Source organism: Coprococcus sp. HPP0074, assembly GCF_964238105.1.
GTDB lineage: Bacteria > Bacillota > Clostridia > Lachnospirales > Lachnospiraceae > Faecalimonas > Faecalimonas umbilicata.
In genome coordinates, this window is record NZ_CAXSKS010000005.1 from 173,015 (window position 1) to 255,758 (window position 82,744).

74 protein-coding genes, 3 pseudogenes, 1 riboswitch and 1 other annotated feature are annotated in these 82,744 nt (G+C 40.6%); of the genes and pseudogenes, 65 read left to right on the forward strand and 12 right to left on the reverse strand.

Going from position 1 to position 82,744, the window contains the following annotated elements; all coding sequences use genetic code 11:
• Nucleotides 1–20 precede the first annotated feature (20 nt).
• Both brnQ and ACESPO_RS08170 read left to right on the forward strand, forming a co-directional pair.
• Entirely contained in the window at nt 21–1,346 is a 1,326-nt protein-coding gene (gene brnQ, locus ACESPO_RS08165; RefSeq protein ID WP_336305262.1) for a branched-chain amino acid transport system II carrier protein, read from the forward strand.
• Nucleotides 1,347–1,361: 15 nt separating this feature from the next.
• Entirely contained in the window at nt 1,362–2,174 is an 813-nt protein-coding gene (locus ACESPO_RS08170; RefSeq protein WP_499788666.1) for a Cof-type HAD-IIB family hydrolase, read from the forward strand.
• 161 nt (nt 2,175–2,335) lie between these two features.
• On the opposite strand, the gene ACESPO_RS08175 is transcribed toward ACESPO_RS08170, so the two are convergent.
• A complete protein-coding gene (locus tag ACESPO_RS08175) occupies nt 2,336–3,787 on the reverse strand; it encodes a pyridoxal phosphate-dependent decarboxylase family protein (RefSeq protein ID WP_499788667.1) in 1,452 nt (483 codons plus the stop codon).
• Between the two features lie 205 nt (nt 3,788–3,992).
• Between ACESPO_RS08175 and ACESPO_RS08180 the strand changes: the two genes are divergently transcribed.
• From ACESPO_RS08180 to baiCD, 3 genes and pseudogenes are all read left to right on the forward strand, one after another.
• Entirely contained in the window at nt 3,993–4,892 is a 900-nt protein-coding gene (locus ACESPO_RS08180; RefSeq protein ID WP_499788668.1) for a LysR family transcriptional regulator, read from the forward strand.
• A gap of 46 nt (nt 4,893–4,938) precedes the next feature.
• On the forward strand, nt 4,939–6,141 hold the full coding sequence (locus ACESPO_RS08185; RefSeq protein ID WP_016438467.1) for an AraC family transcriptional regulator: 1,203 nt from the start codon (nt 4,939–4,941) through the stop codon (nt 6,139–6,141).
• Nucleotides 6,142–6,218: 77 nt separating this feature from the next.
• Nucleotides 6,219–8,137, forward strand: a pseudogene (gene baiCD, locus ACESPO_RS08190) (bile acid Fe-S flavoenzyme BaiCD).
• 297 nt (nt 8,138–8,434) lie between these two features.
• On the opposite strand, the pseudogene ACESPO_RS08195 reads toward baiCD, so the two are convergent.
• Nucleotides 8,435–9,316, reverse strand: a pseudogene (locus ACESPO_RS08195) (carboxypeptidase-like regulatory domain-containing protein); the annotation flags it as partial.
• Nucleotides 9,317–9,418: 102 nt separating this feature from the next.
• Here ACESPO_RS08195 and ACESPO_RS08200 point away from each other — a divergent pair.
• The 24 genes from ACESPO_RS08200 (at nt 9,419) to ACESPO_RS08315 (ending at nt 39,205) form a co-directional block, all read left to right on the forward strand.
• Nucleotides 9,419–10,663: a transglutaminase domain-containing protein gene (locus tag ACESPO_RS08200; protein ID WP_336305266.1), complete on the forward strand. Its 1,245-nt coding sequence runs from the start codon at nt 9,419–9,421 to the stop codon at nt 10,661–10,663.
• A 26-nt stretch (nt 10,664–10,689) separates the two neighbouring features.
• On the forward strand, nt 10,690–10,962 hold the full coding sequence (locus ACESPO_RS08205) for a hypothetical protein (RefSeq protein WP_009262188.1): 273 nt from the start codon (nt 10,690–10,692) through the stop codon (nt 10,960–10,962).
• A gap of 18 nt (nt 10,963–10,980) precedes the next feature.
• On the forward strand, nt 10,981–11,652 hold the full coding sequence (locus tag ACESPO_RS08210) for a response regulator transcription factor (protein ID WP_009262187.1): 672 nt from the start codon (nt 10,981–10,983) through the stop codon (nt 11,650–11,652).
• On the forward strand, nt 11,649–12,635 hold the full coding sequence (locus ACESPO_RS08215) for a sensor histidine kinase (RefSeq protein ID WP_009262186.1): 987 nt from the start codon (nt 11,649–11,651) through the stop codon (nt 12,633–12,635). Before ACESPO_RS08210 ends, ACESPO_RS08215 begins: the two co-directional genes overlap by 4 nt.
• Nucleotides 12,636–12,803: 168 nt before the next feature.
• Nucleotides 12,804–14,186: an NCS2 family permease gene (locus tag ACESPO_RS08220; protein WP_008975164.1), complete on the forward strand. Its 1,383-nt coding sequence runs from the start codon at nt 12,804–12,806 to the stop codon at nt 14,184–14,186.
• Between the two features lie 190 nt (nt 14,187–14,376).
• A complete protein-coding gene (locus ACESPO_RS08225) occupies nt 14,377–15,144 on the forward strand; it encodes an ABC transporter ATP-binding protein (RefSeq protein ID WP_499788669.1) in 768 nt (255 codons plus the stop codon).
• Entirely contained in the window at nt 15,137–17,128 is a 1,992-nt protein-coding gene (locus ACESPO_RS08230; protein ID WP_499788670.1) for an ABC transporter permease, read from the forward strand. Before ACESPO_RS08225 ends, ACESPO_RS08230 begins: the two co-directional genes overlap by 8 nt.
• Before the next feature lie 159 nt (nt 17,129–17,287).
• Entirely contained in the window at nt 17,288–20,572 is a 3,285-nt protein-coding gene (locus tag ACESPO_RS08235) for a DUF5717 family protein (protein ID WP_499788671.1), read from the forward strand.
• A 14-nt stretch (nt 20,573–20,586) separates the two neighbouring features.
• Nucleotides 20,587–21,879 carry a DUF5716 family protein gene (locus ACESPO_RS08240; protein ID WP_499788672.1) on the forward strand — a complete coding sequence of 431 codons (1,293 nt, stop codon included), beginning with the start codon at nt 20,587–20,589 and terminating at the stop codon, nt 21,877–21,879.
• Nucleotides 21,857–22,633 carry a hypothetical protein gene (locus ACESPO_RS08245; RefSeq protein ID WP_009262181.1) on the forward strand — a complete coding sequence of 259 codons (777 nt, stop codon included), beginning with the start codon at nt 21,857–21,859 and terminating at the stop codon, nt 22,631–22,633. The genes ACESPO_RS08240 and ACESPO_RS08245 overlap by 23 nt, the downstream gene beginning before the upstream one ends.
• 32 nt (nt 22,634–22,665) lie before the next feature.
• On the forward strand, nt 22,666–23,376 hold the full coding sequence (gene purC / locus ACESPO_RS08250) for a phosphoribosylaminoimidazolesuccinocarboxamide synthase (RefSeq protein WP_009262180.1): 711 nt from the start codon (nt 22,666–22,668) through the stop codon (nt 23,374–23,376).
• A 25-nt stretch (nt 23,377–23,401) separates the two neighbouring features.
• Entirely contained in the window at nt 23,402–24,835 is a 1,434-nt protein-coding gene (gene purB / locus ACESPO_RS08255; RefSeq protein ID WP_116442352.1) for an adenylosuccinate lyase, read from the forward strand.
• 434 nt (nt 24,836–25,269) lie between these two features.
• On the forward strand, nt 25,270–26,664 hold the full coding sequence (locus tag ACESPO_RS08260) for an alanine/glycine:cation symporter family protein (protein WP_009262178.1): 1,395 nt from the start codon (nt 25,270–25,272) through the stop codon (nt 26,662–26,664).
• Between the two features lie 21 nt (nt 26,665–26,685).
• A riboswitch (glycine riboswitch) is annotated at nt 26,686–26,794 on the forward strand.
• Nucleotides 26,795–26,894: 100 nt separating this feature from the next.
• Entirely contained in the window at nt 26,895–27,275 is a 381-nt protein-coding gene (locus tag ACESPO_RS08265) for a GrdX family protein (protein WP_008975175.1), read from the forward strand.
• 124 nt (nt 27,276–27,399) lie between these two features.
• The gene (locus tag ACESPO_RS08270; RefSeq protein WP_008975176.1) at nt 27,400–28,683 is read left to right on the forward strand and encodes a glycine/sarcosine/betaine reductase component B subunit; all 1,284 of its coding nucleotides are present in this window, start codon (nt 27,400–27,402) and stop codon (nt 28,681–28,683) included.
• An 18-nt stretch (nt 28,684–28,701) separates the two neighbouring features.
• Nucleotides 28,702–30,006: a glycine reductase complex selenoprotein B gene (gene grdB / locus ACESPO_RS08275; RefSeq protein WP_081636833.1), complete on the forward strand. Its 1,305-nt coding sequence runs from the start codon at nt 28,702–28,704 to the stop codon at nt 30,004–30,006.
• A 28-nt stretch (nt 30,007–30,034) separates the two neighbouring features.
• Nucleotides 30,035–30,982: a thioredoxin-disulfide reductase gene (gene trxB, locus ACESPO_RS08280; RefSeq protein ID WP_008975179.1), complete on the forward strand. Its 948-nt coding sequence runs from the start codon at nt 30,035–30,037 to the stop codon at nt 30,980–30,982.
• A gap of 24 nt (nt 30,983–31,006) precedes the next feature.
• Nucleotides 31,007–31,324, forward strand: a complete 318-nt coding sequence (gene trxA / locus ACESPO_RS08285; RefSeq protein WP_008975180.1) for a thioredoxin TrxA — start codon at nt 31,007–31,009, stop codon at nt 31,322–31,324.
• A gap of 139 nt (nt 31,325–31,463) precedes the next feature.
• Nucleotides 31,464–31,937 (forward strand): glycine/sarcosine/betaine reductase complex selenoprotein A, encoded by a 474-nt coding sequence (grdA, locus tag ACESPO_RS08290; RefSeq protein ID WP_081636834.1) that lies wholly within the window; start codon nt 31,464–31,466, stop codon nt 31,935–31,937.
• A gap of 144 nt (nt 31,938–32,081) precedes the next feature.
• Complete coding sequence (gene grdC, locus ACESPO_RS08295) at nt 32,082–33,617, forward strand: glycine/sarcosine/betaine reductase complex component C subunit beta (protein WP_009262172.1); 1,536 nt, start codon at nt 32,082–32,084, stop codon at nt 33,615–33,617.
• A 13-nt stretch (nt 33,618–33,630) separates the two neighbouring features.
• Entirely contained in the window at nt 33,631–34,779 is a 1,149-nt protein-coding gene (grdD, locus tag ACESPO_RS08300) for a glycine/sarcosine/betaine reductase complex component C subunit alpha (protein WP_499788673.1), read from the forward strand.
• 217 nt (nt 34,780–34,996) lie between these two features.
• Nucleotides 34,997–35,752, forward strand: a complete 756-nt coding sequence (locus tag ACESPO_RS08305; RefSeq protein ID WP_016438477.1) for an SIR2 family NAD-dependent protein deacylase — start codon at nt 34,997–34,999, stop codon at nt 35,750–35,752.
• Nucleotides 35,753–35,906: 154 nt separating this feature from the next.
• Nucleotides 35,907–37,364, forward strand: a complete 1,458-nt coding sequence (gene gltX / locus ACESPO_RS08310; RefSeq protein ID WP_016438478.1) for a glutamate--tRNA ligase — start codon at nt 35,907–35,909, stop codon at nt 37,362–37,364.
• The gene (locus tag ACESPO_RS08315) at nt 37,364–39,205 is read left to right on the forward strand and encodes an ATP-dependent helicase (RefSeq protein ID WP_499788674.1); all 1,842 of its coding nucleotides are present in this window, start codon (nt 37,364–37,366) and stop codon (nt 39,203–39,205) included. Before gltX ends, ACESPO_RS08315 begins: the two co-directional genes overlap by 1 nt.
• Nucleotides 39,206–39,377: 172 nt before the next feature.
• Here ACESPO_RS08315 and ACESPO_RS08320 read toward each other — a convergent pair whose 3' ends face one another.
• Entirely contained in the window at nt 39,378–39,725 is a 348-nt protein-coding gene (locus tag ACESPO_RS08320) for a DUF1292 domain-containing protein (RefSeq protein WP_008975187.1), read from the reverse strand.
• 179 nt (nt 39,726–39,904) lie between these two features.
• Between ACESPO_RS08320 and ACESPO_RS08325 the strand changes: the two genes are divergently transcribed.
• Genes ACESPO_RS08325 through ACESPO_RS08340 form a run of 4 tightly spaced genes read left to right on the forward strand, consistent with a single transcriptional unit; the run spans nt 39,905 to nt 43,922 of the window.
• Entirely contained in the window at nt 39,905–40,900 is a 996-nt protein-coding gene (locus tag ACESPO_RS08325) for a sugar ABC transporter substrate-binding protein (protein WP_009262168.1), read from the forward strand.
• A 23-nt stretch (nt 40,901–40,923) separates the two neighbouring features.
• Nucleotides 40,924–42,660: an alpha-amylase family glycosyl hydrolase gene (locus tag ACESPO_RS08330; protein ID WP_117576695.1), complete on the forward strand. Its 1,737-nt coding sequence runs from the start codon at nt 40,924–40,926 to the stop codon at nt 42,658–42,660.
• Nucleotides 42,657–43,319, forward strand: a complete 663-nt coding sequence (locus ACESPO_RS08335; RefSeq protein WP_009262165.1) for a TraX family protein — start codon at nt 42,657–42,659, stop codon at nt 43,317–43,319. Before ACESPO_RS08330 ends, ACESPO_RS08335 begins: the two co-directional genes overlap by 4 nt.
• 48 nt (nt 43,320–43,367) lie before the next feature.
• Nucleotides 43,368–43,922, forward strand: a complete 555-nt coding sequence (locus tag ACESPO_RS08340; RefSeq protein WP_499788675.1) for a DUF5662 family protein — start codon at nt 43,368–43,370, stop codon at nt 43,920–43,922.
• A gap of 136 nt (nt 43,923–44,058) precedes the next feature.
• Here the strand turns inward: ACESPO_RS08340 and ACESPO_RS08345 are convergent, their stop codons facing one another.
• Complete coding sequence (locus tag ACESPO_RS08345; protein ID WP_499788676.1) at nt 44,059–44,538, reverse strand: S-ribosylhomocysteine lyase; 480 nt, start codon at nt 44,536–44,538, stop codon at nt 44,059–44,061.
• Between the two features lie 126 nt (nt 44,539–44,664).
• On the opposite strand from ACESPO_RS08345, the gene ACESPO_RS08350 reads away from it, so the two are divergent.
• The 9 genes from ACESPO_RS08350 (at nt 44,665) to ACESPO_RS08390 (ending at nt 55,831) form a co-directional block, all read left to right on the forward strand.
• Nucleotides 44,665–45,297 (forward strand): histidine phosphatase family protein, encoded by a 633-nt coding sequence (locus ACESPO_RS08350; RefSeq protein WP_009262162.1) that lies wholly within the window; start codon nt 44,665–44,667, stop codon nt 45,295–45,297.
• A 90-nt stretch (nt 45,298–45,387) separates the two neighbouring features.
• Nucleotides 45,388–45,636 (forward strand) — a binding site (T-box leader).
• Between the two features lie 38 nt (nt 45,637–45,674).
• Entirely contained in the window at nt 45,675–46,679 is a 1,005-nt protein-coding gene (gene trpS / locus ACESPO_RS08355) for a tryptophan--tRNA ligase (protein WP_008975194.1), read from the forward strand.
• 16 nt (nt 46,680–46,695) lie between these two features.
• The gene (locus ACESPO_RS08360; protein WP_117576694.1) at nt 46,696–49,209 is read left to right on the forward strand and encodes a DUF4125 family protein; all 2,514 of its coding nucleotides are present in this window, start codon (nt 46,696–46,698) and stop codon (nt 49,207–49,209) included.
• Between the two features lie 242 nt (nt 49,210–49,451).
• Nucleotides 49,452–50,405, forward strand: coding sequence for a nucleoside hydrolase (locus ACESPO_RS08365; RefSeq protein ID WP_016438486.1), 954 nt, complete (start codon nt 49,452–49,454; stop codon nt 50,403–50,405).
• Between the two features lie 40 nt (nt 50,406–50,445).
• Nucleotides 50,446–51,531, forward strand: a complete 1,086-nt coding sequence (locus ACESPO_RS08370) for a BMP family lipoprotein (protein WP_009262158.1) — start codon at nt 50,446–50,448, stop codon at nt 51,529–51,531.
• Between the two features lie 73 nt (nt 51,532–51,604).
• Entirely contained in the window at nt 51,605–53,098 is a 1,494-nt protein-coding gene (locus tag ACESPO_RS08375) for an ABC transporter ATP-binding protein (RefSeq protein WP_008975198.1), read from the forward strand.
• 2 nt (nt 53,099–53,100) lie between these two features.
• Nucleotides 53,101–54,138 carry an ABC transporter permease gene (locus tag ACESPO_RS08380; protein WP_120090862.1) on the forward strand — a complete coding sequence of 346 codons (1,038 nt, stop codon included), beginning with the start codon at nt 53,101–53,103 and terminating at the stop codon, nt 54,136–54,138.
• 1 nt (nt 54,139) lies between these two features.
• Nucleotides 54,140–55,048 carry an ABC transporter permease gene (locus ACESPO_RS08385; protein ID WP_009262156.1) on the forward strand — a complete coding sequence of 303 codons (909 nt, stop codon included), beginning with the start codon at nt 54,140–54,142 and terminating at the stop codon, nt 55,046–55,048.
• Between the two features lie 48 nt (nt 55,049–55,096).
• Nucleotides 55,097–55,831: a GntR family transcriptional regulator gene (locus ACESPO_RS08390; protein ID WP_008975201.1), complete on the forward strand. Its 735-nt coding sequence runs from the start codon at nt 55,097–55,099 to the stop codon at nt 55,829–55,831.
• A gap of 71 nt (nt 55,832–55,902) precedes the next feature.
• Here ACESPO_RS08390 and ACESPO_RS08395 read toward each other — a convergent pair whose 3' ends face one another.
• On the reverse strand, nt 55,903–57,540 hold the full coding sequence (locus tag ACESPO_RS08395; RefSeq protein WP_008975202.1) for an ABC-F family ATP-binding cassette domain-containing protein: 1,638 nt from the start codon (nt 57,538–57,540) through the stop codon (nt 55,903–55,905).
• Nucleotides 57,541–57,765: 225 nt separating this feature from the next.
• Between ACESPO_RS08395 and ACESPO_RS08400 the strand changes: the two genes are divergently transcribed.
• Entirely contained in the window at nt 57,766–58,626 is an 861-nt protein-coding gene (locus ACESPO_RS08400; protein ID WP_016438489.1) for a patatin-like phospholipase family protein, read from the forward strand.
• 120 nt (nt 58,627–58,746) lie between these two features.
• Here ACESPO_RS08400 and ACESPO_RS08405 read toward each other — a convergent pair whose 3' ends face one another.
• The 3 genes from ACESPO_RS08405 to ACESPO_RS08415 all read right to left on the reverse strand — a co-directional run bounded on the left by ACESPO_RS08405 (nt 58,747) and on the right by ACESPO_RS08415 (nt 61,355).
• The gene (locus tag ACESPO_RS08405; RefSeq protein ID WP_016438490.1) at nt 58,747–59,502 is read right to left on the reverse strand and encodes a class I SAM-dependent methyltransferase; all 756 of its coding nucleotides are present in this window, start codon (nt 59,500–59,502) and stop codon (nt 58,747–58,749) included.
• A 19-nt stretch (nt 59,503–59,521) separates the two neighbouring features.
• Entirely contained in the window at nt 59,522–60,502 is a 981-nt protein-coding gene (locus ACESPO_RS08410; RefSeq protein WP_016438491.1) for an aldo/keto reductase, read from the reverse strand.
• Nucleotides 60,503–60,608: 106 nt separating this feature from the next.
• Nucleotides 60,609–61,355: a tRNA pseudouridine synthase A gene (locus ACESPO_RS08415; RefSeq protein ID WP_117576692.1), complete on the reverse strand. Its 747-nt coding sequence runs from the start codon at nt 61,353–61,355 to the stop codon at nt 60,609–60,611.
• Between the two features lie 123 nt (nt 61,356–61,478).
• Between ACESPO_RS08415 and ACESPO_RS08420 the strand changes: the two genes are divergently transcribed.
• Both ACESPO_RS08420 and ACESPO_RS08425 read left to right on the forward strand, forming a co-directional pair.
• Complete coding sequence (locus ACESPO_RS08420; protein ID WP_349160002.1) at nt 61,479–61,970, forward strand: hypothetical protein; 492 nt, start codon at nt 61,479–61,481, stop codon at nt 61,968–61,970.
• 28 nt (nt 61,971–61,998) lie between these two features.
• Nucleotides 61,999–63,258, forward strand: a complete 1,260-nt coding sequence (locus ACESPO_RS08425; protein WP_499788677.1) for an aminopeptidase P family protein — start codon at nt 61,999–62,001, stop codon at nt 63,256–63,258.
• Nucleotides 63,259–63,350: 92 nt separating this feature from the next.
• Here the strand turns inward: ACESPO_RS08425 and ACESPO_RS08430 are convergent, their stop codons facing one another.
• Together ACESPO_RS08430 and ACESPO_RS08435 are read right to left on the reverse strand one after the other, a co-directional pair.
• On the reverse strand, nt 63,351–63,632 hold the full coding sequence (locus tag ACESPO_RS08430; protein ID WP_116442341.1) for a hypothetical protein: 282 nt from the start codon (nt 63,630–63,632) through the stop codon (nt 63,351–63,353).
• Nucleotides 63,529–64,200, reverse strand: a complete 672-nt coding sequence (locus tag ACESPO_RS08435; protein WP_499788678.1) for a hypothetical protein — start codon at nt 64,198–64,200, stop codon at nt 63,529–63,531. Before ACESPO_RS08435 ends, ACESPO_RS08430 begins: the two co-directional genes overlap by 104 nt.
• 110 nt (nt 64,201–64,310) lie before the next feature.
• Here ACESPO_RS08435 and ACESPO_RS08440 point away from each other — a divergent pair, with 110 nt between their 5' ends.
• Nucleotides 64,311–64,448, forward strand: coding sequence for a hypothetical protein (locus tag ACESPO_RS08440; protein WP_009262148.1), 138 nt, complete (start codon nt 64,311–64,313; stop codon nt 64,446–64,448).
• Nucleotides 64,449–64,548: 100 nt separating this feature from the next.
• On the opposite strand, the gene ACESPO_RS08445 is transcribed toward ACESPO_RS08440, so the two are convergent.
• Complete coding sequence (locus tag ACESPO_RS08445; protein ID WP_009262147.1) at nt 64,549–64,788, reverse strand: hypothetical protein; 240 nt, start codon at nt 64,786–64,788, stop codon at nt 64,549–64,551.
• A 242-nt stretch (nt 64,789–65,030) separates the two neighbouring features.
• On the opposite strand from ACESPO_RS08445, the gene ACESPO_RS08450 reads away from it, so the two are divergent.
• The 19 genes from ACESPO_RS08450 (at nt 65,031) to ACESPO_RS08540 (ending at nt 82,181) form a co-directional block, all read left to right on the forward strand.
• Complete coding sequence (locus tag ACESPO_RS08450; RefSeq protein WP_008975212.1) at nt 65,031–65,555, forward strand: C-GCAxxG-C-C family protein; 525 nt, start codon at nt 65,031–65,033, stop codon at nt 65,553–65,555.
• Between the two features lie 19 nt (nt 65,556–65,574).
• Nucleotides 65,575–66,495: a TDT family transporter gene (locus ACESPO_RS08455; protein ID WP_499788679.1), complete on the forward strand. Its 921-nt coding sequence runs from the start codon at nt 65,575–65,577 to the stop codon at nt 66,493–66,495.
• A gap of 859 nt (nt 66,496–67,354) precedes the next feature.
• A complete protein-coding gene (locus tag ACESPO_RS08460; protein ID WP_008975214.1) occupies nt 67,355–67,942 on the forward strand; it encodes a helix-turn-helix domain-containing protein in 588 nt (195 codons plus the stop codon).
• Between the two features lie 167 nt (nt 67,943–68,109).
• Entirely contained in the window at nt 68,110–68,277 is a 168-nt protein-coding gene (locus ACESPO_RS08465) for a hypothetical protein (RefSeq protein ID WP_008975216.1), read from the forward strand.
• Nucleotides 68,278–68,500: 223 nt separating this feature from the next.
• On the forward strand, nt 68,501–68,764 hold the full coding sequence (locus ACESPO_RS08470; RefSeq protein WP_270457878.1) for a DUF6870 family protein: 264 nt from the start codon (nt 68,501–68,503) through the stop codon (nt 68,762–68,764).
• Nucleotides 68,765–68,782: 18 nt separating this feature from the next.
• Nucleotides 68,783–70,396: a recombinase family protein gene (locus tag ACESPO_RS08475; protein ID WP_499788680.1), complete on the forward strand. Its 1,614-nt coding sequence runs from the start codon at nt 68,783–68,785 to the stop codon at nt 70,394–70,396.
• A 16-nt stretch (nt 70,397–70,412) separates the two neighbouring features.
• Complete coding sequence (locus tag ACESPO_RS08480) at nt 70,413–72,038, forward strand: recombinase family protein (RefSeq protein ID WP_499788681.1); 1,626 nt, start codon at nt 70,413–70,415, stop codon at nt 72,036–72,038.
• A gap of 84 nt (nt 72,039–72,122) precedes the next feature.
• The gene (locus ACESPO_RS08485; protein ID WP_499788682.1) at nt 72,123–73,733 is read left to right on the forward strand and encodes a recombinase family protein; all 1,611 of its coding nucleotides are present in this window, start codon (nt 72,123–72,125) and stop codon (nt 73,731–73,733) included.
• Between the two features lie 86 nt (nt 73,734–73,819).
• On the forward strand, nt 73,820–74,521 hold the full coding sequence (locus ACESPO_RS08490; RefSeq protein ID WP_117576686.1) for a response regulator transcription factor: 702 nt from the start codon (nt 73,820–73,822) through the stop codon (nt 74,519–74,521).
• On the forward strand, nt 74,518–75,480 hold the full coding sequence (locus ACESPO_RS08495) for a sensor histidine kinase (protein ID WP_009262138.1): 963 nt from the start codon (nt 74,518–74,520) through the stop codon (nt 75,478–75,480). Before ACESPO_RS08490 ends, ACESPO_RS08495 begins: the two co-directional genes overlap by 4 nt.
• 65 nt (nt 75,481–75,545) lie before the next feature.
• Complete coding sequence (locus tag ACESPO_RS08500) at nt 75,546–76,469, forward strand: ABC transporter ATP-binding protein (protein WP_499788683.1); 924 nt, start codon at nt 75,546–75,548, stop codon at nt 76,467–76,469.
• Nucleotides 76,463–77,170, forward strand: coding sequence for an ABC transporter permease (locus ACESPO_RS08505; RefSeq protein WP_009262136.1), 708 nt, complete (start codon nt 76,463–76,465; stop codon nt 77,168–77,170). Before ACESPO_RS08500 ends, ACESPO_RS08505 begins: the two co-directional genes overlap by 7 nt.
• 251 nt (nt 77,171–77,421) lie before the next feature.
• Nucleotides 77,422–78,108 (forward strand): hypothetical protein, encoded by a 687-nt coding sequence (locus ACESPO_RS08510; RefSeq protein ID WP_009262135.1) that lies wholly within the window; start codon nt 77,422–77,424, stop codon nt 78,106–78,108.
• Between the two features lie 60 nt (nt 78,109–78,168).
• On the forward strand, nt 78,169–78,732 hold the full coding sequence (locus tag ACESPO_RS08515; protein WP_270602858.1) for a hypothetical protein: 564 nt from the start codon (nt 78,169–78,171) through the stop codon (nt 78,730–78,732).
• A gap of 4 nt (nt 78,733–78,736) precedes the next feature.
• Complete coding sequence (locus ACESPO_RS08520) at nt 78,737–79,318, forward strand: DUF6652 family protein (protein ID WP_009262132.1); 582 nt, start codon at nt 78,737–78,739, stop codon at nt 79,316–79,318.
• 72 nt (nt 79,319–79,390) lie between these two features.
• A complete protein-coding gene (locus ACESPO_RS08525) occupies nt 79,391–80,551 on the forward strand; it encodes a 6TM ABC transporter family protein (protein WP_499788684.1) in 1,161 nt (386 codons plus the stop codon).
• Between the two features lie 34 nt (nt 80,552–80,585).
• Nucleotides 80,586–81,344, forward strand: coding sequence for a hypothetical protein (locus ACESPO_RS08530; RefSeq protein ID WP_270602854.1), 759 nt, complete (start codon nt 80,586–80,588; stop codon nt 81,342–81,344).
• Between the two features lie 37 nt (nt 81,345–81,381).
• Nucleotides 81,382–81,771: a hypothetical protein gene (locus ACESPO_RS08535; RefSeq protein WP_009262128.1), complete on the forward strand. Its 390-nt coding sequence runs from the start codon at nt 81,382–81,384 to the stop codon at nt 81,769–81,771.
• A 59-nt stretch (nt 81,772–81,830) separates the two neighbouring features.
• Nucleotides 81,831–82,181 (forward strand): hypothetical protein, encoded by a 351-nt coding sequence (locus ACESPO_RS08540; RefSeq protein ID WP_270428523.1) that lies wholly within the window; start codon nt 81,831–81,833, stop codon nt 82,179–82,181.
• Nucleotides 82,182–82,506: 325 nt separating this feature from the next.
• Here ACESPO_RS08540 and ACESPO_RS08545 read toward each other — a convergent pair.
• Nucleotides 82,507–82,744 (reverse strand): annotated as a pseudogene (locus ACESPO_RS08545) (transposase); the annotation flags it as partial.

The window sequence follows — 82,744 nt, forward strand, 5'->3', positions numbered from 1 at the left end:
GAAACAGGAGAGTAAGATATATGGAAAAATTGAATCTGAAGCAAATATCGTCATTGACCTTGACTTTGTTTGCTATTTTTTTTGGAGCGGGCAATATGATCTTTCCGCCGGCGATGGGACAGCTTGCGGGAGAAAATTATTTGCAGGCACTTGCGGGGTTTATTCTGACAGATGCAGGGATCGCTCTGCTTGGGATTGTTGCAGTTGTTTTACTTGGAAATAGGATCACAGATTTAGGAAATCTGGTCAGTAGAAGATTTTCATTATGTTTGTCAGTGACAGTATATTTGTTGATCGGACCGCTCTTTGCACTCCCAAGAACCGGAAGCGTATCGTATGAACTGGCAATCCGCCCGTATATTCCACAAGAATATGTGTGGTTGGTTTCTCTGCTTGTGACGGCGGTATTTTTTTCGCTGACTTATTATTTCAGTGGGAATCCGAAAAAGATTGTTGATATTATCGGACAGTATATGACTCCAATCTTGATTATCAGCATTACCGTGTTGTATTTTGTATGTCTGTTTGCAGATAAATCGGGTAATGTCATACAGTATGGAGCGGTTCAGTCGACCGGAGAATATCAGGACATTGCGTTCTTTAAAGGGATGATAGAAGGTTATAATGCGTTGGACGGTCCGGCAGGGCCTGTATTTGCGATCATCATTATCAATGCAGTCACTGGATTTGGGGTGAGAGAACGAAAAAGCATTGTAAAATATACAATTTTTTCAGGAATGGGTGCGGTATTGATCTTAAGCGGGATTTACTATATGCTGGCATACATCGGTGCAACGACGCAGACTGTTTTTGCAAATGGTGGAGCACTTCTTCATGCAGTGGCAAGTGATCTGATTGGCCCGGCAGGTGGGATTGTACTTGGAATGTCAGTATTTTTGGCATGTATGACGACGGCAATCGGGCTTACGACATCTTTTGCCAATTATTTTCACGAGTTGATTCCGCAGCTCTCGTATCGAAGAATCACGGCAATTGTCTGTCTGTTCAGTTTTGCAGTCAGCAATGTAGGGCTGTCTTACATGATTACCATTTCTCAGCCGGTGCTGATGATGATCTACCCGGTACTGATTGTGTTGATCGTTCTATCCTTTGGACACAAATGGATAGGGAGAAGAAAGATGGTCTATATCTTTAGTATGGCTGTTGCATTTGGTATTGCATTTATCAATGCGATGGAAGGTGTGGGAATTGAACTGGGGATGCTGACGGAATGGGCGAAAAAGCTTCCGCTTTATGAACTGCATCTTGGCTGGATGTTGCCGGCGGCAGGTGGAGCATTGTTAGGTTTGCTTCCGTTTTGGAAGAAAAAGGAAATAGAAAATTAAAAGAAGAAAGCGGGTATGGATATGGAAATCAAATTGTTGGCAGTAGATATGGATGAAACTGTCGTAAACAGCAGACATCAGATGACAGAGCAGACGAAGCTGGCCCTGGAACTTGCGATTCAGAAAGGAATCCTGGTTGTTCCTGTTACTGGCAGATGCCTGGAAGGACTTCCTGCAAAGATTCGTCGGATGGATGGTGTGGAGTATTTCATCACTTCCAACGGGGCAAAAGCATATGATTTTAAGGAGCAGAGGATTCTTTACCGCAGGCTGATCCCAAATCAGACCGCCTGTGCGATCTTGAAAAAGTGTCAGGAGGAAGAAATTGGAATTGCGATCCACCAGGAAGGGAAGTGCTATGATAATTCTTTCCTGCAGGCAGCATACCGCTATGTAGCATATCATAGAGATTTTAAAGCGCATAGGGTACAGAAAGATCTGTATGAGTGGGTGCGGGAAAATGAGAAACCGGTAGAAAAGATCCAGGTGTTTTCCAAAGATGAGAAAAAACTTCTGGTGCTGCAGGAAATGCTGGAACGATTTGTGACATTGGAGGTGGCTGTTTCGACAAGTGGATACATTGAGATTACGCAGGCAGAGGCAAATAAGGGGAAGGCGCTGGAAGCTCTTTGTGATTCATTGGGCATATCACTTTTACAGGTGATGGCGATCGGTGACAATGCAAATGATTTTTCCATGTTGGAGCGGGTCGGTTTTCCGGTAGCGATGGGAAATGCGAAGGAGGAACTTAAGCAAATTGCGAAGACAGTCACAACAAGCAATGATGAGGATGGAGTAGCAAAGGCAATCTATGAGTATCTGTTGTAGAAAGATGGATACAGAATGTCTTCCAAAAGTTTTTCAATAAGAATAGAGCACAAAACACAAGATCAATAAAGGATAAAACCTGCCGCAGGACAAGTTTTCATGGAAATTCTCTAAAAAGAGAGACGTGAAAGCTTATCCTGCGGCAGGTTTTTATTATGAGTTTATTTTTCTGGCAGTTGTTCTTTTTTTATGGAAGAGTGCATCTCTCTTGCAAAGGTGTCAAGCATATGGATGGTCGTGCGCATATCATCCCTTGTTGTCTCTGGATGCAGTGCGCAGATCCGCAGTACTTTTTTGCCGTTTAAGACGGTTGTAAAAATAGCGGCATAACCACTTGCAAGAATTTTCTCAGAAACTCTTTCATTGAGAAGATCAGTCTCTTCCTCAGTCAGATCTTCGGAGGTATAGCGGAAATTGACCATCGCAAGCTGCGCTTTGGACACGATTTCCCAGTGGTCAAGATCTCTTAGTGCCTCTTCTGCCCAGACAGCGAGGTCAAAACCATGTTCGATCGCACTTCCAATTAGATCTGTTCCGAGCACCTGCAGTGTGAGCCACAATTTTAAGCCACGGGCAGGGCGTGTCAGTTCCATTCCGATATCCCATGTATTGATGTGAGTTGCATCGCTTTCAATATCCTTTAAATATTCCGGATTTACATGGAAGCTGTGGAATAGATGGCGGATGTCTTTGACAAGTACCATCGCACAGCCGTAAGTCTGGAACAGCCATTTATGTGCATCCCAACTGATGCTGTCAGCAAGCGCGGTTCCTTTTAACAGATGGCGGTACTTTGGACTTAAAAGGATCGAAGCGCCGTAGGCACCATCGATATGGAACCATAATTTGTAGTTCGAACAGATTGCGGCAATCTCTTCCAGTGGATCAATACTTCCGGTATTTGTTGTTCCGGCAGTTCCGATGACAACAAATGGGATCAGGCCATTTTCTATATCCGTCTGAATCTGTGCCTCCAGTTCTTCTGTTCTCATCTGGAAATCGCTGTTTGTCGGAATCTTTCGGATTCGGCTGTCTGGGATTCCGATGATTCGCAATCCTTTTGCAACAGAGCTGTGTGTCTGATCAGAGAGATAAGCAACTCCGAGGTGCATCGTCTCATCTGTTAGTTTGTGGTCGCGAGCAGCGGTCAGTGCGGTGATATTTGCCATGGAGCCACCGCTGACAAAGACACCTCCAGGGTTTTCTGTAAAGCCAACCTGTTCGCAGAGCCAGTGGAGCACTTCCTGCTCGATACAGTTGACCATCGGGGCCAGTTTGCTGCCGCCTGCATGGATATTATAGGCAGAAGTCATAATATCTCCAAGCCAGGAGATGGAAGAGGCTGGTCCCGGTACGAATCCGAAGAACCTTGGATGGTTGGCATCTCCGCGGTAACGATAGACTTCCTCTGACATCTCTGCGACGACCTCATCCACAGGTCTTCCGTCCTTTGGAAATCCAATCTGTCTGATTTTTTCTGACTGTGTCTCGTCGGTATACCAGGTCACTTTTTGAGAATGGATATCGTGTTTTTCTTGACAAAACGTATGTACAAATTTCTTGATTGCTTCTTCCAATTGTGCGCTATTTAAAACATTTTCACTGTTCAGCATAAATGATACTTCCTTTCTAAAATCAAAAATAGATGGAGCAGATCTTGACAGGGATACTGCTGTCATCGTTGTATAGCGATCAGGCAAAACTTTACGCCTGCGTGATTTTATTGTATACTACTTTTAACTATCCGTAAAATTCATAAATTTTATAAGATATATGATAATAATTCATAAGAAAAACTACCGGTATGAGGAAAAAATCATGGAATTAAGAAATATCAATACATTTTTAAAGGTGGCGGCGACCCAAAATTTTTCCAAGGCGGCAGAGCAGCTTGGATATTCACAGTCAGCAGTGACTGTGCAAATCCGTCAGCTGGAGAAAGAATTAGGGACGCCGTTGTTTGAACGGATTGGGAAGCGTGTGTCGCTGACAGAGCGTGGGATGGAGTTTACCTCCTATGCAAATGAGATCATGCGGGTGACTGATCAGGCACGTTTCTTTGCAAAAGATCAACGGGAATTGGACGGGACGTTGCGGATCGGAGGGGTAGAATCCGTCTGCACTGCGCTTTTGCCAGATTTGCTGTGTTCTTTTTATGCACAGTATCCAAAAGTGAAGATTATCATAAAATCAGGAACAACCCAGGAACTGATGGAGATGGCAAAAAGCAATGAGATTGATCTTGTCTTTACTCTAGATCGAAAAATATGTCATGCAGAGTGGTGTGGGGCGGTACAGAAAAAAGAGAGGATTCTTTTTGTGGCACCGGCAGGGCAGATTTCTGACAGAAAAGCAGAGGTACCGGCAAGGGAACTGGTAACAAAAGCCTTTCTATTGACAGAGTCCGGTGCTGCCTATCAGTATGAACTGGAACGTCTGCTATCGGAGCGGGATCTGGAGATTCTGCCGGTTCTGGAGATCGGAAATACAGAGACAATCATCCACTTGTTACAAAAGGGAATGGGATATTCATTTCTTCCAGAATTTACCGTGAAAAAAGAACTGAAAAGAGAACAGCTTTTGGAAGTGAGGACAGACCTCCCGACTGTGGTGATGTACAACCAGCTGCTTTATCACAAAAGTAAGTGGGTGACGCAGGAGATGCAGAAATTTATAGAACTTGTAAAAGACAGCAGTCAGATAGATAAAAGCGAATAAGATGCAAAAACAGGGAAAAGAATTGTGAAAAGAGAGGAAAACGCGTATGTGGTATCAGAAAGATTGGTTCACCGGAAGTGATTATTATAATTTCAGGGAGCGGCAGATTTCTGTTCAGGAGCTTTGTATAATAAATCCTGTGGAACAGGTGTTTCACGAACGGACAGAAATTTATTATGTCAGAAGCGGAAAGGCCACAATCTGGGTCAACGGGGAAAAATTTAAAGTCAGACAAGGGAGTTTACTCTGTCTGTATATGCATCTGTTTTATCGGATTGATGAGATTGAGGAGCCACTCGATTGTGTGAAAGTCTCTTTCCATATCGGACTTTTTATGTTCCTCTGCTTTGAAAAGAGGGAAGTATGGGAAAATGAAATGTTGATCTATCGGGTGGAGCCGCTGCTCTATTTAAATATGGAAGAACAGAAGCGTGTCGAAACGATTTTTGCAGAACTGCTTTTGGAAGAAGAAACGCAGAGGTTCGGGAGTCAAAACATCAGCATCTATCTTGCGATGGAACTTCATGCATTATATTGTCGGTATGCGATGGAAAAAAGAGAGTCGTTATCCGGAGGTGCATCGCAGATTTGGAGTGTGATCCAAAGGGTACTGCTTGATACAAGCAAGACACTTTCTCTTGAGGAGTATGCAAAGGCAGCAGGGATGACAGCGGTGACATTGAACCGGCATATTACGAAAAATTGTGGGTATACGTTTTTTCAGCTACAGAAAATGGGAAAGGTTTTCCACGCCTGTGCACTGTTGCATTTTCCGGATCTGGATCTGCAGTATATCAGCGATTACCTTGGATTTACAAATCTGGAAGACTTTTGCAGGGTGTTTAAGCGATACATGAAAATGAGTGTGAGAGAGTATCAGACACAACATATCGGGGCAGGAGTTGGCATGAGGGGAGAAGAAGAGGCACTTCAGGTTTTGCAATATTTACTATTGTGTTTTCATAAACCATTTCAGATGGAAGAGATGGCACAGCAGTTAAAAATGAAACCATTTCAAATGGAAAAGCGGAGCAGAGAGCAGTTTGGAAGAACTGTACAAGAATTACTGGAAGAAATCCGAGTACGTATGGCTTGCAGCTATCTTGCGGCGACAGAAAGAAGTGTTACGCAAATCGGTCAGGATGTAGGTTTCGGAAGTATATCGACATTCCAGAGAAGTTTTCAGAAATATATGAATCAGACGCCGAGCGAATACCGGTCGGAATATCGATTGTTTGTAAAAAAATGATAATAATAGTTAAAAATATGAATATCTATTTCTTTTCAACTGACCTATAATGAAAGAAAAAAACAGAGGTGTCAAAAATGTTTGAACATGTATTTGCCCCGATCAAGATTCGGGAGATGGAACTAAAAAATAGAATTATCCTGCCTGCAATGGGAACGAGGATGGCAGATGCAGATGGATCTGTGACAGAAAAACTGGTTGCATATCATGCTGCAAGAGCAAAAGGCGGATGTGGATTGAATATTGTGGAGGTGGCAGCCGTACATACTCCAAGTGCCCCGGCACATTTCGTATCGATCAGTGAGGAAAAATTTATAGAGGGTCATAAAAAACTGACTGATGCGATTCATGAAAATGGCGGAAAAGCCGGAATTCAGTTATGGCAGGGATCTATTGCTGCATCTATGGATCCAAAAGCAAAGATTCTTGTAGTTTCCGATATGAACTTTGGTCCGTATACATTGAAAGCGATCACAAAAGAAGAAGTCAAAGAAGTGATCGAGTGCTATGGCGCTGCGGCAGAGCGTGCGGTCAAGGCGGGATATGACTGTCTGGAATTCCATCTGGCCCACAACTATCTCCCGCATTCTTTCTTAAGTGCGGGATTGAATCACAGAGAAGATGAATATGGAGGAAGCTTTGAAAACCGGTGCCGCTTTCCGCTGGAAGTAATTGATGAACTCAGAAAGAGAATGCCGGAAGGAATGCCGTTATTTATCCGTATCGACGCACAGGATGATCTTCTTGAAAATGGAATGAGCATCGAGGAAGTGATTCGTTTCTGTAAAATTGCAAAAGAGCATGGGGTCGATGTGCTAGATGTTTCCAGGGGAAATATTATTACAGCAGCATCCATGTATGAAGTTCCGCCGATCGATGTGCCAAATGCATTTAACGTAGAGAACGCAGCAAGGATTCGAAAGGAAACCGGTATGGTGACAGTCGGTGTTGGACGAATCAATACGGCTGCACTGGCAGAAGAGCTGATCGCAGATGATAAAGTGGATATGGTGGTGATGGGAAGAGCACAGCTTGCAGATCCGGAGTTTGCAAACAAGGCAAAAGAAGGGCATGTAGAGGATATTGTACACTGTGTCGGATGTAATCAGGGATGCTATGATGGATTTTGTGATGTGGCAAACCGCCCGCACATTACTTGTATGAGAAATCCGATGATCGGACATGAGGCAGAATATACACTTGATCCGGCAGAATATACTAAAAAGTATGGGTGATCGGCGGAGGTGTAGCCGGTATGGAAGCAGCTCGGATCCTTCATAAAAGAGGGCATCAGGTGACAGTATTCGAAGCGGCAGATACACTGGGCGGAGAATTTCTCCTTGCAGGAGAAGCTCCGGGAAAAGGTGAGATGAAAGCAGCTGCACTGGAGATGGGTGCGCAGACAGAGCGAATGGTGACTGTTCATAAAAATACAGTGGTTGATGTAGAGATGATCGCAAAGGGAGATGTGGATGAAGTGATCCTTGCAGTCGGATCTTCCCCAATCCAGATTCAGCTGGAGGGATCGGATAAGCTTACCCATGTATCTGCACCGGAAGTACTGAGAAGAGAAGTGAAACCAGAAGGAAAGGTTGCGGTAATCGGCGGAGGTCTTGTTGGACTGGAGACCGCTGATACACTTGCGAGCGCCGGGTGTGAGGTGACGATCCTGGAGATGAAAGACAGCATCGGAAGTGATCTTGGAAGCCTTAGAAAGATCGCAGTAATGATGAAAATGCAGCAGTTAAATGTAAAAATGCTTACAAATAGTAAAGTCTGCAAGTTTACAGAGGAAGGAATCGTGTTAGAAGATGGTACAGTAGTTCCGTGCAGCTGCGCGGTTTTTGCGGTCGGTTTTCATTCTAATGATTCCCATTTGCTGGCAGAAGCCTGTGAGAAAAAACAGATTCCATTCCATGTGATTGGCGATGCAAAAGCTGCAAGACGTGCGATCGATGCAGTGGCAGAAGGATTTGAAGTCGGACGTCAGATATAGACAGACGGAGCTATGAAAAGAGCGAGAAACAAATCACAAAAGTAGAAAATAAAAAATAGCATTTGCAAAATGATATGCTCCCTTCTAGGAAGACAAGTAAGATAGTAAAAACTTGTCACTTAGGAGGGAGCATAAATATATTTGCCATATGGGATTCCTAGAGTTTTTGAAAGGGCATCATGGATTGTTCCGCTGTCAAGAATGTGATACAATTCTTAAGTACAATCATTTTGAAGAACGATAAAGATATAAGGAAATGAAGAAAAATGAAAATTTGTTTACACGCTGTTACTATATGGTCATCCAATTCGGGCAGCTTACCTGTCTTCCGTCACAATACTGTGTCAGAATCGGCTGTCTGACATTTGGTCTGGAAAGATAGTTTGCAAATAGTTCATCTACGATGACGGAAATGGTATCATAAATATTTCTTTCCGGAATCCATTTGTGGTCAAATGCAGTGGAGGAGGTAATCGTAAAATCGTATCCTTTGTTCCGGTACCATTCCGTGTATACCCGGTTAAGGGTAAATGACATAATAGCAAGTACATTTGCACGGATAGTATTTTCTGGCCAGGTCGCATAGATTTCACTGGAAGCTACATTTTTGATATAATCTTTGTACTTTACATAATAGTTTTGGGCGGTGGAGTCACGCGGAGAACCATCATGTACAACAATGAATTCCGGGACAACAACACGGCTTAGTACAATCTCACCGGTCTCGTCTGTCGGTTTGATCTCATCTTCGGCAATCTTTGGCGGATATGTGCCGTACAGGGTATGGGCTGGTATGACAAACACTTCCTGTTGGGGAGTAGCGGTGCTCGGGCGCATAGTAATGTTTTGGATAGCAGTGACGTCCGGGAGAATTTCGGTACCGGAAATATTGATCGGTTCAAAACCAGGAGCGGTGACGGAGAGTGTGTATTCAGAATAAGGCTGTGATTCAATTGTGGGATTCAGACTGTATTCCAGTGGAGGAGCAGCGAGTTCTAAAGTTTCGGTCTGACCGGAGGAATCTGTAGTGACTTGTTCTAAAGTTTGTTCAGGAACACCCGTATAGGAGATAGAAATGGAGGCGTCGGCAATCGGGAAGGAAGTGATTTCAGAGTTGATCTGGATCTTTAACTTTCCTTTGTCCGGTGTGTCTGCCTGCATAGCATGCATTGGTTTCATAATAAGACCTCATGTGATTAAGATTACTGTTACTATATGCAGAAAAATATGTAGAGTGCATTGAAAGAATATGGATGGAGGCTGCAAAAAGGAGATTGTGATATGAGCAGAAATCACAGAAGAAATCGAAGGATAAAGCGGAAAAGGCGAAAAGGATGGATTTGGATAGTGCTTATTCTGGTTGCTATGCTGGCAGCGGCAGGTTTCTGGATGTTGGGTCGGAATTATGAGGGCGCGGAAAAAAATGAGTACAAATTTAAGATTACCGCAGAGTGGAAAGAAACCGCAGAAACAGACAGGCAAAGCGAATCTCAGGATGAAAGTACGTCAGACTTTTATTTTCGGCAGCTTTCAGAGGAAGAGCAGCGCATTTATACGAGTCTCTTGAAGGGAGTCTCCTTACACCGGGAATCTGTGGAAATCCTAGGAGCAGATACAGAAAAAATAGGGAAAGTTTATCAGTTTCTGCTAAATGATCATCCCGAATTATTTTGGTGCTCTGGCACACTGCAAATGACACACTATCCAATGGCAGAAAAAATAGAATTATTTCCAGAATACTTATATGACAGCGAGGAGAGCATGCGCCGGCAAAAAGAAATCGAGAGTGCGGCACAGGAATGGCTTGCGGATATACCTGAAAATGTTTCGGAATATGAGAAAATCAAATATCTTTATGAGCAGATTGTCTGGCGAACCGAGTATCAGGAAGGTGGAACGGACGATCAGAATATTTATAGTGTGCTGCAAAATGGGGAGTCTGTCTGTGCAGGATATGCCAAGACAATGCAGTATCTGGCAGGGAAGGTAGGAATTTTTGTCACTTATGTGACGGGGACAGCAACAGATCCGGATACCGGGGAGACGCAGGATCATGCATGGAATCTTGTGAAGTGCGACGGAAAGTATTCTTATGTAGATACTACATGGGCAGATCCGGTCTGGACCGGAGAGGGAACACAAATGGAAACGATCGTCTATGATTATCTTTGCTGTCCGCAGGAGCAGCTTTTTCTGACACATATACCGGAAGAATCGGTTGTACTCCCGGTATGTGATGCTTATGAGCAGGAGTATTATCGGAAAAATAACAGATTTTATGAGAACTATGAGAAGCAGCAGATCTGCCAGGTGCTCCGGGAAGATGTGGAAGGGCAGAAGAGTGAATCAGCTTTGAAATTTGGGTCAGCAGACGCATTTGGTCAGGCAGAAGTGAAGATCCGAGAGGAAATTCTTCCGGAAATGGTGCAGTATCTTGGAGAATTGTATGGTCTTTCTACCGTAGAGTATTTTTATCGGGAAGAGAGTGCATTTCAAAAAATAACAATTTATTGGAAATATGAGTAAAGAGATTTGAGGAAAGAAGGCAAAAAATGATCGATTTATACGGTATTGTAAGTATTCCATTTTTAAAAAAATCAGCATTTACAGGAAGTTTTCGAAAGATGAGGTATCGTCTGGAAAAAGTGGTGGTCGAAGGCGAGGAACGGTTAAAAGCGACTTTCTGGTGGAGGGATGTCTGCTGGGAAAAAGTTTTGAACGATGAGAAACATTCTGCCGATTTTTCTTTTGATAAGGAAGGACTGGAAAAAGCGGTTGCCTGGTTAAATCAGGATTACGAAAAAGAAAATAAGCCGGAGGAATAAAGGAAGGAGAGCAAATGGATGTATAAGATATTGATCGTGGAGGATGATGAGACGATTGCAAGACTGCTCAGAGAACATTTGGAAAAATGGGGCTATCAGGCTCGCTGCGCAGAGGATTTTAAGCAGGTGGCAAAAGAATTTAAAGAGTATGCTCCCCATCTTGTTCTCATGGATATCGGACTTCCGTTTTATAATGGATTTTACTGGTGCACAGAGATCCGGAAGACATCGAATGTACCAATCTTATTTTTGTCATCGATGTCTGACAATATGAATATTGTTATGGCCATTCAGATGGGTGGGGACGATTTTGTGACAAAGCCGTTTGATCTCAATGTGCTGACGGTGAAGATTCAGGCACTTCTTCGGAGAACATATGCATTTCAGGGCAGTGCAAGTGTGATGGAGCACAAGGGTCTTATGTTAAATCTCAGTGATGCAAGTGTGACATTTCAGAATCGGAAGATAGAACTGACAAAAAATGATTATAAGATTCTTCAGATTCTGATGGAGCGTGCAGGAACAATTGTAAAGCGAGAGGAAATCATGCAGCGCCTTTGGGAAAGTGATGAGTTTATTGATGACAATACACTGACTGTAAATATGACTCGTCTGCGGAAAAAACTGGAAGAGTTAGGGGTACAGGAGTTTATCAAGACAAAGAAAGGAATCGGGTATATTATCGAATGATCAGATTAGCAGGTGCATATCTCAAAAAATGCCGAAAGGTGATTGCAGTATATATTGGCATTGTAACTATTTTTTTCGTTGTATTTTTCTTGTCATCGGTTCCGGTTGACACTGTGCAGTATGCTGCTTTTTTGTCTGTAGTTTTGATGTGCATTGTTGGGATAATTGATTTTGCAGATTTTGTGCGTCGATCTGGAAAGCTTCACGATATTTCAATGCAGCAACAAATGGAACTTAGCAGTCTTCCAAAAGCGAAGGAATCTATCGAGGACCAGTATCAGGAACTGCTGATCCGCCTGGAAGCATACAGAAGAGAGTTGGAGTCAGAAGCGGAAATTAATTATCAGGAAATGGTTGATTACTATACATTGTGGGCTCACCAAATCAAAACACCAATTGCGGCGATGAAGCTTTTGAATCAGTCAGACCAGATCGATCGAAGAGCGATGGAAGCGGAACTTTTTAAGACGGAGCAGTATGTGGAGATGGTATTATCTTATCTGCGTGCGGGAAATCTATCCTCCGATCTTGTCCTGCAGCGCTATTTTCTCGATGAAATTGCAAAAAAGGCAATCCGCAAATATTCTTCCTTGTTCATTTTGAAAAAAATCGAATTGGAATTTCACCCATCGAAGGTGGAAGTACTGACCGATGAACGGTGGGCAGTGTTTGTTGTGGAGCAGATTTTATCTAATGCATTAAAATACACAAAAAAAGGGAAAATCATTGTTCAGATAAAAGGGGACAGCATCATCGTGCAAGATACCGGAATCGGAATCAGCAGGGAAGATCTGCCAAGAGTGATGGAGAAAGGCTTTACCGGCTACAATGGCAGACAGGATAGAAAGTCTACAGGAATCGGGTTGTATCTCTGTAAAAAAATTATGAAAAAATTGGGACATTTGATTGAAATTGAATCCGAAGTGGGAAAAGGAACGACAGTGATCCTGAACTTTGGACGTGAATTTGAGATTGCAGAGTAGTGGGTGTTTGGCTTATAAATAGTTATTAGTATATATGATAGGTGAATGATTTACTTTCCTACAAATCTTTGATAAAATTATGTACGGTTTTGGTCATGGCAGATCACAAAGGAAGTGTTCGCACATGAGAGAGAAAGTACATCGATACACTTAAGGAGGAAATGAGAGATGTTAGAGAAGTTGTTTAAATTAAAGGAGAACAACACGACTGTGAAGACAGAAGTGCTTGCCGGAATCACAACATTTATGACGATGGCATATATTCTGGCAGTCAACCCAAGCATTCTGGCGGCGGCCGGGATGGATCAAGGTGCAGTGTTTACTGCAACTGCGTTGGCGGCATGTTTAGGAACGATGTTGATGGCAATTTTTGCAAATTATCCATTTGCGCTGGCTCCGGGAATGGGGCTGAATGCATATTTTGCATACACAGTTGTAATTGGTATGGGATATAGCTGGCAGATCGCGCTGGCAGCAGTTTTTGTAGAAGGTCTTGTGTTCATTGTATTGTCTGTGACAAATGTGCGTGAGGCGATTTTTAATGCAATTCCGCTGAACTTAAAGTCAGCAGTGAGTGTGGGAATCGGTCTGTTTATCGCATTCATCGGACTGCAGAATGCAAAGATTGTAATTGGTGGATCTACTTTGGTGCAGTTGTTTTCTATTGAAGGATATAATGAACTGAATGGTGTGAAAGCATCTATGAACGATGTAGGGATCACGGTACTTCTTGCAGTGATCGGTGTGATCATCACAGCAATTCTTGTTGTAAAAAATGTAAAGGGAAATATTTTATGGGGAATTCTGATCACATGGATCCTTGGAATCCTTTGTCAGATCAGTGGTCTCTATGTTCCAAATGCAGAACTCGGAATGTTTAGTCTGTTACCGGATTTCAGCAAAGGAATCAGTGTGCCGAGTCTTGCACCGATTTTTGGAAAACTGAGTTTTTCAGGAATTAATATCGGACAGTTTATTATCGTTGTGTTCGCATTCTTGTTTGTAGATATTTTTGATACGCTTGGAACACTGATCGGTGTTTCGACAAAGGCTGGTATGCTTGATCAGGAAGGAAAGCTTCCGAAAATTAAAGGAGCACTGATGGCAGATGCGGTTGCTACAACAGCAGGTGCAGTACTTGGAACATCGACGGTGACAACTTTTGTTGAAAGTGCTTCCGGTGTCTCAGAAGGAGGAAGAACAGGATTGACAGCAGTGACAACGGCAGTTTTATTCGGAGCATCGTTATTGCTTTCACCGATTTTCCTTGCCATTCCATCATTTGCGACAGCGCCGGCACTGATCGTTGTTGGATTCTATATGCTGACCAATGTAGTAAATATTGATTTCGCTGATTTTACAGAAGGGCTTCCTTGCTTTATCTGTATCGCAGCAATGCCGTTTTTCTACAGCATTTCAGAAGGAATTGCTATGGGAGTCATCACTTATGTTGTGATCAATCTTGTAGCAGGAAAAGCAAAAGAAAAGAAGATGAGTTTATTGATGATCATCCTTGCTGTTCTGTTTGTAGGAAAATATTTCTTGTTATAAAAATCCATGACCATAGTTTTGGTAAGAAAATAGAAAGAATCTCCGGACAGGAAAAAGAAAACTGTTCGGAGATTTTTTATTTCTTTCAAAAATGTAAGATAGCGAAGAAAAATGTAAGGGAAAACGATGGCAGAGAAAACCGGATATTTTGTATAATGACACTGTGATCGAAAGACAGGAGGTAATGAATATGGCATTATTGGAAGTAAATAATCTAAAGAAAATTTATACAACCCGATTTGGAGGAACACAGGTGGAAGCATTGCGAAATGTGAATTTTTCCGTGGAACCGCGAGAATACGTGGCAATCATGGGAGAATCCGGTTCGGGAAAAACGACATTGTTGAACATATTGGCTGCGCTTGACAGACCGACGAGCGGCAAAGTGTTTCTGAAAGGACGAGAGCTTGGAACAATCAAAGAGAAAGAGATGGCGGCATTCCGCAGGCAGAACTTAGGGTTTGTTTTTCAAGATTTTAATCTGCTCGACACTTTTTCGCTGCAGGACAATATTTTCCTTCCGCTGGTCCTCTCCGGGAAGAAGTATCCGGAGATGGCGCGCAGAATGGAGCCGATTGCGGCATCGCTTGGAATTGAGAAACTTTTAAAGAAATTTCCTTACGAGGTGTCTGGCGGGCAAAAACAACGGGCAGCAGTTGCAAGGGCATTGATCACAAAACCACAGCTGATCTTGGCAGATGAACCGACAGGAGCGCTTGATTCCAGATCGGCAGATGAACTTTTGGATTTGTTTCATGAAATTAATGAGAACGGACAGACGATTCTGATGGTGACGCACAGTATTAAGGCGGCAAGTACTGCGAAAAGGGTGCTCTTTATTAAGGATGGGGAGGTTTTCCATCAGCTCTATCGCGGAAATCTGTCGAATGAGCAGATGTACCAGAAAATCTCTGACACATTGACAGTTCTTGCTACGGGAGGTGAACAAGGTGAGTAGATCGGTTTATACAAAGCTGGCACTGACCAATCTGAAAAACAACAGAAAGACTTATGTGCCGTATGTGCTGACTGCCATTGTAACCGTGATGATGTATTACATTTTGTGTGGACTTGCAAGTGGAAGTTCAGTCGGTGACAGGACATTGCAGAGGGTATTAGAATATTCTTTGTCAGTAGTAGTGATTTTCTCGGTACTGTTTTTGTTCTACACGAATAGCTTTCTGATGAAACGACGAAAAAAAGAGATCGGTGTTTATAATATTTTGGGTCTGGGAAAGCAACACATTGCTAAAATGCTGACAATGGAGACACTTGTGACAGCATCTGTAAGCATTGCAGGTGGAATACTGGCGGGCCTTACGTTTGAAAAATTGATGTATTTGTGTCTGCAGAAACTGTTACGGTTTGAAACGGGGATGAAGTCAGAATTTCATATGGAGACAGTTTTTTCGACGGCGGTGCTGTTTTTTGGGATTTTTGCCCTGACACTTTGCTATAATCTGCTGCAGATCCGGCTGTCAAACCCATCAGAGTTACTTCGGGCAGGAAAAGAAGGGGAAAAAGAACCGCGGACGAAATGGGTGCTTGCCTTGGTGGGAACAGTATTTCTTGGAATTGGATATTGTATTGCGTTGACGACAGAATCTCCACTGGAAGCAATCCCTAAATTTTTTCTGGCGGTAATCTGTGTGATCATCGGCACATATGCATTATTTATTGCAGGGAGCATCACATTTCTGAAATTTTTGAAGGGAAGGAAGCGTTTTTATTATCAGACAAAACATTTTGTCTCTGTGTCAGGAATGATCTACCGAATGAAGCAAAATGGAGCAGGCCTTGCAAATATCTGTATTTTAAGTACGATTGTGCTTGTTATGATTTCGGCAACTGCATCACTGTATCTGGGAATTGATGATGTCATATCCAGCCGTTATCCGAGAGAGAGCCGGATAAAAACTAGCTTTTCTACACCCGAGCAGGACAGACAAATGCGTCAAATAGCAGAAGAAGTCTATGGGAAATATGATGTGAAAATGGTCGAAACGATGGAATACCATTACGGTTCATTTGTCTCAGTGTTTGACGGTGAACGATTTCTCAAGGAAAATGAGGTGAGTCAGGAAGATATGCTGGAAGTATGCCAGGTATATTTGATTCCGCTGGAAGATTATAATCAGATGGAGGGAATGTCGATATCGCTTGCGCAGGATGAGATGCTGGTGTATGTATCTAATGAAAAGAAAGAACTTCCAGGAACGCTTGCTTTTGGAGAGCGAAGATATCATGTCATACAGCAGTTAAAAGAACTAAAAATTGCGGGAAGTTCTACGCAAAATATGGCAGAGAATTATTATGTGATTTTGCCGGATATGGAATCAATCAATGGCATTTTGAAGGCGATGTATCAGGACAGTGGAATGAAAGAGGAGTATATCCAGGAGGCTTCTGTTATTTCTTATACACTACAGTCGAATTTAGAGGGGACTGAGGAAAATTGCAAGAAAGCGATTGCAGAACTGCGTGCAGCGTTTGATGCATCAGGAATTCCGGGATTTTATGAAACGAGACAGGAAGGAAAAGAAGGGATGTTTTCTATATTTGGAGGCTTGCTGTTCATTGGTATTTATCTTGGAATATTATTTTTGATGGCAACGGTTTTAATTATTTACTATAAGCAGATTTCGGAAGGATATGAGGATCGTGAGCGGTATCAGATTATGCAGAAAGTGGGGATGAGCAAAAAAGAAGTGAGAGACTCTATTAAAAGCCAGGTATTGCTTGTATTTTTTCTGCCGCTTGGAGCATCCATTCTTCACATTACTGTGGCATTTAAGGTGTTGAAAAAGTTGTTGGCAGGATTTGGATTTACCAATACAACGCTGTTTCTTGGATGTACTGTGGCAGTCTCATTGCTTTTTGTAGTGTTTTATATCATTACTTTTGCAGTAACTGCAAGGGAATACTATAAAATTGTGGAATAGATTATTGCTCTTTGGGAAATGGTTCGATGAGAGGGAGAAGAGAGGCTTTAAAAAAGTATCTGAAAAGTCTGTCATGAAAGCATTGCAAGAACATAGAGGATAATGCTATAATTTATTATCATGCAATGAAGAAAAAGCAATGTAAGAAACGACAAGTAGGTGAACGATTTGAAGAATAAAATCAAACATTTCTCAGAGGGCGATTTTCGAGCGATCCAACCGAAAATCCGACTTCCCGAGACGAAGATCATAATGAAGATCGGAGAGGGGAAAGTTTATCATGGAGAATTTTTAATAGAGAACGAAGAAGAGGGAGACGTAAGAGGTCTTGTCTATGCCTCTTCTTTTCGCATGCATTGCAGCGAACAAGGATTTGAAGGGCATCAGGTTAAGATTCATTTCACATACGATGCGTCAGGAATGCTTCCCGGGCAGATAGAGAAGGGGTATTTTACGATTGTATGCAATGGGGGAGAATTTGAGCTCCCGTTCACTGCAATCATTGAAAAACCGTATGTTATGACATCTATTGGGAAAGTACAAGATATGGAAAGCTTTCGCAGGCTGGCAGAGAAAGATTACCTGGAGGCAGCGAGGCTGTTTCGCTCAAGAGATTTTTATCAGATTTTAAAATATGAAGAGAAGCGTTGGAGCAATCTGTACAGCAATATGAGAAAATGGTCTCTGGATGAACAGGGATTGGAAGAATTTTTAGTTGGAACGAAGCAGAAAGAACGGATTTTTCTGACATTGTCAGAAGGGACGGAATCGTTTTTTGATCTGCAGACGTCTAAAAAAGAAGCAATCCGTATTACAAAAAACACGTGGGGATATATGGAAGTGGCCGTGGAGGTGAAAGGTGACTTCCTTTGTCTTGTACAGAATCGTTTTTCAACAGAAGATTTTGTCGGAAACCGGTATCAGTTAGAATATGTAATTGAAAGTGATCTGCTTCATGGCGGGAAAAATTACGGGGAGATTGTTATTCGCACTCCCTATGAGACGTTGACGTATACAGTTGTAGTTTCTCAAAACCCGGCAAAGAGCAGTGATAGGCGAGAGCAGGCAAAAGAATGGATCAAGCTTTTATCTTCTTATTTACAGTGTGAAGCCGGAAAAGCTCAGAAAGAAGTGTGGATTAAGGAGGCAAAAGGATATATCCAGAGAAGACAGCAGGAAGATTCGGACAATGATCTGTATCTGTTATTACAGGCACAGCTTGCTGTATTAGAAGGACACAAAAAGGATGCCCAGGAGAATTTAGATCAATATAGTTACAGCAGATTTTCTTTGAGTAAGAAATTTGAGATGGACGCATATTACCTTTATTTGACTGCGGTCTGCCGGGCTGAAGAAGCATACACGAAGAAAACGGTAGAAGACATTCGAAGAATGTATATGAAAAACCGAGAATCCTGGCAGATTCTGTGCATTTTAGTGGAATTAGATGAAATTTATCAGGACAGACAGGAGAAACTTTCTCGTCTGGAGGAACAGTATCAAAAAGGTGCAAATAGTATTTTGTTTTATTTGCAGGCATACCGGTGTTATAGGGAGCAACCGGAATGTATTAAAAAGCTTGGGGCATTTGAAATCCGTGTCTTTTCTTTTGCGGCAAAATATGGTCTGCTCAGTGAGGAAGTGGCATTATATATCGCGAATCTTGCCACACAGTTAAAAGGATTTGATAAGAACATTTACCAGATCCTTGGGAAAGCTTACGAACAATATCCGGATCCGATGATTTTAAATGCAGTCTGCACAATGTTGATCAAGGGAAGCAGACTGGATGGAGAATATTTTGTGTGGTATGAGCGGGCGGTCAAAGCAGGTCTGAAGATTGCACAACTTTATGAATCTTATATGATCACAATTCATGGTAAAAAAGCGAAGGAACCCCTGCCAAAATCTATTTATCTGTATTTTCTGCACGGATCTGTGCTGGATTATACGAAGCTTGCAGTGTTATATGCAAATGTGATTCTTCATGTAGAGGAGACAAGTGAGCTATATGGACAATATCGGGAGAAGATGGAACAGTTTGCATTGACCCAGCTGGAGAAAAAGCATATTACAGAGCCGCTCCGGATCATTTATAAACGCTTTTTAAATGAAGAAAATCTGACTCCAAAACGAAGGGAAGCTTTGAATGAAATCTGTCATGTCTATGAGGTGATCGTGCAGTCTGACCGGATGAAATCAGTAATCGTAATCAACGCCGAAGGAGAGATTGCAAACAGAGTTTCCGTGATCGATGGAAAAGCACAAATCCATCTGTACTCGAAGGAAGACCGCATTGTCTGGGAAGGAAGAAATGGGATCCACTATGTAGAATCTGTAAATTATGAGAGCAGACGTCTCTTTTATGATAAGCATTATTTAGAATTGTGCAGACCGGATCCAGAGCAGGAAGAGGAAGAAGGATACTGCAGCCGACCGCTGACGTTTGAAGAGGTGCAGGACAATGGATTAGAACAGTATGAGCACGAAGAAGTTTTTCGTCTATGCAGTAAAAAAATCAGAGAGGATAACTATGCGGAAGATGATTTTCTTACCTACCTGACCTTCTCTTTGTTCCAGGAGGAATATTATGATAAGGCAGTGCTGACTTATCTGGCAAATTACTATTGTGGACCGACAAAAGATATGAAACGGCTTTGGCGTGTGGCGAGAGAGTATGAGATACAGACCTTCCAGTTAGCAGAACGTATTTTGACACAGATGCTGTTTTCTGAGCAGATGTTTGGGGAGGCGGAGATTTTTCTGGATTACTATTATGGAAAGCCATATTATCGTTTGAAATGGGCATATCTTGTTTATGTGTGCAGAGAGTATGTCACAAAGCAAAGAGAGATTGCCGATGAAGTGATGGAAATTTTATGTATGGAATATCATCACCAGTCAACGATACCAGAAGTGTGTCAGATTGCTGTACTTCAGTATTATGCAGATCATGCGTGGGGAGATGTTCAGGAAAACATGCTCTTGACGTTTCTGCGCGAACTGAGTATCCGCCAGATTTATTTTCCGTTTTTCTTACAGTATCCCAAAGACTGGTTAAAGGAACTCCAGCTATATGATAAGACGATGGTAGCATATTATGCAAAAAAGAAAGGGAAAGTAACTTTTCGATATCAACTGATCCGGGATGGAGAAGAGACAGGAGAGTATCATTCGGAGGTGCTTGGTCCGGTGTATGAGAATGTCTATGTGAAGTCGATGATCTTGTTTGAAGGAGAAGAACTCCGCTATTATTTCGTGGAATCTGGTGAAATGAGTGAGATTCGTACGGAAAAGGCGGTCTGCAGGAAAGTGGATCGACAGAAGGAGATTGGGAAATATATGCGCATCAACCAGCTGATCCGCGAAGGACAAAAGCAAGAACTGATAGAAAATTTTGCAGAGGAAGAGCAGATGTCAGAACTTCTGTTTCCGATTTATTGATAGGGGGGAGAGATATGGGACAAGGCAGTATTATTGGATATGATCTGAGTGAAGAAGGATGCCAGATCAGCTATTATAATGAAGCGCAGCATGAACCGGAGACAGTGAAAAACGAGTCCGGAGAATATCAGATTCCTCTTGTGATCGGATGCAAGAATGATGCATGGTATATCGGGGAAGAGGCTCGCAGTCATGCAAAACACAAGGATGGGGCGATGGCGACAGATCTGCTTGCCAAAAGTATGCACGGAGCTAAGATCCATTTGGGGAGAAGAACTTACGATGCAGTGTGGCTTCTTGCAAAATTTATCCGTCTGACGCTTCAGCAGTTTGACAAGATTGATTCGATTGTCTTCTGTGTGCCCGAGATGAGTCCGGATATTGCAAGGATGCTGAGGGGCATTGGGCAGCGGATGGGAATCGAACGGAAGAAGATCCATGTGCAGGACTACAAAGAAAGTTACTGCTATTTTATGTTTTATCAGCCAAAAGAGCTTTGGCAATATGAATCGGCGCTGTTTTACTGTGACAAAAGACAGATTAAGGCATATATGTTAAGTCAGATTGCGGCGGGAGCAAAGTTGAAAAAACAGACGTTTGTCACCGTTGATGAGGTGGCAAGTGCTCAGATGGAAGAGTTGAAAGCGGTGTATCCGGTGCTGAATGTCGAGCAGGCTAAGATGGCAGATTTTCGCTTTCAAAAATTTATCGAGAGTGTATTTGAGAAAAAAATCGTTTCCTCTGTATTTCTGATGGGAGAAGGATTTGAAAATAACTGGTATCCGAATTCCTTGAAGGTGTTGTGTAATGGAAGAAGGGCATTTCTTGGAAATAATCTGTACAGCAAAGGAGCATGCTATACAGCATACCAGCGTGGACAGGAAGAACTGATGGAAGAACAGGAAGGGCCGGTGTATCTTGATGAAAGTAAGCTGAAAGAGCAGATTTCTATTCAGCTGCGGCAGCATGGAAAAGAAGAATGGTACCCACTTGTACCATGGGGCAGACATTGGTATGAAGGAGATGGTCAGTGGGAAGTGCTTTTAGAAGACACGGATGATATTGAAATCAAGGTGGAGTCCTTGCTGACCGGCACATCACGCATCGAGCGCGTGCAAGTAAATGAGCTTCCCAAACGTGCAAAATATACGATCCGGCTTCAAGTAGAAGTTCTTTTTGTCGAAGAGAATGTCTGCAAGATTCTGTTTAAAGATGTCGGATTTGGAGAATTTTTCCCGGCTACGGATTTTGTCAGGGAACATACGATTTATTTAGGAGGAAGAAATGAGCAGTTTGATACTATGTAATAAAAAGCGCGCAAAACAGCCGTACGAAGTGTCGCGAATCCACTGCCGGATCTACACATTGGAAGAACTCTGCTATTATCTCTCCAATAATCTGTATCTGATTGATTATACGATTGTCAATGAGAGACTCTGTGACTGGATAGAAGCAGAACTTGGGCTTTTAAGGCTGGCAGAGCAACTTCGGACGATGCTGCAAAAGCATAGCTCGGAAGAACGATTTGTCATGCGGATTTTGTCGAGCTCTTCGATTTATACAGCGGGAGAACTGCAGCAGATCCAAAATATTTTGGACCGGTTGAAAAATCAAAAAGAAATTGAACGACAGAAATATAAAGCGGATAATCTTTTGGAAAACAGAGAATTCGAAGATGCGATTCTTGTGTATCAGTCCATTTTATATGGCGATAGGGATGATTCGGTGGAAGATGCTTTTTATGGAAAGATTTATGCGTGCCTTGGATCGGCATATGGCAGACAATTTCTTTACCGGGAAGCGATGGAGATGTATGAAAAGGCGTTTCAGACATACAAAGAGCCGTCGATCGTCAAAGCGTATATTTACTGTGCGTATAAGGCGTATACAAAGGAAGAATATGAACTCTTTCTGCTGAAAAACACAGTGTACCCGAAAGTGCACCGGGAACTGATGGAGGAACTTCAGACATACGCACAGGAAAAACGTGCAGAAGGAAAAGAAAAGCTGCTGGAAATTGAAAAGATAAAATCAACGTACCGACGCAATCAACTTTGCTGATTGAAAAATAGGAAAGGAATTGGTGAAAGCATATGAAAAAAATGGAACAACTCTATGAGGGAAAAGCAAAAAGAGTATTTCTGACCGAAGATCCTGAGGTGGTGATCGTATCTTATAAGGATGATGCGACAGCATTTAATGGAGAGAAGAAAGGTATGATTTCTGGAAAAGGAGTGGTCAATAACCGGATGACAAATCATGTTTTTAAGATGATGGAAAAAGAAGGGATCCCTACTCATCTGGTAGAAGAGTTAAATGACCGTGAAACTGCTGTGAAGAAAGTGGAGATTGTACCACTTGAGGTGATTGTAAGAAATGTGGCAGCCGGGAGCTTTTCAAAACGGATGGGTGTCGAAGAAGGAACAGAACTCCTGTGCCCAATTTTAGAATTTAGTTATAAAAATGATGAACTTGGAGATCCATTTATTAATGATGATTATGCGTTAGCACTGGGATTGGCAGAGCAAGAGGAGATTGACACCATTCGTACTTATGCAAAAAAGGTAAATGAATTTTTGAAAGGATATTTCCTGGATGCAGGTATGAAATTGATTGATTTCAAAATTGAATTTGGACGATTGCCGGATGGAACAATCATTCTTGCAGATGAAGTGTCACCGGATACATGCAGACTCTGGGACGTAGATACCAATGAAAAACTTGACAAAGACAGATTCCGCCGTGATATGGGGAACGTCGAGGAAGCCTATGAAGAGGTTTTCCACCGTCTTGGACTTTTATAAAGAAAAGTAGAAGGAGAATAACAATATGAGCACTGACAGATATCAAAGCCCGTTATCAGAAAGATATGCAAGTAAAGAAATGCAGTTTGTCTTCTCGCCGGATATGAAATTCCGCACATGGAGAAAACTCTGGATCGCGCTTGCGGAGACAGAAAGAGAACTTGGACTAAATATTACGGAAGAACAGATTGAAGAAATGAAGGCGCACGCAGATTGTATCAACTACGATGTGGCAAGAGCGCGTGAAAAAGTAGTACGACATGATGTGATGGCGCATGTGTATGCTTTTGGCCAGCAATGCCCGAAGGCGAAAGGAATTATACATCTTGGAGCTACATCTTGTTATGTTGGAGATAATACAGATATTATTGTGATGGCAGAGGCGCTTAAAATTGTGAAAAAGAAACTGGTCAATGTTATCGCAGAACTTGCAAAGTTTGCAGATGAGTATAAAGCACTTCCGACGCTTGCGTTCACGCATTTTCAGCCGGCACAGCCTACGACAGTTGGAAAGAGGGCAACGCTTTGGATGCAGGAGTTTCTGATGGATCTGGAAGATTTGGAATATGTAGCCGGAAGTCTGAAACTTCTCGGCTCCAAAGGAACAACAGGGACTCAGGCAAGCTTTTTGGAACTGTTTGATGGGGACCAGGACACCATCGATAAGATTGATCCGATGATTGCACAGAAAATGGGATTTAAAGCCTGCTATCCGGTTTCCGGTCAGACTTATTCTAGAAAAGTAGATACAAGGGTGTTAAATGTTCTTGCGGGAATTGCGGCAAGTGCGCACAAATTTTCTAATGATATTCGTTTGCTTCAACATTTAAAAGAAGTAGAAGAGCCATTTGAAAAATCCCAGATAGGGTCTTCTGCGATGGCTTATAAGAGAAATCCGATGCGGAGCGAGAGGATTGCGTCTCTGTCCAGATATGTGATGGCAGATGCACTGAATCCGGCAATCACATCTGCTACACAGTGGTTTGAAAGAACTTTAGATGATTCTGCAAACAAAAGGCTTAGCATACCGGAAGGATTTTTGGCAATAGATGGTATTTTGGATCTGTGCCTGAATGTGGTGGATGGACTTGTCGTATATCCGAAGGTGATTGAAAAGCGTCTGCGTGCAGAACTTCCATTTATGGCAACAGAAAATATTATGATGGATGCAGTAAAGGCCGGAGGAGACAGACAGGAACTTCATGAGAGAATTCGCGAACTTTCTATGGAGGCAGGACGCAATGTAAAGGAAAAAGGTCTGGATAATAATTTGTTGGAATTAATTGCGGCAGATCCGGCATTTAATATGACATTGGAAGAATTGCAGCAAACAATGGAACCGTCCAGATATACAGGACGGGCGAAAGAACAGGTAGAAAGCTTCCTTGAGAATGTAATCCGTCCGGTTTTAGAAGAGAATCAAGCAGTTCTTGGAATGACTGCTGAGATCAATGTCTAATGTACGATAGCGCTGTAAGTGTGGAAGTAGAAGAAATATTGTAACAATTGCAATAAATAGATATTTTGTATAGAAAGAAAAGAGACGAATGCCAAACGGACATTCGTCTTTTTTCATAGGTTTTTTGTCGAAAGCGGTTTGTTTTCTGTCGAAAACTAGCAAATTGACAAAAATTTGACTAAGATTTCAAAAGATGAAAAAAGACAATAGACAAAATTAACAAAATAAGATATAATGAAATATGCAAAATAAATAAAAAACAAAGTTCATATATAGAAGATATAAATAAACACCTAAAAATGTGTAAAAATCTGAACAAAGATGTGTAAAATGCATAAAAAGAGTTGAAATAATCCCGCTCATCATGTAATATATATGACATAAGAGATGTTCAATAAAACCACCGAAAAAACGGTGCGTGAGGAGGGATTTGTTTGAGTCTGAATGATTTAGTAGTAGCCATTCAAGGTGTACTAGCAGACAAAATCCTGATTGTAGTTTTGGTAGGTGCTGGACTTTGGTTCACATTTAACCTTGGCTTCATTCAGGTAAGAGGATTCGGAGAAGGCTGGAAGCGTACTTTTGGAGGTCTCTTCAAAAAAAGCGACAAGGCCGGAAAAGAAGGAATGTCTTCCTTCCAGGCGTTAGCAACAGCTATCGCGGCACAAGTAGGTACAGGTAACCTTGCGGGAGCAGCAACAGCAATCGCTATGGGTGGTCCTGGAGCAATTTTCTGGATGTGGGTAAGTGCTTTCTTAGGAATGGCAACAATTTATGCCGAAGCACTTATGGCTCAGAAGTACAAACAGGTCGGAGATGACGGAACAGTTACCGGAGGTCCTGTATACTACATCAGAGCAGCATTTACCGGAAAATTCGGTAAGATTCTTGCAGCAACATTTGCAGTACTCATTATCTTTGCATTAGGTTTTATGGGAAATGCAGTACAGTCTAACTCCATTGGAGATGCATTCGGAACAGCATTTGGAATTAATCCATGGATTGTCGGTATTATTATCGCAGCTATTTCGTTGTTTGTCTTTGTGGGTGGTATTTCAAGAATCGCTTCCTTGACAGAAAAGATCGTCCCGATCATGGCAGCATTCTACATTGTGGGTGCATTGATTGTCATCATCTGTAACGGAAATATGATTCCGAAAGCATTTCACGATATCTTCGTAGGAGCTTTCAATCCGCAGGCAATCGGCGGTGGAGTTCTTGGTTGGACAGTATCTAGAGCACTTGCAAGAGGTGTTGGACGTGGATTGTTCTCAAATGAAGCAGGTATGGGATCTACACCACATGCACATGCAGTTGCAAAGGTAGATCATCCTGTAGAACAAGGTTTTGTTGCTATGATGGGTGTGTTTATTGATACATTTGTTGTTCTGACTTTAACAGCACTTGTAATCCTTACAAGTGGTATGGTAGGACAGACAGATCCATTGACAGGAGCAGCTTTCACAGGAACAGCTCTTACACAGGCTGGATTTGCAAGCGTATTTGGAAAATTTGGAGAAGTTTTCATTGCAATCTGTATGTTCTTCTTCGCATTTTCTACAATCATCGGATGGTATTTCTTCGGTGAAGCAAATATCAAGTACTTATTTGGATCAAAAGCAGTGAAAGTATATGCGATTCTTGTAGCGGTATGTATCGTAGCAGGATCAGCAGTAAAAGTTGATTTAATCTGGAACATGGCAGACTGCTTCAACAGTGCAATGGTAATTCCGAATATTATCGGTCTGTTTGCACTGAGTAAGGTAGTAAAAGAAGTACACAAAGATTACTTTAATAACTTCAAGCCAAAACAGATGAAGAAAAAATAAATATTGGAAAAGAAGATGGGAAGATATTTCTTGTGAGAGCGTTTCTGAAATAGGAAACCGCCGAAGATGCAAACCAGGTAACGGTCAATTAACTGGTGAAACTTTCAGGCAAAAGGAGTGAGAAATGGACCATATTCTGGACTTGGACGTAATGTCAGAAAAGAACAGAAAGGACGACTTGGTAGCAACAGTTACGAAAGCCGTCCTTTTTTTAACAACAAGGTGAGAACATGAAAAAAGCATTTAAGATAGTAACAAACAATCCCTTAGTAAAAGAAACATTAGAAAATGAATATCATATTGAGTTCGTAGAGTGCTCCTATGAGGAGATACTTAGAAAAGTAAGAAACTATATTTATGAAGGATATGAGCTTCTGACACATCCGCTGTCTGGAAGTGTGAAGCCGAATGAAACACCGTATAAATCGATTATGGTGTCAGAAAAGAAAGAAAAGCTGGATCCGCGGTCTATGGAGATTATTGAGTATGCGATTCAGTCTTGTAAAAAATTTCAGTTTAAATCAGATAAGTATGCACCGGAAGTCTATGAAGATTTTCAAGTGGTGGATTTGAAATTGATTGAGAGTGCAATTCCGTCTGCGATTTTTTAAAGAAAGAATCGCAGATGGGATTGAATAGCAAGAGAAAATGAAAAATTCAATGACATTGGCTGTAATAGTACGTTAAGGTACTTAGAGCATATATAACTAAACACAATAAAGGAGGGAATTTACAGTGAGAAGATTAGAATTAGGTCACATTAACATTAAAGACATTCAGTTTGGACCAGAGTCTAAAATCGAAGATGGCGTACTTTATGTTGATGAAGAAGCTGTAAAAGCAATCGTTCTTGAGGACGAAAGAATTAAAGACTGCAAGCTTGATATTGCAAGACCGGGTGAGAGCGTAAGAATCACACCTGTAAAAGATGTTATCGAGCCACGTGTAAAAGTTGAAGGTCGTGGAGGAATTTTCCCAGGTGTAATCAGCAAAGTGGATACAGTTGGTGAAGGTAAAACATATGCACTCAAAGGTATGGCTGTTGTTACAGCAGGTAAGATCGTTGGTTTCCAGGAAGGTATCATCGATATGACAGGCCCAGGTGCAGAATATACACCATTCTCAAAATTAAACAACTTAGTTGTTGTATGTGAACCTGTAGAAGGAATCAAACAGCACGATTATGAGCCAGCTGTAAGATTTGCAGGATTCAGAGTAGCTGTTTACCTTGGAGAGTTAGCTCGTGAACTGACACCAGATAAAACAGAAGTATTTGAAACATATGGAGTTATGGAAGGTGCTGAAAAATTCCCAGGACTTCCAAGAGTAGCATATGTTCAGATGTTACAGTCTCAGGGATTACTTCACGATACATATGTATACGGAGTAGATGCTAAGAAAACATTATCTACAATTATGACACCAACAGAAATTATGGACGGTGCTATCGTATCTGGTAACTGTGTATCTGCATGTGATAAGAACCCTACATATGTACATGAAAACAATGGTGTTGTACATGACTTATTTGAAGAACACGGTAAAACATTAAACTTTGTTTGCCATATTATTACAAACGAAAACGTATACCTTGCTGATAAGCAGCGCTCATCAGACTGGACAGCTAAACTTTGCCGTTTATTAGATCTTGATGGTATCGTATTATCTCAGGAAGGTTTCGGTAACCCAGATACAGACCTTATCATGAACTGTAAGAAAATCGAAGCAGAAGGTGTTAAGACAGTAATTATTACTGACGAATACGCTGGACGTGATGGAAAATCTCAGTCATTAGCAGATGCTGACGTGGCAGCTGACGCAGTAATCACAGGCGGAAATGCTAATCAGGTCATCGTACTTCCAAAACTTGACAAAGTAATCGGAACATTAGATTACGTGAACACAATCGCTGGTGGTAACGAACACAGCTTACGTGAAGATGGAACAATCGAAGTTGAGATCCAGGCAATTACTGGTGCAACAAACGAAACAGGTTTCGGTTACTTAAGTGCAAGATAGGGAAGGAGGAAAAAGATAATGATTAAAGTAGTACATTATATCAACCAGTTCTTCGCTCAGATCGGTGGAGAAGAAATGGCTCACATCCCTGCAGAGCGTCACGATGGTGAAGTAAAGGGACCAGGAGCAGCATTTAAAGCAGCATTCAAAGATGAAGCAGAGATTATCTCTACAATCGTATGTGGTGACTCTTACTTCAACGAGAATCTTGAAGAAGCAAAAGCAACAATTTTAGCATGGGTGAAAGAGTTAAACCCAGACGTATTTATCGCTGGACCAGCTTTCAACGCTGGACGTTACGGTGTAGCTTGTGGTACAATCTGTGACGCTGTTCAGGAAGAATTAGGAATTCCTGCAGTAACAGGTATGTACGTAGAAAACCCAGGTGCTGATATGTTCAAAAACAAAGTATATACAGTACCTACAAAGAACAATGCAGCAGGTGCTAGAGATGCCGTTAAGAAAATGGCTCCATTAGCTCTTAAATTAGCTAAAAAAGAAGCAATCGGTGCATCTTGCCAGGATAACTACATGCCAAACGGAGTACGTGTAAACTTCTTTGAAGAAAAACGTGGTTCTAGACGTGCAGTAGATATGTTACTTGCAAAATTAGCTGATAAGCCATACACAACAGAATACCCAATGCCGGCATTCGACAGAGTAGCTCCAAACCCAGCTGTAAAAGATCTTTCTAAAGCTACAATCGCTTTAGTAACATCTGGTGGTATTGTTCCGAAAGGAAATCCAGATCATATCGAATCTTCAAACGCTTCTCACTATGGTGAGTACGATATTACAGGAGTTATGGATTTAACAGAAGAAACATACGAGACAGCTCATGGTGGATACGACCCAGTATACGCTAACGAAGATGCTGACCGTGTTCTTCCGGTTGACGTTCTCCGCGATATGGAAAAAGAAGGAATCATCGGAAAATTACACAATAAATTCTACACAACAGTTGGTAACGGTACTGCAGTAGCATCTTCAAAAGCATTTGCAGATGAATTTGCTCAGAAACTGAAAGCAGATGGAGTTGACGCAGTTATCCTGACTTCTACTTGAGGTACTTGTACACGTTGCGGTGCAACGATGGTTAAAGGTGTAGAAGCTGCTGGACTTCCAGTAGTACACATGTGTACAGTAACACCAATTTCTATGACAGTTGGTGCTAACAGAATCGTTCCTACAATTGCTATTCCACATCCACTTGGAAATCCTGCTTTAGAGAAGGAAGAGGAATACAAATTACGTAGAGAATTAGTTGAGAAGGCTCTTGTAGCTCTTCAGACAGAAGTAGAAGATCAGACAATTTTCGAATAATTCTACAAGAAAGAAGGAGAACAGCGTTATGAGCAAAATTTATGACGTAGTGATCCTGGGTGCAGGTCCTGCTGGTTTAGCAGCAGGTCTGTACGCAGGAAGAGCAAGAATGTCTGTATTAATCGTAGAAAAAGGTAAAGACGGTGGACAGATTGCTATTACAGATGAGATTGAAAACTATCCTGGACAGATTGTTGAGGGTGAAAGTGGCCCATCTCTGATCGCCAGAATGACAGAGCAGTGTGAAAAATTCGGTGTAGAGAGAGTGACAGATGTTATCAATGACGTTGTACTGGAAGGTGACGTGAAGAAACTGATTAGTGCAAAAGGAGAATACTGCGGTAAAACTCTTATCATTGCAACAGGTGCTTTTGCAAGACCAATTGGCTGCAAAGGTGAAAAAGAATTCATGGGAAAAGGTGTTTCCTACTGTGCTACATGTGATGCGAACTTCTTCGAAGATTTTGAAGTATATGTAGTAGGTGGCGGCGACTCAGCTGTTGAAGAAGCTATGTACCTTACAAAATTCGCAAGAAAAGTTACAATCATCCACAGACGTGATGAACTTCGTGCAGCAAAATCTATTCAGGAAAAAGCATTCAAGAACCCGAAACTTCACTTTATGTGGGATACTGTTGTAGAGGAAGTTGGAGGAGATGGAATCCTTTCTGAAATGACAGTTAAGAATGTAAAAACTGGAGAACTCACAAAGATCGTTGCTGATGAAGAAGACGGAATGTTTGGTGTATTCGGATTTATCGGAACATTACCAAGCACAAAGATCTTCGAAGGAAAAGGTCTTGAACTTGATGAAAGAGGATACATTCCAACAGATGATAATATGAAGACAAATATCCCAGGCGTATTTGCAGCAGGTGATGTTCGTGTGAAGAGTCTTCGTCAGGTAGTTACAGCTGCTGCAGACGGAGCAATCGCTACTACACAGTGCGAGAAATACATTAACGAAATGGAATAATTTTTCACAAGGAGGGCATGTAAAATGTTAGAAGTAGATAAAAATACATTTCAGGCAGAAGTATTAGAGGCAGAAGGATACGTATTCGTAGATTTCTTTGGTGATGGATGTGTACCATGCCAGGCATTAATGCCATTCGTACACTCTATGGCAGATCAGTACGGAGATAAATTAAAATTCACATCTCTGAATACAACAAAAGCTCGTCGTCTTGCTATTGGACAGAAAATCTTAGGACTTCCTGTTATGGCTATTTACAAAGACGGAGAAAAAGTAGAAGAACTTGTAAAAGATGACGCTACAGAAGCTAATATTGAAGCTATGATCAAAAAATACATCTAATTAGAAAATCTATTTGTATTTTTTAGAAAAAGCATGTATACTTAATGCGTACAAAGCCGAACAGGCTTTTACGGGAGTGTGAAAGCATTCCAAATATAAATTTATACTAAAAGTAAAATGAAAGGAAGGAGAAAAAGCCATGGCAATTTTAGATGGAAAAAAAGTAATTATCATTGGCGACCGTGATGGTGTGCCAGGACCAGCTATTGCAGAATGTGTTAAGACAGCCGGTGGAGAAGTAGTTTTTTCTTCAACTGAATGCTTCGTCTGAACTAGCGCAGGTGCAATGGATCTTGAGAATCAGAAAAGAGTTAAAGACTTTGCAGACGAATTCGGTGCAGAGAATTTAGTAGTACTCGTTGGAGCAGCAGAAGGAGAGGCAGCAGGATTAGCTGCTGAGACAGTTACTGCTGGTGACCCAACATTCGCAGGACCATTGACAGGGGTCGAGTTAGGACTCACGGTATATCATGTATGTGAACCAGAATTGAAAGAAGAATTCGATGAAGCTGTTTACGATGAGCAGGTAGGTATGATGGAAATGGTACTTGACGTTGATGATATCGTAAGCGAGATGTCATCTATTCGTGAACAATTTTGTAAATATTTATAGAAGATAAGTATTTATAACGAAAATCTGATTTGATTTTGGGTTTTCTACGGGTGATGGAGTAAATGCTTACTTCATCACCCTTTATTTTTAGTATATATAAAAAATTCTCATTTTAAACATCTAAAAGAAAGGTGGAACCTTCAAATGAACAGTGTAATTAAAGGAGCCAGCTATGTACTGGCACATACTCCACAGATGGTAGTGTATAATGGAACAACTCAGACAACAGAGAGAGTTGTGAACCCAGAATCTGAATACTTAAAAGAACTTGAAAGTCATCTTCGTTCTTACGAAGAATGTGTAAACTACTGGCCAAACCAAGTATATATTGGAAACGCACATCCGGATGAACTCGCAGAAGTAGAGTTCCCTTACTATGATAAAGTAAAAGAAGGCGCAGAGAGATTTGGTAAATACGGTGAGATTATGCCGGAGAACGAATTCCTTCTTTTAGTTCAGACATGTGATATGTTTGAAGTTGTAAAATTAGACAAAGACTTTGTTGCAGCAACAAAAGAAGCATTTGTTTCTAATCCAATTATTACAGAAGCAATCGCAGCAAGAGTAGAAGAAGGTGTAGAACTTAGTGAAGTTGAGCATCTGGTAAACGAAGAACATGCAGAAGGACTTTACATCGCTGGCAAATTAGTTGGTTGTGTGAAGAGAGCACATGATATCGATGTGAACCTTTCTGCTCATGTAATGCATGAAAACATGATGAGCAAAGCTACAAGTGTACTTGCTTTATTATATGCTGTAAGAAACACAGGAATCGATGCAGGAGATATCGAGTACGTTATCGACTGTGCAGAAGAAGCTTGTGGTGATATGAACCAGCGTGGTGGTGGAAACTTTGCAAAAGCTGCAGCAGAAGTTGCTGGACTTATGAATGCAACAGGTTCTGACTCACGTGGATTCTGTGCTGGTCCTTCACATGCTTTAATTGAAGCAGCAGCTCTTGTAAAATCAGGTGCTTACAAATGTGTAGCTGTAACAGCTGGTGGATGTACAGCAAAACTTGGTATGAACGGAAAAGACCATGTGAAGAAAGGTCTTCCAATCTTAGAAGACTGTCTTGCAGGATTCTGTGTAATCATCGCAGAAAATGATGGTGTTAGCCCAGAAATCAACCTTGACATCTTAGGACGTCATACAGTTGGTACAGGATCTGCTCCACAGAACGTAATCGGAAGCCTTGTAGCTGATCCTCTTGCAAGAGTAGGATTAAAGATTACAGATATTGACAAATACTCTCCAGAAATGCAGAACCCAGATATTACAAAACCTGCAGGAGCTGGTGATGTTCCGTTAGCTAACTATAAGATGATCGCTGCTTTAGCTGTTAAAAAAGGTGATCTTGAGAAGAAAGATATGCCAGGATTTGCAGCAAAACACGGTCTGACAGGTTGGGCTCCGACTCAGGGACATATCCCTTCAGGTGTTCCATACATCGGATTTGCAGTAGAAGATATCAAAGCAGGTAAGATCAAAAATGCTATGATCGTTGGTAAAGGAAGCTTATTCCTTGGCCGTATGACAAACCTTTTTGATGGTGTTTCATTTGTAATTCAGGCAAACACAGGTGCAGAAGACAATTCTGGTGTTTCTGAAGAAGAAGTAAAAGGATTGATCGCAAAAGCAATGAAAGATTTTGCAGAAACTCTTATGGCAGCAGAATAGAGAGGTGGACAAAATGGCAAATATAGAAAAAATGATTGCTTCCACTTTTATGGAGATTGCTCAGGGACTGGAGACAGGAAGCTTTGGCAAACGTCCTAAAATCGCTCTTACAGGTATGGGAAGCGAACACGGAGAAGAAAACTCCATGGCTGCAGCAATTGAGGCTGCAAAGGATGGAATAGATGTGTACTACATCGGTACATTAGAAGCAGAAGGAGTTACAACAGTCAAAGTGGCTAACGATGAAGAAGGCCACGATAAGATGGAAGAAATGCTGAAAAATAAAGAAGTGGATGCGGCAGTAACAATGCATTTCCCATTCCCAATCGGTGTTTCTACTGTTGGACGTTGTGTAACACCTGCAACTGCAAAAGAAATGTTTATTGCAAATACAACAGGTACATCCAGCACAGATCGTATCGAAGGTATGATTAAAAATGCAATCTACGGTGTAATCGCAGCAAAAGCTTGCGGGAAAAAGAACCCATCTGTTGGTATCTTAAATGTAGATGGCGCTCGTCAGACTGAGAAAGCTTTAAAAGAGCTTCAGAGCAACGGATATGATATTACATTTGCAGAGTCAGGAAGAGCTGACGGTGGATGTGTGATGAGAGGTAATGATGTACTTCAGGCTTCTCCAGATATCATGGTTACAGATTCTCTTACAGGTAATATCCTTGTGAAGATGCTTTCTTCTTTCAATACAGGAGGAAGTTTTGAAGCAACAGGATTTGGATATGGACCAGGTATTGGTGAAGGATACGAACAGCTTGTTATGATCGTTTCCCGTGCTTCCGGTGCTCCTGTTATCGCAAATGCGATTCGTTATGCAGCACAGCTTGTACGTGGAAAAGTATTTGAAGTTGCAAAAGATGAATTTGCAGCAGTGAAAAAAGCTGGATTCAATGATATCCTTAACAAATACAAAACTGTAGCAAAACCAGCAGCTGAAGAGGAAGTAAAAGAACCTCCGAAGGAGATTGTTACAGCACAGATTCCAGGTATCGAAGTAATGGATCTTGAAGATGCTGTAAAAGCACTCTGGAAGATTAATATTTATGCAGAAAGTGGAATGGGTTGTACAGGACCTATCATCCGTGTATCTGATGCAAATCTTGCAAAAGCAGAAGAAGAACTGAAAAAAGCAGGTTATATCAATTAATTAAGCCTCTAAGTATTTAGTTATAGAAAGAGAAAGCATTTCCGTGTGGGATGCTTTCTTTTTTCGGTTTTATATAAGGTGAATGGAAAACAATGAAGATAAAAACTGAAAATTAATGAAATAATTATAAATTATAAGAAACAAATGTCTATTTATTGAAATAGATAAAAATAAATGTTACAATATCTCTGATAAAAACGAAAGTGGGGGATATTGTATGACCGTAGAAAGATTGATGGACATTTTGAAGGAAAGCAAATATACTGTCGTTTTAAGCGGAAATGGAATGGTTCTAGAAAGCGATTATATGTTGATCCGCGACAGTCAGGAAAGCTACGATATCGAGAAGAAATATAGGTATTCTGCAGAGGAACTTTTCAGTAGTTCACTATTTTCTACAAGAAAAGAGTTATTCTATGAATTCTATCGAAATGAGATGCTCCCGCAATTAGAAAAGCCGCCGGGAGAAGGATTTTATGCTCTCGCAGCTTTAGAAAAGAAGGGTCTGATCGATACTGTGATCACAAGAAGAGTTTATCACCTTCCGACAAGAGCAGGCTGTAAAAATGTGATTGAACTGCATGGAAATATTTGCGAGCATTACTGTCCACATTGTGGGGAAGAATACTCTTTGGATTATATCAGACAGTCTCGGCGTGTTCCGCTTTGCACAAAATGTAATACAGCACTTCGTCCGAGGGCGGTTCTCTATGGCGAGATGGTAGACAATCAAGTGATGACAAAAGCGGCAGAAGAGGTAATGCGAGCAGATGTTGTTCTTGCACTTGGAACGAATTTAAAAACGACATTGTGTGAACAGCTACTTGGGTATTATGGAGGCAACAGGTTGATCTTAATTACATTAAAGGAGCACTTTTCAGATAAGTATGCGGATGGAGTGATCCATGACAGAGTAGATCAGACATTGTTAAAGATACTTTGCCAGTCAGAAAATCTACATAAGTTATATTAAGATGAATCGTTATGGGAGATTTCCCAAGAGAAGGAGGAATCCGCATCAAGGCTTTGTTTCTCCAAGTTTCTCCTTGTCAAGCGTGAATAAGTTGTATATAATGGAACATAGCGAAAAGCATTGCGCAAGCAAAAGAGAACAGGAGTGTGTAAAAATGAGTAAAGTAAGAACAAGATTTGCACCAAGCCCTACGGGAAGAATGCATGTAGGTAATCTGCGTACGGCATTGTATGCATATCTGATCGCAAAACATGAAGGCGGAGATTTTATGCTTCGTATTGAAGATACAGACCAGGAGAGATTTGTTGACGGAGCACTTGAGATCATTTATCGAACTCTGGAGAAGACTGGACTGATTCATGATGAAGGGCCGGATAAGGACGGTGGTGTCGGACCGTATGTACAGAGTGAGCGTCAGGCGATGGGAATTTATATGAAGTATGCAAAGCAGCTTATTGACCAGGGTGATGCGTACTATTGTTTTTGTGATAAAGAACGTTTAGAATCTTTAAAGAGCAAGGTGTCAGAGAGCGGTACTGAGATTGTAGCATACGATAAACATTGTCTGCATCTGAGCAAAGAAGAGATTGAGGCGAACCTTGCAGCCGGAAAACCATATGTAATCCGTATTAATATGCCGACAGAAGGAACAACGACATTCCACGATGACATTTACGGGGAAATCACAGTTCCAAATGAAGAATTGGATGATATGATCCTGATCAAATCAGATGGATACCCAACTTATAACTTTGCAAATGTTGTTGATGATCACTTGATGGGGATTACACATGTAGTAAGAGGAAATGAATATCTTTCTTCTGCACCAAAGTATAACAGGTTGTATGAAGCATTCGGATGGGAGATCCCGACTTACGTTCATTGTCCATTGATCACAAATGAGGAGCACAAGAAGTTGAGTAAGCGTTCCGGTCATTCTTCTTACGAAGATCTTCTGGAACAAGGATATCTGACAGAGGCAATCGTGAACTATGTAGCGCTGCTTGGATGGAGCCCATCGGATAACCGTGAAATTTTCTCGTTGGAGGAGCTTGTAGAAGCATTTGACTATCATCATATGAGCAAATCTCCGGCTGTGTTCGACACAATGAAGCTAAAATGGATGAACGGTGAGTATATGAAAGCAATGGATTTTGACAAGTTTTATGAACTTGCAAAACCATATATTGAGGAAGTTATTCATAAAGATTATGATTTAAAGAAGATTGCAGGACTTGTGAAATCAAGAATTGAAGTGTTCCCGGATATCAAGGATCAGATTGATTTCTTTGAGGAGCTTCCAGAGTATGATATTGCGATGTACACACATAAGAAAATGAAAACAAATGCGGAGACATCGCTGGAAGTATTGCAGGAATTGCTTCCATTATTTGAAGCGCAGGAAGATTACAGCAATGATGCCTTATATGAAATGCTTAAAGGGTATGTAGAGAAGAAGGGCTGTAAGAACGGATATGCGATGTGGCCGGTCCGCACGGCAGTATCCGGTAAGCAGAATACACCGGGCGGTGCGACAGAGATTATGGAGATTATCGGCAAAGAAGAGTCTTTGAATCGTATCCGCAAGGCAATTGAACTGCTGGGTGCATAATGGGGTTTAATGAAGCTCAGACAAAAGCAATCTGTCATAAAAATGGGCCGGCAATGGTACTTGCCGGCCCAGGTTCAGGAAAAACATTGGTCATCACAAGACGAGTAGAATATCTGATTAAAAAGTATGGGGTCAGACCGGAGCAGATTCTTGTCATTACCTTTACAAAAGCGGCGGCGAAGGAAATGCGGGAGCGATTTGCAAAAATTACAAAAGACGATCGTTTTCCAGTTACGTTTGGGACTTTCCATGGTATTTACTATGGGATTTTGAAATGGGCATACCGGATGAATGCATCAAATATTTTTTCGGAGGAAGAAAAGATGATGCTTTTAAGGGAAGTCATTGCCGGGATGGAATTGGAGATCGAAGATGAGAAAGAATTTTTACAGGGAATTGCCTCTGAGATCGGCCAGATCAAAAATAACAGACTTTCGCTGGAGGAGTATGAATCCAGCAACTGTTCGGATCAGATGTTTCGTCAAATTTATGAGGAATATGAGCGAAGAAGAAAGCTTTTAAAGAAAATCGACTTTGATGACATGCTTGTTTTATGCTATGAACTGTTTCAGAAGAGACCGGATATTCTTCAAATGTGGCAGAAAAAATTTCAATATATTTTAATCGATGAATTTCAGGACATCAACCAAGTGCAGTATGATGTGATTCGTATGCTTGCACTTCCAGAAAACAATCTGTTTATTGTCGGGGATGATGATCAGTCTATTTACCGTTTCCGCGGAGCAAGACCAGAGATCATGCTCGGATTTTCTAAAGATTATCCCAATGCAAAATCAATTATACTGGATGTGAATTATCGGTCTACAAAGGCTGTTGTGAGTGCTGCAAGAAGAGTGATTGAGAGGAATAAGAACCGTTATCAGAAGGAGATTATCACTGTAAATGAGCAGGGGGACAATGTACATATTCAAGAAGTACGTCATCCGGTAGAGGAGAGCCACTACGTCAGAGAACAGATTGCAAAAGCAGTTGCAGCAGGAACTGAGCCATCGCAGATTGCGGTATTATATCGTACAAATACGGAGCCGCGTGCGCTTGTGGAGACATTCATGGAATATCATATTCCATTTCAGATGAAAGAGCATCTCCCCAATCTGTATGAGCACTTTATCGGGAGAGATTTTCAGGCATATATGCGGATGGCGCTTGGGGGAAGAGACCGCGGAGATTTTCTGATGATCATGAATCGGCCAAATAGATATATTGGCAGAGATAGTGTGGATCGCGGAGAGATTTCTTTTGAAAACCTGCGGAAATATTATATGGAAAAAGACTGGATGGTAGATCGGATCGACCAGCTGGAAGTGGATCTGAAAGTGATCAGCCGAATGACTCCGTATGCGGCAATTCAGTATATCAGAAAAAGTGTTGGCTATGATCTGTTCTTAAATGAGTATGCGATCAAACGGAAGATGAAACTGGAAGATCTTCAGGAATTGATTCGGGAACTGGAAGAGCGTGCCAAAGAATTTAAGACAATCGAAGAATGGTTCGCCCATATTGAAAAATATACAGAGGAATTGCGGCTGCAGGCAGTCACACGGACAGAGAATAGAAATGCAGTGTCTCTTATGACATTTCATGCGGCAAAAGGGCTGGAGTATGATACCGTATTTATCATTGGAGCCAACGAAGATGTGACACCGTATAAAAAGGCAGAACTTCCAGAGGAGATGGAGGAGGAACGTCGAATGTTCTATGTGGCAATGACACGCGCAAAGAAACACTTGACGATCAGCTATGTGAGAGAAAAAAATGGAAAAGCGATGGAGCAGTCCAGATTTCTTGGGGAACTGTTTCAGAACAGACCTACAAGATAAGAATGAATTTCTAAGGAATGTTTCCAGAAGAGACATATAATTAAAGAGGCACTGAGCATCTGTTTTTAGAAATGACCATTTCATTAGTTGTAATTCTAATGGGGAATCATTTTGTTTGCCAGATTGTTCAGTGCCTCTTTTACAATTGCTTCTGCTCGGGATCAGATGGAATCTATTCTTCGTCGTCTAAAGCATCAAAATCCTGCTCATCAAGCCATTCGTCAAAAGCATCGGCAGCAACTTCGTACTCATCGTCATCTTCGATGTTCTCAAGAGTAGGTTCTCCGTCTACTTCTTTATAGCGGTAGATGAATACGTCTCCGTCTTCATTCTCTCCATCTTCGTTCAGAGGGAGGAGTGCGATGTATTCTCTTTCATCTGCTTCATAGATCGTGAGGACAGCACATTCAACTACTTCATCGTTGTCTAATGTTAAAGTTACTGTGACTGCTTCATCATTGTGGCATCCGCAGTTACAATCGTCGTGATTGCAGTTGCAATCGTGGTTGTGTTCACTCATAATATTCTCCTTTTCTGCTTCATTCATCTTTGAATTACTGATATGATAACTCTATCAGACTCCGGTCAGAAATGCAAGGGGAAAACTATTGACATTGAAATAAAAATAGGTAAAATTAAATTTATATGTGTGAAATATGTGTTTAGTAGAATGTTATATGATGATATAGGAGGAAACATATGCAAAAGAAGATACTATCAATCATCCTCTGCATGATTCTGTGTATACTGCCTCTTTCAGGCTGTAAGAAAAATGTAGGGACACCTGAAGATAATGCAGTAAGTCCAGAGGAGGAGAAACAGGAAGAGACAGAAGTTTATACATTCGGATATACCTGTACGACGATGGCAGATAATCCATACTTTGCTGTGCTGGAAGAGGCAATCCGAGAAGAAGTGGAGAAGCAGGGCGGGCAAATGATCACGCGCGATCCGAAGGGGGATGATACCCTTCAGCTGGAACAGATCAATGAAATGATTGAAGAAGGCATTGATGCGATTTTCTTAAGCCCTGTAAACTGGGAGACGATTCAGCCGGGATTGGATGCCCTGAGAGAAGCAGGTGTCAAGATTATCAACATTGACACAGAAGTGAAGGATCTTAATCTGGTAGATGCCTATGTTGGAACAGATAACAAGCAGGCAGGATATCTATGTGGAGAAGATGTCGTACAGCGTTTTCCAGAAGGAGGGAAGGTACTGATCTTAGAATGTCCGAATACAAATTCAATCAACGAGAGGATTACCGGATTTGAAGAGGCAATTGCGGATCAGGGATTTGAGATTGTCGCAAGAGAGAATGTAAATGGAAGTAAAGAAATATCTATGGAGACTACAAAAAGGCTTCTGAAACAATATCCGGATGTGGATGTGATCATGTGTGGAAATGACCAGACGGCGCTTGGAGCAAAGAGGGCAGCAGAGACAGATCAGGCTTATGCCGGGGTTGTGATTTACGGAGTAGACGGTTCTCCGGATTTGAAAAAGGAATTGCAAAAATCAGACGATATCATTGTAGGAACAGCAGCTCAGCGGCCGATTACCCTTGGGAAAGATGCAGTAAAATCAGCATTCCAGGTGCTGGATGGGGAAAAGATAAAAGAGCCGATTTATGAAGAAACTTTTCTGATCACAAAGGATAATGTTGATATGTATGGGGCAGATGGCTGGCAATAATAGGTGAAATAAGGGAGGAAGAAATGAAGGTCGTACAGGGAGCACCACTGCCGCTTGGCGTCAGTAGGCAGAAAGAAGCATTAAATTTTGCGGTGGAGGTCAAAGAAGGAAAGCAATGTACCCTTCTGTTATATAAGTGTGGTGAAAATGTTCCGATGGAGAAGATTCCGATGAAAGAGGAAGCCGGGACTGGGACAGTGCGCTGTGTGATGTTATCAGATCTTCCTGCACAAGCGTGTGAATACAACTATGAGATCGATGGCAAGATTGTTACCGATTCTTATGCAAAAGGGATTGCAGGGAGAGAACGATGGAACGATCAGGCGGATTTTGCACCACATCAAGTGAGAGGAAAGCTTCCCCAAAAGGAAGAATATCCATGGGAAGATGACTGCCCGCTGCGGATTCCGGAAGAGGACGTCATTGCATACAGTCTCCATGTAAGAGGATTTACAAGACATTCCTCTTCCAAAGTGAAGAAAAAGGGGACGTTTCGTGGCGTGATGGAAAAGCTTCCTTATCTGAAAGAGCTTGGGATTAATCAGATCCAGTGCATGCCGGTTTATGAATTTGAAGAGCGCGGAAGAAAGGTCAATTACTGGGGATATGGAGAGGGATTTTTCTTTGCACCAAAGGCATCTTATGCAGCAGATCATGATGCGCAAAAAGAGTTGAAAGAACTTGTAAAGACATGTCACCGGGAAGGGATTGAAGTAGTACTTGATTTTCCCTTTACAGCACAGACAAGGTTTCAGATTGTGGAGGACTGTCTGAGGTATTATGTGATGGAGTATCATATTGACGGATTTCTTTTAAATCCGTATCAGGTACCTGTAGAATTTTTGCGGAGAGATCCGGTTTTAAGTGGGACAAAATTGCTTATCAAAGACGAATCCTTTCAGAATACGATGCGGAGATTTTTAAAAGGTGATGAAGGAATGATTGCCAGTGTAGCAGAACAGTTCCGAAGGAAAACTTCTGTGTCCGGATCCTGCAACTATATTACAAATCATACCGGTTTTACCTTGGAAGATCTTGTATCGTATGATGCAAAGCATAACGAAGCAAACGGAGAACAGAATCAGGATGGGCCGGACTATAATTATAGTTGGAATTGTGGGGTAGAAGGAAAGACACGCAAAAAGCAGATAGTGAAACTGCGGCAGGGACAGAAGAGAAATGCGATGTTTCTTTTAATGACTGCACAGGGGACACCTTGTCTTCTTGCAGGAGATGAATTTGGAAACAGTCAAGGTGGAAATAACAATGTCTACTGTCAGGATAATGAGACCGGGTGGGTAGACTGGAGCAGACTGGAGCGAGAAAAATCATTTTTTCACTATGTCAAAGAGTTAATTGCTTTTCGGAAAAAGCATGGCATACTCCACCAGAAGGAAGCACTGACAGGAACAGACCGAAGTGGCAGCGGTATTCCTGATATTTCCTATCATGGAGAGGCGGCGTGGCAGATCCAACAGGAGGCGTCGAGCAGGCAGCTTGGAATTTTATACAGTGGAAGTCCAAAGAAAGAGAGCAACTGTTTCCTTCTCTATAATATGCACTGGATCGCACATTCTTTCGCCCTTCCAGCTTTGCCGAAAGATCAAGCATGGTATCAGGTGATGTCGACTGAAGAAGGATTCTATGAACAGCCTCTTTTGATCGAAGGAAAAAGAAGTATAATTTTGGAAGGACGCAGTGTGGCGGCTTTTGTTGCAGGGATGTCCCAAGAAACAATGAGAGGAACAAGAAGCATATGAATGGAATGACGAAAAAAGTAGGATTGAATTCTTTTTGGCTGAAAATGATTGCAATTACAACGATGCTCATCGACCATGTGGGAGCGGTGCTGCTTCCGCAATATCCGATTTTGCGAATCATCGGAAGGATTGCTTTCCCGATTTTCTGCTTCCTTCTGGTGGAAGGGTTTATGCACACGCATGACGTGATCCGGTATATGACAAGAATAGGATTATTTGCATTGATCTCAGAGATCCCATTTGATCTTTTGTTCTATGGAAGGATTTTAGACGGAACACACCAGAATGTATTCTTCACATTATTCATAGGGTTGGTTATGCTTTACTATCTGACGAAACGGTATCCAGCTGTTTTAAACTTTTTGATGGTCATCCTATTTATGCTGTTTGCAGAGTTTTTGAGGACGGATTACAGTTCGATGGGGCTCTTACTCATTTTGTGTTTTTGGGCATTCCGTGAAAAGAAAGTATGGATGTGTCTTTCGGTAGCTGCAGTCAATATTTTGCTGATGGGATATATCCAGGCGTTTGCGGTGCTGGCGCTGCCGTTTATTCTTCTATACAACGGAGAACAGGGACCGAAGATGAAATATGTATTTTACTTATTTTATCCACTACACTTACTTGTGTTGCTTGGAATAGGTCTGCTGATATATTAAGATGCTGTAAAGTATTGGGCTTTGATAATAAGAAGCATTAAGGTAGGGATGAACAAAATGGGAAATGCATGGAGACATTTTTGTACAATTACATATCATAAATTGCTGGTGATGAGAGAGTGTTTCCGTCTTGGACTATACCGTCAGGGCGTTCTCCATGATCTGTCAAAATATAGTTGGACGGAATTCAGAATCGGAGCAAAATATTATCAGGGAACGAGAAGTCCGAACAATGCTGAGCGGGAGGCGATAGGATACTCTTCTGCATGGCTGCATCATAAAGGACGAAACCGTCATCACTATGAATACTGGATTGATTATGTCTTGGATGGAGAGAGTGGTTTGGTCGGCATGAAAATGCCAGAAAAATATGTCGTCGAGATGTTTGTAGATCGGATTGCGGCCTGTAAAGTTTATAAAAAAGACGAATATACCAATCGGAGTGCATTGGAATATTATGAGAGTGGCAGCGGATATGAAAAAATGATGCATCCGGAAACCCAGAAACTGTTAGAGACACTTCTTGTGATGCTGGCAGAGCAGGGGGAGGAGGCTACCTATTTGTACATCAGGGAAAATGTGCTGAAAAAAGGTATGCATTAAATTGGATTGTAAGATCATATAGGTTATTTTAGAAAAATACTGTGAAAAAACAGACATGTTCTGTCAGAGTACTTATTCGAGTTAAAAAACAGGAATGAGTATTTGACAGAACATGTCTGCTTTCATTTTCATATAGTTATTCAGGATAATATAATTGTTCTTCCTGAATGCCTGTGAGGACTTCATTCAAATATTTTTTTGCGAGAAAACGTGCCATCGGAAGGTTCATGTCCAGATAATTTCCGCAGTCTTTGGCGCTTGCTCCAGGCACTTCATCGTAATAGTCTGCAATAAATACAAAAAGTTCCCGCATCAGATCGACAATGTCTGAGGACTCGTAATCTCCGGCAAGAAGCAGATAGAAACCGGTACGACATCCCATTGGACCAAAATAGATAGTTTTCTTGCCATACACGGAGTGGTTGCGGAGAAAGGTGGCGGCAAGATGTTCTATGGTGTGCATCTCAGCGGTATTCATGACAGGCTCTTCATTTGGATTGGTCATGCGGATGTCAAAAGTAGTGATGACTGCTCCTTCTACATGATCTTTCCGGGAGACATAGAGTCCAGGAACGAGTTTGTTATGATCGATTGTAAAACTTGTGATTTTTTCCATTGTATTACCTCCAGTGTTTGATTCTTCCATTATAAATGCTTTTGATTTTTTGTGCAAGTGAGGAAAAAGTGTGATACAATGAGAATAAAATCAGGAAAAGATGGGAGAGGAAGGTTTGGTGAGCAAATGAAGCTATATTTAATCAGACATGGAGAAACAGACTGGAACAAGGAAAGAAAGCTACAGGGAAAGTCGGATATTGAGCTTAATACATTCGGGAGGACTCTTGCGAGAAAGACGGCAAAACATTTGAGAGATCTTTCGTTTGATCTGGCAATCACAAGTCCTCTGAAGAGGGCAAAGGAGACAGCCGAGATTTTGCTGGAAGGCAGAGAAATTCCTCTTTTGGAAGATGAGAGACTGGCGGAGATGGGATTTGGATGTTTGGAAGGGTATTATTGCAAGGGTGAGAAGATGAATATACCGGATCCAAAGTTCCATTATTTTTATGATGATCCAGCATGTTATCAGGCTCCGGAAGGTGGAGAGAGTTTTGAAGAACTGCTTAAAAGAGCAAAAGGGTTTCTTGCAGATCTCTGTGAGAAGAAAGCATATGAAAATAAGACGATTCTGTTATCCACGCATGGCGCAATGCTTCGGGCACTTTTAGATACGGTGAAAGGAATCGGGGTAGAGCAGTTTTGGGACAGTGGTGTTCAGAAAAATTGTGCGGTATCTGTGATAGAAATTAAGGATGGCATTGCAAAGGTCATAGAAGAAGGAGTTATCTATTATGACGATGAGGTTGAAGACTGGTAAAGTCATAGAAAAGAATCATAGAAAAGAAGATAGGTCTGCTTGACTTTCCTGCGGGCAGATGTTAGACTTACAGTAATTCAGATAGTTTAGATAAAATCAGTGACCAAAAGTAGTAACTGCCATGGAACATGACAGAGAGCCGGGGATGGTGGAAGCCGGTATGGAAAGTGACAGCGAATGGATTTGGGAGATGCGAAATGAACGGAGGCAAGAGCCTTTTAGTAGTGGAGCCGTGTTCTCACGTTACAGAGACAAGAGTTATATCTTGGCAAACAACAGGAAGTTTGATGCGGGAAGATATGAATCAGGGTGGCACCACGTAATACCGACGTCCCTAGCTTTGGCTATGGGCGTTTTTTATTTAGGAGGAAAAGACAATGATCAATGACAAAAAAGTATTATTCAGCGGAATGCAGGCAACAGGAAATCTGACACTTGGAAACTATCTTGGGGCGCTTAAGAACTGGGTGACATTAAGCGATGAATATGAGTGCTTCTACAGTGTGGTGGATATGCATTCTATCACGGTAAGACAAGATCCGGCGACACTTCGGAAGCGGGCACGTGCTCTTTTGACACTTTACATTGCAGCAGGACTTGATCCGGAAAAAAATTGTATTTATTATCAGTCACATGTGTCAGGACATGCGGAACTTGCATGGATTTTAAATTGTTATACCTATATGGGAGAATTGAACCGTATGACACAGTTCAAGGATAAATCAGCAAAACATGCAGATAATATTAATGCAGGATTGTTTACATATCCAGTTCTGATGGCGGCCGATATCTTATTGTTTCAGGCAGATGTTGTTCCGGTGGGCATTGACCAGATGCAGCATCTGGAGCTGACAAGAGATATCGCACAGCGTTTCAATGGGGTATACGGAGATGTATTTACGATTCCGGAGCCATATGTCGGAAAAGTAGGAGCAAAGATTATGAGTCTGCAGGATCCAGCTAAGAAAATGTCAAAATCAGATGAGAATCCAAATGCAAGTATTTATCTGATGGATGATCCGGATACAATCATGCGCAAATGCAAACGTGCGGTGACAGATTCAGAAGCACAGATCCTGTACCGTGAAGAACAGCCGGGTGTGAAAAACCTGATTGATATTTACAGTGCATGTACAGGAAAGACTCCAGATGAGACGGTAAAGGAATTTGACGGAAAAGGGTATGGAGACTTTAAGATGGCAGTTGGAGAAGCAGTAGTATCTGTATTAAAACCGCTTCAGGATGAATACGCAAGGTTAGAAAAAGATAAAGCATTTATCGATGGAATTATTAAGAACAATGCAGAGAAGGCAAACTATTTTGCGACAAAGACATTGCGGAAAGTACAGCGCAAAGTAGGATTCCCGGACAGAATCCGGTAGAGAAGGAAGAAAATGTATGCAGATACAGGAAGTGTTAAGACAGTTGGATGAGCTGTTTGCCACAAATCAGATACAGGAGGCGGAGCAGTTCTTGACAGAGGCGCTGATGCAGGCAAAAGAAGAAGAAAGTCAGAAGAAAAGCAGTGGGGAGGAGGTGCTGATCCTGTTAAATGAACTGACAGGGTATTATCGCAGTGTTGGCAGACATGAGGAGGCAGTGCAGAATGCTCGGGAGGCATTGGAACAGATCAGAAAGCTTGGCATGTCGGAAAGTGCAGAACATGGAACGACTTTAGTAAACGCAGCGACTGCACTGCGGGCAGCGGGGCAGTATGAAGCTGCGCTGGAAGCTTACCGGGAGGCGGAGCAGATCTACAGTATCTGTCTTCCTTCCGAAGATGCAAGATTTGCAGGGCTTTATAATAATATGAGTTTGGCCTATGAGAGACAAAATGCGCATGAAGAGGCGCTCAGCTGTCTGCAAAAAGCGCTTTCCGTCATTTTACAAACTGCAGATGCAAAGGAAGAGACAGCGGCAACTTACACGAATCTGGCAGAATTGTATTTGAAAACAGGGCAGATTTCGGAAGGTTTAAACTGTCTGGAGAAGGCATTGGTGTTATATGAGGCAGGGAATACACAAGATCCACACTATGCAGCTGCACTTTCTGCGTGTGGACATGGCTATTATCTGGCGGGCAGATATGAAGAGGCAATTGACAGCTATACAAAGGCACTCCGAATGATTTTAGATACGTATGGAGAAAATGATGCCTATGCAGTTACCTGTGAAAACTGTGCAATGGTGCTGGAGACGGCGGGATTTCCAAAAGAAGCAGGAATCCTCCGGGAAAAGGCGGCGCATGCAAGAAAAAGGTGTTCTGCAGTGGAAAGTAAATCATATGAAAGAAGACCAGAAAGCGAAAAAGACCGAAAAAAAGGGATAGAACTGGCGCGCGCTTATTACGAACAGTTTGGGAAACGTATGATCCGGGAACAGTTTCCGGAATATGCGGACAGAATCGCGGTTGGACTTGTCGGGGAAGGATCGGAATGCCTTGGATTTGATGATATGCTTTCAGAAGATCACGATTATGGCGCAGCATTCTGTATGTGGCTGACACAGGAAGACTATGACAAGATTGGCGACCGACTTCAGAGCGCTTATGAACAACTCCCGTCGAAGGTGCAAGGTCATAAGAGGAGAATTGCTTCTGCTCGTGGATCTGGTCGAGATGGAGTATTTTCGATTCCGGATTTCTATGAAAACTTTCTTGGCAGGGAATGGTTCTCTGTTCTGGAAGATGATAAAAAAGTAGATGGAGAAAAAGTATTTTCTGTATGGGCCGGTTTCCAGGAAGAACGACTTGCGATGGTGGTAAATGGAGCAGTATTTACAGATCCACTTGGAGAATTTTCAAGAGTCCGGGAATGCCTAATGAGAGAAATGCCAGAACAACTGTGGCTGCAAAAAACTGCAACAGCGATAGCAAAAGCGGCACAGGCAGGACAATATAATTACGCCCGCTGTATGCGTCGCGGCGATACGACAGCTGCTTCTTTTGCGTTATGGGAATTTCTTCGGGAAGCAGTGCATATAGAGTATCTGCTTCATCACGCGTACATGCCTTATTATAAATGGGCATGGCGGGGGATGGAAAACTTGTCCGGAGCGCAAGAAATGCAAAAGCGAATAGAAACATTGGCAAACGAACGTCCGGAAAGGGATCACTGGAAGGCTGTAGGAGAAGTACAGGAGGTCAATTGGGACGATCCGATTGTATGTCAGATCGAGCAGATTTCTGCTATGATTTTGGATCGGCTTCGCGAGCAGAAACTGACATACGGATGGGAAGATTTTCTAGAAATTCACACAGACAGAATTTTAAAGGCAGGAGAGAGAATGAAAAGAGAAAAGACAGAGATTTTGGAAGCAATCATTCAATTAGAATGGAACATGTTTCAGAAAGTAAGAAATACCGGAGGCAGAGCTGGATGTCAGGATGATTGGGAGACGTTTTACATTATGAGAAAAAGTCAGTTTACCAGTTGGAAAAAGGAACTGCTTCTTTCTTATGAAAGAGATCTTCTCGACGGGGAAAGTGCGGGACGTAATCTTGTTATGGAAAAATATGCGTATATGATGGAGTCAACAGTACCGGAAGAGTATCGAAGGATTGAAGAAAATCTCCCAAAGATTTCTGAAGAAAAGAAAAAGCTGATCGAAGGGATTGTTTCCATTCAGGTAAGCTGGAGAGAAGAGATGGCAGGGGAATACCCACAATTGTCGGGGCAGGCGCGGATCATCCATACAGAGGAAGATACGGTGGAGGACATTTCTTTTGAAACCTATCTGAGAGGAGAGTTGAAAACTTACTCGATGGAGACATTGGTACGATATGGGCAGCTTGTGGCGGAGTATGCAAAAGCTGGTAAAAATATGGTGGAAGAAATCATCGAGTGTACCGTAAGGTTATATGGATATGGAACGATGGGGCAGGCAGAACACTCTGTTGGCAGGAAGAAATAGAAAGCAAGTCGGTAAAAAAGACTGCGTATTCAATTTGATTAGAAGTTCATAGAGGTTATGAAGAAGGAAGCTGTTGCTTTCGCGATAAAAAAGTCGTGAAGTGACAGCTTTCTTTTCATTTTGTTATGAATTATAAGTTAGACAAATATATAATGATAAGTACAAATAAATTGAAATATGTCTAAAACAGAAGTATAATGTAGACAAATAAATGAAAATTAGTAAAGTTCGGAGGAAATAGTATGGTAAAAATGTTAATAGATGTCGATACAGGGGTGGATGATTCCATTGCACTTCTGTATGCATTAAATCATCCGGAGGTTGAAATTGTGGGAATTACAACCGGATGTGGAAATGTAGATGCAGTACAGGCAGCAGAAAATACCGTGAGGATAATTGAATTATCCAATACAAAGAAAGAAATACCAGTCGTTGTCGGGGCAAATCAGCCTTTAAACGGAACCTGGGAAGGTCCGGTCGCATGGATCCATGGAGAAAACGGAGTGGGGAACGTACTGCTGGAGAAGGGGAATTTCTCTTACAGAACAGATATCAAAGCAGAAGATTTTCTCTACGAGATGCTGCAGAAATACCCGCAGGAGTTAACACTCGTAACATTGGGACGACTGACTAACATCGCAATGATGGTACAGAAATATCCAGAATCAACTAAGCTTGTAAAAAATCTGGTGATGATGGGCGGAACTGTAAATGCACCGGGAAATGTATCTCCGGTCGCAGAGGCGAATATTGCAGGAGACCCGGAAGCATGCGATCAAGTATTTCTTACAGGAATGGACATTACAGTTGTTGGACTGGATGTGACGTTGAAGACAAGGTTGAGAAAAAAACATGTAGAACAGATGGAAACATACTGTTCGGAAAGATGTAAGCCTGCAGTGCAATATATGAAAAAAGCTTTAGAGTACTATATGAACGGATCAAGAGTACAGAATTATACACCGGATAATTGTCCGCTGCACGATCCGTTGGCAATGGTAGCTGCGGTTGTTCCAAGTATTGTGAAAATACAAAAAAGAAAGGCGAGAGTAGAGTGCTCCGGTACCTATTGCCGCGGAATGATTGTAACGGATTTACGGGAAAAGCCGATTGAGGCAGAATACATTAGTTTTGCATTAGAAGTAGATGCAGAAAGAGCGATCAATGAACTTATGTCTGTATTCTGGAGAGAATAGATCAGACATTTGATAAAACAAAAAAGGAAGGAAAAGGAAGATGAAGAAGAAAAGTGTGGCAGTTGGACTGGCGATGGTGATGATGGCTTCTGTAATTTTTTCAGGATGTGGAAATGCAGAGAAAGACAGTAAAAAGGAAGCAAAAGACAGTGCAGGGAAAGTAGGATGTATTTTAGGAGTTGGAGGTCTTGGAGATCAGGCATTTAATGATTTGATCTATGAGGGACTTGAAAAAGCAAAAGAAGAATTAAATATTGATTTTGATTATGCAGAACCAACTCAGGTATCAGAGTTTGAATTGATGATGCGGGATATGGCTTCGTCAGGAGAGTACGGTGCAATCATTTGTGTAGGGTTTGACCAGACAGATGCATTGTCAAAAGTCGCTCCGGAATTTCCGGATCAGCAGTTCGCATTTATTGATGGAACATTAGAGGCAGAAAACGTCGTAAATTATGCGGCAAAAGAGGAAGAAGGAGCCTTTTTGGCAGGTGCTCTTGCGGGACTGATGAAAAAAGATGCAGCAGCATATGGTGTGGAAGACAATGATACAATCGGATTTATTGCGGCGTTGGAGACACCGATTCTTTTGAAATGGAATTCTGGATATATGGCGGGAGCACAGTATGTAAATCCAAAGATCAACTGTCTTTCAGATTTTGTAGCGGGAGATAATCCGTTTGGAGATACTACAACAGCAAAAGAGATTGCGATCAGCCAGAAAAACCAGGGAGCAGACATTATCTTCCACGCAGCTGGAGGAGCTGGTCTTGGAGTATTTGATGCGGCAAAAGAATATGATTTCTATGCAATTGGATGTAACTCAAATCAGAATACAGTCAATCCAGAACACATTGTTGCAAGTATTTTAAAACGAGTAGATACAGCATCTTATGATATTGCAAAAAGTGCAATCATTGACAAGGATCTTGCAGTAGGAACAACAGTATCTTTGGGACTCTCTGATGAGGGAATGGACTATACATTGGAAGAAAGCAAGGTTCCGGTATCTGAAGAAGATATTCAGATCCTTGACGAAATTAAGCAGAAGATTGTGGATGGAGAAATCAAAGTGCCGTCGACAATTGAAGATGCCAAAAAATTTGTGAAAGAAAATCAGTATTAATAAGAAAATGGGGAATAGATGTATGTCAGGAAAACTGGAATACATCTATTCTTAGATAGGGAGGGAAAATAGAATGTATGCGGTAGAAATGCGTGGGATTACAAAGCGCTTTCCTGGAATGATCGCAAATGACCAGATTGAATTTCTTGTGGAAAAGGGAGAGATTCATAGTCTGCTTGGAGAAAATGGTGCAGGAAAAACTACACTGATGAAGATTTTGTTTGGGCTTTACCAGCCGGACGGGGGAAGCATCAAAATTAATGGGAATGAGATCAAACATCAAACAGCAGTGAAAGCATTTGAAATGGGACTGGGAATGGTGCATCAGCATTTTATGTTGATCGATAATATGACAGTATGGGAAAACATTGTTCTTGGCAGTGAACCGGGAAACTTTATGATCGACAGAAAAAAAGGGAAGGAAATTGTAAAACATTTATCAGAAAAATATCATTTTGATCTGGATGTGGATGCAAAGATTTCTGAGATTTCAGTTGGGATGAAGCAGAGAGTGGAGATTCTGAAAACATTATACAGAGGTGCGGAAATTATTATTTTAGATGAACCGACAGCAGTTCTTACTCCGTTAGAAGTAGAACAACTTCTGCAGATTTTGCTGGAAATGAAAAAAGAGGGAAAGACGATTATCTTTATCACGCATAAGCTGAAAGAAACAATGGCAGTATCAGATCATGTAACGATTCTGCGGAGCGGAAAGTCAGTGGAATTTCTCAAAACAACAGAAACAACGGAGAAGGAACTGGCAGCGCTGATGGTTGGATATGAGATTGATATGACGTTGGAAAGAAAAAAAGTGGAAAAAGGGGAAACAATTCTTTCTTTACAAAATGTAAGACTTCTTCCTCAGGCAGAAAAGACGGTGGATTTGGAAATACGTGCCGGAGAAATTTTAGGAATTGCCGGTGTAGAGGGAAATGGACAGCAGCAATTGGAAGAGATGATCATGGGGTTAGAGAAAGTAAAATGTGGAAAAATTTTCTTTAAACAAGAAGAAATTACCGGAATGTCTGTGAAAGAACGGTGTAAAAGAGGAATCGGATATATACCGTCTGACCGCTATAAAAGAGCAATCTTACCTGGATTTTCTCTGAAAGATAATTATCTCCTCGGAAATCAGTACAAAGATAGTTATGCCAGAAAAGGGATGTTAAATCAGGAGTATATTGAAAAGAAAACAAAAGAATTAATGGAAAAATTCGATGTGCGGGCAGTAAACGGAGATCAGCTCATCGGAGCATTGTCAGGTGGAAATCAGCAGAAATTAGTGCTGAGCAGAGAGGTGGATAAAGATCCGGATCTGATTTTAGCATGTCAGCCGGTGAGAGGTCTGGATATCGGTGCGATTAAGTTTATTCATAATGTTTTGTTGGAACTTCGCAATCAGGGGAAGGCAGTATTGTTGATATCGGCAGAATTGTCAGATTTGTTTCAGTTAAGTGACAGAATTGGAGTGCTCTACAAAGGAGAGATGATGTCACTTCAAGAGACAGAAAAGTATACGACAGAATCGATTAGTTTACTTATGGCAGGCAAGAAAGGAGTGTAGGTATGAAACAGAAGACAGTTCTCCATAATCTTTTATTATCTCTTGGTGCAATTTTATGTTCGTTGTTGATTGCAGCAGGTGTGATGCTTCTGGTCGGATATGATCCATTAGAGGCATACAGCGCTTTGATAGAAGGTGCATTTGGATCTAAGAACGCATTTGCGAATACGTTAAGCAAGAGCATCCCGCTGCTGTTTACCGGACTCGCAGTGGCATTCGCAAATAAAGGCGGGATTTTTAATATCGGTGGAGAAGGACAATTATATGCAGGAGCAATGGCAAGTACGGTGACAGCGCTTATGATGCAGGGAGCACCGCGATTCCTGGTGATTTTTTGCTCCTTTTGTGCAGGAATGCTTGCAGGAGCATGTGTAGGAGCAATTATCGGAGCTGCAAAAATCAAGCTTCAGGTCAATGAAGTAGTTGTGGCAATTATGTTGAATTATATCATTCAATATTTTACTTCGTATATTGTTACATATCCATTGAAGCAGGAAGGTGCCATGACAGCGCAGACAGTGGATATTGGTGCGAATTATATGTTGACGAAACTGATTCCGAAGACGCAATTGACGACAGCATTGTTAGTAGCGGTTGCAGCAGCGATTCTTTTGTTTTTCTTTTTTAAGAAGACAAGATCAGGGTATCATATCCGGGCAGTGGGAGAGAATAAGTCAGCAGCGCAGGCAGCGGGAATCCCGATGATGACAACGGCTATTTTGACGATGGGAATCAGCGGCGCACTTGCCGGGCTTGCAGGTACAACAGAAGTTTTTGGGAAAATGGGAAGATTTATTGACGGATTTTCTCCAGGGTTTGGATTTACCGGGATTGCAGTAGCGGTATTGGCTAACAACCATCCGATGGGAATTCTTTTAAGCGCGCTTTTATTTGGGATCTTGGAAGCGGGATCTATGAAAATGAGTTATTCGGCAGGGATTTCCACAAGTATGGTAAATGTAATTCAGGGGCTGGTGATTTTATTCGTGGCAACTCCGAATATCATCAGATTGATCAAACGGAAGAAAGGAGAATCGTAATATGGATAGTATCTTATCGATGGAAATGCTTTTGAGTACATTGCGTATGGCCATTCCGCTGGTGTTAGCTTCTGTCGGGGGCACACTGTGTGAACGAAGTGGGATTATTAATTTAGGAATTGAAGGAATGATGCTTTCAGGAGCATTTGGAGCAGTGTATGGAACTTATATCAGTGGGAATCCATGGATTGGGGTCTTATTTGCTATTTTGGTAGGCGGATTGTTTGGTATATTGCATGCAGTACTATGTATTCGCTTTAAGACAAATCAATCCGTCAGCGGAATCGGGATCAACGTATTTGTTTCCGGACTTACGATTGTTCTTACCCGGGCAGTCTGGAAATCAGATGGAATGAGTGGACAAGTGGAAAAACTTCCAGCAGTCAGTATTCCGGGACTAAAAGAGCTTCCAGTAATCGGAACATTGTTTACAGAACAGTCCCCATATCTTTTTATCACTGCTGGTATTGTGCTCGGAGCTTGGTTTTTTATGTATCGGACAAAGGCAGGACTCAGGCTTCGTGCCATTGGAGACCATCCGCAGGCAGCTCAGACAGTAGGGATCAATGTGTCATTATATCGCTATGTAGCTGTTACTTTTTGTGGAATGTTGTGCGGGCTTGCAGGTGGTTATCTTTCCATCGTGCAAAGCAACTTATTTGTAAAAGAAATGGTTGCCGGCCGGGGATTCATGGCATTGGCCGCAATGATTCTCGGTGGATGGAATCCTTTTGGGGCTCTGTGTGCAAGCCTTGTATTTGCATTTGCACAGGCATTGAGAATTAGTTTGAAAGTGGAAATTCCAAATCAATTGATGTTGATGCTTCCATATTTTATTACGCTATTTGTGCTTCTTTTCTTTGGACGAAAGGTAAAAGGACCTCAGGCTGCTGGAAATATTGAAGAATAAGTGGTAAAATATTTGAAAAGAGCAGAGTTAGAAAGATGAGGGAAAAGAATGGAATTACAGGGAAAGAAAGAAGTTACACACAAAAAACTGGCCCATGTACAAGTATATGAAGCACTTTATAAAATGGTAGAGGATGGAACATTTCCGGTTGGAAGCAGATTACCCGCAGAACCGAAACTGGCAAAAATGCTGGGAGTCAGTAGAATGACGCTTAGGCAGGCTCTGGATCTTCTTCATGACGATGGCAAATTAAGAAAAGTTCGGGGAGCAGGGAATTTTGTTGCAGATGGGAATAAAATAGTTTCTTCCAGTCTGGAGAAGCTGACGCATCCTATGGCCGGATGCATGGGAGAAGAATTTGATCGAACAACATTTGAGTTGAAAATAGAACCGTCTAATGATTATGAAAAAGAATTGTTGAATTTAGATACCCCTGTAATTGTAGCAATTCATATTTGGTACTGGAAAGGAACGGAGCTAACCGGTTATACCTTTGGAGTAATGTCACCTCATACAGTCACAAAATATCAGTTAGATTTAAATAAAAAAGAAGAGGTTGTTAGATTTGCTCAGACAGAAATCTATGAGAAAGCAGAGCGTTCGCAGCTGAGGATTCATCCAAATTCAGCTGGAACTTCTATTCTTACAGAGTATATGAAAGAAGGGGAGCAAATGACAATGGTCCAGGAAAAAATATACGATGAGGAGTTACAACCTATTCTATGTAATAAACATTACATGTTGACAGATAAAGCAGTATTTGAGATTAATACACATAAATAAAAAATCCCGCAGAGTTTCGATTGGACTCTGCGGGATTTCTTTATGTTTTCTCAATGTGGATCCACGATTGATTAATTGTCTTCTTCTGCGGCATCCATGCTGTATGTTTGACGTTTTCTTGCCATCTCATCACTTTCCAGATATTCATCATAAGTTGTGATTTTGTCGATCAGCTTTCCGCCAGGAACAATCTCCATGATACGGTTTGCTGTTGTCTGTACGATCTGGTGGTCGCGGGAAGCAAATAAGAGGACTCCAGGGAATTTAATCAGACCGTTATTTAAAGCTGTGATGGATTCCATGTCAAGATGGTCCGTAGGTTCATCTAAGATCAGGATGTTTGCACCGGAGATCATCATTTTTGATAACAAGCAGCGCACCTTTTCTCCACCGGAGAGTACGCGTACTTTTTTCACTCCGTCTTCCCCGGCAAAGAGCATACGTCCAAGGAATCCGCGGACATAAGTTGCATCTTTGTTTTCGGAATACTGTGTCAGCCAGTCTACGATCGTATAGTCATTGTCAAATTCCTTTGTACTGTCTTTCGGGAAATATGCCTGAGAAGTAGTGACTCCCCATTTATAAGTTCCTTCATCCGGCTCCATCTCCCCGGTAAGAATTTTAAAGAGCACAGTCTTTGCAAGCTCGTTTCCACCTACGAAAGCAACTTTCTCTTCGCGTGTGATCGTGAAAGAGAGACTGTCTAAAATTTTTACACCATCGATTGTCTTGGAAAGGTTCTCTACAGTAAGTACCTCGTTTCCAATCTCACGGTTTGGACGGAAATCGATGTAAGGATATTTACGGCTGGATGGACGGATGTCGTCCAGCTGGATTTTTTCGAGTGCTTTCTTACGGGATGTTGCCTGCTTTGATTTGGAAGCGTTGGCGCTGAACCGGGAAATAAATTCCTGAAGTTCTTTGATCTTTTCTTCTTTCTTTTTGTTAGCTTCTTTCATCTGGCGGATCAGCAACTGGCTGGATTCATACCAGAAGTCGTAGTTTCCGGCATAGAGCTGGATCTTACCGTAGTCGATATCTGCAATTTGTGTACAGACTTTATTCAAGAAGTAACGGTCATGTGATACGACGATGACAGTATTGTCAAAGTTGATCAAAAATTCTTCGAGCCATGCGATCGCATCAAGATCTAAGTGGTTGGTAGGCTCGTCGAGAAGGAGGATGTCCGGATTACCAAAAAGTGCCTGTGCGAGAAGGACTTTCACTTTTTCAGAACCTTTCAGATCTCTCATGTATTTGTAATGCAGATCAGTGTCGATGCCGAGACCATTTAAGAGAGTAGCGGCATCAGATTCTGCTTCCCATCCGTTCATAGTAGCAAATTCACCTTCCAGTTCACTTGCTTTGATCCCATCTTCATCGGTGAAGTCTTCTTTTGCGTAGAGGACTTCTTTTTCTTTCATAATCTCATAGAGTCTTGCGTTTCCCATGATAACCGTATCGAGTACGAGAAATTCATCGTACTTAAAGTGATCCTGCTGAAGGAAAGAAAGACGTTCTCCCGGAGTGATAACAACTTCTCCTTTTGTTGGCTCTAACTGACCGGAAAGAATCTTTAGGAAAGTGGACTTTCCAGCTCCGTTTGCACCGATCATACCATAACAGTTGCCGGCTGTGAATTTGATGTTGACATCTTCAAACAGCGCTTTTTTGCCAAGGCGTAATGTAATATTATTTGCACTAATCATCTGATAAATCTCCTTTGTCTGTTTCATTTATTTTCTGCCAGAGATCCACAGGTGAGATTCCTCTGCAGAAACTGGCTTGTTTACGGATATTTCCAAGCCCTATCTTACCATGAGAAGGTAAAAATGGCAAGGCAAAGCATATCTTTGGAGAAAATTAAGAAAAAAATTGTTTGAAAGGAATGAAAAAGGGTATATAATTTAAAAAAAGCAAAGCGAGGAATGCATATGGAAAAAGCAACACTGGTTTTGGAAGGCGGTGCAACAAGAGGTGTGTTTACTTCAGGAGCACTTGACTTTCTGATGGAACAGAAGTTATATATGTCACATGTGATAGGAGTGTCAGCAGGAGCATGTAACGGGGTAGATTATGTGTCAAAACAAATTGGCCGAACAAAGAATTGCATGATTCATACAGAGAAAGAGTACGATTACATTAATCTTCGGAAATTTGTCCGAGAGAGAAGCCTGATTGATATGGATATGATCTTTGAAAAATTTCCAAATGAAGTTTATCCGTTTGATTTCGACACCTATTTTCAGTCAGGCATCGTATGTGAGATGGTCACGACAAACTGTGTGACTGGGAAGGCGGAATATATGACAGAAAAGTCCGACCCAAAGCGCCTGATGAAGATCTGCCGGGCTTCCAGCAGTCTTCCGTTGTTTTCACCGATCGTGAATATTGATGGGACACCGTATCTGGATGGAGGGCTTGCAGATTCTGTTCCGATCGAACGGGCACTTGAGATTGGGAATGAGAAAATTGTTGTGATTCTGACAAGAAATCCCGGATATCGGAAAAAGATGCCGTCCAAAGGCGTGATGAAGATTTATCGTTCGTCTTATAAGACATATCCAAATTTGCTTCGTACGATCGCAAGGCGCAGCATTGTCTATAACCGTACAATGGAGAAGATAGAGAAGCTGGAAGAGGAAGGAAAGATTTTTGTGCTCAGACCGCAGATGAAGACCGTGTCAAGGTTGGAGCGGAATGCAGATACTTTAACAGACTTTTATAATCATGGTTATAATTATATGAAAAAGCAGTATCACAACCTGCTGGAATATTTGCAGAAAGAAGAATAGAAAATTGCAGAACAGGGTTGCCTTGAAATGGTTTCCGAATAGGAGAACATATTTTAAGACAACCCTGTTTTGCATCCTCTCCATACAGGTTTGCTGGCGAGAAGCTATTCACATTTTTATCTAAGAAATTCTGCATTCAAACAGAAAAAATTTACACTGATCGTCTACCGCAATTTCTTTTTGAAAGGAAGAGTAAGTTTTGATCGTCGAAAATCCGGCTTCTTTTAGGTATCCTTCCATTTCCCCAAAGGTATAGAGATGTGTCTGAAAATCCATAAATTCTTGTGATAGCAATTCATCGTTCCGGCATAACTCATAGATGCCCGGAGAAAACTGTGTCTGACTTTTCTCTTCATAGTAGTTTTTTGTCTTTAAGGTCAATGCAGTACCGTCTTCGAAAGGGACAGTGACAGAAGGAATATACTCTGTGTCATCGATACATCTATTTGCGGTTGTATCTACTGCAAAGACAAAGACACCGTCTGGGGACAGCAGTGATTTCATTTTTTCAAGAAGCTGTCTGCATACAGAAATATCAGTGAAAAGTGATACAGAGCTGGAGGATATGAAGATGTAATCAAAAAGTCTATCAGAAGAATACTGAAGGATATCTCTGCAGGCGACAGAAGCCATTGGCGCTTTCTGCTTTAATTTCGCAAGCATTTCCTCTGATAAATCGATTCCGCTAATTGTAAAACCACGTTCCAGGAAAGGGACAAGAAAACGCCCGCTGCCACAGAGTGGTTCCAGTATCTTTTTCCCTTTTTCTGCATAAGACAGATAAAAGTCCAGTTCGTCTGACGGCGCTTCGCTGTGTAGGATTTCATACATTTCCGTACATAAATTGCCATAATAATTTTGTCTGATCTGTTCCAAGTTTGTTCTCCCTCCTGTTTTAGATTTGAGCAGGAACTGCAGCAAGCATCTGTCTGATATCCTCGGCATCCAGCTTTAGCGAAAGTGCGCTTGCATTATCGATGAGTTGTTCAGGTTTTCTGGCTCCGCAGAGAATATGAAGATCCGGGATCGTAGCGGCAGTCAGTGCGATCACAAGACTGCTGTAAGAACAGTTATATTTTTCCAACATTGGTTTCCAGGAGTCTAACATAGCAAGGGCTTCCTTGCGGCGGCCGCTTTTCCAGAAACGATTGTTGTTGCGGACATCTGTATCAGAGAGAACGGTATCCATAGTTACTTTTCCAGTCAAAAGCCCTTGTTCCAACGGGGAGTATGCCTGGATAGATACTTGGTGCTTCTGGCATGTCGGAAGAAGATCTGTGCGGATCCGCTGGTCAAGCAGACTATATTTTTCCTGGATCACATCGAGTTGTCCGTACTGGCAGTAAAGTTCAAGCTGTTCCGGTGTGACATTGGAGGCTCCGATCGCACGAATTTTGCCTTCTTTTTTCAATGCCATCAGAGTGTCCATCGTCTCTTCGAGTGGGAAAAGAGAAAGATCCGGTGTCTGCCAGTGTGTGTATAAAAGATCAATATAATCAGTCTGAAGACGTCTTAAGCTTTCTTCTACGTCCTGACGGATACTTTTGGCAGACAGATCTCGGTAAATATGTTTCCCTTCGATGATTTTGTGGAAACATGGGGTCTCGTGTCTCCATTCCAGCCCACATTTTGTTGAGAGAATTGCACTATGACGTCTGTCCTTCAATGCTTTTCCGACAACCTCTTCGCTGTGACCAACCCCATATACCGGAGCGGTGTCGATCCATGTGATTCCATGATCCAGCGCTTCATGGACAGTGTGGATGGAGAGCACATCATCATTTTCCCCCCACCATACACCACCGCCGATGGCCCATGTTCCCATGCCGATGTAAGGTGTTTTTAAGTCTGATTTTCCGATTGATAATAATTTCATAAAAAAGAGGCTCCTTTCCTGTGATAATAAGTGAATACAGAGATCGTGCTTTTATTCAAGAAATAGGTGCACAAAATCACTGTACAAGATACTTTTCCAAGTTGTTTTAACGATCGTAGACAACTTCCTGCAGATAGAGCCCTTTCGGATCGCAAGGTGCGCTTGCCACAGTAGAGGAAGTAGGAGACAAAATCTCGTCAATTTCTTCCTTGCGGCGGATGCCAAGTCCGATATCGAGCAGGGTGGAGAGAATCATGCGAGGCATATTGTGGAGAAAATCAGTTGCCTCCAGTGTAATCTGAATCTCTTCCAAATCTTCGTAAATATCAATATTCAAGATTTCTTTTTCTGTAGATTTGTTTTTCTTTACGGTCGAAAACTTCTTGAAATCATGTTTTCCTGCAAGCAGAAGTGCTGCCTGTTTCATCAGTTCTGTGTCTGGTTTTTTGAAAGAATGATATGTATATTTGCGGTCGAACACGCTTGGGACTTCTGCAATAGCAACACGGTATAGATAAATCCGGCTTTTTGCATTGAGGCTTGCATGAAAACGCTCCGGTTTTTCTTCCACGGAGAGTACTGCGATATCCATCGGAAGATAGCGATTCATGTAATGTTTGATCTCTAATAAGGTCATATCTGTTGTTGTTTTAAAATTGACAACCTGTCCATAAGCATGGACTCCGACTTCTGTGCGGGCTCCGCAGAATAATTCTACATCCTCATTGGTCATCTTTTTAAGCACTTCTAATATCTTATTGGAAACGGTGTTTGTAGATTCTCCTTTTCCGAGGCGCTGCCATCCCTGATAGCGGCTGCCATCGTATTCTAATGTCAGCAATATATTTCTCATAAGTAATCCTTTCTTTTCGTAAATATTATTTTTATGGTTTGAAAAGTAGTTTTAGTATAACAAAGATTGTGCTATAATAAAAGCAGTTTTGAGATACAAATTTCATGGAAAGGGGAGAATACTGTGATTCATTCTATGACCAAAGCAGAAGTGGAAAAGGCAGGAGCACTTTTGATAGATACACTGAAAGAAGGAGAAGTTCTTTATCCATCCATTCTGCTTAGGGGTACGAAAGAAAAAATGAAAAAATTTCTTTTGCAGGTGATAGAGGAGCAGGACTGCTATGCCGATTTTTACTATCCTTCTTTAAAAAAGGAAGAAAAAGAGCACTTTCTCTCCGGGCTTTCTGCGGACGAAAAATCATATGTACAGCGCATGGAATGTACGGAGGGAAAGATATACTATCCGCTGGACAATGAAATTTGTACCTTCCTGCTCGATATTACAGCGAGGGAGTGGCTGTTTTCCTCTTTTTATTTTGTAAAGAACAGGGCGGTGCTCTGGGGGAATTATCAGATGGCATTTCCACTGTTCTGTGAAAATGAGGATGTCAGAGAATATTACAGAGACCTTGCATGTGCCTGCGGATTGCAGACAGAAATGATGGAGAGCTAAAAATAACAAATTAGTAGGAGAAAAAATCATGAGAGAAGTCTATGCAGCAAGAAGAGCAAAGTTAATGGAAGGAATGAAAGCACCATCAATCGCGGTTATCTATTCAGGAACAGCGCCGATGCGTTCTGCCGATGAAGAATACGAATTTTCGGTTGATCGGAATTTTTATTATTATACAGGAATTGATAGAGAACATATGATTCTTGTGCTGAAGAAGCTAAAAGAAGGAACTATGGTGGAGGAACTATATATTGAGCCATTTGATGAGGTGATGGCGAAATGGGTCGGTGCAAGAATGCGTGAAAACGAGGCAAGAGAGATCAGTGGGATTGAGAAAATCTGCTACCTGGAAGCATTTGACGGAAATTTCAACAGTCTGATAGAATCATCCAGAAGCAGCAAAAAACTCACAGTTGCGCTGGATTTGTGGAAATATAAAGTGACCCAGGCTCCGACACAGGCACATCTTTTGGCAGCACGCATTAAGGAACAGTATCCGGCAGTGGAGATCAGAGATATCTACGCAGATTTTGTAGGACAGCGTATCAAAAAAGAAGACATTGAAATTGAAAAAATGATGGTTGCACAGCATACAACACAGAAGGCGATCGAAGAATTGATGCGGTATGTAAAACCGGGTATGAACGAATGTGAGATGGAGGGAGCGTTTGATTTTGCGCTGCGCAAACAAGGTGTGAGGGAACATGCATTTCCAAGTATTGTTGCAGGAGGCGTAAGAGCGACGACATTGCATTACAAAGAGAATAACCAAGAAGTCAAGGACGGAGAACTCGTTTTGATCGATCTTGGAAGTGCAAATGAGCATTATTGTGCAGATATCTCAAGAACATTCCCAGTCAATGGAAAATTTACGGTACGTCAGAAAGAGATTTATGATTTAGTATTATCCGCACAAGATCTGATTATTGAAAAAGCAGCGCCGGGTATGACACTTCGGGAATTAAATCAGATGGTGATTGATCATTATGCAGCAAGACTTGATGAACTTGGACTTGCAAAAGATGGAAAGACAGTAGCAGATTACTATTATCATGGAGTTTCCCATCAACTGGGGTTAGACACACATGATATCAGTTGTTCTGATTATGAGGTACTGGAACCAGGAATGGTCATCACGGTAGAGCCAGGATTTTATATTGAGGAAGAAGAGATTGGAATTCGCATTGAGAATGATATTCTGATTACAGAAGGGAAAGCGGTAGATCTTTCCAAAGGAATCTTAAAGACGACAGAAGACATTGAAGCATGGATGAGTAAGAGAGATTAAGCAGGAGTAAAGAGGTACTTTTTGTGGCAGATAAATATTGAAAAATATTTGTGCCATGTTAAAAAGTGCCTCTTTTATTTAATACAAGCAATTTATTTTCTATTTTTCAAAAGTGAACTGGCCATTCGGACAGTTTTATCAATTTGCATCTGCTCTTCTTTTGATTTTCCTTCTTTTAAAAGTTCCAAAATCAATGAAATTTCATCAGGCGAGAAACGGATGCCTTTCTTATTTGCGTTTGTGATCAGGGCAAGGAGGATCGGGGCAAGGTCATTGCCGGATTTCCCGTTCGTTTTTGTGGCTGCAGTCCGGATCAGTTCCAGTTTTGCCGGGTCCATCTTCTGTAACATTGGGTGTTCCATCCAGTTGTTCATATACAATTCCCTCCAAAGAATTAGGTTCCAGAGATATCGGAAGTTCCTGCATATTTGCGTCTGTATCGGCAGCAGAAACATCGGATGACAGATCTCTGTAAGTTTCAAAAAGGTTCTGTTGCTCCGGGGAAAGCATTCCTTGAAGCAACATGGAAAGGTCAAATGCGGGAGTGGAAGATGAGCTGTCAGATGAGGCATTGGAACAAGATTGTTTTGAGGAGGATTCCTTTGTCATGTTCTGAAATGAGGCAGCGATTTCCATTGCGCTTAGCATATTCTGTATCTGGTCGATCATTTCACAGTCGCTCTTTCTCAGGAATGGGCGAAGTTCTTCCAGAATGTCAGATGGCGAAGACACTTCCTTTTCAAAAGCACAGCTATGTAAATCTGAGCGAAAATTCTGAAAAAAAGAAAACGTCTGTTGTAATTCCATAAACTTCACATAGACTGCGAGCATCCGCTGGTTGGATGGGGGAAGATAGGGAATCATCAGTTTCATCATCCGCAGACCGGGTGTCGAGATCAGTGTGTCAAATGGTGTCATGGGAATTTTTGATTGATCGTCCATAGAAACTCCTTTCCATTGCGTTATCAATATATATGAGCAAATTGAGAAAGATATACCTTTTTCTTTTTCCTTCATATAATAAAGGAAAGAGAAATGGAAATGAGGAAAAGATGGAACAAATTTTAATCATTGACAGAAATGCAGTATATGAATTAGATGAAGAATGTTTTCAAAGGAAGATGGAAGCACAGAGGAAACAACAGGAGGAGAGAGCAAACGCAGAAGAAAATGACAAGGAAGACATCTAAGCATGTTTAGAAAAATGATTTTGTGAGAAAGAATGGAGCAAGGCAGTCGAGTTTTTTCCAAAAGAAAGACGGGGCATGTTGCCCCGCCTTGCAGAAGAGATTAGCAGCAAAGAGAATTTCTATCGCCACATCCGCATCCATTACCAAATCCGCCGCAGCAGAGAAGTAATAAGATGATCCAGATACAGCTGTCACCACATCCGCATCCGTTGTCGTGTCCGTTTCCGAAACCGCCACAGCAGAATAATAAGAGGATGATCCACAGACAAGAATTGTTATTTCCGCATCTGTCTTCTCCACCGCATCCACATCCACAGTTAGTAGCTGTTAAATCACTCATGTTAAATCCTCCATTTGAGATTGTTTACACTCCTATACTATGTGGGAGGGCTTATTCATGTTTCCCAAAAAACAGAAAAAATTTAAAAAGGAAGATTTTAGTAAAAACAGAGGGAATGTTGGTTGCATTTTAGATTGTTTATAAAATATGCCTATAGTTATATAAAAATAAATGATAACGATATTCTGTTCAGATATGTTAAACTAAAAGCAGCAAAATTTATATTTGAGGAGGAAATCTATATGAAAATTGGAGTAACTGAAATTAGCCCAAGAACTGTGCAGCAAGTGGCTGAGAAAAAATTTAAGGAAGGATACTATTGCTGTGAGGCTTTAGTCAGTGCAATCCGCGATGAATTTAAGCTGGATGTTCCAGAGGAAGTGATTGCAATGGCTTCTGGTATGGCAGTCGGCGCAGGAAAATCCGGGTGTGTCTGTGGTGCTTTTAATGGAGGAATTCTTGCACTTGGACTATTTTTTGGGCGCACAGAGCAGGATGGACCGACAAATCCAAAAAGTGTCAAATGTATGGAACTGACAAAAGAGCTTCATGACTGGTTTAAAAAGGCCAATGGTAAAAATGCAATCTGCTGTCGCGTTCTGACAAAAGAGTTTGACAAAGGACGTGGGGAACACAAGGAACAATGCATTTTCTTTACGGGACTTTGTGCATGGAAGGTTGCCCAAATGATTTGCCGTGAATTGGGAATGAAGAATCTAGATGAGGTGGATGAACCGGCTCCAAGACGTACGGTTGCTGAAATTTAAGACAAAAGGTGAGAATGACATGAAAAAAATGATACAAAAAGTTCCAATTCCTCTTTGTGGGGTTATGCTTGGATTCGCCGCTCTCGGCAATCTTTTGCAGAGTTATGGTGAGGGAATTCGATATGTCTGTGGAGGAATAGCTACATTTCTACTGATACTTGTTCTGATGAAACTCATAATGTTTCCGGAGATGATAAAAGAAGATTTTAAAAATCCGATTTTGGCGAGTGTGGCTGCGACATTTCCGATGGCACTGATGCTATTAAGCACGTATATCAAGCCATTTATTGGTGTGGGAGCAAAATATATCTGGTATTTTGCGATTGGGTTACATATTATATTGATTGTTTATTTCACAATAAAGTTTTTGCTTAAACTTCAGATGCCGAAAGTATTTGCCAGTTATTTTATTGTATATGTGGGAATTGCAGTTGCGGCAGTTACGGCTCCAGCTTTTGAAGAGCTTGCAATAGGTGCCGGTGCATTCTGGTTTGGATTTTTGACGTTAATCGGTTTATTAGTTCTTGTGACAATCCGTTATATGAAATACAAAGAGATTCCAGAACCTGCAAAGCCGCTTTTCTGTATTTATGCAGCGCCTACAAGCCTTTGTGTTGCCGGATATGTACAGTCAGTAACACCAAAATCAAGAGAATTTTTGTTGGCGATGCTGCTTGTGGCAACCATGCTATATGTTTTGGCGCTTGTGAAAGCGATCAGTTATCTGAAGCTGAAATTCTATCCAAGCTATGCGGCATTTACCTTCCCATTTGTTATCAGCGCGATTGCAACAAAGCAGACGATGGTCTGTCTTGCGAATATGAAGCAGCCGATACCGATGCTCCGGTATGTTGTTCTGATAGAAACGGTGATTGCCGTATTGTTTATGATTTATACTTTCATTCGCTTTCTGCAGTTTATTTTTGTAGATCATAAATAAGCGGAACAGGAAGAGAGAAACGTCTGTGCAGAAAATTTACACACTATCCGTTAAAGCAATGAATATCCTAATGAAAAAGGGATATGCATATGAAAGATGTAAAAAAAGCCATTCGTTACTCGTGTGAGGATATAAATAGTGGAAACATATCCGGGCAGGGAATTTGTGTTGCGGTGCTTGATACTGGGGAATGTGTTATTATATTGCAAAGCTCACCAGCGAAAAGAGGTGAGCTGTATATTCATTAAGGGGAAAAAGAGTAACAAAGATTCGCTTCATGCAAAGCCAGTAGCGTGCGACAGTTGTATGGAGCAAAGTAGTCGCAAAGTAAAACAACAACGTAATCAGCAGAGAAAGCAGGAGTATCATAGTGGAATCTCTATGCAGTGTCTTACAAAGAAATGTAATCTGTCTTTATATGCTGTCCGGAAAATTATATATCAAAAGTAGATAAGGGGCTGCCGAGTGTAGCTTCTTATTTTCTGTGTTGGATAATTAAGAGGAGATAAAGGAATGGAATACCTGAATTGGAGTATTTCAATCCTGTTGAAAGAACATTAAAAACTTGATTATAAATACAGTACATAAATTGATATGCGAAGGCAGAGGATATTGTGTTGGAGAATAAAGGCAACTAAAACGCAGGCAATAGACAGAAACATGCACCGCAGGGACAACCGAAAAAATAAATGTAAGACCATATTTTTCTTGTAACTTATATATGAAACCGAGTATAATTAGTTGAAAAGTTTTATTTTAAACCATGTAAAACTATTTTGACAAGGAAAAAAGGGCAATGTCAAAGGCTTTTGACAGACAAAATACTTATATTCATATACAATAAAGGAGAAGATTCAAGATGGATATTGGATTACAAATTAAGAAATTTAGGGAACAACAAAAAATTTCTCAAGAAGAGCTGGCTCTTAAAATATTTGTTTCAAGACAAACAATTTCTAATTGGGAAACAAATAAAAGTTGTCCAGATGTTAAAAGTTTAATTAGTTTATCTAATATCTTCAATGTATCTTTAGATAATTTTATAAAAGAAGATATAAAGGAGATGAGGGAGATTGTAGAAAAAACAACAATTAAAAAGTTTAATGTGATAAGTGTAGTTTTCCTAATTGAATTAATCGTTATAGCCGTAAGTGCCTATCCTTTATTTAGTATTAAGGGAAATATAGGAATTGCTATCTGGTTTTGCTTATTCGCAATAACGCTCTATACAGCAAGTAAGATTGAAAAATTGAAAAAGAGATATGACATTCAAACCTATAAAGAAATTTTGGCATTTATTGACGGAAAGCAATTAACACATGATGAAACACAACAAGAAATAGGAAAAAGAAATTATCAAAAAATCATATTTGCATTCATTGCAGGTGCAATCGCACTTATTATATGTTTTGTTGTAATTTTTATTTGTCAGTATTTAACAAATTAAAAGGGGGAAAAATCATGGAATTTTGGCTTATTATGATTGGATTTATAGTTATGGGCGGAAGTTGTTCGTTAGCAGATACTTGGTGGGATAGAAAGAATAAAAAAGAAGAAAAGAAACAATAATAAATTCTATTTGCTCTAAAATCAAATAAGGAGGAGGTGGATAAAATGTTCAATTTGGTCTATAAATCAATTGTTGTAGAATGTTCTACTGGTGTAGAAGATTTAGCAAAAGCTATTGAGAAAAAATCAGAGGAAATGCTGAACAAAGGATATAAATTAGTAACTATGTCTATGGTCGGAACAGATAAAGCCATATTAGTATTTAAGATTTAGGATACTGATAGATTCTAACAAAATTTAATATCCATACACAAAAAGCAGTTGGTCTTAGTGATTGACTGCTTTTTAGCGCTGTTTTAGCATCATATCAAGGCTCATTTAATCGTGGTAAAATGAGTTTTCGATATACTTCAAAATACTTGAAATGAGGAATATTTTTTAGCATGAGACAAGTCCCCAGGTGCATACAATCTCAAGTAGAAAGGGGGGCTATCACTTGGAGGAAAAGAGTTTGCGAGAAATGCAGCAGGTCGATATAAAAAATGTAAATACTGATGAATTGGTAGATATTAGTGAAATTGAAATTGACACGAAACAGTCGGTACAAAGAAGAGTAAAGGGGTATGTGGAACAGGTACATAACCCTTATCTTGTACGGGTGGGAGAATATATTGTAAAAGTTGGATATTCCGACTGTACAGAGACTTTGAATGACCGGTTGAAACAGTATATTTCAAAAATTGCAGAAACAAAATATTAAAAGGCAGAAGGAAGCAAGATGCAAAAAAATGTATGTTATCATACGGCGATTTATCTTCGCTTATCGAGGGAGGATGGAGATATGAATTGCGGTGCAAAACGAGAAAGTGACAGTATTTCCTCTCAGCGTGCCCTTGCTTGTTCGTTTGTAAGAGAACAGCCGGATATGGAGTTGTTTGATCTTTATATTGATGATGGGTATTCAGGGGCGAATTTTGATCGACCGGATTTTAAAAGAATGATAGAAGACATTAAAAACGGGAAGGTAAATTGTGTTGTTGTAAAAGATTTATCTAGATTTGGACGAGATTATATTGAAGCCGGGCGGTTCATTCAAAAGACCTTCCCGGCTTTTTCTGTGCGTTTTATTGCGATTACGGATCATTACGATAGTCTGACTGCAGATAAGAATACAACATCTTTTGTAATACCGGTAAAGAATTTTGTGAATGATTTCTACTGTCAGGATATTTCAGAAAAGGTAAAATCACATCAGAAAATAAAACGGGAGCAGGGGAAATTTATCGGGGCGTTTGCAGTCTATGGATATCAGAAAGATCGAGAGGATAAAAATAAGCTTGTTATAGATACCTATGCGGCAGAAATTGTGAAAAAGATTTTTGCGTGGAAACTGGATGGAATGAGCAATCTTGCCATTGCGAACAAACTGAATGAAAATGGAATTTTCTCCCCGCTGGAATATAAGAAATCCCATGGCGAACATTATGCCACAGGGTTTCAGGCAGGAATCGTATCCAAATGGTCTGCGGTAGCAATCAAGCGAATTTTGACCAATGAAATTTATACCGGAACGATGGTGCAGGGAAAACGAGAGAAAGTCAATTATAAGGTTAAAAAGATTTTAGAAAAGCCGGAGTCGGAATGGTGTAAAGTAGAGGGAACTCATGAAGCGATCGTTTCCAAAGTGGATTACCAAAAGGTGCAGCGACTTTTGGAAGTAGATACCAGAGCCGAGAAAGGAAAAGAAAAAGCGCATATGTTTTCGGGGATTCTGTTTTGCGGAGACTGTAAAGAGCCGATGGTCCGACGTATGAACAGATACAAGGGAACAGAAAAAATATCTTATATCTGTTCCACGAGAAATCGGAGCGAAGGTTGCAGCAGACACCGTATTTTGGAAGCGGATTTAAAAAGAGTCATACTTCAGATCATCCGGCTGCAAGCAGCACTTCTGATCGATGAAAACAGACAGATGCAGTATCTTCGGACAAGGGAAATGCATTTGGAAGATGTTGTTGGATTTGAGCAGGAGATGATACGTCTGCGCGGTGAGCAAGAGAACTATCAGAAACTTCGCGCAGGGCTTTATGAAGACTGGAAAGCAGGAGTGATCACGCAGGCAGATTTTCAAAAATTTAGCGCAATTTATGAAAAACAGTATCTAGAAACGGGATGGGTGATTGCAAAGCAGGAGGAACTGGTAAAGAAATTGTTTTACAAGGGAGTGCACTCTAATGTCAGGTTGGAGCGGCTAAAAGAGACGATGCAGATTACGACGTTAGACAGGGAGGCACTGCTGGCGTTTGTGGAGCGGATAGAAGTTTATGAGGAGAAACGGATTGTGATACAATTTGGGTATCAGGAAGAGATAAGAAGAATGGCAGGCTCGTAATCAGGAGGTGATCTCAGTGGCAAGAACATCAAAACGCAAAAGACGGCTGGAAAGTCAGGAACTTTTTGAAAAGAAAACAGAGAAAGCATATGTGGCAGGCATTTATGCAAGGCTGTCTGTAGATCATCAGGATGGCGACGAAGTGTCTATTGAAACGCAGATTGAGATGGGGAAGACGTTTATAGAGACTCATAAGGATATTCTATTGTATGACTGTTATTCGGATCTAGGGGCTACGGGAACGAATTTTTGGCGGAGTGATTTTGAGCGATTGATGCAGGATGTGAGAGAGGAAAAGATAAACTGTGTGATCGTAAAAGATTTTTCGAGATTCGGAAGAAACTATATTGAGGTGGGAAACTTTGTGGAAAAGATGTTTCCTTTCATGGGTGTCCGGTTTATTTCTATTACAGATCAGTATGACAGCGCAAAACAAGGAGATTGTAATGAAGCGCTTTCCATGCATTTGAAAAATATAGTCAACGAACTATATGCAAGGGACGTTGCAGAAAAGGTAAAAGCCAGCAAGCAGACAAAGAGGAAGCAGGGAGAATATCTAGGCAGTGTTCCGCCGTATGGTTTTCGAATCGAAAAAATGGATGGGAGACGGACGTTGGTGCGTGAATCTTTGACCAGTGAGATCGTTCGAGAGATTTTTGTGCGCTATGATTCCGGGGAGAACGTTGTTTCTATTGTAAAGTGGCTGTATGAGCAAAAGATTCATTGCCCGGGCGATTACAAAGCATACAAAACTGTTTATCAGCAGGAGGGGCAGAAACTGAGGCAGTGGAGGAGAGAAGCTATCCGGTATTTGTTGAGTAATGTCGTTTACATAGGAAATCTTGCGCAATCCGGCAAGCATATAAGAGAACCGATCATAGCAGAACATGTCCATGAACCTCTTGTTCCGGAAGAAGTCTTTTGTCGTGTAGGAGAAAGGCTGGAGGGAAACCGTAAGATCCAAAAGTGCAGATCACTTCGGAATGATACGATGGAAGAGGTGTTCCGGGACATTTTGTATTGCGGAGAATGTGGACATAAATTCAGCCGGACGGTGACAGAAAGAGAGTCTTCTAATAACAAAAAGAGGACTTTTGTTTCTTATGGATGCCCGAATAGAAAACGCATTGATGAAGACAAATGTAAAAATGAATCGATTACAGTTCTTCAGCTTCAGAAAGTGATATTGCATCTGTTGAAAAAAGAGTTTCTTCTCAGTGATATACAGATGAAAAAACTTACAGATTTTAATCGAGAGGTTGGAGAAATACGAAAAGGACAGATAGAGAAAACACAAAAAGAGCTGCAAAAATCGGTAGAGAACATAGATAGGAAGATCAGTTTTTGTTATATGGAGTATCGAAGCGGGAGCACTTCACAGACTCAATTTCTGGAAATCAAAAAGAAAATGGAAGAAAAAAAGGAACAAAATCAGCGGCTTTTGCGGGAGTTATCTCTAAAATATGCTTCGGTTGACAGACTGGTAGATAAGCAGAATCAAGCTCTCTGCACGGTTTTGAAATGTCAAGGTGGCGCTGTGTTGAATGCGGAACTGGTACAAAACCTGATAGGAAAAATCTATGTGTATCCTGGAAAACGGATCGAGGTTCTCTGGAAATGGAAGGATATATGGATGGAATAGAAAGCGTGAGATATTTCTTGCCCGAAGGTCATGGGAAAGAAAAAAAACTTTAAAAATTTGTAAAAGTCTCAGGAGGAATAAGCGATGCAAAATAGGATGAACATCGCAATATATCTGCGATTGTCCAAGGAAGATGACCGGAATACCCAGGAAAGTAACAGTATTTCTTGCCAACGTTTATTGCTAAAAGAATATATTGAGCAAAATTTTAGAGGGGAAATTTTATCAGACGAAGTCTGCCAGCCGAAGGCATGTATTACGGGATGCCCGTATGGATGTGAGATTTTCGAGTTTGTAGATGATGGTTACAGCGGAACTAGCATGAACAGACCTGCCATGCAGGAATTACTAAGATGTGTCCGGCAGAAGAAGGTAGATTGTGTTATCGTAAAGGATTTTTCCCGCTTTTCCAGAGACTATGTAGAAATGGGTTTCTATGTCGAACAGCTCTTTCCGTTTTTGGGCATCCGTTTTATTTCTGTGAATGATCATTATGACAGTAGAGTTGTTCAGAATCAAATGATGGGTATGGATCTGGCATTTAAAGCGCTGGTGAACGATCTCTATTCGAAGGATTTATCAGGAAAAGTAATTTCTTCTCTGCATTCTAAAAAAGAGCGGGGAATCTATTGCAGTGCAAACTGTCCGTTTGGATATCGTAAGAAAGCAGATGATAAGAATCAAGTAGAGATTGTGCCAGAAGAGGCGAAAGTAATCCGGGAAATTTTTCGATTGACGTTAGAGGGTTATTCTTCTGTGGATATTGCAAAGAAGTTTCACAAGGAAAAGATAAAAACACCGGTGGAATATCTGGCGGCGAGAGGAGTAACACATCGGAACCCTTTGGGGAAGGAATTTTCATGGCATCATACGACCATTTGCAAGATACTGCGAAATGATTTTTATGCCGGAGATGTCGTATATGGGAAATATGAAAAGGATGCTGTCGGAGGAAAAAATCACTTAAAACCAAAAAGTGAGTGGAAGATTACCTATCATCATCATGAACCGATCATTGAACGGGAGATTTTTGAGGAAGTACAGCGGACGAGAGGAATATCAAAACCTTATCAGCCACGAAAGGCACACATGTTGACAGGAAAGGTACTATGCGGAGAGTGTGGTAGGGCTTTGTGCTATCGGAATGCGAAACATCCTTATTTTTATTGCAAGGATCGTTATGCGACCGGCAATGAGAACTGTTTGAAAAAAGTGAACATATTCCTTTTAGAGCAGATACTTGTATCCGCTTTGCAAAAAGAAATCTGCAGGCAGATTGAACTGAAAGAAGTGTGGAAGCTGTATCAGGAGGTACAGAAAAGACAGTACGATGCAAAGATGGCTAAGCTGCGAAAAGCCCGAAAAAATTTGGAGATTACAGGAAAAGAGCAGATCATACTTTATGAGCGATATAAAAAGAAGGAAATCTTGAAAGAAGAATATCTGGCATGCAAAGAAAAGGTACAGAAGAAGGAAGATGCGATAAAAAGTGAAATCCAAAGGCAGAAGATGCTTTTGGTAGAGATGGAGGCAGAGAAGCATACAGGCTTGCCGAATGCCCATAAGATTTGGAAAGCATGTAAGGTCCATGAGCTGAATCAGGAAACAGTGGATAGTTTCATAAGAAAGGTAAAAGTGTGGGATGAGCGGCATGTGGAGATTATCTGGAATTTCAGTGATGGGAAAGCTACCTAAGGACTATTTTTTGTGTTTGTCGGTGTGGGCGTATATAGTGTATAATATAAGCAAAATTTTTATTACAAAAGGGAGTCAGCTAATCTATGAATCAGAATAAAATTTTATTGATAGAAGATGATAAAGAAATCAGCGAAATGTTAAAAAACTATTTAACCGTAGAAAATTATGAGGTGATTTGTGCATACGACGGACAAGAGGCATGTGACTATTTTGATTGCACAGACTTTAGTATGATTCTTCTTGATCTGATGATACCTAAAATCAGTGGAATGGATGTTATGCAGCATATTAGAGAACATAGTGTTGTTCCACTGATTATTATCTCTGCAAAGGATAGCGAAATCGATAAAACATTAGGGCTGAGTTTAGGAGCTGATGATTATATTACAAAGCCGTTCTCTGTTGTGGAGGTGTTAGCTCGCATTAAGGCAAATATTCGCAGGAGAAATCAATATGATCAAGGATCAGAGGATATTCCGAAACGATTAACTGCCGGAGAATTAGTAATGAACCTGTCAGATTATACATTGACAAAGAGCGGAAGACGGGTGGAACTCACTGCAAAAGAATACGAAATTTTGAAGCTGCTTATGCAACATCCGAAAAAGGTTTATACAAAGGAACAAATATATGCTCTTGTTTGGAAGGATGCTTATCTTGGTGATGAAAATGCTGTGAATGTGCACATAAGTCGTCTTAGAAATAAAATCGAAGAAGATACTCGCAATCCCCGGTATATCATCACCGTATGGGGGATTGGATACAAATTGGGGGAAAATGTATGAAGGATACAACGATTATTTTTTTTCTGTGCATTTGTATCGTTTTTTTGGTATGTGTTGTATTTTATCAGCAATTTACTTTCCGCACAGGAACACAAGCAAAATTACGGGAAATCAGTGATAAGCTCAAAAAAATCATAGAAACGCACAGTGATGAGCAAGTAATGGTTTTTACGGACAATAAAGAGCTAATAGAATTGGCTGCACAAATCAATGAATTACTGGAGAAACACTTGAAAATAAAAGCGGATTATCGCCATTCTCAAATAGCCTCTAAAAAAATGTTGTCGAATATTTCTCACGATATTAAAACGCCTATGACTGTTATTTTGGGGTATCTGGAAATCATGCAGTTAAGCGAAACAATTTCTGCTGAAATGCTGAAAAAGGTAGAGGATAAAGCGCAAGGGGTCATGGGAATGATCGATCAATTTTTTACCCTATCAAAAATTGAGTCAGGCGATATGGATATAGCGCTTTCGAAGGTAGATATTTGCGAAATTTGTCGAGAAAGTGTACTGGATTTTTATGAGTTGCTTTCTAGTAAAAACTTTCAAGTAAATATTGATATTCCGGAAATGCCTGTTTTTGTGCAAGGGAATAAAGAAGCTTTACAACGTATTCTGTTTAATTTGATTTCTAATGTCATCCGATACGGGGCGGACGGAAAATATCTTGGGCTTTCATTGAAAAATGAAGAAAGAAACGTATATGTGGAGGTAACAGATAAGGGAAAAGGCATTGATCAAATGTTTGCAGACAGCATATTTGATAGATTATTTACAATGGAAGACTCTCGTAATCGTAAGATACAAGGGAACGGACTTGGTCTGACAATCGCCAAAAATCTAGCTGTTTGTCTTGGTGGGGATATTACTTTGGAAAGTATTCCTTATGTCAAAACGACTTTTACAATACAGTTGAAAAAATCTTACTTTAAGATGTTCGAAAGAAATTTGTAATATTTATTCAAGAGTTTTGAAAATCTGAGCCGTTACAATGGAATTTAGAAAGGAGGCAATAGAATATGTCATATGTTGTACAAACAAATAGCCTTGCAAAAATCATTGATAGGAAAGAGATTGTTAAGAATGTCAATCTCCACGTAAAGAAAGGGGAAATCTATGGTTTCCTTGGCCCGAACGGTGCAGGTAAAACTACTGTTATGAAAATGCTCACAAACCTTTGGAAGCCAACAAGTGGAAGTATTGAAATTTTCGGAGAAATACTTACTCCACAGTCCTGTGAAATCTTAAAAAGAATAGGAAGTATCATTGAATTTCCTACCTTTTATAATCACATGACCGGGTATGAAAATTTGCAGCTTCATTGTGAGTACATGGGGTATTATAAACATGGAAGCATTGAAAATGCGCTTGATCTGCTGGAATTATCGGCTGCCTCACAAAAAGCTGTAAAAAATTATTCTCTTGGTATGAAAGAACGACTTGGTATCGCACGTGCAATTCTTTGCAAGCCGGAATTACTAATTCTTGATGAGCCGACAAATGGACTGGATCCTGCAGGTATGAAGAAAATCCGTGATTTGCTAAAAAATCTTTGCGAAGAATATGGAACAACGATTATGATTTCCAGCCATATCCTTTCAGAAGTTGAAAGTATTGCTGATACGGTAGGTATCATTCATCACGGAATGATGGTGAAAGAAATCGGCATGAAAGAAATAGAGAGGATGAGCCTTGCATATGTGGAACTGGTAGTAGCAGATCCTAAAAAAGCTGCCTATGTATTGAGTGAAAAACTGGAGTATAACAATTTTAAGATCATTGAAAACAATACGATCCGTATTTATGGCCAGCACGTTTCAATAAAGGAATTGTCTAAGGTGTTAGCATTGAATGATGTTGAAGTGGTTGCGCTTGGCAGACAAGCTGAAACTTTAGAAGATTACTTCCTTAAATTAACTGCGGAGGTGAATAGATTATGTTAAAGCTGATTCAATTAGAATGGAGGAAAAACAACATTGGAAAGTATATTAGAAATGCAATGATATTGGCGGGTGTTCTTTGTCTGTTTCTGTTTGCACTGGCCTATCTTGGTATTGCAAATGATCCGGATACAGGGATTCCGGACGCAGCGCCGGGAAACGGTACAATTTCAGCACCTATTGAATTATTTTGCAGTATGTCATTTCTAGTATTTACCGGTGTGATGCTATCATCTTTTATTGTAAGTGCCTATAAAGATAAAACAATGGCATTGATGTTCTCTTACCCGATTAAGCGGCAGAAAATACTTATTTCTCAAATGCTCTCGGTTTGGATTTTCTGTTTCCTGGCATTGGTAATAACAAAACTTGTAATTTATGGCTGTATTTTGTGGGGGTCCCAGTTTATGGTATCATCATTTCCAATTGATTATGATATGGCAAGTCTGAAATTTTATGTACAGCTTATTGTAAAATCGATTTCTATTGTTAGCATGAGTTTTATTGCATTATTTATCGGATTGGCAATGAAGTCCACAAAAGCGACGATTATATCCTCTTTTCTGCTGATTATTTTGACGCAGGCAAACATTGGAGATCTTACACTGGCAAATAATGCCGTATTCCCTCTTGTTTTGACGATCATTTCCCTTCTGTTTGCTGTTCTATCTGTGATCGGAGTGGAAAAGAAAGATTTTATATAGATGGATTAAAAGAAAAAACTTCCGGGAAGCGGAAGATACTGAAAATTTATATTGGAATCAATGAGTGAGGCAGTCTGGTCGCGGATCAGACTGCGTTTCTATGTCCCCGCCTAAAATTTTTATTCTCTACATGCAAAAAAAATATATACAAGAATTGATTGGTAATATATAATCTTATTATAAAATTTGTACAAAAGAATTTGGAAATGTTTCCAGAAAAAGAGTGATGGAATTATGAAGGAGGAAATCGTATGGAAGATCAACGAAAGAATGAATTGGCAGTTGTAATAGCTGCAACGGTAGTATTTGGTTTCATGAATCGTATTTTGATCAGGATTCCGTATATGGTATTAGGAGATTTTTCGTTTTCCTTTTTGATATCTGTTGTGACGTGGTGGATTTACAATTCTGTTTTGTTTTCTGTTGCAGAGCAGATGCAGATGGGCGATGGAGGCAAGAAAAGAATAGGAAAAATGATCCTGTTTGGATTTCTTGCAACGCTAATAAAGGCTGGAATTGATACGTGTATTGATCTGACGGTCGCTCGTCAACCGAATATGTTGCTGCTTGTAGCTGCTATGGAGATGTCTATGATTCTTTACATAGCAGGGTTAGACTATTTTCTATTCGTAAAGGTTGGAAAAAGAAAGATAAAACAAGAGGGAAAAGAGATAAATGCTTTAGTGACGATATTTGTTTCTTTATTGATCTTTTATGGTGGAACTTTATTTTATTATCTGAAACAAGTAAATTATGCTGTTGAAAGATATGGAACTTCTTCGATGGTTCAAGAAATAGGGTTGGATAATGCGATTTGGAATTTGACTACAATGCTTGGAAGACGTTCCACAACGGTTGGAGCAGTCGTATATGTTGGGTGTTTTATAATCATTTGGTGGATATTAGAGAAAATCACTGTTTCGCAGGAAAGCAATTAAAAATGGACAGAAGAGGGAAAATGAATGGAAGAAAAGTAATCAGAAAAGGATGTGAGTTTGATGAAATACATATGGATGTGCAGCGAAGCGAACACATGGAGCAGTTACTATTATGATGAGCAGACGGAGGAATTTTTTGTATTTGATAATAAAAAAGGGGGGGACGGACTTGCGGTTGGAGTCCTTTCGGGAATTTCCTTGATAATCTATGCGCTTGTACGGAACATAGAAAAACCAATTCCTTTTGACAAAAATTTGTTGTACTGGATTTCGTTGGGACTGGGAGTGATTGTGGGGGCGATCGTTTCTGGATATCTGTTAAGACGTGCAAAAAGAAAAGTGGAAGAAAACGCAAGAGTGTATCCTTGCAGACTGGAAGAAAAACGGAAATTGGCAAAGCAGAACCGGAAAAGCTTTTTTCAACATATGGTATTAATTGCTATTTTTATAGGAGTATGTGTGGGATACCGATTTTTGATGGTTTGGATTGTGCCATCCGTTCTGGTATATGCTTTTTTTAACTCAGTCATGTGTATGATAACGATTTTACTGATAACTGGTTTCGTGGGAAATCATCCGCTAAAAGGCTGGAAAATTGCAGGTAAAATCTTGAAAGGAGAGTAGGAGAATGCCATATTTGATTCCAATTTTATATGTGATCGTCTCTTATACATTTTTTCTTTTGCCGGGCTTATTTGATCAGGTAGTGGAATTACAGATTATTTCAGCACTTCTGCCTTTTCTCATGGGAGTCGTCAATTTGATTGTCGTATTGACGGTAGGAAGAAAATGGTCAAGAAAAACATTGTTAAACTGTACATTGATCATTAAATATGGATTGATTCCATTCTATTTGATTGGAGGATGTATTACCATCAGCGTGACACTTGCTGCACTGTTTCCGCTGCCGTTGATGGTGTTGTTTGGGCTGGTCACAGTTGTTTTCCTGATTTTTGGGTATGGGATTTTGTTGGGAGCGGCGCCATATGCAATCGCCTACCTTATAAAATCATGTAAAGAAGGAAGGCATTCAAAGGCAGTGGTAATTCTGTCCGGCATCTGCCAGTTTCTTTTTTCTTTTGATGTATTTTCCATGATGATCCTGACAATCAAAGAAAAGCATCTAGTCAAAACTACAATAGTTGTGTTTGCGGGAGTGTGTCTCGCAATACTTTTCATTCTGCTGTATATGTTGAGTATTTTTGTATAAAGAGTTTGAAGAGAATATAGAAAACCGATCGTTTATCGATGATGCTGTCGGAAGGAAGAGTGGGAGAAGCGGATGATTAAATTATGTTATAAAATTCATGATAAGAAGACGGATGAGTATTATTTTGACTTACAAACTCAAAAAGTATATCAGATTTGTCTGTCTGCATACTATGCAAAGCAAAATACGAAAGGAATCCTGTTCCCCTTGATTTTAGGCGGAGTGGCAACAACATTTTTAGAAGAGGTATCAAAGCAAATAATCTTATCTGAGAATGTCCGGATTTTATCGATGATCTTGGTAATTGGAATTCTGGTTTTGATTGATCAAAAGGTAAAAAAATCATTTGCAGAAAAGTATCGATATATCGAGGAACATACGATGGGGATTGAAATGGAAAAATCAGATCTGTTCAATCTATATCTTCGGGGGAGATGGAACAGAAGAGTATTGGGAATAATTGTTTTTGCAGGTGTGGTCATTTTTTTGACCGGCATGATTTTTACAATCCGAGTCTCTCATCTTACCGGGATTGTTCTGCTCTTACTGGGTGGGATAATCGGAGTGATTTTTTTTCATTATGGAGAATTTTCGGAAGCTTCGCAAGTAAAAAAAATATTTCCGGGAACGGAAAGAGTGAAATTGATTTTATCAGGAGGGAGAGAATCAAAAATGGGATTCAGGGAGCGAAACAGGTACATTCAGCTCTGCAGAGAAAATGAACATTCAGCTTTCTATTATGACACAGCAGAAGAGAAACTATTGCGATATAAAAAAGAAAGTAAATTTTCATTTTCCTTAAAATATCAATTGTGTATTTTAGCGGCGCTGTATTTGGGATACATATTAAATGACAAAGCTTATATACTGTTGGCTCAAAACAGTTCTTTGAAATATTTTCTTATCTTTTTCAGCATTGGTGTTGGCGGCATTTGCTTGTTGTTTTTTGAAAATAATATCACGAAAATTTTGAAAAAAGACGGGGTAGAAGTGCCATATCCACTATCTGATGAATTGCTGCAGAAAGGGCAAAAGGATTTTAAGACGCAAAAAACGATCATGTATCTATGGAGTTTCATCTCTGCGATTCTCTGTTTCGCTTTTTACATAACGAACCTCATTCTTTTGTTAGTGCTGTTTTTAGCCAGCATGATTGTATTATCCAGTATGGTTGCTATAGCAAGACCTGTTTTGCGGGAAAACTTATATCAATGTTTGAAAAAGAGGATGTAGTAAAAATGTATGATTATGGGGAAAGGGGATTGTTATGAAGAGAAATATAATCCGGACGACAGAATGGAAAAAGCTATATCCGATTAAAAAGGGAATCATAGTATCGGTATGGTTATTTGCAGTTATCATATTATATGCAGGCTTCCGGGGGTTGATAGAAGATCATGATCTGAAAACAATAGTTGTGATCATTTTAGACGGTGCGATACTTGTGAAATCTTTTCGGCCGGTTAAGAACTATCTTTTTACAAGATATCATTGCGTACCGGTTTTTAATCAAATTTTCACAAAAAAAGAATTGGAAGAACTGTTTGAGGGAGAAGTGTTTCGGAAAATGACAGGCAGTATGGAAAATCCTTTAAATAGTCTGGATTTATTGGAAAGTAAAAATTGGTTTTGTATCCATGGAAAATTTATTTCAAAGAATATGACGATTATTGGAAGGGCATGGGTTGCGGCAAGTCTCAACAATAGAGATATCACACCTGTAAAAATATTTTATATGACGGGGCAATATCTTGAAGTTAAAGCAGGATATTCATGGAAAGTTTCTACCATACAATCTTTTAATCGGCTGTTATGGGAAAAGTATCAAATAATACCTGTTAAAGTGTTTTCTCGAGATTATGAACGAATCAGTACAATTTTAAAGAATACATATGACAGAATGAAAACGGAAAAAGATTTGTGTGAAAAAGAATTTGTACGATATTTGCTTGAAGACGGTGCGGATAGCAAAGCTTTATTTTGGAGTGAAATACCGGGATTGCAGTTGCCGGGAGAAAATAAGTAAATGCAGCAGAACAGATAATACATATGGGGGAGAAACGATGAAGTGTATGCAGAAAAATTTTCACAGAAACATACTGATTTGTGTGTACGGTTTTTTCTTTGTGTGCATATTGGGTGGGATTACCGTATGGGCATCCTATCAGGAAAGAAGTTTTTCCCCAAAGGGATGGCTGAACTGCAATCCAGCGAAAAGATATCTTTATATTGACGATCTTGAAGAAAAGTATAACGTGGCTGGGATGCGCAGATGTGAAATAGAGGAGTTGTTAGGCTCGCCGACATGGAGAAAAACAGAGCCGGGTACAGAAAAGATTATATATTATGAATACCGCATTCAAGACAATCTATTGGCAGGGTGGAAGGTATATCAAGTAAGATTTCAGGATGATATTGTTATCGATACGACGATTATAGTAGAGGACTGGTAGGGATGATTATATAAAATTTTTCTTTATAAGCTACCAGAGAGGATAAAAGTGATTTCTATATGGTGGGTAGAGAAAAATTAGAAGTTGTAGAGGTGAAGAGAATGAAGAAACTATATTGCATGAACTGTAGTGCTCAAATAAAAGGAACAATACCAAACAAATGTTCTTGTGGAGCTGAATTTGATTTAGCAGATACAAAAAACATAAAAAAAATAATTACAAGCATTATATTTTTTGTAATATTAATGTCTCCACTGCTTATTCTTATTCACTTTGGCAGACAATATTTACAAGCGTCAATTATTTTATATGCTTTACTCCTGAGTCTATGTATGTTTTGGTATCGTATCGTACAAACTATTTTAGTTCGTCTTGAGTTAGTAACTATGACAAACATTGAAATTAAATAATAACAATAGCATTTTCACAGCTTTAGTAAGCAGGAAATATAATGGGTGTTTTAGGTGTATTCAGTATTATTAAAGGAAAGTTACCCCTTATCAAAAGATATAATGGGGTAAAAAACATAAAGTTACATTCGAGAATTGAGGGAACAGCTTTATTATTAGTAGGAAGTGTGTTGATTTTTCAATGTTTTGTATCCATGGGAGATGTTGAATTAGTTATTAGTATTCTGTTGATTTGCATTTTTTCATAAATTAAATCCTTTCGTTTGCCATAGGCGGAAACCCACTACCTTCAGGTGGTGGGAGGAGCCTTGTGAATCTTTAGCCATTAACCCTGACTCTCAATATACTTTTGTATAGTCGCTGACGATACTTCTCCAATACTGCAAGCAAAGTATCCGTCTGACCCAAATATCCTTTTCTTCCAATACTGTTTAGACAGAAACGAACCATACTTTTGCCATAGGTAATATGTTGTTTCTTGTTTTATGGTGGTAGAATATAAATAGTACAAAATAAACATGACCATTTTCAATAAATATTATATGATAGTCATAGAGCAAGGA

What these genes read in the sequence shown, in the direction of transcription:
- brnQ (WP_336305262.1), top strand. Translation starts at nt 21, where the DNA reads ATGGAAAAATTGAATCTGAAGCAAATATCGTCATTGACCTTGACTTTG.
- ACESPO_RS08170 (WP_499788666.1), top strand. Translation starts at nt 1,362, where the DNA reads ATGGATATGGAAATCAAATTGTTGGCAGTAGATATGGATGAAACTGTC.
- ACESPO_RS08175 (WP_499788667.1), bottom strand. Translation starts at nt 3,787, where the DNA reads ATGCTGAACAGTGAAAATGTTTTAAATAGCGCACAATTGGAAGAAGCA.
- ACESPO_RS08180 (WP_499788668.1), top strand. Translation starts at nt 3,993, where the DNA reads ATGGAATTAAGAAATATCAATACATTTTTAAAGGTGGCGGCGACCCAA.
- ACESPO_RS08185 (WP_016438467.1), top strand. Translation starts at nt 4,939, where the DNA reads ATGTGGTATCAGAAAGATTGGTTCACCGGAAGTGATTATTATAATTTC.
- ACESPO_RS08200 (WP_336305266.1), top strand. Translation starts at nt 9,419, where the DNA reads ATGAGCAGAAATCACAGAAGAAATCGAAGGATAAAGCGGAAAAGGCGA.
- ACESPO_RS08205 (WP_009262188.1), top strand. Translation starts at nt 10,690, where the DNA reads ATGATCGATTTATACGGTATTGTAAGTATTCCATTTTTAAAAAAATCA.
- ACESPO_RS08210 (WP_009262187.1), top strand. Translation starts at nt 10,981, where the DNA reads ATGTATAAGATATTGATCGTGGAGGATGATGAGACGATTGCAAGACTG.
- ACESPO_RS08215 (WP_009262186.1), top strand. Translation starts at nt 11,649, where the DNA reads ATGATCAGATTAGCAGGTGCATATCTCAAAAAATGCCGAAAGGTGATT.
- ACESPO_RS08220 (WP_008975164.1), top strand. Translation starts at nt 12,804, where the DNA reads ATGTTAGAGAAGTTGTTTAAATTAAAGGAGAACAACACGACTGTGAAG.
- ACESPO_RS08225 (WP_499788669.1), top strand. Translation starts at nt 14,377, where the DNA reads ATGGCATTATTGGAAGTAAATAATCTAAAGAAAATTTATACAACCCGA.
- ACESPO_RS08240 (WP_499788672.1), top strand. Translation starts at nt 20,587, where the DNA reads ATGGGACAAGGCAGTATTATTGGATATGATCTGAGTGAAGAAGGATGC.
- ACESPO_RS08245 (WP_009262181.1), top strand. Translation starts at nt 21,857, where the DNA reads ATGAGCAGTTTGATACTATGTAATAAAAAGCGCGCAAAACAGCCGTAC.
- purC (WP_009262180.1), top strand. Translation starts at nt 22,666, where the DNA reads ATGAAAAAAATGGAACAACTCTATGAGGGAAAAGCAAAAAGAGTATTT.
- purB (WP_116442352.1), top strand. Translation starts at nt 23,402, where the DNA reads ATGAGCACTGACAGATATCAAAGCCCGTTATCAGAAAGATATGCAAGT.
- ACESPO_RS08265 (WP_008975175.1), top strand. Translation starts at nt 26,895, where the DNA reads ATGAAAAAAGCATTTAAGATAGTAACAAACAATCCCTTAGTAAAAGAA.
- trxB (WP_008975179.1), top strand. Translation starts at nt 30,035, where the DNA reads ATGAGCAAAATTTATGACGTAGTGATCCTGGGTGCAGGTCCTGCTGGT.
- trxA (WP_008975180.1), top strand. Translation starts at nt 31,007, where the DNA reads ATGTTAGAAGTAGATAAAAATACATTTCAGGCAGAAGTATTAGAGGCA.
- grdC (WP_009262172.1), top strand. Translation starts at nt 32,082, where the DNA reads ATGAACAGTGTAATTAAAGGAGCCAGCTATGTACTGGCACATACTCCA.
- grdD (WP_499788673.1), top strand. Translation starts at nt 33,631, where the DNA reads ATGGCAAATATAGAAAAAATGATTGCTTCCACTTTTATGGAGATTGCT.
- ACESPO_RS08305 (WP_016438477.1), top strand. Translation starts at nt 34,997, where the DNA reads ATGACCGTAGAAAGATTGATGGACATTTTGAAGGAAAGCAAATATACT.
- gltX (WP_016438478.1), top strand. Translation starts at nt 35,907, where the DNA reads ATGAGTAAAGTAAGAACAAGATTTGCACCAAGCCCTACGGGAAGAATG.
- ACESPO_RS08315 (WP_499788674.1), top strand. Translation starts at nt 37,364, where the DNA reads ATGGGGTTTAATGAAGCTCAGACAAAAGCAATCTGTCATAAAAATGGG.
- ACESPO_RS08320 (WP_008975187.1), bottom strand. Translation starts at nt 39,725, where the DNA reads ATGAGTGAACACAACCACGATTGCAACTGCAATCACGACGATTGTAAC.
- ACESPO_RS08325 (WP_009262168.1), top strand. Translation starts at nt 39,905, where the DNA reads ATGCAAAAGAAGATACTATCAATCATCCTCTGCATGATTCTGTGTATA.
- ACESPO_RS08330 (WP_117576695.1), top strand. Translation starts at nt 40,924, where the DNA reads ATGAAGGTCGTACAGGGAGCACCACTGCCGCTTGGCGTCAGTAGGCAG.
- ACESPO_RS08335 (WP_009262165.1), top strand. Translation starts at nt 42,657, where the DNA reads ATGAATGGAATGACGAAAAAAGTAGGATTGAATTCTTTTTGGCTGAAA.
- ACESPO_RS08340 (WP_499788675.1), top strand. Translation starts at nt 43,368, where the DNA reads ATGAACAAAATGGGAAATGCATGGAGACATTTTTGTACAATTACATAT.
- ACESPO_RS08345 (WP_499788676.1), bottom strand. Translation starts at nt 44,538, where the DNA reads ATGGAAAAAATCACAAGTTTTACAATCGATCATAACAAACTCGTTCCT.
- ACESPO_RS08350 (WP_009262162.1), top strand. Translation starts at nt 44,665, where the DNA reads ATGAAGCTATATTTAATCAGACATGGAGAAACAGACTGGAACAAGGAA.
- trpS (WP_008975194.1), top strand. Translation starts at nt 45,675, where the DNA reads ATGATCAATGACAAAAAAGTATTATTCAGCGGAATGCAGGCAACAGGA.
- ACESPO_RS08360 (WP_117576694.1), top strand. Translation starts at nt 46,696, where the DNA reads ATGCAGATACAGGAAGTGTTAAGACAGTTGGATGAGCTGTTTGCCACA.
- ACESPO_RS08365 (WP_016438486.1), top strand. Translation starts at nt 49,452, where the DNA reads ATGGTAAAAATGTTAATAGATGTCGATACAGGGGTGGATGATTCCATT.
- ACESPO_RS08370 (WP_009262158.1), top strand. Translation starts at nt 50,446, where the DNA reads ATGAAGAAGAAAAGTGTGGCAGTTGGACTGGCGATGGTGATGATGGCT.
- ACESPO_RS08375 (WP_008975198.1), top strand. Translation starts at nt 51,605, where the DNA reads ATGTATGCGGTAGAAATGCGTGGGATTACAAAGCGCTTTCCTGGAATG.
- ACESPO_RS08380 (WP_120090862.1), top strand. Translation starts at nt 53,101, where the DNA reads ATGAAACAGAAGACAGTTCTCCATAATCTTTTATTATCTCTTGGTGCA.
- ACESPO_RS08385 (WP_009262156.1), top strand. Translation starts at nt 54,140, where the DNA reads ATGGATAGTATCTTATCGATGGAAATGCTTTTGAGTACATTGCGTATG.
- ACESPO_RS08390 (WP_008975201.1), top strand. Translation starts at nt 55,097, where the DNA reads ATGGAATTACAGGGAAAGAAAGAAGTTACACACAAAAAACTGGCCCAT.
- ACESPO_RS08395 (WP_008975202.1), bottom strand. Translation starts at nt 57,540, where the DNA reads ATGATTAGTGCAAATAATATTACATTACGCCTTGGCAAAAAAGCGCTG.
- ACESPO_RS08400 (WP_016438489.1), top strand. Translation starts at nt 57,766, where the DNA reads ATGGAAAAAGCAACACTGGTTTTGGAAGGCGGTGCAACAAGAGGTGTG.
- ACESPO_RS08410 (WP_016438491.1), bottom strand. Translation starts at nt 60,502, where the DNA reads ATGAAATTATTATCAATCGGAAAATCAGACTTAAAAACACCTTACATC.
- ACESPO_RS08415 (WP_117576692.1), bottom strand. Translation starts at nt 61,355, where the DNA reads ATGAGAAATATATTGCTGACATTAGAATACGATGGCAGCCGCTATCAG.
- ACESPO_RS08425 (WP_499788677.1), top strand. Translation starts at nt 61,999, where the DNA reads ATGAGAGAAGTCTATGCAGCAAGAAGAGCAAAGTTAATGGAAGGAATG.
- ACESPO_RS08430 (WP_116442341.1), bottom strand. Translation starts at nt 63,632, where the DNA reads ATGAACAACTGGATGGAACACCCAATGTTACAGAAGATGGACCCGGCA.
- ACESPO_RS08435 (WP_499788678.1), bottom strand. Translation starts at nt 64,200, where the DNA reads ATGGACGATCAATCAAAAATTCCCATGACACCATTTGACACACTGATC.
- ACESPO_RS08440 (WP_009262148.1), top strand. Translation starts at nt 64,311, where the DNA reads ATGGAACAAATTTTAATCATTGACAGAAATGCAGTATATGAATTAGAT.
- ACESPO_RS08445 (WP_009262147.1), bottom strand. Translation starts at nt 64,788, where the DNA reads ATGAGTGATTTAACAGCTACTAACTGTGGATGTGGATGCGGTGGAGAA.
- ACESPO_RS08450 (WP_008975212.1), top strand. Translation starts at nt 65,031, where the DNA reads ATGAAAATTGGAGTAACTGAAATTAGCCCAAGAACTGTGCAGCAAGTG.
- ACESPO_RS08455 (WP_499788679.1), top strand. Translation starts at nt 65,575, where the DNA reads ATGAAAAAAATGATACAAAAAGTTCCAATTCCTCTTTGTGGGGTTATG.
- ACESPO_RS08460 (WP_008975214.1), top strand. Translation starts at nt 67,355, where the DNA reads ATGGATATTGGATTACAAATTAAGAAATTTAGGGAACAACAAAAAATT.
- ACESPO_RS08465 (WP_008975216.1), top strand. Translation starts at nt 68,110, where the DNA reads ATGTTCAATTTGGTCTATAAATCAATTGTTGTAGAATGTTCTACTGGT.
- ACESPO_RS08475 (WP_499788680.1), top strand. Translation starts at nt 68,783, where the DNA reads ATGCAAAAAAATGTATGTTATCATACGGCGATTTATCTTCGCTTATCG.
- ACESPO_RS08485 (WP_499788682.1), top strand. Translation starts at nt 72,123, where the DNA reads ATGCAAAATAGGATGAACATCGCAATATATCTGCGATTGTCCAAGGAA.
- ACESPO_RS08490 (WP_117576686.1), top strand. Translation starts at nt 73,820, where the DNA reads ATGAATCAGAATAAAATTTTATTGATAGAAGATGATAAAGAAATCAGC.
- ACESPO_RS08495 (WP_009262138.1), top strand. Translation starts at nt 74,518, where the DNA reads ATGAAGGATACAACGATTATTTTTTTTCTGTGCATTTGTATCGTTTTT.
- ACESPO_RS08500 (WP_499788683.1), top strand. Translation starts at nt 75,546, where the DNA reads ATGTCATATGTTGTACAAACAAATAGCCTTGCAAAAATCATTGATAGG.
- ACESPO_RS08505 (WP_009262136.1), top strand. Translation starts at nt 76,463, where the DNA reads ATGTTAAAGCTGATTCAATTAGAATGGAGGAAAAACAACATTGGAAAG.
- ACESPO_RS08510 (WP_009262135.1), top strand. Translation starts at nt 77,422, where the DNA reads ATGGAAGATCAACGAAAGAATGAATTGGCAGTTGTAATAGCTGCAACG.
- ACESPO_RS08515 (WP_270602858.1), top strand. Translation starts at nt 78,169, where the DNA reads ATGAAATACATATGGATGTGCAGCGAAGCGAACACATGGAGCAGTTAC.
- ACESPO_RS08520 (WP_009262132.1), top strand. Translation starts at nt 78,737, where the DNA reads ATGCCATATTTGATTCCAATTTTATATGTGATCGTCTCTTATACATTT.
- ACESPO_RS08525 (WP_499788684.1), top strand. Translation starts at nt 79,391, where the DNA reads ATGATTAAATTATGTTATAAAATTCATGATAAGAAGACGGATGAGTAT.
- ACESPO_RS08530 (WP_270602854.1), top strand. Translation starts at nt 80,586, where the DNA reads ATGAAGAGAAATATAATCCGGACGACAGAATGGAAAAAGCTATATCCG.
- ACESPO_RS08535 (WP_009262128.1), top strand. Translation starts at nt 81,382, where the DNA reads ATGAAGTGTATGCAGAAAAATTTTCACAGAAACATACTGATTTGTGTG.
- ACESPO_RS08540 (WP_270428523.1), top strand. Translation starts at nt 81,831, where the DNA reads ATGGTGGGTAGAGAAAAATTAGAAGTTGTAGAGGTGAAGAGAATGAAG.